The 115,343-nt window shown below is 54.9% G+C and carries 98 protein-coding genes, 1 pseudogene and 1 riboswitch (1 of these 100 running past the window's edge); of the genes and pseudogenes, 54 read left to right on the top strand and 45 right to left on the bottom strand.

What is annotated here, in order from left to right; genetic code table 11:
- Together WH277_RS27880 and symE are read right to left on the bottom strand one after the other, a co-directional pair.
- Positions 1–697: the 5' portion of an ImmA/IrrE family metallo-endopeptidase gene (locus tag WH277_RS27880; RefSeq protein WP_339507471.1), read on the bottom strand. The gene continues 446 nt to the left of window position 1, outside the view; the window shows 697 of its 1,143 coding nt (coding positions 1–697); its start codon is at positions 695–697; its stop codon lies beyond the left edge, outside the window.
- A 399-nt stretch (positions 698–1,096) separates the two neighbouring features.
- Positions 1,097–1,435 carry an endoribonuclease SymE gene (gene symE, locus WH277_RS27875; RefSeq protein ID WP_212813670.1) on the bottom strand — a complete coding sequence of 113 codons (339 nt, stop codon included), beginning with the start codon at positions 1,433–1,435 and terminating at the stop codon, positions 1,097–1,099.
- A gap of 378 nt (positions 1,436–1,813) precedes the next feature.
- Here symE and WH277_RS27870 point away from each other — a divergent pair, with 378 nt between their 5' ends.
- Positions 1,814–2,275, top strand: a complete 462-nt coding sequence (locus WH277_RS27870; protein ID WP_339507470.1) for a hypothetical protein — start codon at positions 1,814–1,816, stop codon at positions 2,273–2,275.
- Between the two features lie 697 nt (positions 2,276–2,972).
- On the opposite strand, the gene malT is transcribed toward WH277_RS27870, so the two are convergent.
- Complete coding sequence (gene malT, locus WH277_RS27865; protein WP_133843937.1) at positions 2,973–5,699, bottom strand: HTH-type transcriptional regulator MalT; 2,727 nt, start codon at positions 5,697–5,699, stop codon at positions 2,973–2,975.
- 466 nt (positions 5,700–6,165) lie between these two features.
- Here malT and malP point away from each other — a divergent pair, with 466 nt between their 5' ends.
- Together malP and malQ are read left to right on the top strand one after the other, a co-directional pair.
- Positions 6,166–8,568 (top strand): maltodextrin phosphorylase, encoded by a 2,403-nt coding sequence (gene malP, locus WH277_RS27860; RefSeq protein WP_339507469.1) that lies wholly within the window; start codon positions 6,166–6,168, stop codon positions 8,566–8,568.
- A gap of 9 nt (positions 8,569–8,577) precedes the next feature.
- Positions 8,578–10,665 (top strand): 4-alpha-glucanotransferase, encoded by a 2,088-nt coding sequence (malQ, locus tag WH277_RS27855; protein WP_339507467.1) that lies wholly within the window; start codon positions 8,578–8,580, stop codon positions 10,663–10,665.
- A 649-nt stretch (positions 10,666–11,314) separates the two neighbouring features.
- On the opposite strand, the gene malG is transcribed toward malQ, so the two are convergent.
- The 3 genes from malG to malE all read right to left on the bottom strand — a co-directional run bounded on the left by malG (position 11,315) and on the right by malE (position 15,087).
- Positions 11,315–12,205: a maltose ABC transporter permease MalG gene (malG, locus tag WH277_RS27850; RefSeq protein WP_159337340.1), complete on the bottom strand. Its 891-nt coding sequence runs from the start codon at positions 12,203–12,205 to the stop codon at positions 11,315–11,317.
- A gap of 12 nt (positions 12,206–12,217) precedes the next feature.
- Positions 12,218–13,783 carry a maltose ABC transporter permease MalF gene (malF, locus tag WH277_RS27845; RefSeq protein ID WP_133843929.1) on the bottom strand — a complete coding sequence of 522 codons (1,566 nt, stop codon included), beginning with the start codon at positions 13,781–13,783 and terminating at the stop codon, positions 12,218–12,220.
- 89 nt (positions 13,784–13,872) lie between these two features.
- Entirely contained in the window at positions 13,873–15,087 is a 1,215-nt protein-coding gene (gene malE, locus WH277_RS27840) for a maltose/maltodextrin ABC transporter substrate-binding protein MalE (protein WP_159337342.1), read from the bottom strand.
- A 376-nt stretch (positions 15,088–15,463) separates the two neighbouring features.
- On the opposite strand from malE, the gene malK reads away from it, so the two are divergent.
- The 3 genes from malK to malM all read left to right on the top strand — a co-directional run bounded on the left by malK (position 15,464) and on the right by malM (position 19,004).
- Complete coding sequence (gene malK, locus WH277_RS27835; protein ID WP_212815828.1) at positions 15,464–16,573, top strand: maltose/maltodextrin ABC transporter ATP-binding protein MalK; 1,110 nt, start codon at positions 15,464–15,466, stop codon at positions 16,571–16,573.
- 26 nt (positions 16,574–16,599) lie between these two features.
- The gene (locus WH277_RS27830; protein ID WP_166653729.1) at positions 16,600–17,898 is read left to right on the top strand and encodes a maltoporin; all 1,299 of its coding nucleotides are present in this window, start codon (positions 16,600–16,602) and stop codon (positions 17,896–17,898) included.
- 215 nt (positions 17,899–18,113) lie between these two features.
- The gene (malM, locus tag WH277_RS27825) at positions 18,114–19,004 is read left to right on the top strand and encodes a maltose operon protein MalM (RefSeq protein ID WP_339507465.1); all 891 of its coding nucleotides are present in this window, start codon (positions 18,114–18,116) and stop codon (positions 19,002–19,004) included.
- 44 nt (positions 19,005–19,048) lie between these two features.
- On the opposite strand, the gene WH277_RS27820 is transcribed toward malM, so the two are convergent.
- Both WH277_RS27820 and WH277_RS27815 read right to left on the bottom strand, forming a co-directional pair.
- On the bottom strand, positions 19,049–19,867 hold the full coding sequence (locus tag WH277_RS27820) for a GNAT family N-acetyltransferase (protein ID WP_213202217.1): 819 nt from the start codon (positions 19,865–19,867) through the stop codon (positions 19,049–19,051).
- A gap of 69 nt (positions 19,868–19,936) precedes the next feature.
- Positions 19,937–20,575, bottom strand: coding sequence for a DUF4431 domain-containing protein (locus tag WH277_RS27815; RefSeq protein ID WP_133843916.1), 639 nt, complete (start codon positions 20,573–20,575; stop codon positions 19,937–19,939).
- Positions 20,576–20,806: 231 nt separating this feature from the next.
- On the opposite strand from WH277_RS27815, the gene WH277_RS27810 reads away from it, so the two are divergent.
- Positions 20,807–21,364: a YecA/YgfB family protein gene (locus tag WH277_RS27810; protein WP_133843914.1), complete on the top strand. Its 558-nt coding sequence runs from the start codon at positions 20,807–20,809 to the stop codon at positions 21,362–21,364.
- Positions 21,365–21,410: 46 nt separating this feature from the next.
- Here WH277_RS27810 and nlpA read toward each other — a convergent pair whose 3' ends face one another.
- On the bottom strand, positions 21,411–22,214 hold the full coding sequence (nlpA, locus tag WH277_RS27805; protein ID WP_259151110.1) for a lipoprotein NlpA: 804 nt from the start codon (positions 22,212–22,214) through the stop codon (positions 21,411–21,413).
- Positions 22,215–22,358: 144 nt separating this feature from the next.
- On the bottom strand, positions 22,359–22,616 hold the full coding sequence (locus WH277_RS27800; RefSeq protein ID WP_133843910.1) for a helix-turn-helix domain-containing protein: 258 nt from the start codon (positions 22,614–22,616) through the stop codon (positions 22,359–22,361).
- Between the two features lie 121 nt (positions 22,617–22,737).
- Here WH277_RS27800 and WH277_RS27795 point away from each other — a divergent pair, with 121 nt between their 5' ends.
- The gene (locus tag WH277_RS27795; protein ID WP_133843907.1) at positions 22,738–23,076 is read left to right on the top strand and encodes a helix-turn-helix domain-containing protein; all 339 of its coding nucleotides are present in this window, start codon (positions 22,738–22,740) and stop codon (positions 23,074–23,076) included.
- 67 nt (positions 23,077–23,143) lie between these two features.
- Here the strand turns inward: WH277_RS27795 and ampH are convergent, their stop codons facing one another.
- Both ampH and opgB read right to left on the bottom strand, forming a co-directional pair.
- Positions 23,144–24,319 (bottom strand): D-alanyl-D-alanine-carboxypeptidase/endopeptidase AmpH, encoded by a 1,176-nt coding sequence (gene ampH, locus WH277_RS27790; protein WP_133843905.1) that lies wholly within the window; start codon positions 24,317–24,319, stop codon positions 23,144–23,146.
- Positions 24,320–24,412: 93 nt separating this feature from the next.
- Positions 24,413–26,707, bottom strand: a complete 2,295-nt coding sequence (opgB, locus tag WH277_RS27785) for a phosphatidylglycerol--membrane-oligosaccharide glycerophosphotransferase (RefSeq protein WP_159337345.1) — start codon at positions 26,705–26,707, stop codon at positions 24,413–24,415.
- Between the two features lie 729 nt (positions 26,708–27,436).
- On the opposite strand from opgB, the gene WH277_RS27780 reads away from it, so the two are divergent.
- The 4 genes from WH277_RS27780 to araC all read left to right on the top strand — a co-directional run bounded on the left by WH277_RS27780 (position 27,437) and on the right by araC (position 32,957).
- A complete protein-coding gene (locus WH277_RS27780; RefSeq protein WP_159337346.1) occupies positions 27,437–28,588 on the top strand; it encodes a porin in 1,152 nt (383 codons plus the stop codon).
- A 210-nt stretch (positions 28,589–28,798) separates the two neighbouring features.
- Positions 28,799–30,034, top strand: a complete 1,236-nt coding sequence (locus WH277_RS27775; protein WP_133843900.1) for an oligosaccharide MFS transporter — start codon at positions 28,799–28,801, stop codon at positions 30,032–30,034.
- A gap of 10 nt (positions 30,035–30,044) precedes the next feature.
- The gene (locus WH277_RS27770) at positions 30,045–32,051 is read left to right on the top strand and encodes a beta-galactosidase (RefSeq protein ID WP_339507461.1); all 2,007 of its coding nucleotides are present in this window, start codon (positions 30,045–30,047) and stop codon (positions 32,049–32,051) included.
- A gap of 33 nt (positions 32,052–32,084) precedes the next feature.
- Complete coding sequence (gene araC, locus WH277_RS27765) at positions 32,085–32,957, top strand: arabinose operon transcriptional regulator AraC (protein WP_167863416.1); 873 nt, start codon at positions 32,085–32,087, stop codon at positions 32,955–32,957.
- Between the two features lie 6 nt (positions 32,958–32,963).
- Here araC and WH277_RS27760 read toward each other — a convergent pair whose 3' ends face one another.
- Positions 32,964–33,353 carry a tautomerase family protein gene (locus tag WH277_RS27760; protein WP_133843894.1) on the bottom strand — a complete coding sequence of 130 codons (390 nt, stop codon included), beginning with the start codon at positions 33,351–33,353 and terminating at the stop codon, positions 32,964–32,966.
- Positions 33,354–33,503: 150 nt separating this feature from the next.
- Here WH277_RS27760 and WH277_RS27755 point away from each other — a divergent pair, with 150 nt between their 5' ends.
- From WH277_RS27755 to mug, 5 genes are all read left to right on the top strand, one after another.
- Positions 33,504–34,424 carry a LysR family transcriptional regulator gene (locus WH277_RS27755; RefSeq protein WP_133843892.1) on the top strand — a complete coding sequence of 307 codons (921 nt, stop codon included), beginning with the start codon at positions 33,504–33,506 and terminating at the stop codon, positions 34,422–34,424.
- Positions 34,425–34,550: 126 nt separating this feature from the next.
- Positions 34,551–36,095: a methyl-accepting chemotaxis protein gene (locus WH277_RS27750; RefSeq protein WP_133843890.1), complete on the top strand. Its 1,545-nt coding sequence runs from the start codon at positions 34,551–34,553 to the stop codon at positions 36,093–36,095.
- A gap of 160 nt (positions 36,096–36,255) precedes the next feature.
- Entirely contained in the window at positions 36,256–36,717 is a 462-nt protein-coding gene (locus tag WH277_RS27745) for a heme-degrading domain-containing protein (RefSeq protein ID WP_133843888.1), read from the top strand.
- 145 nt (positions 36,718–36,862) lie between these two features.
- Positions 36,863–37,897, top strand: coding sequence for a tartrate dehydrogenase (locus tag WH277_RS27740; protein ID WP_339507457.1), 1,035 nt, complete (start codon positions 36,863–36,865; stop codon positions 37,895–37,897).
- Between the two features lie 56 nt (positions 37,898–37,953).
- Complete coding sequence (gene mug / locus WH277_RS27735) at positions 37,954–38,472, top strand: G/U mismatch-specific DNA glycosylase (RefSeq protein WP_133843884.1); 519 nt, start codon at positions 37,954–37,956, stop codon at positions 38,470–38,472.
- Positions 38,473–38,539: 67 nt separating this feature from the next.
- Here the strand turns inward: mug and rpoD are convergent, their stop codons facing one another.
- The 3 genes from rpoD to rpsU form a co-directional block, all read right to left on the bottom strand.
- On the bottom strand, positions 38,540–40,381 hold the full coding sequence (gene rpoD, locus WH277_RS27730) for an RNA polymerase sigma factor RpoD (protein ID WP_133843882.1): 1,842 nt from the start codon (positions 40,379–40,381) through the stop codon (positions 38,540–38,542).
- Positions 40,382–40,693: 312 nt separating this feature from the next.
- Positions 40,694–42,439: a DNA primase gene (dnaG, locus tag WH277_RS27725; RefSeq protein ID WP_133843880.1), complete on the bottom strand. Its 1,746-nt coding sequence runs from the start codon at positions 42,437–42,439 to the stop codon at positions 40,694–40,696.
- A gap of 440 nt (positions 42,440–42,879) precedes the next feature.
- On the bottom strand, positions 42,880–43,095 hold the full coding sequence (gene rpsU, locus WH277_RS27720; RefSeq protein WP_001144069.1) for a 30S ribosomal protein S21: 216 nt from the start codon (positions 43,093–43,095) through the stop codon (positions 42,880–42,882).
- 303 nt (positions 43,096–43,398) lie between these two features.
- Here rpsU and tsaD point away from each other — a divergent pair, with 303 nt between their 5' ends.
- The gene (gene tsaD / locus WH277_RS27715; RefSeq protein ID WP_339507456.1) at positions 43,399–44,421 is read left to right on the top strand and encodes a tRNA (adenosine(37)-N6)-threonylcarbamoyltransferase complex transferase subunit TsaD; all 1,023 of its coding nucleotides are present in this window, start codon (positions 43,399–43,401) and stop codon (positions 44,419–44,421) included.
- A gap of 83 nt (positions 44,422–44,504) precedes the next feature.
- Here the strand turns inward: tsaD and plsY are convergent, their stop codons facing one another.
- Positions 44,505–45,107 (bottom strand): glycerol-3-phosphate 1-O-acyltransferase PlsY, encoded by a 603-nt coding sequence (gene plsY / locus WH277_RS27710; protein WP_159337350.1) that lies wholly within the window; start codon positions 45,105–45,107, stop codon positions 44,505–44,507.
- Between the two features lie 107 nt (positions 45,108–45,214).
- On the opposite strand from plsY, the gene folB reads away from it, so the two are divergent.
- Both folB and bacA read left to right on the top strand, forming a co-directional pair.
- The gene (folB, locus tag WH277_RS27705; protein ID WP_133843874.1) at positions 45,215–45,574 is read left to right on the top strand and encodes a bifunctional dihydroneopterin aldolase/7,8-dihydroneopterin epimerase; all 360 of its coding nucleotides are present in this window, start codon (positions 45,215–45,217) and stop codon (positions 45,572–45,574) included.
- A gap of 143 nt (positions 45,575–45,717) precedes the next feature.
- Entirely contained in the window at positions 45,718–46,539 is an 822-nt protein-coding gene (gene bacA / locus WH277_RS27700) for an undecaprenyl-diphosphate phosphatase (protein WP_133843872.1), read from the top strand.
- Between the two features lie 43 nt (positions 46,540–46,582).
- Here the strand turns inward: bacA and WH277_RS27695 are convergent, their stop codons facing one another.
- Both WH277_RS27695 and WH277_RS27690 read right to left on the bottom strand, forming a co-directional pair.
- The gene (locus WH277_RS27695) at positions 46,583–47,803 is read right to left on the bottom strand and encodes a multifunctional CCA addition/repair protein (protein ID WP_339507455.1); all 1,221 of its coding nucleotides are present in this window, start codon (positions 47,801–47,803) and stop codon (positions 46,583–46,585) included.
- Between the two features lie 140 nt (positions 47,804–47,943).
- Complete coding sequence (locus WH277_RS27690) at positions 47,944–48,564, bottom strand: TIGR04211 family SH3 domain-containing protein (RefSeq protein WP_133843867.1); 621 nt, start codon at positions 48,562–48,564, stop codon at positions 47,944–47,946.
- Between the two features lie 255 nt (positions 48,565–48,819).
- On the opposite strand from WH277_RS27690, the gene WH277_RS27685 reads away from it, so the two are divergent.
- From WH277_RS27685 to hldE, 3 genes are all read left to right on the top strand, one after another.
- A complete protein-coding gene (locus WH277_RS27685; protein WP_133843865.1) occupies positions 48,820–50,124 on the top strand; it encodes a CYTH domain-containing protein in 1,305 nt (434 codons plus the stop codon).
- Between the two features lie 86 nt (positions 50,125–50,210).
- Entirely contained in the window at positions 50,211–53,045 is a 2,835-nt protein-coding gene (gene glnE, locus WH277_RS27680; RefSeq protein WP_339507454.1) for a bifunctional [glutamate--ammonia ligase]-adenylyl-L-tyrosine phosphorylase/[glutamate--ammonia-ligase] adenylyltransferase, read from the top strand.
- 88 nt (positions 53,046–53,133) lie between these two features.
- On the top strand, positions 53,134–54,570 hold the full coding sequence (gene hldE, locus WH277_RS27675) for a bifunctional D-glycero-beta-D-manno-heptose-7-phosphate kinase/D-glycero-beta-D-manno-heptose 1-phosphate adenylyltransferase HldE (protein ID WP_159337352.1): 1,437 nt from the start codon (positions 53,134–53,136) through the stop codon (positions 54,568–54,570).
- A 47-nt stretch (positions 54,571–54,617) separates the two neighbouring features.
- Here the strand turns inward: hldE and ubiK are convergent, their stop codons facing one another.
- Positions 54,618–54,905 carry a ubiquinone biosynthesis accessory factor UbiK gene (gene ubiK / locus WH277_RS27670; RefSeq protein ID WP_133843859.1) on the bottom strand — a complete coding sequence of 96 codons (288 nt, stop codon included), beginning with the start codon at positions 54,903–54,905 and terminating at the stop codon, positions 54,618–54,620.
- A gap of 147 nt (positions 54,906–55,052) precedes the next feature.
- Positions 55,053–55,202, top strand: a riboswitch (FMN riboswitch).
- Between the two features lie 109 nt (positions 55,203–55,311).
- Here ubiK and ribB point away from each other — a divergent pair.
- Together ribB and ygiD are read left to right on the top strand one after the other, a co-directional pair.
- The gene (gene ribB / locus WH277_RS27665; protein WP_133843857.1) at positions 55,312–55,968 is read left to right on the top strand and encodes a 3,4-dihydroxy-2-butanone-4-phosphate synthase; all 657 of its coding nucleotides are present in this window, start codon (positions 55,312–55,314) and stop codon (positions 55,966–55,968) included.
- Positions 55,969–56,558: 590 nt separating this feature from the next.
- A complete protein-coding gene (gene ygiD / locus WH277_RS27660; RefSeq protein WP_339507453.1) occupies positions 56,559–57,344 on the top strand; it encodes a 4,5-DOPA dioxygenase extradiol in 786 nt (261 codons plus the stop codon).
- Between the two features lie 336 nt (positions 57,345–57,680).
- Here the strand turns inward: ygiD and WH277_RS27655 are convergent, their stop codons facing one another.
- From WH277_RS27655 to tolC, 3 genes are all read right to left on the bottom strand, one after another.
- Positions 57,681–58,841, bottom strand: a complete 1,161-nt coding sequence (locus tag WH277_RS27655) for a glutathionylspermidine synthase family protein (protein WP_133843854.1) — start codon at positions 58,839–58,841, stop codon at positions 57,681–57,683.
- Between the two features lie 6 nt (positions 58,842–58,847).
- On the bottom strand, positions 58,848–59,510 hold the full coding sequence (locus tag WH277_RS27650) for a DUF1190 family protein (RefSeq protein WP_133843852.1): 663 nt from the start codon (positions 59,508–59,510) through the stop codon (positions 58,848–58,850).
- A gap of 144 nt (positions 59,511–59,654) precedes the next feature.
- Positions 59,655–61,121, bottom strand: a complete 1,467-nt coding sequence (gene tolC, locus WH277_RS27645; RefSeq protein ID WP_133843850.1) for an outer membrane channel protein TolC — start codon at positions 61,119–61,121, stop codon at positions 59,655–59,657.
- 210 nt (positions 61,122–61,331) lie between these two features.
- On the opposite strand from tolC, the gene nudF reads away from it, so the two are divergent.
- From nudF to WH277_RS27605, 9 genes are all read left to right on the top strand, one after another.
- A complete protein-coding gene (nudF, locus tag WH277_RS27640) occupies positions 61,332–61,967 on the top strand; it encodes an ADP-ribose diphosphatase (RefSeq protein ID WP_133843848.1) in 636 nt (211 codons plus the stop codon).
- Positions 61,964–62,389 carry a DUF1249 family protein gene (locus WH277_RS27635; protein WP_133843846.1) on the top strand — a complete coding sequence of 142 codons (426 nt, stop codon included), beginning with the start codon at positions 61,964–61,966 and terminating at the stop codon, positions 62,387–62,389. The genes nudF and WH277_RS27635 overlap by 4 nt, the downstream gene beginning before the upstream one ends.
- 104 nt (positions 62,390–62,493) lie before the next feature.
- Positions 62,494–63,321 carry a 3',5'-cyclic-AMP phosphodiesterase gene (gene cpdA, locus WH277_RS27630; protein ID WP_133843844.1) on the top strand — a complete coding sequence of 276 codons (828 nt, stop codon included), beginning with the start codon at positions 62,494–62,496 and terminating at the stop codon, positions 63,319–63,321.
- Positions 63,322–63,324: 3 nt separating this feature from the next.
- Positions 63,325–63,903, top strand: coding sequence for an esterase YqiA (gene yqiA / locus WH277_RS27625; protein ID WP_133843842.1), 579 nt, complete (start codon positions 63,325–63,327; stop codon positions 63,901–63,903).
- 53 nt (positions 63,904–63,956) lie between these two features.
- A complete protein-coding gene (parE, locus tag WH277_RS27620) occupies positions 63,957–65,852 on the top strand; it encodes a DNA topoisomerase IV subunit B (protein ID WP_133843840.1) in 1,896 nt (631 codons plus the stop codon).
- Positions 65,853–66,160: 308 nt separating this feature from the next.
- Positions 66,161–66,841: a type 1 glutamine amidotransferase domain-containing protein gene (locus WH277_RS27615; RefSeq protein ID WP_339507452.1), complete on the top strand. Its 681-nt coding sequence runs from the start codon at positions 66,161–66,163 to the stop codon at positions 66,839–66,841.
- Positions 66,842–66,917: 76 nt separating this feature from the next.
- On the top strand, positions 66,918–67,523 hold the full coding sequence (locus tag WH277_RS27610) for a TetR/AcrR family transcriptional regulator (RefSeq protein ID WP_133843836.1): 606 nt from the start codon (positions 66,918–66,920) through the stop codon (positions 67,521–67,523).
- Between the two features lie 162 nt (positions 67,524–67,685).
- Positions 67,686–67,853 (top strand): YnfU family zinc-binding protein, encoded by a 168-nt coding sequence (locus WH277_RS28820; RefSeq protein WP_213202222.1) that lies wholly within the window; start codon positions 67,686–67,688, stop codon positions 67,851–67,853.
- Positions 67,854–67,997: 144 nt separating this feature from the next.
- Positions 67,998–68,900 carry a LysR substrate-binding domain-containing protein gene (locus WH277_RS27605; protein WP_133843834.1) on the top strand — a complete coding sequence of 301 codons (903 nt, stop codon included), beginning with the start codon at positions 67,998–68,000 and terminating at the stop codon, positions 68,898–68,900.
- A 47-nt stretch (positions 68,901–68,947) separates the two neighbouring features.
- Here WH277_RS27605 and WH277_RS27600 read toward each other — a convergent pair whose 3' ends face one another.
- Positions 68,948–69,256: a putative quinol monooxygenase gene (locus WH277_RS27600; RefSeq protein ID WP_133843832.1), complete on the bottom strand. Its 309-nt coding sequence runs from the start codon at positions 69,254–69,256 to the stop codon at positions 68,948–68,950.
- Positions 69,257–69,290: 34 nt separating this feature from the next.
- Complete coding sequence (locus WH277_RS27595) at positions 69,291–69,872, bottom strand: NAD(P)H-dependent oxidoreductase (RefSeq protein WP_133843830.1); 582 nt, start codon at positions 69,870–69,872, stop codon at positions 69,291–69,293.
- 132 nt (positions 69,873–70,004) lie between these two features.
- Here WH277_RS27595 and WH277_RS27590 point away from each other — a divergent pair, with 132 nt between their 5' ends.
- Complete coding sequence (locus WH277_RS27590; protein ID WP_374760132.1) at positions 70,005–70,772, top strand: transporter substrate-binding domain-containing protein; 768 nt, start codon at positions 70,005–70,007, stop codon at positions 70,770–70,772.
- 93 nt (positions 70,773–70,865) lie between these two features.
- Here WH277_RS27590 and WH277_RS27585 read toward each other — a convergent pair whose 3' ends face one another.
- From WH277_RS27585 to WH277_RS27560, 6 genes are all read right to left on the bottom strand, one after another.
- A complete protein-coding gene (locus WH277_RS27585; protein WP_133843828.1) occupies positions 70,866–71,729 on the bottom strand; it encodes a ketose-bisphosphate aldolase in 864 nt (287 codons plus the stop codon).
- A 96-nt stretch (positions 71,730–71,825) separates the two neighbouring features.
- The gene (locus WH277_RS27580) at positions 71,826–72,677 is read right to left on the bottom strand and encodes a class II fructose-bisphosphate aldolase (RefSeq protein ID WP_171148878.1); all 852 of its coding nucleotides are present in this window, start codon (positions 72,675–72,677) and stop codon (positions 71,826–71,828) included.
- 9 nt (positions 72,678–72,686) lie between these two features.
- Entirely contained in the window at positions 72,687–73,778 is a 1,092-nt protein-coding gene (locus WH277_RS27575) for a PTS fructose transporter subunit IIC (protein WP_133843823.1), read from the bottom strand.
- A gap of 22 nt (positions 73,779–73,800) precedes the next feature.
- The gene (locus WH277_RS27570) at positions 73,801–74,115 is read right to left on the bottom strand and encodes a PTS fructose transporter subunit IIB (RefSeq protein ID WP_133843821.1); all 315 of its coding nucleotides are present in this window, start codon (positions 74,113–74,115) and stop codon (positions 73,801–73,803) included.
- A 20-nt stretch (positions 74,116–74,135) separates the two neighbouring features.
- Positions 74,136–74,606 (bottom strand): PTS sugar transporter subunit IIA, encoded by a 471-nt coding sequence (locus tag WH277_RS27565; protein WP_133843819.1) that lies wholly within the window; start codon positions 74,604–74,606, stop codon positions 74,136–74,138.
- An 11-nt stretch (positions 74,607–74,617) separates the two neighbouring features.
- Positions 74,618–76,201 carry a BglG family transcription antiterminator gene (locus WH277_RS27560; RefSeq protein ID WP_133843817.1) on the bottom strand — a complete coding sequence of 528 codons (1,584 nt, stop codon included), beginning with the start codon at positions 76,199–76,201 and terminating at the stop codon, positions 74,618–74,620.
- A gap of 482 nt (positions 76,202–76,683) precedes the next feature.
- Between WH277_RS27560 and parC the strand changes: the two genes are divergently transcribed.
- The 4 genes and pseudogenes from parC to ftsP all read left to right on the top strand — a co-directional run bounded on the left by parC (position 76,684) and on the right by ftsP (position 81,938).
- Positions 76,684–78,960 (top strand): DNA topoisomerase IV subunit A, encoded by a 2,277-nt coding sequence (parC, locus tag WH277_RS27555; protein ID WP_259150786.1) that lies wholly within the window; start codon positions 76,684–76,686, stop codon positions 78,958–78,960.
- 192 nt (positions 78,961–79,152) lie between these two features.
- Positions 79,153–79,494 (top strand): annotated as a pseudogene (locus WH277_RS27550) (DNA topoisomerase IV subunit A); the annotation flags it as partial.
- 124 nt (positions 79,495–79,618) lie between these two features.
- Complete coding sequence (locus WH277_RS27545; protein WP_133843813.1) at positions 79,619–80,359, top strand: 1-acylglycerol-3-phosphate O-acyltransferase; 741 nt, start codon at positions 79,619–79,621, stop codon at positions 80,357–80,359.
- A 136-nt stretch (positions 80,360–80,495) separates the two neighbouring features.
- Positions 80,496–81,938 carry a cell division protein FtsP gene (gene ftsP, locus WH277_RS27540; RefSeq protein ID WP_133843811.1) on the top strand — a complete coding sequence of 481 codons (1,443 nt, stop codon included), beginning with the start codon at positions 80,496–80,498 and terminating at the stop codon, positions 81,936–81,938.
- Positions 81,939–82,004: 66 nt separating this feature from the next.
- Here the strand turns inward: ftsP and dkgA are convergent, their stop codons facing one another.
- Positions 82,005–82,829: a 2,5-didehydrogluconate reductase DkgA gene (dkgA, locus tag WH277_RS27535; protein ID WP_133843809.1), complete on the bottom strand. Its 825-nt coding sequence runs from the start codon at positions 82,827–82,829 to the stop codon at positions 82,005–82,007.
- An 86-nt stretch (positions 82,830–82,915) separates the two neighbouring features.
- A complete protein-coding gene (yqhD, locus tag WH277_RS27530) occupies positions 82,916–84,073 on the bottom strand; it encodes an alcohol dehydrogenase (RefSeq protein ID WP_212813690.1) in 1,158 nt (385 codons plus the stop codon).
- Between the two features lie 180 nt (positions 84,074–84,253).
- Here yqhD and WH277_RS27525 point away from each other — a divergent pair, with 180 nt between their 5' ends.
- The 3 genes from WH277_RS27525 to WH277_RS27515 all read left to right on the top strand — a co-directional run bounded on the left by WH277_RS27525 (position 84,254) and on the right by WH277_RS27515 (position 88,223).
- Complete coding sequence (locus WH277_RS27525; RefSeq protein WP_133843805.1) at positions 84,254–85,147, top strand: AraC family transcriptional regulator; 894 nt, start codon at positions 84,254–84,256, stop codon at positions 85,145–85,147.
- A 216-nt stretch (positions 85,148–85,363) separates the two neighbouring features.
- The gene (locus WH277_RS27520; RefSeq protein WP_133844234.1) at positions 85,364–86,746 is read left to right on the top strand and encodes a diaminobutyrate--2-oxoglutarate transaminase; all 1,383 of its coding nucleotides are present in this window, start codon (positions 85,364–85,366) and stop codon (positions 86,744–86,746) included.
- 13 nt (positions 86,747–86,759) lie between these two features.
- Entirely contained in the window at positions 86,760–88,223 is a 1,464-nt protein-coding gene (locus WH277_RS27515) for a pyridoxal phosphate-dependent decarboxylase family protein (RefSeq protein ID WP_212813692.1), read from the top strand.
- A 58-nt stretch (positions 88,224–88,281) separates the two neighbouring features.
- Here WH277_RS27515 and WH277_RS27510 read toward each other — a convergent pair whose 3' ends face one another.
- Together WH277_RS27510 and metC are read right to left on the bottom strand one after the other, a co-directional pair.
- Positions 88,282–88,938 carry a DedA family protein gene (locus tag WH277_RS27510; RefSeq protein WP_133843801.1) on the bottom strand — a complete coding sequence of 219 codons (657 nt, stop codon included), beginning with the start codon at positions 88,936–88,938 and terminating at the stop codon, positions 88,282–88,284.
- 191 nt (positions 88,939–89,129) lie between these two features.
- Positions 89,130–90,320 carry a cystathionine beta-lyase gene (metC, locus tag WH277_RS27505; RefSeq protein WP_133843799.1) on the bottom strand — a complete coding sequence of 397 codons (1,191 nt, stop codon included), beginning with the start codon at positions 90,318–90,320 and terminating at the stop codon, positions 89,130–89,132.
- A gap of 247 nt (positions 90,321–90,567) precedes the next feature.
- Between metC and exbB the strand changes: the two genes are divergently transcribed.
- Positions 90,568–91,302, top strand: a complete 735-nt coding sequence (exbB, locus tag WH277_RS27500; RefSeq protein WP_159337358.1) for a tol-pal system-associated acyl-CoA thioesterase — start codon at positions 90,568–90,570, stop codon at positions 91,300–91,302.
- Between the two features lie 5 nt (positions 91,303–91,307).
- The gene (gene exbD / locus WH277_RS27495) at positions 91,308–91,730 is read left to right on the top strand and encodes a TonB system transport protein ExbD (protein ID WP_133843795.1); all 423 of its coding nucleotides are present in this window, start codon (positions 91,308–91,310) and stop codon (positions 91,728–91,730) included.
- Positions 91,731–91,767: 37 nt separating this feature from the next.
- On the opposite strand, the gene WH277_RS27490 is transcribed toward exbD, so the two are convergent.
- Positions 91,768–93,087 (bottom strand): MFS transporter, encoded by a 1,320-nt coding sequence (locus tag WH277_RS27490; RefSeq protein WP_133843793.1) that lies wholly within the window; start codon positions 93,085–93,087, stop codon positions 91,768–91,770.
- 334 nt (positions 93,088–93,421) lie between these two features.
- On the opposite strand from WH277_RS27490, the gene WH277_RS27485 reads away from it, so the two are divergent.
- Positions 93,422–94,315 (top strand): SDR family oxidoreductase, encoded by an 894-nt coding sequence (locus WH277_RS27485; protein WP_133843791.1) that lies wholly within the window; start codon positions 93,422–93,424, stop codon positions 94,313–94,315.
- 29 nt (positions 94,316–94,344) lie between these two features.
- Here the strand turns inward: WH277_RS27485 and WH277_RS27480 are convergent, their stop codons facing one another.
- From WH277_RS27480 to WH277_RS27460, 5 genes are read right to left on the bottom strand one after another with little or no spacing between them, the layout of a single operon-like run.
- Positions 94,345–95,334 carry a Csu type fimbrial protein gene (locus WH277_RS27480; protein WP_133843789.1) on the bottom strand — a complete coding sequence of 330 codons (990 nt, stop codon included), beginning with the start codon at positions 95,332–95,334 and terminating at the stop codon, positions 94,345–94,347.
- A complete protein-coding gene (locus WH277_RS27475; protein ID WP_339507451.1) occupies positions 95,331–97,760 on the bottom strand; it encodes a fimbria/pilus outer membrane usher protein in 2,430 nt (809 codons plus the stop codon). The genes WH277_RS27480 and WH277_RS27475 overlap by 4 nt, the downstream gene beginning before the upstream one ends.
- A complete protein-coding gene (locus tag WH277_RS27470; RefSeq protein ID WP_133843785.1) occupies positions 97,757–98,482 on the bottom strand; it encodes a fimbrial biogenesis chaperone in 726 nt (241 codons plus the stop codon). Before WH277_RS27470 ends, WH277_RS27475 begins: the two co-directional genes overlap by 4 nt.
- Positions 98,483–98,506: 24 nt before the next feature.
- On the bottom strand, positions 98,507–98,998 hold the full coding sequence (locus WH277_RS27465; RefSeq protein WP_192933190.1) for a Csu type fimbrial protein: 492 nt from the start codon (positions 98,996–98,998) through the stop codon (positions 98,507–98,509).
- Between the two features lie 56 nt (positions 98,999–99,054).
- Positions 99,055–99,627, bottom strand: coding sequence for a spore coat protein U domain-containing protein (locus WH277_RS27460; RefSeq protein WP_133843783.1), 573 nt, complete (start codon positions 99,625–99,627; stop codon positions 99,055–99,057).
- A gap of 551 nt (positions 99,628–100,178) precedes the next feature.
- Between WH277_RS27460 and WH277_RS27455 the strand changes: the two genes are divergently transcribed.
- Both WH277_RS27455 and WH277_RS27450 read left to right on the top strand, forming a co-directional pair.
- Positions 100,179–102,314, top strand: coding sequence for a putative bifunctional diguanylate cyclase/phosphodiesterase (locus WH277_RS27455; RefSeq protein ID WP_227535671.1), 2,136 nt, complete (start codon positions 100,179–100,181; stop codon positions 102,312–102,314).
- Between the two features lie 36 nt (positions 102,315–102,350).
- Positions 102,351–103,760: an aminotransferase-like domain-containing protein gene (locus WH277_RS27450; RefSeq protein ID WP_133843779.1), complete on the top strand. Its 1,410-nt coding sequence runs from the start codon at positions 102,351–102,353 to the stop codon at positions 103,758–103,760.
- Positions 103,761–103,793: 33 nt separating this feature from the next.
- Here WH277_RS27450 and WH277_RS27445 read toward each other — a convergent pair whose 3' ends face one another.
- Positions 103,794–104,276, bottom strand: coding sequence for a YlaC family protein (locus WH277_RS27445; protein WP_133843777.1), 483 nt, complete (start codon positions 104,274–104,276; stop codon positions 103,794–103,796).
- A 189-nt stretch (positions 104,277–104,465) separates the two neighbouring features.
- On the opposite strand from WH277_RS27445, the gene WH277_RS27440 reads away from it, so the two are divergent.
- Positions 104,466–105,455 carry a lysozyme inhibitor LprI family protein gene (locus WH277_RS27440; RefSeq protein ID WP_339507450.1) on the top strand — a complete coding sequence of 330 codons (990 nt, stop codon included), beginning with the start codon at positions 104,466–104,468 and terminating at the stop codon, positions 105,453–105,455.
- Positions 105,456–105,474: 19 nt separating this feature from the next.
- On the opposite strand, the gene WH277_RS27435 is transcribed toward WH277_RS27440, so the two are convergent.
- The gene (locus WH277_RS27435; protein ID WP_339507449.1) at positions 105,475–105,951 is read right to left on the bottom strand and encodes a hypothetical protein; all 477 of its coding nucleotides are present in this window, start codon (positions 105,949–105,951) and stop codon (positions 105,475–105,477) included.
- Complete coding sequence (locus tag WH277_RS27430) at positions 105,905–106,834, bottom strand: transcriptional regulator (RefSeq protein WP_133844228.1); 930 nt, start codon at positions 106,832–106,834, stop codon at positions 105,905–105,907. Before WH277_RS27430 ends, WH277_RS27435 begins: the two co-directional genes overlap by 47 nt.
- A gap of 395 nt (positions 106,835–107,229) precedes the next feature.
- On the opposite strand from WH277_RS27430, the gene WH277_RS27425 reads away from it, so the two are divergent.
- From WH277_RS27425 to WH277_RS27405, 5 genes are all read left to right on the top strand, one after another.
- The gene (locus WH277_RS27425; RefSeq protein WP_227535674.1) at positions 107,230–107,844 is read left to right on the top strand and encodes a cupin domain-containing protein; all 615 of its coding nucleotides are present in this window, start codon (positions 107,230–107,232) and stop codon (positions 107,842–107,844) included.
- Positions 107,845–108,034: 190 nt separating this feature from the next.
- Positions 108,035–109,471, top strand: a complete 1,437-nt coding sequence (locus WH277_RS27420) for a circularly permuted type 2 ATP-grasp protein (RefSeq protein WP_133843773.1) — start codon at positions 108,035–108,037, stop codon at positions 109,469–109,471.
- Positions 109,465–110,394: an alpha-E domain-containing protein gene (locus WH277_RS27415; protein WP_133843771.1), complete on the top strand. Its 930-nt coding sequence runs from the start codon at positions 109,465–109,467 to the stop codon at positions 110,392–110,394. Before WH277_RS27420 ends, WH277_RS27415 begins: the two co-directional genes overlap by 7 nt.
- Entirely contained in the window at positions 110,394–111,194 is an 801-nt protein-coding gene (locus WH277_RS27410; RefSeq protein WP_133843769.1) for a transglutaminase family protein, read from the top strand. Before WH277_RS27415 ends, WH277_RS27410 begins: the two co-directional genes overlap by 1 nt.
- An 18-nt stretch (positions 111,195–111,212) precedes the next feature.
- Entirely contained in the window at positions 111,213–111,923 is a 711-nt protein-coding gene (locus WH277_RS27405) for a proteasome-type protease (RefSeq protein ID WP_339507448.1), read from the top strand.
- 108 nt (positions 111,924–112,031) lie between these two features.
- Here the strand turns inward: WH277_RS27405 and WH277_RS27400 are convergent, their stop codons facing one another.
- Positions 112,032–113,228, bottom strand: a complete 1,197-nt coding sequence (locus WH277_RS27400) for a serine hydrolase domain-containing protein (protein WP_339507447.1) — start codon at positions 113,226–113,228, stop codon at positions 112,032–112,034.
- 349 nt (positions 113,229–113,577) lie between these two features.
- Here WH277_RS27400 and WH277_RS27395 point away from each other — a divergent pair, with 349 nt between their 5' ends.
- Entirely contained in the window at positions 113,578–115,308 is a 1,731-nt protein-coding gene (locus WH277_RS27395) for a lysophospholipid acyltransferase family protein (protein ID WP_133843763.1), read from the top strand.
- Positions 115,309–115,343: the final 35 nt, after the last annotated feature.

The following is a 115,343-nucleotide window of genomic DNA, read 5'->3' as shown; positions in this document are numbered from 1 at the left end:
CACCAGACTGACCTATCCAGATGTGGCATAGCTCATGGATAAGCGTAAACAGCCTTGCACCGGGCGCGTCAGCGTGATTAACAAAAATAATGGGGGCGTAGTCATCAGTAATGGCAAAACCCCGAAACTCTTCCACATTGAAGGGACGGGAATGGTGGCCAAGACTTGAGGATCGCATCACCAACACGCCAGCAGATTCAATACGCTGTACCAGCTCGCGATAATAATCTTCCCAGCTACCGCGCGTTGGATGGGCATTGACGCCCAGCTTAAGCCGCATATCCAGAACAATAGTCATGGCAGAATCCTGGCTGGAGAAGCGGCCTGATAATTTAGCGGGACCCATAAACTGCTGCTGCAGATATTCCCTGTACCACTCCTGACGCTGGAGCATTATTTTCAGTAAGTCCAGCAACTCTGCACTGGGGCGCTGCACGCCCTTACCCTGAAGGGTACGAAGGTCGGGGATCGGCAGCGTTTCAACCGGTGGAGTCGCCAGGTACAGATAGCCAAAGGGAACATGGGCTTTATCAGCGAAAGTCATCGCCTGATTAAAGGTGATATCGTGCGCCCCGTCTTCCCACTGCTGGAGGCGCTCTTCGCTGGTTCCGCATTTACGGGCAAACAAATCCATCGCGATGCCAGAGCGCTCGCGCGCCCAGCTTAGCATTGCCGGATTGATGTTTGCCTTTGTCACTATGGAGCCCCTGTTGCCGGATTTTAAACACGATGATTGTAGTATGTGGGCAGCCCGGGCGGGGCGCAATAGTAGAAGGTTTAATCAAAATCCTTATTAGTATGAGAAAATGCTAATATTATTATTTTATTAAGAGTGAAGAGCTAAAATATTATCACTTTAGTGCTTGCTAACGGTGAATGGGTTATTTTACTGACTCTACATATTAGCTAAGCGTCGATGATATCGAAACCACAGTATGGCTGCACTTTGGTTAAGCCTGCCCGGTTTTAAAAAAAGGGCAACAATACCCGATTTTTTAAAGGCCTCGGAAAGGTAAGGCGCTGAAAGGGCAGGTAATAACTCGAACGACATCATTCTTTTAATCCCGCCTTCACAGGCGGGATTCCGTCTCAAGCCTTACCCTCTCACCCGTTTCCCCGCAATCACCCCGATAAACTCCTCCACCTGGCGCTGCTTACGTACCGACAGCGTGCAGACTTTACGCAGCGAGGACATGATCGCCGGTTCATCCGGTGGGGTGAGGGCGGTGATCACCAGGCAACCCTTCATCACGCGGATATCAACTTTGGTGCCGGTGGCAAAACCTGCGGCTTCCAGCCATTTCCCTTTGATGCTCAGCGCCGGGATCTGCTGGTAATCTGGATAGGTGCTCGCATAAGTCACGGTTAAATGGCGCAGCGTGGGCGCGGTGACTTCTGATTTAACAACGTCTGTATTACAATCCTGCTCAGCCATAATAACTACCTTGTATAGTTGTTGCGGTTAGCGGTATGACGGTGTTCCTAGCACCTTCATGCCGCGATTAAATACCCTGTTATTATAACCAGCAGTAAAAACTAATCACTCTGGAAAAATAGCTAAAGTTAAAAAATGCAACGCGGCGCAGAAAAATAATGAAAGAGATGTAACATCACTCATTGAGCGGCTTATTTTTATTCCCTCCTGTATTTTTAATTATTTATTAAAAAATTACATTATTTCTCATTCTGGCGCACAGAATGTTTTTCTTCAGCGGTAAATAATTGGACGTTTATATCATTGTTTCTACAGTGAATCATGGTAGGTTTTGTTATCTTTTTGATAATTCATGTTTTTTAAACAAGGATGCTCGACATGGCGCTACTCGCAGGGAAGGGAATGACAAATGAGCGCGGAATGATGATGAAATGGATACACCGCCTGCTCACAATCGTGTTACTGGTGCTGGTTATCGGCAATGTCGCTTACCACTATTACGTAGGGCCACCTTATGATGATGCGCTGTATCAATCCCGGCAGCTTAATGACGATACCTGGTTATATGTGACGAAATATCAGGGCGGCGGGGCAACGGTATCTGAGGTTTACCGCTACTATCTGGCGGGTGAAATACAAAAGGACGTATTAAAGGTATTAGGAAATACGGCACCTTTTCTCACTTCGGACAGTGATGGGGCCAGCGTCACAAAAGTGGGCAATCGGGTGACGGTAAGGATTACAGGAAGAATTTATGATTTCACTAATTCCGTATTTTATACCTCTGATGGGGTGGATGTGATACCGACCATCGAGTTATATGCCATTAACTCAAGGTGATATCGGGTCCCGCCATGCCAGGCTTCACCCTGGTGATGGTTTGCACGATGGCCCAGGTCAAGGCCAGGGTCAACGTCAAGGGCGTTTCGCTTTCCCGCTGCGCGGGCTGAGCGACCAAAGGGCGGCAGTCGCCCCGCCTTTTGGAATCCGGGCTTGCGGCAGGCGCATCGCCCGCTTTCAGCGGGTGCCTTCGCAAGCGTCGTTCACCGACGGATCGGTCGTGACGGCACATCCCTGTGCCGGCTCTCCCTCTCACCGCCGTCCTGGCGGTTCGTCCTGGTTCACTGTGCTTCCTCAGCGCTGCTGAATGCCGCCTCAACGTCAAAATCCAGGTCAAAACCCAAACCGAAAACAACTCAGGATACGAAGGGGTAGACCCTTTTTTCCGGTCTGCCCGTGATGTTGAGTAGGACGCCAATCCGGAGTTACGGGGCGATCGGAAAAGATGATCGCCACCTACGAAAGATCGCAATGCAGTCGGGGTTTTAAAACTCACAGCGAGCGCTATCTTGCGGGGAGGGGGCCAGTTTGAGGTAAGCCGGACGTCCCGCGACAGGACGTCGCGTGCCGAGGCCCGCAGGGATGCGTCTTTTGCCGATCCGGCGGTGCTCAAACCGGCCCCAGACCGGTCGCTGACAGGCAGCCAGTACCAGACCGGTTGCTGAACAGGCAGCCAGTAAAAGCATTTCCGGGGCCCTTACGCCCCGTACCCCATCACCTGCAACAGATGCTGTGCCTGCTGCACGGCTTCCTGGCGGTGCGCCACGCCCAGCTTCTGATACAGATTACGGATATGGGTTTTGATGGTGGTGGAGGCCACGTCCAGCTCCCCGGCAATCTGGTCGTTGCTGTAGCCGGAGTAAATCAGCCCCAGCACCTGCCATTCACGCTGGGTGAGCGGGCTGGTGCGGATCAGCTCCGGCACCTGCGGATGCGTCAGCAGTTTATTGACAAAACCTTCGTCGAAATGCGCAAACTTATGGCGATGATGTTGGTTAATCTCGCGTAAAATCAGCTGTGCACGGCGCTGCTCCAGGTCGGGCAGCAGGTTAAGCTGGATCAGCTGACGCAGCTGCTGCGCCATCATCTCCCCTTCAATCACAAAGTGGCTGATAAACCCGGTGCGGTTTGCCAGCCCCAGCGCTTCAATCAGGGCATGCTGCGCTTCCCCTTTACGGCCGGTGTGCCAGTAAAGCAGGTTGCTCAGCAGCAGATTGCGGTTCAGGTCGCTGGTCAGGCGCAGCTGGCGCGCATTCTGATTCAGTTCATCCAGCACCACTTCGGCTTCATCAAACTTCTCCAGCAGGATCTGCACGCGGGCGATATTACGCCACTGGCCCTGCTGGAAATGGTTATCGGCCATATCGGGTTTACGCGCCTGTTGCAGCCACTGGCGTGCGGCGGCTTTATCGCCCACCATCTGCCAGTAGGTGACACGCGGCTTGTCAGTGTTGGTCAGCCAGTCGATATGGTACTGGCCGGTTTTCAGCAGCGCCTCGCAGCGTTGTAAATGATGATGGGCATTATCCAGCTGACCGCGTGCCAGCGAGCACTTCGCCAGCATGGCCAGGCACTGCAACTGCTGCTGGGGATGGAAGTTAGTCAGTATCTCCAGCCCCTGACGTGCGGCGTCTTCGGCATCGTCCAGGCGGGACCACGACCATAACAGCTGCGATCGCAGACGCAGTAAAAACTCGTGCATCGGCAGCTGTTCAAGATGCTGTTCGCGCACCAGTTCGAACGCGCGATCCTGCATCTCAAACGCGGCCTGCAAAAAGCCCTGAGCGATAAGGATCTCGCTCTGCTGTATCAGTGCCCACAGCGCGTAGTGATAGGCTTCGTGACGGCGGGCAATCTGTTCCGTCTGCTGCATCAGCGGCAGGGCGCGGGCCAGGTCGCCTTTGCAGTGCTGGATCTCCCCGGTGACGGAGGTGGCGACAATCCGGCTGTAAAAGCTCTCATACGGCAGAAAACGCAGCGCCTCGGCGGCCAGCTGTTCCGCTTCATCCTGGCGTCCGTCATTGATGGCGACCTGCGCACGCAGCGCATTGAACTCCGCGTTCAGGTCCTGATCCATCACGATATCGCGCTTCTGCATCTCGCTTTCCGCCTGCGCCAGCAGGGTATCGACCTCGGCATAGCGGTGCTGGCTCTGCGCCAGCCAGGCCTGCAACAGCACCAGCCTGGGGCTCTGGATCAGGCGGTCATAAGGCAGGGCGGCCAGGCACTCTTCCAGCAGCGCCAGCTCGCTCTGATTAAACAGCGACCAGGCGTGTTGCAGCATAATATCGCGCAGCATATCGATGTCATCGGCACCCAGCGCGTGGTGGATTGCCTCCGCCGGGAACCCCTGCGCCAGCCAGCCTTCGGCGGCCGCACGGTGAATGGCGGGCAGCTCACTTGCCAGTTCCCACTGGCAGCGCTGACGCAGGAAGGTGGCGAACAGGGGATGGAAGCTGAACCACTCGCCGCTGTCATCCATGCGGTGTATAAACAGGCCCTGACGCTCTAACTCTTCCAGACGCTGCTGGCCATTATCCCCCCCGGTCAGGCGCACAATCAGGGCATCGTTCATCGAGCGCAGCAACGAGCAGCGCAGCAGGAAATCACGGGTCGGGGCATCGACGCGGTCCAGCACTTCATCCACCAGATAGTCGGAAAGGTGGCTGGCGTTCAGCCCTGCCAGCTTACGCGCAGACTGCTGCGTTGATTGCCGCGAAGGCGTGCTGGACTGGCGCGCCGAGAGGGCAATCAGCTGTAAGGCGGTGGCCCAGCCCGCGACGTCATCACACAGACGGCTGCTGTCGGCCTGGTCGATGGGATCGTTAAGGCGGTTATCGAAAAATTGCTGCGTCTCGGGGTGCGTAAAGGCCAGATGGGTGGCATTCAGTTCAAGCAGTTGCTCACGCACGCGCAGGTTGGCGATCCCCAGCGGCGGCAGGGTGCGCGAAAGCACCACCAGCGAGAGGTTCTCCGGCTGATGACGTAAAAAGAAACGCATCCCTTCATGGATCGCATCGTTGGTGATCAGATGATAATCATCGATCACCAGCAACAGCGGGCGATGCCAGTCGGAGAGCTCGACGAACAGCTGGGCGAACAGCGCCGGCAGACTGGCGTACTGATGCTTCAGGCTCAGCGCCTCACTTTTGCCGCAATGGCCGCCGCAGGCCTGCTGGATGGCGGCAATCAGATAGCTGGCAAAACGCTCCGGCAGGTTGTCGCTTTCATCAAGAGAATACCAGCCCAGATCGCTCTTACCCGCCGCCCAGTGCGCGACCAGCGTGGTTTTGCCATACCCCGCCGGGCTGCCGACCAGAGTCAGACGATAATGCGGCGCTGCCGACAGCCGGTTCAGCAGTCGGTCGCGCACCACGGTATTTTGCTGCCGCACCGGGCGGCTCAATTTTGATGGGATCAGCATTTTTTTTCGATTCTTTTGACGGTAGTCAGAGGGCGTAATAATTATTTCGCAGCGTGTAATTAATCACTTTTTCTAAAGTCCTCCTTTGAAACATCGAATGCAACAATGTTACGTATTTACATGCTGTTAACTTGCTCTACATCACACTTCTAAAGACAAATTTTGCACCACTCCCCCTGACCCTGCATCCCCTCCGGCTACGCCCCGGTGCTCCTCCCCGTCTAATCGCTGGCGGGAGGATGTTGCGCCCCCGACAAGGCTTCAGCATAGGGATATAAGAGCTTATCCCATTAGGCTATTTTACTTGCCATTTTGGCCCTGGGCAGTGCTCAAAATCCTCACGTACTGCGTGTACGCTCCGGTTTTTCCGCGCTGTCCGTGTCCAAACTGGCCGCGACAATGACGCCTACTGGGATAGGCTCTAACACTCTACTTTCCTACAGATTCCCGAATAAAGAGGCATGTGATGCAGGTGACGTTAGATAAAACACAGTTTATCGCTGCGCTAAAACGCCAGTGGCAGGGGTTCGGTTTGCAGCAGGCGCAGGATATGACGCCCCACCAGTGGTGGCAGGCGACCAGTGCGGCGCTATCAGAACAACTGAACGCACAGCCTGCACCCGCAGCGACCCGGCAGCCGCAGCGCCATGTAAACTACATTTCGATGGAATTTCTGATTGGCCGTCTGACCGCCAACAACCTGATCAACCTGGGCTGGTATGACACGGTCAGCCAGGCGCTGAAAGAGCAGGGCGTTGAGCTGGCCGATGTGCTGGAGCAGGAAACCGATCCGGCGCTGGGCAACGGCGGGCTGGGGCGTCTGGCGGCATGTTTCCTTGATTCGATGGCCACCGTCGGGCAGCCCGCTACGGGCTATGGCCTGAATTATCAGTACGGCCTGTTCCGCCAGTCCTTTAAAGAGGGCCAGCAGCAGGAAGCACCGGACAACTGGCACCGCGAAAGCTATCCGTGGTTCAGCCACAACAGCGCGCTGTCAGTCGATGTCGCCTTCGGCGGCAAACTGGTGAAGAACGCGCAGGGCGCAGAGCAGTGGCAGCCCGCGTTTACGCTGCGCGGTGAAGCCTGGGATCTGCCGGTGGTGGGGTACCAAAATGGGGTGACCCAGCCGCTGCGTCTGTGGCAGGCCACCGACGTGCATCCGTTCGATCTGACGCTGTTTAACGACGGCGCGTTCCTGAAGGCGGAGCAGAAAGGTATCGATGCCGCGAAGCTGACGAAAGTGCTGTATCCGAATGACAACCACGATGCCGGAAAACGCCTGCGCCTGATGCAGCAGTATTTCCAGTGTGCCTGTTCGGTCGCCGACATTCTGCGCCGTCATCACTTCCTCGGGCGCGCCATTCAGGATCTGCCCGACTATGAGGTGATCCAGCTGAACGACACCCACCCGACTATCGCCATCCCGGAGCTGCTGCGTATCCTGCTCGACGAGCACCAGCTGGAGTGGGACGCGGCCTGGGCGATCGTCCAGAAGACCTTCGCCTACACCAACCATACCCTGATGCCGGAAGCGCTGGAGTGCTGGGATGAGAAGCTGGTACGCAGCCTGCTGCCGCGCCACTTCTCGCTGATCAAAGCCATTAATGCCCGCTTTAAGAAAGTGGTGGAAAAACAGTGGCCGGGCGACAAAGCGGTGTGGGAAAAACTCTCGGTGCACCAGAACCGTGAGGTGCGCATGGCCAACCTGTGCGTGGTCAGCGGCTTTGCGGTGAACGGCGTGGCGGCGCTGCACTCTGAGCTGGTGGTAAAAGATCTGTTCCCGGAATACCACCAGCTGTGGCCAAACAAATTCCACAACGTCACCAACGGCATCACCCCGCGCCGCTGGTTAAAGCAGTGCAACCCGGCGCTCTCTGCGCTGATCGATGACACGCTGAAAACCGAATGGGTGAATAATCTCGATGCGCTGCAAGGGCTGGAGCCTTTCGCCGATGATGCGGCGTTCTGCCAGCGCTATCAGCAGATTAAGCGTGATAACAAAATCACACTGGCCGCGTACGTGAAGCAGGTCACCGGAATTGTGCTTAACCCGGAAGCGATTTTCGACGTGCAGATCAAACGTCTGCACGAGTACAAACGTCAGCATCTCAACCTGCTGCACATTTTGTCGCTCTACCGCCAGCTGCGCGATAACCCGCAAAGGGATATGGCACCGCGCGTGTTCCTGTTTGGTGCCAAAGCCGCGCCGGGCTATTACCTGGCGAAAAACATTATTTACGCCATCAACCAGGTGGCAGAGAAGATCAATCACGATCCGCTGGTGGGCGATCGTCTGAAAGTGGTGTTCATCCCGGATTACCGTGTTTCGGTGGCGGAGCTGATGATCCCGGCGGCGGACGTCTCCGAGCAGATCTCAACCGCAGGTAAAGAGGCCTCCGGCACCGGCAACATGAAGCTGGCACTGAATGGCGCGCTGACCGTCGGCACGCTCGACGGGGCCAACGTCGAGATCGCCGAACAGGTGGGCGAAGACAATATCTTTATCTTCGGCAACACCGTCGATCAGGTGAAAGCGTTGCAGGCCAGTGGCTACGATCCGCTGAGCATCCGCAAGAAAGACAAGCACCTGGACAGCATCCTGAAAGAGCTGGAAAACGGCTTCTTCAGCAATGGCGATAAGCAGGCGTTCAGCCTGATGCTCGACAGCCTGCTGGGAGGCGGGGATCCGTATCTGGTGCTGGCTGATTTCGCGGATTACTGCGCCGCGCAGCAGAAGGTGGATGTCCTGTATCGCAACAGCGACGAGTGGACGCGTAAAACCATCCTCAATACCGCCCGCGTCGGGATGTTCAGTTCAGACCGCTCGATCCGCGATTATCAGCAGCGTATCTGGCAGGCGAAACGCTAAGGAGCCCCCATGGAGCACAACACACTGGAGCAGGCGGCCAGGGAGGCGGGGATCTCCTCCGGCTTTATTAATGCGCACGGGCAGCAGCAGGCGATTGCCGCGGAAACCAAACGCGAGCTGTTAACCGCGATGGGCTGGACGGGGGAGCGCCGTCAGGCCTCCACGCCCGTACCGGGGGTAAAAGTTTTCGTCGCGGGCCAGCGTCTGGCGCTGCCGGTCGAGGGCGACGGTGAATACCTCTGGACGTTGCAACTGGAGAGTGGGGCCACCCAGCGCGGCCGGATTAGCGGCAAAATGACGCTGGCGCTGGCGGGGAAAATCCCGCCGGGTTACCACCAGCTGACCCTGACGCAGGAGGCGCAGACCTGGGAATGTCGGGTGATTGTTGCCCCGAAGCGCTGCTATGAACCGGACGCCTTGCTGGCCGGAAAAAAGCTGTGGGGCGCCTGCGTGCAGCTTTATACGCTGCGTTCGGACAGTAACTGGGGCATCGGTGATTTTGGCGACCTCAGTCTGCTGTTGAAAAAGATTGCCGAACGCGGCGGGGCTTTTGTCGGGCTGAACCCGATCCATGCGCTCTATCCGGCCAACCCGGCGGCGGCCAGCCCTTACAGCCCGTCGTCGCGCCGCTGGCTGAACGTTGTCTATATCGACGTCAGCGCGGTGGACGATTTCAGGCAAAGTGAGGCGGCACAGCGCTGGTGGCGGTTGCCCGACACGCAGCAACGCTTAACGGCGGCACGTGCCAGCGACGAGGTGGACTACGCCTGCGTGATGCCGCTGAAGCTGGAAGGCCTGCGCCTGGCGTACGCACATTTCCTCGGGCGTAAGCCGCAGGATGCGCAGGTTAAAGCGCTGGCAAACTTTACCCGCCAGGGGGGCGAAAGCCTGTGGTTACAGGCTGCTTTTGATGCGCTGTACGCACACCTGGTGCAGGAAAACGGCATCGCCACGGGCTGGAACCACTGGCCGGAGCAGTATCATGATGCCCGCGGCCCGGCGGTGCGGGCGTTCTGCGAGCAGCATGCGCAGGAGGTGGAGTTTTATCTGTGGCTACAGTGGCTGGCGGAAACCCAGTTCGCGCAGTGCTATCACACCAGCCAGCAGCAGCAGATGTCGATGGGGCTGTATCGCGATCTGGCGGTGGGTGTGGTGGGCGGAGGCGCTGAAACCTGGAGCGACGGCGAACTGTACTGCCTGAAAGCGTCGGTGGGTGCGCCGCCGGATATCCTTGGCCCGCTGGGCCAGAACTGGGATCTGCGCCCGATGGACCCGCATGTGATGGTCAACCGGGGCTATCAGCCGTTTATCGATCTGCTGCGGGCCAATATGACCCACTGCGGCGCGCTGCGCATTGATCATGTAATGGCGCTGCTGCGTCTGTGGTGGATCCCGGCGGGCGAGACGGCGGATAAAGGCGCGTATGTGCACTATCCGGTGGACGATCTGCTGGCGATCCTCGCGCTGGAGAGTCAGCGGCATCGCTGTATGGTGATCGGCGAAGATCTGGGCACGGTGCCGGTGGAGATCGTCAGCAAGCTGCGCGAGGGCGGGGTTTACTCCTACAAGGTGCTCTATTTTGAGCGCGATGAGGAGAACAACTTCCGTGCGCCGCAGTCGTATCCGGTGCAGGCGATGGCCACCATCACCACGCACGATCTGCCAACGCTGCGCGGCTACTGGCAGGCAGACGATCTGACGCTGGGGAAAACGCTCGGGCTGTATCGCGACGAGAGCGTGTTGCAGGAGCTGTATCTCGACCGGGCACGGGCGCGTCAGGGGCTGCTCGACGGGCTGCATCATTACGACTGCATTCCGAAGAAAACCGGCAGCCATGCGGAGCTGATGGCGATGACCCCGGTGATTAACCGTGGCCTGCAACGCTATGTGGCCGACAGCGCCAGTGCGCTGCTGGGCTTGCAGCCAGAGGACTGGCTGGATATGTCCACCCCGGTGAACGTGCCGGGCACCAGCGATGAGTATCCGAACTGGCGGCGTAAGCTCTCCCATACGCTGGAGGAGATGTTCGCGGATGACCAGGTGAATAAGCTGATTAAAGACCTGGATAAACGGCGGCGTAAGGTGTCGGTAAGCTGAAGTTAATGCAGTAAAAAGAGGGTTCCTTCTGGTGGGGGAACCCTTTTTTGTCGGGTAAAAACCATCATAATCAGGGGGCGGCCACTGAGGTATTCCTATAAAACTATACGGGCATTATCCGTGGCCGGTCTTCTGTTCCGATCGACCAGTGACGCAGGTCTGCACGATGGTCCAGGTCAACGTCAAGGGCGTTTCGCTTTCCCGCTGCGCTTCCTCAGCGCTGCTGAATGCCGCCTCAACGTCAAAACCCAGGTCAACATCCAAACCAATTCGCAGAGAGCGTCATGTTATTGCTGTTTTAAAACTTACAGCGAACAATCGTTCTGCGGGGATGGGGCCAGTCTGAGGTAAGCCGGACGTCACGCACCAGGGATGGTGCGTGCCGAGGCCCGCAGGGAGGCGGTTGTTGCCGATCCGGCGTGCTCAGACTGGCCTCAGACCTGAAGCCAGTCTGTCAGCCATTAATATTGGTGGGGAGCCCCCAGTGGGCGGCCTTTGCGAGAGGCCCTTGTAGCGTGGCTGTTCAGAACTCACAGCAGCAACCCCTCGCTGACCTGACATAAAAAAGGGCGGCTTATTCAGCCGCCCAGGACACAGGAAAAAGTACTACACCCGTTACCGGGATAACGCGCAAAAACATCGTTATAAACTAACCCTTCACCCCGCCCGCCGTCAGCCCACCTACCAGCCAGCGCTGGGCAATCAGGAACACCGCCGTAATCGGGATGGCTGAGAGAATAGCGGCAGCGGCGAAGTCGCCCCACAGATAGTTCTGCGGGTTAAGGTACTGCTGCATTCCCACCGCCAGCGTGTAGCTGTTCACATCGCGCAACAGCAGCGAGGCCACCGGCACTTCGGTAATGGCGGCAATAAACGACAGAATAAACACCACCGCCAGAATCGGCACCGACAGCGGCAGCAGCACCAGGCGAAACGCCTGCCACGGTGAGGCACCGTCCAGCGCGGCGGCTTCCTCCAGCGAACTGTCGATGGTTTCGAAATAGCCTTTGATCGTCCACACGTGCAGGGCGATGCCGCCCATATAGGCGAAGATCACCCCGCCATGCGTGTTCAGCCCAAGGAACGGGATGTAAATGCCCAGGCGGTCAAACAGGGCGTAGAGCGCCACCAGTGACAGCACCGCCGGGAACATCTGGAAGATCAGCATGCCTTTCAGCAGCGAACTTTTGCCACGAAACTTCATGCGGGCAAAAGCATAGGCGCAGGTGGTGGAAAGCGCCACTATTCCTACGGCGGTGATCCCGGCGATCTTGATCGAGTTCCATAACCACAGCAGCACCGGGAACGGCGGCGGCGTCAGGCTGCCGTCACTGTTCGTTACGGTGATCCCCAGCGCCAGCTTCCAGTGATCCCAGGAGACCTGATCCGGGATCAGGCTGCCCGTGGCGAAGTTGCCCGGGCGCAGCGAGATGGTAAATACCATCAGCAGCGGGAACAGGATCAGCGCCAGAAAGCTCAGCAGTAACAGATGCGTCACCAGCAGCCTGACTTTTTGCGACCTCGGTTTTACCATTGGCATTGTTATCACTCCTTAGTCGAATTTCATGCGTGATGCTTTCAGGTTGACGATAGCCAGCGCGCCCACCAGCAGGAAGATCAGCGTGGCAATCGCCGCCGCCAGCCCGAAGTCCTGCCCGCCGCCGCCCTCAAAGGCGATGCGATAGGTGTAGCTCACCAGCAGGTCGGTGTGCCCGGCCGGGGTGGTGGTGCCGAGCATATCCGGCCCGCCGTTGGTCAGCAGCTGGATCAGCACGAAGTTATTAAAGTTAAACGCAAAACTGGCGATCATCAGTGGCGTCAGGGGTTTGATCAGCAGCGGCAGCGTGATGCGGAAGAAGTTCTGCATCGGCGTTGCGCCGTCCATCGCCGAGGCCTCGTAGAGATCGTCCGGGATCGCCTTCAGCAGGCCCATACACAGGATCATCATGTAGGGATACCCCAGCCAGGTGTTGACGATGATGATCATGCTTTTCGCCGTCCAGGGATCGCTGAACCACGCCGGTTTAATGCCAAACAGCGCATTCAGCATCAGGTTGATTTCCCCGAAGCTCTGATTGAACAGCCCTTTGAAAATCAGAATGGAGATAAACGCCGGAACGGCATAGGGCAGGATCAGCAGGATGCGGTACACCGCTTTGCCTTTCAGCTCCTCCCACTGCACCACACAGGCCAGCACCATGCCGACGGCAACGGTCAGCACCACGGTGAGCAGCGCAAAAATAACCGTCCAGACGAAGATAGAAAGGAACGGCTTCTGGATGCCGTCATCGTGCAGCACGCGCAGGAAGTTGCCCCAGCCGATGCCAACGGTAAAACCGGGGCTGAGTTTCTCTGCCTGCCATTCTCCCTGGGCGTTCACCGCCTGATAAAACCCTGTCTCGCGGTTCGGCTGATAAACCACGCCGGACTGGGCATCGGTCAGCTGCTGGTTCTCTTTGTTCAACTGATACAGCGGCTGCGTGCCGGAGAACTGGCGCAGTGAACTCATGCGCAGCGTGGCACCCTCGGGCAATCTGGCGCTTAACTGGCCGAGCGCCTGACGGTTCTGGGTGACCACGCGCAGCCCGGCTTTCTCCCCGGTGGGGGCAGCCTGCGGCGTCATGGTCAGCGTTTGGGGGGCCGACGCGTTAAAGGTGAAAGGCGGGGAAACCAGGACCTCAGCGTTGTCAGGGGAAGTGAGGGCCAGCTGCCACTGTTCGCCTGCCGGATAAAGCGCAAAGTTCAGGGCTTTACCGCCCTGGAATTCACGGCCCATCAGCACCGACTGCGCACGTTCAAAGGTCAGCTGGTTAGTGCTGCTGTAGTTAGTAAACGCAATCGCAATAGTACAGACCAGCGGGAACAGCACAAATAACGCCATCCCGGCCAGGCCAGGATAGACATAGCGCCACGAATACGCGCGGCGGTTACCGTAAATGTACAGGCCGGCACTGGAGAGGATCAGCGCCAGAACGGCAAAGAGATATTCACCCTGCGCATACATCAGCACGATCAGATAACCGGTTAAGCAGGTGAGCAGGCCAATGGCCAGCCATTTTATCACCTGACGCAACGGCCATTTTTTGTCAGCGGTCAGACCGGTTTGGGCTACTGGCATAGGGGCTATCCTTGTAGTAACGGCAGGGAGCGGGTTGGCTCTCTGCCGTTTATTTCATGACCTCAACGGCATCAGTCAGTTAACGTTAATTACTTGGTAATGCGTGTTTCAACGTCCTTCAGCGCCTGCTCAACGGTCTGACGGCCATTCACCGCATTAATGATGGCGCTGCGCTCGGCATACCAGAACGCACTCATCTGCGGGATATTTGGCATGATTTCGCCGTTTTTCGAGTTCGCCATGGTGGCGGCGATGCGCGGATCTTTCTCTAACTGTTCCTGATAGGATTTCAGCGCGACCGCGCCCAGCGGTTTGTCTTTATTGACGGCGCTCAGGCCCTCGTTGGTGATCAGGTAGTTTTCCAGGAACTCTTTCGCCAGTTCTTTATTCGGGCTGGCGGCATTGATACCGGCAGTCAGCACGCCGACGAACGGCTTAGACGGTTTGCCATGGAAGGTGGGCAGGAGGGCAACGCCATAGTTGATTTTACTCTTGTCGAGATTCGACCACGCCCACGGACCGTCGATGGTCATGGCGGTCTGGCCTTTATTAAAGGCGGCTTCGGCGATGGAGTAGTCGGTGTCGGCGTTGATGTGTTTGTTTTTCACTAAGTCGATAATGAACTGTAAACCGGCTTTGGCGCCGTCATTGTTCACGCCCGTGTCTTTGATGTTGTATTTGCCGTTCTCATATTTATAGGCATACCCGCCGTCAGCCGCGATGACAGGCCAGGTGAAGTAGGGTTCCTGCAGGTTCCACATGATGGCGCTTTTGCCTTTCGCCCGCAGCGAGGTGTCCAGTGCCGGGATCTCTTCCCAGGTTTTCGGTGCCTCTTTGATCAGGTCTTTGTTATAAATCAGCGACAACGCCTCCACCGCGACCGGGTAGCCGATCAGCTTGCCGTTGAAGGTGACGGCATCCCAGGTGAAGGGGAAAATCTTATCTTTAAAGGCCGCGTCCGGGCTGATCTCAGCCAGCAGGCCGGACTGCGCGTAACCGCCGAAGCGATCGTGCGCCCAGAAAATGATGTCGGGGCCGCCACCGGTCGCGGCCACCTGTGGGTATTTTTCTTCCAGCTTATCCGGGTGCTCGACGGTGACTTTAATGCCGGTGTCTTTTTCAAATTTCTTACCGACTTCCGCCAGGCCGTTATAGCCCTTGTCACCGTTGATCCAGATGACCAGCCTGCCTTCTTCGATTTTGGCAAACGCAGAGGAAGAGAGCACCAGCGTCGCGAGCGCGGTGAGGGCCAGGGTCTGTTTAACGACTTTTTTAACGAAAGGAACCTTGATGCTGAGAGTCATAATCCAATCCTTTTTTATCCTGTTAGGAGTCGGTATTGCTCGTGTCACAGAAGGAATGACAGGGTACGGCGCCAGTGTGGATTCAACCTGCTCTGCCTTCATCATCCCCCCCTCTACGCCCCCGGCCCTCAGAGTGTGATCCCACCGACACTCTCAGACGTTATGTGGTGGAAGGCTCAGTTTGTGGCTTCATTTTTTGCTACCCCGATCACGAATTTGAGCGGGGCAGTGAACTTTCAGCCGTTGCCATGAAGTGACCGTCCTCCCTGCGCCTCCGCCATGAAAAACTTTGTTACGGGTGATTACGTTTACCCACCACTCCTTCACTCTTCGTTGCATCGAGTTTTCTCGCAGGCGTCAAGTACAGGAGTTCAGGATGGCGAGCGTTTCCCTTAACAGCGTGTACAAAGCGTTTGGCAAGACGGTGATTTCCAGTGATATCAACCTGGAGATAAAAGAAGGCGAGTTTGTGGTGTTTGTCGGGCCTTCCGGCTGCGGCAAGTCAACGCTTCTGCGCATGATTGCCGGCCTTGAGGACATCACCTCCGGTGAGCTGAAGATCGGCGATAAACGCATGAACGACGTGCCGCCCTCAGAGCGTGGCATCGGCATGGTCTTTCAGTCTTATGCGCTCTACCCGCATCTGTCGGTGGCCGAGAACATGTCTTTCGGCCTGAAGCTGGCCGGGGCAAAAAAAGCCGAAATCAATCAACGGGTCAACCAGGTTTCTGAGGTGCTCCAGCTGGCCCATTTGCTGGATCGCCGGCCAAAAGCCCTGTCGGGTGGGCAGCGGCAGCGCGTGGCGATCGGTCGTACGCTGGTGGCGGAACCGACGGTGTTCCTGCTGGATGAACCGCTGTCTAATCTGGATGCCGCGCTGCGCGTTCAGATGCGTATCGAGATTTCCCGTCTGCATAAGCGCCTCAAGCGCACCATGATTTACGTGACGCACGATCAGGTGGAAGCGATGACGCTGGCCGACAAGATCGTGGTGCTCGACGCCGGACATATCGCCCAGGTCGGTAAGCCCCTTGAGCTGTATCACTACCCTGCTAACCGCTTTGTCGCCGGATTTATCGGCTCCCCCAAAATGAATTTCCTGCCGGTCAAAGTCACCGGAGCGGAACCCACGCGTGTGCAGGTTGAGCTGCCTAATCGTCAGCAGGTCTGGCTGCCGGTGGAGGGCACGGAGGTGATCGTCGGCAGCAATCTGTCGCTGGGCATTCGTCCTGAACATCTGCTGCCCAGTGACGTGGCTGAGGTCACGTTGTCCGGTGAGGTACAGGTGGTTGAGCAGTTGGGTAACGAAACACAGATTCATATCCAAATTCCGGCCATTCGTCAGAACCTGGTGTACCGCCAGAATGACGTGGTGCTGGTAGAAGAAGGTGCAACATTCGCCATTGGTTTGCCGCCACACCGCTGTCATCTGTTCCGCGAAGACGGAACGGCATGTCGCCGGTTACACCCGGAACCCGGCGTTTGAAAGCACGCGATCCCCTACAGGAGAAAATGATGAGAACAATGCGTATTGCTTCCCTGTCGCTGGCAGTGGCTGCCGGTATCCTTTCTACACAAGCGATGGCGGTTGATTTTACCGGTTATGCGCGTTCGGGCATTGGCTGGTCCGGCAGCGGCGGCGAGCAGCAGTGCTTCAAAGCGACCGGGGCAGACAGCAAATACCGTCTGGGTAACGAGTGCGAAACCTATGCAGAATTAAAACTGGGCCAGGAAGTGTGGAAAGAAGGGGACAAGAGCTTCTACTTCGATACCAACGTGGCCTATTCCGTTTCACAGCAGAATGACTGGGAGTCAACCGATCCGGCTTTCCGCGAAGCGAATGTGAAAGGGAAAAACCTGATCGAATGGCTGCCAGGTTCTACCATGTGGGCCGGTAAGCGCTTCTATCAGCGTCATGACGTCCACATGATCGACTTCTACTACTGGGATATTTCCGGCCCGGGTGCCGGTCTGGAAGATATCGATCTGGGCTTTGGTAAGTTGTCTCTGGCGGCAACGCGTAACACCGAAAGCGGCGGGTCGTTCGGCTATATCGCCGACCAGCGTAATGAAGTGGCTACCTCGAATGACGTGTTCGACGTGCGTCTTGCCGGGCTGAATACTAACCCTGGCGGCGTGCTGGAGTTGGGCGTGGATTACGGACGTGCTAATGCGCGTGATGGCTACTCCCTGGCGAACGATGCCACCAAAGACGGCTGGTTGCTGACGGCAGAACACACGCAGAGTATCTATAACGGCTTCAACAAGTTTGTGTTGCAGTATGCGGCAGACTCGATGACCGATCCGGGCCAGGGCGCGGCAAACGGCCACTCTAACGGCTCGGCGATCAACAACAACGGCAGCATGGTGCGCGTGCTCGACCACGGTGCGATTGATTTCAACGATACCTGGAGCCTGATGTATGTGGGCATGTATCAGGACGTTGACCGTGATAACAACAACGGCACCACCTGGTACACCGTGGGCATGCGTCCAATGTACAAATGGACGCCGATCATGAGCACCCTGCTGGAAGTCGGTTACGACAACGTGAAGTCCCAGCGCACCGGCGATCGTAACGGCCAGTACAAAGTGACCCTGGCCCAGCAATGGCAGGCGGGTAACAGCATCTGGTCACGCCCGGCCATCCGCGTGTTCGCCACCTATGCGAACTGGGATGAGAAGTGGGGTTATGACACGGATACCGGCACCAGCAATGGGTTAGCGATGAATGACACCAGTGCGCGTACTTTCAGCCGCGGCAATGACGATGAGGTGACCTTCGGCGCGCAAATGGAAATCTGGTGGTAACTTTTTCCTTCCTGTTTCGCGCTGCTGATGCGTTGGCTGCGCGGCCTCGCCCCGGCCACGTAGTGATCTACGCTCCCGGGGACTTGGCCGCTTGCCGCCTTCCAGCAACACGAAACAGTTTGGAAAAAGCCGCGTTCAACATGAGCTAAGAAGTGCTGGCTGGCGGTATATCAGTGGATAGCCGCCAGCCTTCAGGTGATCAAAAGGAAACAACCATGAGAAAAAATCTGCTGTCACTGTGTTTGTCGCTGAGCCTGCTGGCGGCGTTGCCTGCCGGGGTTTACGCCGCGCAGCAGGATGCCAGTACCGCACCGGCGATCGCGAGCCAGACCTTACACACGCTTTCATGGACGCCGCTGGTGCCGCCAGTGACGCAGGATGTGACGCTCGGCACTGCCAGCGCCACGATTAATCAGGGGGATATTCAGGGGGCCGTTGCGGCCTTTGCCCTGCCTGCCGACCGGGGATCGCTTGAAATCACCCTGAGCAGTATTGCGACGGGGAAAACGGTGTATGCACCGAATGTATTAGTGCTGGATGAACAGATGCGTCCGGCGGCTTTCTACCCCTCCAGCTACTTCCCGTATCAGCAGCCTGGCATTGTTTCCAGCGATCGTCTGGAAGGCACACTGAAACTGACGCCTGCGCTGGGTCAAAAACACATTTACCTGCTGGTGTATACCACGCGTCAAGATCTGGCAGAGACAACGCAGATGGTGAACCCGGCGAAAGCCTATGCGGCGGGCGTGGGTAACGCTGTGCCGGATATCCCGGACCCGATTGCCCGCCATACGACAACGGGGTTGCTGAGCCTCAAAGTGTCTGCCGAGCAGAAGAGTGGCAACGTGATGATTGGTCAGGTCTTCCCGTCATCGGCCCCGGCGGCGGCACCTGTCATGGTCGGCAGGACAGCTCCGGCAGCGGCGCCAGCCGTGACGAAGCCGGACGCACCGATGCTCGACGATTCTGAACGCTACTTTAATGACGCGATTTCGAAAGCAGTCAAAGCGGGTGATGTTGATAAGGCATTGAAACTGCTGGATGAAGCGGAGCGTCTGGGCTCGAAAACGGCACGCAAAACCTTTATCGACAGTGTTAAGCGCTGATTTCTCAATCCTGACTGATGCCGAGCCTCCCCGCGCAGGGGAGGTTATTTATCCAGACTGTTCACCATCTCATACTGCTGTAATGCCACCTGCTGATACCCCGCCTGAATAAACAACGGGGCAAACCTTTCCGGCACAGACACTGGCGTGCGGATCCCCGGATAGTGCGCATTTATCTTACCCAGTATCGTACGGGCCCGCCCCTGATGGCGGAAATCGGGCTCGACAAACAAATAGCGCAACTGCGGGGCACCCGTCAGCCAGTCAATCACGGCCCATGCCTGCTCGCCATCGCGAACCACCTGGCAGGGCAACGCGGGAAAGGAGAGAGGGTCCAGCAGCCACGGGATCTCATTCTGCGGGGCGCGCCAGATAGCACGTAACAACGCGTCGGTAGTGGCGATGGGCAGCGGGCTTGTCGGGCCGTTGGGTGACTCCTGACCAGTAAAGCCCAGCAGTGTCTGCCGGGTTTCAAAGCCCAGCGCCTGGTAAAGCGCCACCGCCGCACGGTTTTCAGCAATCACTTCCAGCGCAACCTGAACATAGTTTTTTTCAGCCAGCCGGGATAACAGCGCCAGCATCATTGGCTTCGCCAGCCCGTTGCCGCGAGCGTCCGGGTGCAGCGCAAAGGCGGCGATGCGTGCCCGTAGGCCTCGGGTCGTGACCAGCGCAATGGCGATCGGCTGCTCTCCCTGCATCCACACCAATGACTCAGTGAAATTCAGCCCTTCGGAACAGAAGCGCGCGGCGAAATAGTCCGGGGTGACCGACAGCGGTACGACATACTGCTGAAAGCAGGTGGTCATAATGTCACTGAGTTGCACAATACTGAAATGACTCGCAGGGACGAATAGCGGTGACATAGTCAAACTCCGTTTTGGGGAGGGTTGCTCAACGATAGGCGATAACCGCGTTTTATGCGCGCCGGGAGACTATTCCGCCTCCAGTTTCCCTACCCCAATCATCATCGGCGTATGGTGATGACCCGTCTCGGCAAACAGCAGTGAACCGTTAACGCGCACGCGCTGGCCGATCAGGTGGCGATGGGTTTTATACATGCCCGCCTGCACCAGCAGTTGCATCTGCGCCTGGTCTCCCCAGTTGGCGGCATCATCCGCACACACCGGCTTATCCGCCTGCAATACCCAGTAAACCTCGGCTTCATCGCCTTGTTCAACGCTCTCGTAGTTCGGCGGGCCGGGGAAGGTGATGCGCAGCAGCTTACCTGTCAGCGTCACTTCAGTACCTTCTTCCGGGCAGGCGGTGGGCGGCGGAGTGGTCAGCGCCACATATTTTTGCTGTGAACGGCTGTACCACTCACTCAGGCAGGCGGCGGTCTTGCACTGCTCGCGCAGCGCCCAGTTCTCTTTGGTCATCTGCCGGAATTCACTGCTGTTGCCGCTGGCGGTTTTGGCCTCGTGGTAAACCTTTGCCAGCTGGTCGTCAGCCTGGGACAGGGCAGGTGTGGTGCAGATCAGTTTCTCGCTGACGCTGCTGGCTTTGGTGCAGTCAAAACTCGCCGCATGGGCGCCCAGGGAAAGGGTAAAGCAGAGTAACGCTATCCGTCTCATGGTGTATCCATTGGAATATTTTTACCGGATGTTAATAGCCTGAACCGCCGCACAGATCCACTAAAAACGCACGGCCTCAGCCTGGATGCCATCGGGCAGGGTGAGCACGCCACCGCGTTAACCGCAAATATAACGTGATGGCGGTGGCTTTTTCCCTGCCTGGCAACCAAAATACCCCCCATAAACCGGTAAACGCCGGGTGAAAACCGATATGCGTAGCGAGGTAACAGCATGCAACAAGGACCATTGACGGAAGAAGAGCTGGAATGGCTGGACGATGTCTTAATCAAATATGGCAGCGAAGAGTCGGTGGTGGATGCCTCTGAACTGGATGGCCTGTTCACCGCTATTCTCTCCGGTCCGGTGCTGGTTGAGCCGCAGGTCTGGCTGCCGCTGATTTGGGGTGGCGAAGAGAATGACCCGGAATGGGAGTCGGATGAAGAGTTTGAGCAGTTTATGGATCTCATCGCCCAGCATATGAACGATATCGCGGACCGCCTGAATGAATATCCTGACCAGTTTGAGCCGTTGTTTGGCCTGAACACGGTGGACGATCAGGAGTTTGTCGTGGTGGAAGACTGGTGTTGCGGTTATCTGAAAGGCGTGGCGCTGGGCGACTGGTCGTCACTGCCGGCCACCTTGCAGCCTGCGCTGGCGGCGATTGCCCTGCACGGCGAGGAAGAAAACCTCTCCCAGCTGGAAACGCTGACGCCGGAAGCGTACGAGCAGAGCATTGAGGCGATCCGCCCGGCGGCGATCGCTCTCCATGCGAAGTGGTTATTGCACTGAGTAATACGTCAACCATGCGGCTTACCGCGTGGTTGACGCTTTCCGCTTACCAGCCCGCTACCGCACCACCGTTGAAGATCTTATCCGCCGCGGCCGCCACTTCAGGTGACTGGTAGGATTTGATAAAGTCACGCACGTTTGGCGCGTCTTTATTGTCTTCACGGGTCACGATGATATTGACGTACGGCGACTGTTTATCCTCGATAAATACGCTGTCGCGTACCGGGTTCAGGCCAGTTTGTTGCAGGTAGGTGGTGCTGATAATCGCCACGGTCACCTGAGCGTCATCCAGCACGCGCGGCAGCTGCGCGCCTTCCATTTCCATAATCTTCAGATGCAGCGGGTTGGCCGTAATATCCACCGCCGTTGGCAACAGTCCGGTATCCGCTTTCAGCGTGACCAGCTTCTCTTTCTGCAGCAGCAGCAGCGCACGCCCGAGGTTGGTCGGGTCGTTCGGAATGGCGATGGTGTCACCGTCTTTCAGCTCGCTAATCTGTTTGATTTTTTTCGAATAGCCCGCCATCGGGAAAACAAAGGTATTCCCTACCGCGACCAGGGTGGTGCCTTTGGCCTTGTTGTCCTGTTCGAGGAACGGACGATGCTGGAACACGTTGGCATCGAGATCGCCGTGCGCCGTGGGGTCATTCGGCAGCAGTGAACCGCTGAATCCCACCAGTTCCACCTCCAGCCCGTACTTCTCTTTCGCCACGGCTTTGGCTACTTCGGCCACATCCTGTTCAGCGCCGTTGATCACACCGACTTTAATCGTGTGGGCATCGTTATTTTTCTGGTCACAGCCTGCGAGCAGAATAGCCAGCATCAGCGCGGCAGTTTTGACAGTACGGCTCAGGGTAAGATCCACGTTATTTTCCTTAATTTCAATAAGCTGAAGGCGTAACAAACAACCGCAAACGAGGCACGGAGTCAATGTCGGGGCTTATGATAAAAAGGGTGGCGTTATAACCAGAGATTGTAAGGCAGGGCGGGCACGGGATTAAGGTTTTTTGGTCTCAGGATGCCACAAACGCACCAGCTCGGCCAGTTCATCTTCAACCGTGTAAAAATAGCAGGAAGGAACACTCAGAACTTCAGCCAGGCGGCACATCAGTTCAAAGTCAGGGACGTGTATACCGCGCTCATATTGGTTCATCCGTGCGCTGGCGGTAGCTTCGTCAATCCCTGCTAAAACACCAAGCTTCTGTTGTGATATCCCTTTCCTTACCCGGGCTTCTTTCAAACGATGTGGCAGCATGTCGATCCTGACTTCTGAATAATTAACAGGATTCTCTTAGCTGCTCGTGTAAAATGTACTAAGTATTGCTTAGTGTTGAATTTGGAAGATAACAGGAGTTGGCTTACAAGCAGAGGAAGGCATGAAGAAAAAAACTGATATGCACCCCGCCGATATCATCGCGGCGATCAAGAAACGGCAGACATCGCTGGCGGAGTTATCCCGCAAGGTAGGATTATGTTCGGGAACACTGGCTAATGCCCTGAAAAGGCCCTGGCCAAAAGGGGAGTTCATTATTGCCGCTGCACTGGGAATCCATCCGTCGGAGATCTGGCCCAGTCGGTATTACGATAAACGTGGGCAACTGCTGGCGCGTGAACAGTTGTTGAGAACCCCCAGACGGCATCATGTGACGCCGTTGCAGGTCGAGGAACACAGTCAGCCTCAGTCAGTACCTGGGGATGAGCTCAGACAGGATTAAACGTCTCGCAAATTGCAGATGTCCCGCGACAGGCGCTGGCGTAACAGCGTCTGTCGCAGGGAATGGATCAGTTAGCCATAATGCTGGCGGCCAGCTGGGCACTGCCAGAGGTGTTGCCAATCAGTTCGGTCAGCAGGTTGTTTACGCCGTCACTCATCGGTGTAAAACGGGTCTCCGGTGAGCGGGCGACCACGATAAATACCCCGACACTGTACTGCGGCACCATCGCCATATAGGTGATGAAACCGCCGCCGCCGCCGGTTTTTTCAATAATGCCAGGGCGGCCGTCACGCGGTGCCATATACACCCAACCCATTCCCAGTGCATCGGCGCGGCCCGGTACATCCATCCCATCGACTTTGGTTAACTGACTGCGCTGATAAATCATAGTTTGCAGACGGTCTGCCTGTGGGCTGCGGCTGTGAACATCAGAGGCGAGGAACTGCTGCATCCAACGGCCCATATCATCCGGTGTGGAGTAAACGCCGCCGCTGCCGATGGCTGCCAGCGAGTTATTGCACGGGCTTGGGCTTTTGGCCGGGATCATCAGACGGCCACATTGCTCAGGAGAAGGCGTAAAGGTGGTGTCTTTCATCCCCAGGGGACGGGTGACTTTTTCCTGCAACAGCGCAGGATAGGGTTTGCCCCCGGCGCGGGCCAGCGCATCACCCAGCAGGTCAAAGCCGAGGTTAGAGTAACCTGCCCGTTCACCCGGCGCCCACTTAAGCTGTGCGGTGCGCAGCCAGTTCCAGCGCTGACTGTTGGTCGGCCAGGTAAACACAGCGCGATTCGCTTTGCCGCCGGGTTGCTCACGCGGTAAGGCGCTGGTGTGGGTCGCCAGGTTGATCAGGCGAATCGGCTGGCCGTTAAAGCTGGGCACCTTGCTGCCAGGCGGGGCGAATTTACTCAGAGGATCGTTAAGCTGAAGCCGGCCTTCTTCGGCCAGTTTGACCATCACTTCGCTGGTCATCAGCTTGCTGAGCGAGGCAATGCGCACCAGTGAATCTTTTTGCGGTCGTTGCGCACTGCCGGGGCGTGTGACTCCGCGGCTGACAAAAATTCGCTGGTTGGCATCAATCGCCACCATTGCCATACCGCTGGCTTTGGTGTTGTAGAAAATATTGTCGGCGTAGCGTTCGACCGTCTGCGACGCCAGCAGCGGATCGGGCTTGGGTTGTGCCTGGCTTTGCAGTGGCAGCGCCAGCGCAGGGAGCAGCAGAAAAGCATAAAGCGATGATTTCAAAGGGCGTGCATCCCTGTCAGTAAATGGATAACGCTTTATAGTAGATTTTCTGATTTTATCTGCAAGTTTTTCCTGTGGAGAAAACGTGCCCTGTCAGGGCTGCGGGGTAACCCGCAGACTGACAAGGCCAACGCCCAGTTTTCGGGCCGCAAAGCCATCAATAACACCCACGCTGGACTCCACCGGCGCGGGAGGTGTGATCACAATGTCGCGTACCTTCCCGGGATTGCTGACCTGAAGCGTCAGCGTGCTATCCTGCTCGCCAAAAGTGACCTGTTGTTGCCACTCGCCTACCTTGACGGTGATCGGCCGCAGGGCATTCTCGCCAAAGGCACGCGCGGTCAGCGTCAGCGTAAAGTCGGCAGGTAACGGCTCCAGATACTGCACGGTAATCTGTGGCAGCAGATTGGCATCGGACCAGCGGCCCCAGGGCTCAACGTAGGAGAGACCCGACACTTTCTGTACCTGCTGTGGCAGGCCAGGCAGGTTAAACAGGATGCTGTCAGAACGATACTTGAGGTCGACATCAGCAATCTGTAATTGCGTGACGCTGCGCTGATATTGTTCATCACTCGATACGGTTTTCGCCGGGAAGGTAATCTTGCCGAGCGTACCGCCCGCCTGAACCTCTGAGATCGTCGGGGACGTATTCAGCGTACCGTTCGCCACACACAGGCCGCTGTGCATCGCCAGCTTCTCATCCCACACGCTGCCGATTTTGTAGCAGCGATCAATCCAGACAAACTTTTCATCAGGCGCGAATTTTGCCAGTTGCTGCTTCAGTGGCGTGGCAAGCCAGGTATCGAACTTCGGTTCAATTTTGCCGGGCATCACGGAGAGCAACAGCGGTAGCTTGAAATGTGAGCCGGAGAAACTAAAGGTATTTTTCTCCGTATCGACTTTGTAATCAGAGATCGTTTTCGGGAAGTTCCACAGCTGGATCACGTCCGGCTTCCACTGATTAATTTTCTCTTTGATATTGAGATAAGTGGTGGAAAGTGAGGTTGACGACAGGCTGCTGCGGCCCAGGCCGATAAAGTTATCGCCGCCCATGGCATCCAGCACCGTGGCACCGTTATCCAGCGTGTTGCGCTTAACGTTGATGATCCGGCTGCTGACATCATCACCGCGCAGCATAAAGAACAGATCGCGGCGGTCGTGCTGATTCAGGTATTTAAACGCCGTGTTGTTCATTGCCAGATGATCGGAGCTGACGACAATAATGGTGTTTTTAAAGTACGGTGTGGCACGGATTTTCGCGATAAGTTTTGCGATATGCTCCTGACCGCAGGCCACGGCGGCGAAGGATTTGTTCTCTTTGCCTTCAAACGGATACGACTTGCGCTGGCAGCTGCGTGAGATAAATCCATCGGGATGATGAGTATCCACGGTCAGGGCAAACAGCGAGAACGGCTGGTTTTTTTGCGCCAGTTCGAGGTATTTCTCAAACACGATGTCGAGCACGGTATCGTCGTACCAGCCCCAGTCATTACGGTATTTCGGGTCTTTGACCACGCCTGAAAGCTCTTTAAAGCCATACATATGGTCGAAGCCGTGGGACGACAGGAACAGATCTTTTCCGGCAAAACTCAGGCTGGCACCCTGGTAAAAATAGTTCTGATAGCCAGAGGACTTCAGAATGTCACCCAGGCAGATGTTTTGCGGGTAAAAGCTGGACAGTGAACTGGAGGCGTTGCCGTCAAACGGCGCAAACAGCGGGATGCCGCACTGCGAAGCCACCATACCGGCAATGGTGTATTCGGTGCCGGGAAGCTGTTCGGTGTTGCTGAAGTCCACCGCGCTGTTTTTGATATCAGACAGCTCCGGGGCCAGTTTCGGGAACGCGTTTTCATCAAAGTAGGTGCGCTCCAGGCTCTCCGCGTAGATATAGACCAGGTTCGGACGCTCGCCGCGCAGGGTTTTTCCCGGCACTTTGTAGTGGGCGTCAAAATCCGACTCCCCTTTGCTGACCTGTGACTTTATTAATGCAGTCACTTGTTGATACGCCGGTGTGGTTTTTATCGATGCCAGCGCCAGCAACAGTGCCAGCGCACTATAAAGTTGACTGTAATTGTGGCTTTTTCGCAGTCGTAATACCCAGGATAATAATAAAAACACCAGGAATAAACTTATTAATAGCCCGACTGCCGGCAGAATATACTTCTGTAATCCGGCACCGCTCAGGCTGCTGGTAATCGTATAAATCACCGCGTCATTAATGCCTTCACCGGTAAAATAGTTACTGGCAAACAGGGACGCATTAAGAATGATATAGATGCCGAGCAGAGCCAGCACCGCAGAAAACCACAGCTTATGACGTCCCGCCTTCCATGCGTAGAGAGAAGCTGATGCAGTAAAAAAGAGTAGCGATAACCATTCTGAAACCATGAGATCGATTTTTACCCTGTCTGTGACGCAATCCTTGTCAGGTGCCTGCGAAGTGATGAATCAAAAATGTAACGAATTAATTTAACGCAACAAATTATCCCTGGCAACATTCAAGGTGGACAGGAAAATGTGAGGTTACAGGGGGTTGGATCACTGTGGTTTAGCCTTTGTTTAAGTTAATGTGGCGAAATCCGAATAATTGATAAGCAGGGCGTGCAGACGGATCGACTGATGTGTGAGGGCGACATACGCGGCGAGACAAGGTGGCTGCGGGTCAGGCGGGCTCAGGGTTGCCTGTTACGGTGAAACGAGGGGGCGTGAAAATTAATAGTGTTAACCTTTTCCCCGTCGGGGAAATAATTAGAAAAATCAGATTTGGCTCACACATTCCGGCCACTGCCTGGAAGCTTCTTCGATTGTCTGGCCGGATTCCCGCTCAGAAAACGGGTGCCGCCGCAGCGTAAAACGGCCTGTGCAGAGAAAGAATGACGAGAAAAGATGTTTTCTGTATTCCCTGCATCAATCAGATATATCTACCTATTTTATAAAAATAACAAAAATAAAGCACAATATGATTAATTATATGACTAAAGTTACCCTTTGAAATGTTTGCTTAATTTATTTTCGGCGTAAACAGCACAAAACAGTACAGCAGATGAGTCTTTTTCAATTCGGTTCAGGCTACTATTTTTGTGCTATTTATTTGACTATATTACGCAGGAATAAAAAATGTTAACAAAGATGCGCATTTTAACTCAGGCCATTGGTCTGGGGCTGATTGTCGGCAGTGCTTCATTTGCTGCCCAGGCTGAGATTACCGTACTGAAGCAGGACCCTCAGGCCGGTGACCCCTTAAGCCGTCTGAATTTTACCGTGGGCGGCAGCATTCGTCCTCAGTTCAATAATATGACCGGCGATGGTGATAAAGGTTCCTATAAAAGAAATGGTTTTGATGGCGGTACCCGTTTCCGCTTCGCCGCTGATTATTATCTGTTTGATGACATTAGCTGGATCAGTTATTACGAACTGGGTGTCAATATTCCGGCGCTGGTTGGTTGGGATAATCATCATGCCGAGGGGGCAAATAATACCTCGCGCCGTATGTTATATACCGGCCTGAAAAGTAATACCTGGGGCCAGTTGACCTTCGGCCAGCAGAATAGCGTTTATTACGATGTGGTGGGGGCCAAAACTGATATCTGGGATTACGACATGGTAGGCCAGGCACCGGGTAACGGCATTAACGGCGATTACGACGGTTCTTACCGCTCACGCAAAATGCTGAAATATAAAAACACCTTTGGCGATGCCGATGTCTATGCCTCTTACCTGTTCTCTGACAGCGACTATCTGCCAGGCAACGGCCTGCGTTACAAGCGTGAAGGCGGTGGCTCACTGGGTGTGGATTACCACATCACCAAAGACCTGACGTGGGGCACCGCGTGGAACTACACCCGTGCCGAAATGCGCAATCCGGGCAACAGTGATGAGAAGACGTACGATCAGAACATCGTAGGTACTGCGCTGAGCTGGCAGCCGGATAACTGGACCTTCACCGTCGGTGGCGGCTGGTACGATAACTTCCTCACCACCAAAAAAGCCGATGTGAATAACTACTTTTCGGGTAACGCGTGGGGGGTGGAATACCTCGCCGGTTATACCGTGCCGGTCGGCGCTTATGGCCTGAAGTCTGTGATGCCGTACGTGATGGGCGACCGTCTGCAGTATGTCACCGGGCGTGATTACCAGCGCATTGATAACGGCGTGGGGGTGACCTTTAAACTGGATTACGGTTTCCGTGTTGATTATGAACACGTGTTTACCTCCAGCACCGACGATCTGGGTGATATGAACCTGGTCCGTCTGCGTTACGACTTCTAAGTCTTTACTGGCGCTCTGGCATTAGCCGGGGCGTCAGTGTGCTTTCCCACGCGTTTTTCCTCTCCCCGGCGTGAGTTACCTCACAAACCTTTCGGTAGCAGCAGATTTTTCTATGTTGCCAGCGTGTCACTCCTGCTTTGTCGAATTAATTGGCGTTAAGTTAGCGCATCTCATAACGGTAATCAGGCCGTCATATGGAAGAGGTGCATCATGTTTAAGATTGAAAAAAATTATTTGATGTGTTGCCTGTTTTTTTTGTTTTTCTTTATTGGCTGGGGCAGTTGTTATCCGTATCTTTCATTGTGGCTGACCGATACCATCGGCATTGATTATGCAGATGTGGGGCTGGTTTATTCTTTTACCGCTATTGTTTCTGTCTGCGTACAACCCCTGTTTGGTTTTGTTGCCGATCGTCTGGTATTTCGTAAGCATCTGATGTGGATGCTGGCGATCATTATTACGATTTTTGCTCCTTACTGGATTTGGGTCTTTGCTCCACTGTTAAAATATAATGTGATCCTCGGTGCATTTGCCGGGGGTGTGTATATCGGCCTGGCATTTGGTGCGGGGTGTGGGGTATGCGAAGCCTATATTGATAAAGTCAGCCGTATGACCGGCTTTGAGTTTGGCCGCGCCCGGATGTTTGGCGGAATTGGTGCTGCGATTGGGACGTTCCTGGCGGGCGAGCTGTACGGGATTAACCAGGATTATATTTTCTGGATGGCCAGCGCAGGGGGGATTGCCCTGATGCTGATTGTCTGGAAAACCGATCCGAAGGTGGCTGCCGTTGCCAGCGCTGCTGTCGCCCCCCGCACACCGGTGACGTTGCAGGATGTTCGTAACCTGCTAAAACTGCGTAAGTTCTGGTTTTTCTGCCTCTATATGGTGGGCGTGGGCGCCGTGTATGAGACCTACGACCAGCAGTTTGCCATCTACTACAGCCATTTTTTCTCGTCTAAAGCGCGCGGCGCTGAAGTATTTGGCTATCTGTACACCGCGCAGATATTTCTCGATGCCGTGGTGATGTTCTTTGCGCCCTGGTTCGTCAATAAAATAGGCCCTAAAAATGCACTGATTTACTGTGGTCTGATTATGAGTCTGCGTATTATTGGTTCCGCTTATGCTGTCGGACCGGTATCCATTAGCGCAGTGAAAATGCTGCATGGTTTCGAAAGTTCGGTATTTTTGGTCGCGGGATTAAAATATATCATCGCCAACTTTAATCCCTGGTTATCTGCCACGGTTTATCTGATTGGGTTCCAGTTCTCTAAACGCTTCAGTGAAATTTTCCTCTCCAGCGGTATTGGTCATATGTACAAAAATATGGGCTTTGCTGATAGCTATATCATTCTTGGCAGCGTTGCACTGGTGTTTACCGCTATTTCATTCTTCACGCTGGAAGGCACGCGTTTGTTTGCCCGCCGCAATCATATTATTACTGAATAAGGGGGAGAAAATGTCTCAACTCTATTACGGAGTGGCTTACTACGACGAATATATGCCGGAGGAGCGGCTGGAAAAAGATATCGCCATGATGCTTGATGCCGGAATCAATGTGGTGCGTATCGCGGAATCGACATGGAGTACGCTGGAGCCGCAGGAAGGGGAGTACAACTTCAGGCATATTGATCGCGTGCTGGATGCCATGCAGCACGCAGGCATCCATGTGATTATCGGCACCCCGACTTACGCCATTCCTGCCTGGCTGGCGAAAAAACACCCGGAGGTGATGGTTACCACGGTTTCCGGGCAGCAGAAGTATGGTCGTCGCCAGATTATGGATATTGTCAGCCCGGTTTTTCTGAGTTACGCCGAAAACATCATCCGTGTGCTGCTGGACCATGTGCAGCACCATCCGGCGATTATTGGCTACCAGCTGGATAACGAAACCAAACACTACGATAACGTCGGGCCGGAGATGCGGCAGCAGTTTATTCACAGCCTGCAACGGCGTTACCCCGATATCCGTCAGATGAATGTCGACTTCGGGCTGGACTACTGGAGTAATCGCATTGATAACTGGCAGGATTTCCCGCCACCAGAGAGTACGATCAATGCCAGCCTGGGTAGTGCCTTTGCTGCGTTCCAGCGTCAGAAAGTGACCGATTATCTCGCCTGGCAAAGCCGGATTGTCGCCGAATATAAGCAGCCAGAGCAGTTTATCACTCATAACTTTGATTTTGAGTGGCGCGGTTACTCGTACGGTATCCAGCCACGTGTGGATCATTTTGCTGCGGCCGAAGCACTCACGATTGCCGGGGTGGATATCTACCATCCCTCCCAGCAACAGCTGACCGGGCGGGAGATTGCCTTTGGTGGGGATGTGACGCGCGGGCTAAAGCAGGGGGCAAATTATCTGGTGCTGGAAACCCAGGCGCAGGGCTTCGCCCAGTGGACGCCGTATCCCGGCCAGCTGCGTTTGCAGGCCTTCAGCCATATTGCCTCCGGGGCCAAAATGGTGTCGTACTGGCACTGGCATTCGATCCATAATTCGTTTGAGACATACTGGAAAGGGCTGTTAAGTCATGATTTTTCAGCAAATCCCACCTATCTTGAAGCTAAAACGATTGGCGCTGATTTTGCCCGTCTGTCCGCCACGCTGGATTCCCTGCGCTGTGAAAACGATGTGGCGATTTTAGTCAGCAATACCGCGATGGAAGCCTTTAACTGGTTTAAGCCGGGAGATGCGCAGACCAATGTCTATAACGATATTTTCCGCCGTTTCTATGATGCACTCTACGACGCGAATATTGGCGTGGACATTATCAACGATGTTGATGTGGAGAGCGCACGCTACCGGGTGATTGTGGTGCCTGCGTTGTATGCTGCCGATGATGCGCTGTTGATGCGAATTAACCGCTATATTGAGGCGGGCGGTCAGGCCTTAATTGGTTTCAAAAGTGGCTTCAGCGACCAGCATGTTAAAGTGCGGACAGAGCGTCAGCCCGGGATTCTTAACCAGAGCTGCCGCGTCAGCTACAGCCAGTTCGCCCTGCCACAGCAGGTGACACTGAACAGCTGTTCCGATCTGCAACTGGATCAGGATGAGCCGGTAGAGCTGTGGATGGAGCTGTTGACACCGGATAACGATCCGCGTGTGCAGGTACTGGCGCGCTATCAGCATCCGGCGTGGGGTGACTATGCGGCGATCACCGAAGCTGACTATGGTGCGGGCAGGGCGATCTATCTGGGCTTCCTTGCGGGGCAATCCCTGATTGCCCGCCTGGTCCAGCGGTTGAGTGGTGAAACAGTCGGGTATACGTTCCCACTGATTACCCGTAAAACGATCAATAAAGCGGGTAACCCGCTGATGTTCTGTTTTAATTATTCAGCGACGGCGATACGCTTTAGTCTGCCTCAGGCGGCAGAGGACGTGCTTCACGGAGGTCGTGTGAACGCGGGAAACGAGGTTTGCCTCGATCCCTGGGGCGTGCATATTTATCAATTTACGCCGGGAGACTGAGGCAGTGGGGTAACCGGTGAACAGAGCAGAATTATGGAACTCAATCAGCAGGATATGGTGAATGACTCACCCTTGATGAAAAGTTTTACCTTCAGCGCCTGGCTGGTGGCCGGTTTTACCCCCATTTCACGTGGCAGCAAACTGGATTACTACATTAATCGTCCGGAGGGCATGAAGGGCTATATCCTGCATCTGACCCTGCGCGGTGAGGGACGCATTCGGGCCGGATGCCGCGATATTGCCAGCCGGGAGAACGATCTTTTCCTGTTTCCTCCCGGCGTGGCGCATCATTATGGCCGCGCCGAACATCATGAACATTGGGATCATCTGTGGATCTACTTTCTGCCACGGCCATACTGGCTTGACTGGTTGCGCTGGGATCAGGTGATCAATGGCATCGGCATCACCTCCCTGCCACTCGGCCAGCCGAGTGAACAGGCGCAGCGACTGTTCCTTGAAGTGATTCAGCAGAATGGCCGTAGTGGTTTGCTGGCGGAAGCACTGGCGATGAATGCCCTGGAACGCTTGATTATTGACTGTTTTCAGCGGCAACCGCTGTGCAGCCATCAGACCATTGAGCCGCGTATTAGTACGCTGTGCCAGTATCTTAACGACCACCTGGCTGAGGATCTGACCATTGAGCAACTGGCCCGTCAGGTCTTTCTTTCACCGTCGCGCGTCGCCCATCTGTTTAAACGTGAAATGAAGATGACGATCTTTGCCTGGCGTGAACAACAAAGGGTCATCCGCGCCAGTAATCTTTTGCAGTCGACCCATCTCAGTATTGCCCAGGTGGCCCTGACGGTGGGATATGACGATGCGCTCTATTTTTCCCGCATCTTTCGTCAGCATGTTGGTGTCAGCCCGCGAGAGTATAAAAAACGCTACGAGCTGCTGCCAGTCTGACGTGCCTTACAGCGCACCCGTCAAATATTGTGCCTCGCCGTTTCCGAAGCTCCAGTCACCTTTGTCATTGGTCATAAAGGTGATCATCACGTCCGAAGGCAGAATGCCGCAGCTCTCTTTTAACTCCCGGCACAGCTCAGCCATAAAGAACTGTTTTTGCTCGCTGCTGCGTGGGCTGGTAAAAACCCGCACCATTACCAGATTATCGGTACGCTGAAGCCCGAGGCCGGTATCCTCAAATACCATCTGATAACCTTTGTTTTCGTGAACAATCTGGTAGCGATCGCGCTCGGGGACGTTAAAGGCCGCCAGGACTGCACGGTGCGCAGCATCCAGCAGTGTTTTCAGCTCTGATTCTGAACGACCCTGAATGACATCAAATTGCAGTAACGGCATGGAAACCTCGACATTGTTAGTGAATTCATTGCTGAAAATGGGCTGACGGCGGTGACTCCGCGTCTGTCTCTGGAAACCAATTTACCCGCAATCTCCGTTGGGAAAAACCGCTATACTTGAATTGATTATTTACTATAGTGAACAATAACCATGAAAGAGCTGAAGACCGATGCGTTATGGAATCACCTGCACTGGCTGACGGTGCTGGCCGAGCAGGGCAGTTTTACCGCGGCGGCTGAACGGCTGGAAGTGAGCAAGGCGGCGATGTCGCAGAAGATCAAAGAGCTGGAGCAGCTGGCCGGGGTGCCGCTGGTGACGCGCACCACGCGCAGCGTAAGACTGACCAGTGCCGGAGAGAAACTGGTGGACGATCTGCGTGCGCCGTTTGCCCAGATTGAACAGAGCTTTTTCAGCGTGCGCGATTCTGCCGGCCCCCTGCGCGGGCTGGTGCGGGTGACGGCGCCCGTGGCGTTTGCGCGCCAGCAGCTGGTGCCGCATATCACCGCGTTTCTGCGCGAGCATCCCCAGGTGCGTGTGCAGCTGGAGGTGTCCGACCGCCTGGTGTCGCTGGCAAGTGAGGGGTTTGATCTCGCCATCCGCCACAGTAACAGCCTGCCGGAAACCCATGTGGCGCTGCCGCTGTGCCACACTCACGCCGTCGTGGTGGCATCACCGGCGTACCTTGCCCGTTACGGTCATCCTGCCAGTCCGCAGGCGCTGAGTGACCATCTGTGCCTCTACTATCCACGCGGGGTGGAACCGCCGCGCTGGAGTTTCCAGCCGCTGACGGGCGGTGAGCGTATCGCGGTGAATGTCAGCGGGCCATTTGCCACCAATAACAGTGAATCGATCCGCGATGCTGCCCTTGAAGGCCTGGGGATTGCGCTGCTGCCGGACTTCAGTGCTCAAGCGGCGCTAAAGGATGGCTCTTTGGTGCAATTACTGCCCCAGTGGCAGGCCGTGGGTGCCTTTGCCGATATGCTGTATGTGGTACGCCCATGGTCAGCACAGGTCCCGCGCGCGGTTAGCGGATTTATCCACTGGTTGCGTGAAGCGTTTGCCCGTCCGTGAAATGATGCGACAGTTGTGTGCTGTCGCACAAATCAGATGAAAATTGTTAAAGCTTTAGTTACATCCTGCCGACAACCCCTCCTTAAATACCTGCAAAATTCATACAACCATAACAAGGTCGTTATAATGCACACCCACCAGCCCGTGACTCAGCAGGAATACCTGCTCGACGACGATACCACCCTGATGACCACCACCGATGCCGCTAGCTATATCACCTACGCCAACAGCGCGTTTATTGAGGTGAGTGGCTATGACCGCAGTGAAATCGACGGCCAGCCCCATAACCTCGTTCGTCACCCTGATATGCCACAAGCCGCATTTGCCGATATGTGGGCCACCCTGAAACAGGGACTGCCCTGGACCGGACTGGTGAAAAACCGACGTAAAAACGGTGACCATTACTGGGTGCGTGCCAATGTGGTGCCGGTGATCCGCAACGGTGAAATTCAGGGGCATATGTCTGTGCGCATTAAGCCTTCAGCGGAAGAGGTGCGCGCGGCTGAGGCGCTGTATCAGAAAATGAATCAGGGGCGGATGAAGGGCTGGCGTTTGCATCGTGGGCTGTTGGTGCGTACGGGCTGGCTGAGCGGGCTGACGCTACTGAAAACGATGTCACTGCGCTGGCGCATCCGCGGTGCGGTGCTGGCATTGTGGCTGCCGCTGGTGGCCGCAGCGTTTGTGTCGGGATTAAGCGGGGCCGCGCTGGGCGGATTTACCCTGTTCTCAGCGTTAATGGCGCTGCTGGTGGATACCTGGCTGCAACGTCAGATTGCCCGGCCACTGGCCGCCGTATGTCGTCAGGCGCTGAATGTGGCGACCGGGGCCAACCCGCATGTTAACCACCTCGATCGGGTGGATGAGATTGGCACCACGCTACGCGCGGTCGGCCAGTTGGGGCTGATGTTCCGCTGGTTATTAAACGACGTCAGCGATCAGGTGCTGGATGTTCACCGGGCCAGCGATGAACTGGCACGCGGTAATGACAAAATCAGCAGCCACACCGAGCAGACGGCGGCCAGCGTCCAGCAGACGGCCAGCACCATGAATCAGATGACCAGCACGGTGCAGCGCAACGGCGAGAGCACCGAGCAGGCGAATCAGTTCTCACGTACCGCCAGCAGTGCCGCCGTCAAAGGCGGTGAAGTGATGCAAAATGTGGTGGTGACGATGGACGAAATCGCCGAGAGTTCACGGCAGATTGCCACCATTACCGGCCTGATCGACAGCATTGCTTTCCAGACCAACATTCTGGCGTTGAATGCGGCAGTGGAAGCAGCGCGCGCCGGTGAGCAGGGCAAAGGCTTTGCCGTGGTGGCAGGCGAAGTGCGAAATCTTGCTCAGCGTAGCGCCGGTGCTGCCAGCGAGATACGCCACCTGATTGCCGCCAGTAACCTGAAAGTACAATCCGGTGCCGGACAGGTGCATGAAGCCGGGAAAGCCATTGGGGATATCGTCGAAAAAGTGCAGAACGTCACTGAACTGTTGCAGCAGATTAGCGTTGCCACCGCCGAGCAAGGGACCGGGCTGGGTGAAGTGGGCCAGGCGGTAGAAGCACTCGATCGCCTGACGCATGATAACAGCGCGCTGGTCAGTGAAGGTGCGCTTGCCGCACAACGCATGAAGCATCAGGCCGAGCGTCTGGTTGAAGCCGTCAGCGTCTTTCGCTGATACCGACAACGGGTCGCCTGCGACCCGTTGTTACTCTCAGTTGCATCTCAATTTTTGATCTCCCTTCCAAATAAAATTTTTATTTCCTTTTTTTATTTAATGAAAAGTTAATGTCATTTACCCTGCAAGGCAGATTGATTACCCTTTGCCGGAGAGACCCATGTCAGCGATTCCCAGCCTTGAAACCCTGCTAGAGCAGGAAGCGACCGTACGCGTCAATCAGTTTGATTTCGATAGCGCATGGAAAATTGGCAGCCTGCTGCGTGAACGTGCCGTAGCGGAAAAGATGCCGGTTGCGATTGAAGTGTATGCCTTTGGTCAGGTGCTGTTCAGTACCGCACTCAGTGGTTCAAGCTCGGAGAACCTGGAATGGATCGCCCGTAAGCGCCACACCGTACTGCGCAATGCACACTCTTCACTCTACGCTCAGGAGCTGAATAAAGCCCAGGGGACGCCGATGTCTGAGATGAAATTCCTCGATCAACAGCGTTATACCGACAGCGGTGGCAGCTTCCCACTGTTGCTGGGGAACGGGGGAGTGATTGGCGCGGTGACCGTCAGCGGGCTGCCTTCTCATGAAGATCATGCGCTGGCCATCTGGGCGATTCAGCAGGTGATGTAATTTCTCTGCCCTGTAAAATGCCGCACAGGCTCAGCCTGCGTATTCGGCAGCATCTGCCGCCGGGCGACCCGAAAAAAGCAGCACAATTTAGCCACCTGGGCGAAGATGTCATTCTGATGGTTATCTTATTAATCCAAGGAGAGTCATGAAAAGCTATCAAGTGGCCGTGATCCCCGGTGACGGTATTGGCGTGGATGTAACGAAAGCTGCCTGGCAGGTGCTGGAACATAGCGCAGGCCGATTTGATTTTGCCCTGAGCGGCGAGTGGTTTCCGTGGTCCTGTGAGTACTACCTTGAGCACGGTGAAATGATGCCGAAGAATGGCATTGAAACGCTGAGCCAGTTTGATGCTGTCTTGCTGGGCGCGGTAGGCTGGCCAGAGAAAGTGGCAGACAATGTGTCACTGCATGGCCTGCTGCTGCCCATCCGCAAACAGTTTGATCTCTATGCTAACGTCCGCCCGCACCGCCTGCTGGCGGGGGTGGAAGGCCCACTGCGTAAGAGTGAGTTTGATATTCTCTGCATCCGTGAAAACACGGAAGGTGAGTACAGCGGGGCTGGCGGGCGCATTCATCAGGGGACACCTGCCGAAGTGGCGGTGGAAACTTCTATCTTTACCCGACGGGGTGTGGAGCGAATTCTGCGCTTTGGTTTTGAGATGGCGCAAAAACGCAGCAAGCGCCTCGCATCCGTGACCAAATCGAACGCACAGAAATACACCATGGTGATGTGGGATGAAGTCACCGAAGAGATTGCCCGTGATTACCCGGATGTGACGGTGAATCGTTATCATATTGATGCGATTGCGGCGCGTATGGTGATGAACCCGGAAACGCTTGATGTGATTGTGGCCTCTAATCTGTTTGGCGATATTTTGACTGACCTGGGTGCAGCCATTCAGGGCGGGCTGGGGTATGCGGCTTCTGCGAACCTGAATCCCGATCCCACGGTGCCATCGATGTTTGAACCGGTGCACGGTTCTGCGCCCGATATTGCCGGGCAGGGAATTGCGAATCCGATCGCGGCGATCTGGTCGGCGGCGATGATGCTGGAACATCTGGGGGAGACGGCTGCTGCCGATGCTATTCTCCGTGCCGTTGAGCAGGTTACCGCGCAGCAGCATGTAAATGGTGTGATGAAAACCGAAGCGATCACTGCGGCTGTGATCGTGGCGATTTAAGGTCTGTGTGGGCTTCCGCGTTTGCGGAGGCCTGTTTTATAAGGAGGAATCTCACCATGGAAGCACACGGCATTAGCGATATTATTCAGCCCGGCCTGCGGGTGCTGTTTTGTGGCATCAATCCGGGCAAGTCATCCGCGCATACTGGCTATCATTTTGCTCATCCGGGTAACCGCTTCTGGAAAACCCTTTTTCAGGCCCGATTCACCTGGACGCAGCTTCGTCCTGAGCAGGAACAGCAACTGCTGGAAACGCGCTGTGGCATCACCATGCTGGTTGAACGGCCCACCGTGCTGGCCAGTGAGCTGGCAGGCAGTGAGTTACGGAGTGGCGGGCAGGCGCTGGTGGACAAGGTTGAACGCTTTCAGCCCGCGGCGCTGGCGGTACTGGGCAAGCAGGCTTATCAGCAGGCGTTTCGTCACAGTAAGGTGGAGTGGGGCCGCCAGCCGCTGATGCTGGGTGAGACGGAGGTCTGGGTGTTACCCAACCCCAGTGGGCTGAATCGCGCTTCACAGGAAGAGATGACCGCGGCTTATGCGGAGCTGGACAGGGCATTGAAATTACGCGGCTTGTAGAGCGGTCTGGATAACAGGTAAAAAAAATGGCCCCTCAGAGAGGAGCCATCTTTGAGCACCGCGTCGATTAATCGTCGAGGAAGCTGCGCAGTACTTCAGAACGGCTTGGATGACGCAGCTTACGCAGCGCTTTCGCTTCAATCTGACGGATACGTTCACGTGTCACGTCAAACTGTTTGCCCACTTCTTCCAGCGTGTGGTCGGTATTCATATCGATACCAAAACGCATACGCAGTACTTTCGCTTCACGCGCGGTCAGACCGGCCAACACGTCATGGGTGGCAGAACGCAGGCTCTCTGAGGTGGCAGAGTCCAGCGGCAGCTCCAGCGTGGTATCTTCGATAAAATCACCCAGATGGGAATCTTCATCATCACCAATCGGCGTCTCCATGGAGATCGGCTCTTTAGCAATTTTCAGCACCTTACGGATTTTATCTTCTGGCATCAGCATACGCTCGGCCAGTTCTTCCGGCGTAGGTTCACGGCCCATCTCTTGCAGCATCTGGCGCGAAATACGGTTGAGTTTGTTAATGGTCTCAATCATATGCACCGGAATACGGATGGTACGTGCCTGGTCCGCGATAGAACGGGTGATCGCCTGACGGATCCACCAGGTGGCATAAGTCGAGAACTTATAACCACGACGGTATTCAAACTTATCTACCGCTTTCATCAGACCGATGTTGCCTTCCTGAATCAGATCCAGGAACTGCAGACCACGGTTGGTGTACTTCTTGGCGATAGAGATAACCAGACGCAAGTTCGCTTCAACCATCTCTTTCTTCGCACGGCGCGCTTTCGCTTCACCGATGGACATACGACGGTTGATGTCTTTAACCTGTTCAATCGTCAGGCCCGTTTCTGCTTCAATCTGTTGCAGTTTCGTCAGGCTGCGATGCACATCATCGGATACATCATTCAGTTTCTCTGACCACGGTTTGTTCATCGCCAGTGCGGCTTTGAACCAGGTTTCGCTGGTTTCATTGCCGGTGAACAGGGTGATGAAGTTCTTCTTCGGCATTTTACAGATTTCAACACACAGCTTCAGGATGAGGCGTTCCTGGGTACGAACGCGGTCCATCATAGTACGCATGCTGTTCACCAGGAAGTCGAATTGCTTCGGCACCAGGCGGAACTGTTTAAATACGTCAGACAGATTCTGAATTTCAGCGATAGCATCAGCGTGGCTGCGGCTTTTGGCCTTAATTACGGTACGGGTGGTTTCGTACTGTACGCGCAGATCGTTGAATTTCTCACGCGCCAGTTCCGGGTCGATGCTGTTGTCATCGTCGGCGCTGTCATCGTCAGACTCTTCATCTTCTTCTTCTTCCTCACGCTCTTCAGCGGAGAGTTCAGAACCCACGTGGGTAGCGGTTGGCGCGATTTCTGCTTCGGCATTCGGGTCGACAAAGCCGGTGATCAGATCGGACAAGCGTGCTTCGCCCGCTTCAACGCGGTCATACTGTTCAAGCAAATAAGTGATGGCTTCAGGGTATTCAGCAACGGAACACTGAACCTGGTTGATACCGTCTTCGATGCGTTTTGCTATGTCGATCTCGCCTTCACGCGTCAGCAGTTCAACCGTACCCATTTCACGCATGTACATGCGCACCGGGTCAGTGGTTCGTCCGATTTCAGATTCAACGCTGGAGAGCACTTGAGCAGCGGCTTCAGCAGCATCTTCGTCCGTATCGTTGTTGTTCTCATTCAGCATCAGATCATCGGCATCAGGCGCTTCTTCCACAACCTGGATGCCCATGTCGTTGATCATCTGGATGATGTCTTCGATCTGATCGGAGTCGACGATATCTTCCGGCAGATGGTCATTGACCTCGGCATAGGTCAGATAGCCTTGCTCCTTACCACGGGTGACAAGTAGCTTTAGCTGTGACTGCGGGTTTTGCTCCATAAGACGGTATCCACACTTCTGTTAAATTAGATTGGTGTCGGGTCGGCTAACGTGCCAACAATAACAGTGAGGGCGTTGAGATTATTGCCGCTGCCCGTCATGGCGGCTGTCAGGATCTACCTGACGGATATTCGGCACTTAAGCCGCTTTGATCTTTGTCGAGGCTATCTCACTTGCCATTTTGAACCCCGGCTGTGCTCGCAGTCCTCACGTACTTCAGTACGCTCCGGGTGCTGCGTGCAGACGGTGTCCAAACTGACTGCGCCGATAACGCCTCTAAATTCTGTGTAATAAGGTCAAAACCTTATTCATTTACTGTTTCTTCAGTGCCTGGCTCAATGTCCAGAACTCGCGGCGCTCTTCTGCGTTGAGTACGTGCGTGCGGTCGCGGGCAATAAGTTCTTCCAGCCTGCGTTCCAGCGCATCGTCGTACATACTCGCCAGCGCGTCCTTAAACATGGTGTCCACTTCATCATCTACGATCATGTGGTTCCAGGTTGCCAGGGTTTCAAGGCTCTGGCTAAATTTTGTTCCGCGATATAACTCTAGTAGCTGTCCGGTCGTCAAGCCAGGTTGCGCTACGCAAGTGCTCACTAACTCCACGAATAGCGGGAAACCTGGTATTTCTGACTGCTCAAGCCCATCCAGCGAGGGCACCATGATGGCCAGCTGTGGATTCTGTATCAACAGCCCAATAAGTATACGCATGGTTGTGCGTTTTAGCTGGGGCTGGGGTACAGGCTTCGCATTTTCCGCCTGCTTCGGCAGCAGCTTCTCCAACTGGCTGTCGTCAAGGATACCCAGTTTATTACCCAGTTCCTGACGCAGGTAGATACGCAATGTTTCACCGGGCACCTGGCTAATCAGCGGCAGCGCCAGCGTACTCAGCTGAGCGCGCCCATCAGGGGAACGCAAATCCACCTGCGGCATCAACGTATCAAACAGAAACGACGAGAGTGGCATAGCCTGCTCCATCCGCGTTTCAAATGCTTCTTTGCCCTCTTTACGCACCAGCGTATCCGGGTCTTCGCCGTCAGGCAGGAACATAAAGCGTAGCTGACGACCGTCATTCATGTAAGGTAAAGCCGTTTCCAGCGCACGCCATGCTGCTTCACGGCCTGCTCTGTCGCCGTCATAGCAGCAAATTACCGTGTCGGTTGACCGGAATAGTAGCTGAATATGCTCTGCGGTGGTCGATGTGCCGAGTGAGGCCACGGCATAATCAACGCCAAACTGTGCCAGCGCCACCACATCCATATAGCCTTCAACGACCAGTAATTTGGACGGCTCCGGATGGTTTTTTAGCGCTTCAAACAGGCCGTAAAGTTGGCGACCTTTGTGGAAAATATCGGTTTCCGGTGAGTTGAGGTATTTCGGCATGCCGTCGCCTAATACGCGACCGCCGAAACCAATGACTCGCCCACGTTTATCGTGGATTGGAAACATCACCCGCTCACGGAAGCGATCGTAGCTGCGGCCCTGGTCATTGGTGACCAGCATGCCCGCATCGATCAACGACTGTTTATCGTCAGGATTACGGCCAAAACGTTTTAACGCGTTATCCCAGCCTGCCGGGGCGAAACCGATGGAAAAGTGCTTAATGACATCATCGCTCAGGCCGCGCTGTGCCAGATAGTCACGTGCGCCTGCCGATGCATTTTGTGTCAGTGACTGTCGATAGAAGTCGCTCAGACCGGTCATTAACTGATAAAGACTTTGACGCTGATGACGCTCAAGCTGGGTTGGACCACTGCCGCTTTCATACGGTACTTCCAGTCCATATAAGGTCGCCAGTTCTTCAATGCTTTCAACGAATTCCAGACGATCATAGTTCATCAGGAAGTCGACAGCGTTGCCATGCGCACCACAGCCGAAACAGTGATAAAACTGCTTTTCGCCGTTAACGGTGAAAGAGGGCGTTTTCTCATTATGAAAAGGACAGCATGCGTGGTAATTCTTGCCCTGCTTTTTCAGCTTCACCCGGGCATCGATGAGATCCACGATATCCGTGCGAGCGAGCAAGTCATTGATAAATACACGCGGTATGCGTCCAGCCATAAATCCCCTTCATCTTTCCGCTTCTGGCGGTGTTGGCTGCCATCGTTCACCCTGGTCACTTACTGATGTAAGCTCCCGGAGATTCACTCCGTTGCCGCCTTGCCAGGAAACAGAAAGCTATTGGGGATTACCCTTCATCTTTCCGCTTCTGGCGGTGTTGGCTGCCATCGTTCACCCCGGTCACTTACTGATGTAAGCTCCCGGAGATTCACTCCGTTGCCGCCTTGCCAGAAACAGAAAATCATCGGAAATAAATACTTCCGCGTCTTTAGGTGTCTGGCTGTATTGGCGTTTAGGAATCAAAACAGAGCGTTACCGGGGTAACTCTGGCGCTTTCTATTTATGGTTCATAAACGACAACAAGCCGCGCATTCCTTCCGGAAGCACGGCCTGATAACTACTAACTAGTCTGTGAAGCATGAGGGCGAACCCTCAGGATATTAGTACAGACGAGTGCGGCGTGCGTTTTCGCGAGCCAGTTTCTTCGCGTGGCGTTTTACTGCAGACGCTTTAGCGCGCTTACGTTCGGTAGTAGGTTTTTCATAAAACTCACGACGACGAACTTCAGCCAGAACGCCTGCTTTCTCACAAGAACGCTTGAAGCGACGCAGTGCAACGTCGAATGGCTCGTTTTCACGTACTTTAATTACCGGCATGTAACTCTCACCTCGATAAATTCGGTTTTGCTGCTGACATCGGTGCCAGCTCATTTCAAAATGGTGCGGAATTTTACTCCAACACAGGCTTAGTTGTAAAGCACCATAGCATTAAGTAACCAACAGATAGGCCTGTGCGGCTGCCGGTTTTTTTCAGGGGACTGATTATACACGAAACCCACCTCCCTGGTGGGAAAAAAAACACCTTATTGTACAAGGTGTAACCGACTAACCGGGAAATTTGCCGCCCGCAAAAGCGCCTTCATGCTACACTGCGCGCCGCAAGAATGAGGTGAAAAATCCATGCGTGTTCTCGGAATTGAAACATCCTGCGATGAAACCGGCATTGCCATTTATGACGATGCGGCCGGTTTGCTCGCCAATCAACTTTACAGCCAGGTCAAACTCCACGCCGACTACGGTGGCGTGGTACCGGAACTGGCTTCGCGCGATCACGTGCGTAAAACCGTGCCGCTGATACAGGCGGCGCTGAAGGAAGCCGGGCTTCAGGCGCAGGATATCGATGCGGTGGCGTATACCGCAGGTCCTGGGCTGGTAGGGGCACTGCTGGTCGGCGCGACCATTGGCCGCTCGCTGGCGTTTGCATGGGATGTCCCGGCGATTGCCGTGCACCACATGGAAGGGCATCTGCTGGCACCGATGCTGGAAGATAATCCACCGGACTTCCCGTTTGTGGCGCTGCTGGTTTCTGGCGGCCATACGCAGTTGATTAGCGTCACCGGCATTGGTGAATATACCCTGCTGGGTGAATCAGTGGATGATGCTGCCGGTGAAGCCTTCGATAAAACCGCTAAACTGCTGGGGCTGGACTATCCTGGCGGGCCGATGCTGTCAAAAATGGCGCAACAGGGTGTGGAAAAGCGTTTTGTCTTCCCGCGTCCAATGACCGATCGCCCAGGGCTGGATTTTAGTTTTTCCGGCCTGAAAACCTTCGCGGCTAATACCATTCGCGACAATGACGACAATGACGACAGTGAGCAGACCCGCGCTGACATAGCACGTGCTTTTGAGGATGCCGTGGTCGATACGCTGGCGATAAAATGCCGCCGGGCGCTCGATCAAAGTGGATTCAAGCGGCTGGTGATTGCCGGGGGCGTCAGCGCGAACCGCACGCTGCGCAGTAAGCTGGCGGAGATGATGGAGAAGCGGGGCGGTGAGGTGTTCTACGCTCGTCCGGAATTCTGTACCGACAACGGCGCGATGATCGCTTATGCTGGGATGGTGCGGATGAAAGGTGACAAACACGCCGATCTCAGTGTCACCGTGCGTCCGCGCTGGCCGCTGGCGGAACTGCCTGCATTATGATTGGGGTCAGGCGCGCCTGACCCCAGGATAAATGTTCTCATCAGGTTCAGGTATGCCTGAACCCGACATCAATGCACGATGCCCTACGGTTTCTTCTTTTTCTTTTTCCAAATCTTATTTTCCTGCCCGCGCCACAGGCGCTGAATATTGTCGTGATGACGTAACAGGATCAGGCAGGAAAGCATGGCGACGGGAAAAGTAAACTGCGGTTTAAACCACCAGACGTAGAACGGGGCAATCAGTGCGCTGATAATCGCACCCAGCGAAGAGTATCCGCTTAACAGCACGGTCAGCAGCCAGGTTCCCGTCATTAAACCCGTGAGATCCCAGCCGATTGGGGCGATAGCACCAAATGCGGTGGCCACGCCTTTGCCGCCTTTGAAATGAAAGAAGACCGGGTAAATATGGCCGAGGCAGGCAGCAATCGCGGTCAGACCAAGATAAAGCGGCGTCACGCCCAGGTGATAAGCCAGCCATACCGGCAGCATCCCTTTGCATACATCAAACACCAGCACCGTAGCGGCGGCACCTTTACCACCGAGGCGCAGCACGTTAGTGGCACCTGGGTTGCCCGAGCCATTGTGGCGCGGGTCCGGCAATCTGAACAGTCGACAGACCAAAATCGCGCTGGAGATGGAGCCACACAGATACGCGAAAATGATCATGCCAAGCGCGAATACACTCATAACACCGTTCCGTCTTGTGGGGGTCGTTTTAAAGTCAGCATCCGTGGATAATACGCATAAACCGCCGGGGATGGTATCCGGCAACCACAAAAACAGAGAGCCGTATCATGGATATCGTATTTATTGATCAACTGTCCGTTATCACCACCATTGGCGTTTACGACTGGGAACAAACGATTCAGCAGAAGCTGGTGTTCGATGTCGAAATGGCATGGGACAACCGTAAAGCGGCTGCCAGTGATGATGTTAACGATTGTCTGAGCTATGCCGATGTATCTGAAGCGATTATTAACCACGTCAGCCAGGGTAAATTTGCGTTGGTAGAGCGTGTAGCAGAAGAGATTGCATCACTGCTGCTGGCTCGATTCGCCTCGCCGTGGGTCAAAATCAAAGTCAGTAAACCGGGTGCTGTCGCTCAGGCGCGCCAGGTGGGCGTGGTCATCGAACGCGGGACTAATCCTAAATAAATCCGTTTTCATTGCCATCACGATGAAACCAAACCACATTATGCTCTGTCTTAAGGTTGCCCTAATGCAGTTGGGGCACATTGGGCGGAAGCGTAAAGCGACCGCCATTTTTCATGGTTTAACCAGGGTTAGGGGTAGATTTGATGGCAGATATTCATCAGCTATGGGTGGCAGCAATACTTGGGATTGTAGAGGGGCTGACGGAGTTTCTCCCCGTATCTTCTACCGGGCATATGATCATTGTCGGTCATTTACTGGGGTTTGAAGGCGAAAAAGCGGAGACCTTTGAAGTTGTGATTCAGCTCGGCTCGATTCTGGCCGTCGTAGTGATGTTCTGGCGTCGTTTGTTCGGCCTGATTGGCATTCACTTTGGTGAAGTCAAACATGAGGGCACAGGCCAGGGTAAGCTGACTCTGATTCATATCCTGCTGGGTATGGTGCCCGCCGTGGTGATTGGGCTGTTACTGCATGATAAAATCAAAACGTTGTTTAACCCGGTCAACGTGATGTATGCGTTGGTGGTGGGTGGCGTGCTGTTGATTGCGGCTGAATTGCTGAAGCCAAAACAGCCGAAAGCGGTGGGTGTGGATGACATTACTTATCGTCAGGCGTTTATTATTGGCTGCTTCCAGTGTCTGGCGCTGTGGCCGGGCTTTTCACGTTCCGGAGCCACCATTTCGGGCGGGATGCTGATGGGCGTAAGCCGTTATGCTGCGTCTGAGTTCTCGTTTCTCCTCGCAGTGCCGATGATGATTGGCGCGACCGGTCTGGATCTCTACAAGAGCATGGGCTTCCTGACGATGGCTGACTTCCCGATGTTTGCCGTCGGTTTTGTCACCGCCTTTATCGTGGCGTTGATCGCGATTAAGAGCTTCCTGCACATCATTAAACGTATTTCGTTTATCCCGTTCGCTATCTATCGCTTTATCGTGGCAGCCGCGGTTTACGCGGTATTTGTCCTGTAACGTGCATTGGGTCAGGCTTGCCTGACCCTTACGTTTGGCAATATTAAGCGGTTTTCCAGTTTTCCAGTGCCGCTATCCGGCGGCGCGTCAGTTCTTCCCGCACCTCCGCGCCTTTGAAACCGGCCGCGACAACGTCTTTTGTCGACACGCTCAACGCGACCTTCCACGCCTCACGCAGATAATCTCCCTGCGAGTACGGATTATTTTCGAATCCGGTGCGCCCACGGGCATCGGCTTCGCTGGTCAGTGCGATTTGCTCCACGCGATGGGGTTTGCGCCAGGCATCCAGTCGGTCAAACAACGCCACCAGCGTGGTTGCTGACTGGTTCTGGACGGTATGCACCAGGTCGTGAAATTCGGTCACCAGCAGTGCCAGATCGCGCAGGGCATTCGGAATACGTAAGCGTTCACACAGGGCCGCGACCAGCGGTACGCCTGCCGGACCATGTCCGTGATGGCTTGGCCACTTTTCTGGCGGCGTCAGGGCTTTGCCCACATCGTGGAATAACGTGGCGAAACGGATATCAACCTCCGGGCTGAGCTGGGCTGCCATCGCCAGCGTCATCAGCGTATGCACGCCGGTGTCGATCTCGGGGTGCCATTTTGCCGGGGCGGGAACGCCGTACAGGTTGTCCAGCTCCGGAAACAGCACCGCCAGTGCCCCGCAGTCACGCAGTACCTGGAAAAAGACCTGCGGGTTGCGTGTTTGTAAGGCCGCTTCAGTCTCTTTCCAGACGCGCTCTGGCGTGAGGTGAGAGAGTTCGCCGCTCTCTGCCATCGATTGCATCAGGGCGAGGGTTTCACTGGCAATGTGGAAGTTAAGATGGGCGTAACGGGCGGCAAAACGCGCTACGCGTAGCACACGCAGTGGATCTTCATTGAAGGCTTCAGAGACGTGGCGAAGCAGACGGTTTTCAAGATCGTCACGCCCGCCGTAGGGATCATAGTAGTGGCCGTCGGCGTCCTGTGCGATGGCATTGATGGTCAGATCGCGCCGTGCCAGATCCTGCTCAAGTGTGACATCCGGCGCGGAATAGCAGACAAATCCGGTATAACCGCTGCCGGATTTACGTTCGGTGCGGGCCAGCGCATACTCTTCATGGCTTGAAGGGTGCAAAAACACCGGGAAGTCTCGGCCTACCTGCTCAAAGCCCAGCTCCAGCATCTGCTGAGGAGAGGCACCTACCACCACCCAGTCTTTGTCTTTCACCGGCAAATTCAACAGTCCATCGCGCACGGCGCCGCCGACAAGGTATGTTTTCACTGCGGGTCTCCACAAGGCTGATAATCAGAATTAACTGAGTATTAATCGTCAGACTATAACATCCATGTTGCGTAAATGATAAATCGCAGACATGGCAAAAAGGGCATCCGCAGATACCCTTAACGCAAACAAATGCAGGATTAGTTCATCCAGCGATCGCTTTTTTTCCGGCGTGGGATCATATGAGGAAGTAGCAGGCCCAGCACCAGGCCAACGCCAGCGACACCGCCACCATACATAAACCACTGCATAATGATGGTGCGCTGCTTGTCATCCAGTTGCACATTGGCCGCATCGACTTTTTTCTTCGCGACGACCAACTGGTTTTTTAACTGCTGATTCTCTTCTTTCAGGCTGTTGATCGCGTCATCGCTGCCAGCGACCTTTTTTTGCATATCGGCGGTGCGGTTATTCCAGCTACTGTCGATGTTCGCCAGTTTAGCGGTGAGCATTTTCACCTGTTCTTCCAACTGCGGGACGCGGGTACGCAGGCTGGGCTGTTGGCTAAGCTGGGCCAGCGGGATCCAGGTGGTACGGCCCTGGCTGTCACGGATTTGGCCATAGTTGCTGCTATCATTCGACTGCAGCAGGGCAACTTCTTCGCCTGCGTTTAACGTGCCGATCAGACGGTAATCATTACCGGGGCCACTGCGAACCCAGGTGGACAGCTCGTCGGAGATGTAGCGTTTTTCTTCGGCATGAACGGTTGCCGCAGCACTCAACGTGAGCAATGTCAGGCCGATGAGGTGAGTTATTTTCATTCGAACTCTTTCTAAATAAGGGCTGTAAAAAGGTAATCGCACAGTCTGGAGCGGCCTCACAGAAAGCTGAATGAGAACTATCCTGGTCTCAAGCAGCCTGAGAGGTTGTGCGCGAAAACGTAATAAACCAGAGACAGTGCTGTCTCTTGTGCATTACTCTTCATAGGCAAAAGGAACGATCGCCCGCCTGGCAATGCGAGCATAATCAGACACCTTAACCGTTTACTCTGCCGTTAACGACGTAAATAAGACATTATGACCATCGAAATCGAATTAAAGTTCATTGCCGCACCAGAAGCGGCTGCAAAAATCGCCAGCAAACTCACCGCCTGGCCTCATCAGTACACTGCCGGTCAGACGTTGACGAATATCTACTTCGAAACCCCTGACAACCAGCTGCGCCGTTGGGATATGGGGCTGCGTATTCGCGGCTTCGGTGACCGCTATGAAATGACGCTGAAAACCGCCGGTCAGACGATTGGTGGGCTGCACCAGCGCCCGGAATATAATGTGGCACTGGCTAAGCCCGAGCTGGATATTCAGCAACTGCCTGCCGATGTCTGGCCTGCAGGAACCGATATCACAGCCTTACAACCGCAGCTCAAGGCGCTGTTTAGCACGCATTTTGTGCGTGAAAAGTGGGTGGTTACTTACCTACAAAGCGAGATAGAGGTGGCCTATGACTGCGGTGAGATCACGGCAGATGACCGCTGTGAACCCTTGATGGAAGTCGAGCTGGAGCTGAAAAGCGGTCAGCGCGATGACCTGCTGGCCTTTGCCGCTGAACTGGCAACGATTGACGGTCTGCGTCTGGGGAGCCTGAGTAAAGCGGCGCGAGGTTATTCGTTGGCTCAGGGCGACCTGCCGCGTGCGCTGCGTCCGGTTCCCCTGCTAAAAGTGAAGCCAAAAGCGACCGTGGAAGAGGGAATGCGTGCATCATTTCTGCTGGCATTAAGCCAGTGGCAATATCACGAGGAGCTGTGGCTGCGCGGCAGTTCGGGTGCGTTGCATGAAGTGAAAGATGCGCTTGAAGTGCTGCGTCAGACGTTTTCTCTTTACGGTGCGCTGGTGCCACGCAAAGCCAGCAGCGAACTGCGTCAGAAGCTGACGTTGCTGGAAGAGGCGTTGCAGGATGATCAGCCTGACGCGCAAAAATGTTGCTTCAGTCCCCTCTGGCTGGAAACTCAGTTAGCGCTTACTCACTGGATTGCCACTGAGCGCTGGCGCCAGTTCGTCGATCAAAAGTCGGATGCCAAACTACAAGGTTCGTTCAAACGCTTCAGCGACATCATGCTGGGCCGCATTGCAGCCGATCTGAAAGAGACATTCGACCACCTGAATCATTCGGGTGAATATCAGGACAAACTGACGCGTTTGCATCGCCAGATTCTGGCGGTTCATCTGCTGGCGGGCGCCTATGATGCCACCATCGTCAATGCCTGGTTACAAAGCTGGAAGCAGCTGCGTGAAGCGATTGTGGGGCAGCAGGATGTCTGGCTGGATGCCCATCGTCAGCAGGCGCTGAAACAGTCGGCGTTCTGGAAAAACGGCAGTCTGTAACCCGTTTCGGGGTCTTTCAATGCAATCCCCCTCATAATGCGAGCTGCAGCTCGAAGTATGAGGGGGATATAGGGAGTGTTTATTGTATGGTGCCATCACCAGGTCAACCTCTGCCGCTGCTCATGCAGCAACAGTGTGCATTGCTAAGCCCGCTGTTTAGCGAGGCTTCTGCGCAGCAGCAGGCAGTATTGGTATTTAGCGATTTTATCAGCGATAACCTGGCAAAATACCCTGAAGGGTGGCAGCAGCTTCAGCACTCCCCGCCGCACCCGGATGAATGGCATCATTATGCTGACTGGCTGCAAGCAAAGCTGGAGACGGTGCATGATGAGAATGCGCTGATGCGCGAACTCCGCCTGTTCCGTCGTCATATGCTGACGCGCATTGCCTGGATGCAGACGCTGGCCACCAGTGATACACAACAATCTTTACGTCAACTGAGCGAACTGGCGGAAGCCCTGATTGTGGCTGCCCGCGACTGGTTATGGCACGCCTGCTGCCGTGATTTTGGCACCCCAATGAACGCTGCCGGAGAACCCCAGCCGCTGTTGATCCTCGGCATGGGGAAACTGGGCGGCGGCGAACTGAATTTCTCCTCTGATATCGATCTGATTTTCACCTGGCCGGAAAACGGCACCACGCAGGGGGGCCGCCGTGAACTGGACAATGCTCAGTTCTTTACCCGGCTGGGTCAGCGGCTGATCAAGGTGCTGGATCAGCCCACGGCCGATGGTTTTGTTTATCGCGTTGATATGCGTCTGCGCCCGTTTGGCGACAGCGGGCCATTAGTGCTGAGTTTTGCGGCGCTGGAAGATTATTACCAGGAGCAGGGACGCGACTGGGAACGCTATGCAATGGTTAAAGCGCGCCTGATGGGCGGTGGGAATGACCGCTGGAGTGAGGAACTGCGCCAGATGCTGCGGCCGTTTGTGTTTCGCCGCTACATCGACTTCAGTGTGATCCAGTCACTGCGTAATATGAAAAGCATGATCGCCCGCGAAGTCCGGCGACGCGGGCTGACGGATAACATTAAGCTCGGTGCGGGCGGTATTCGCGAAACGGAATTTATCGTACAGGTGTTCCAGCTGATCCGTGGCGGGCGTGAGCGTTCACTTCAGCTACGTTCCCTGTTGCCAACGCTGGACGCGATTGGTCAGTTGAATCTGTTACCGGCAGAGCAGGTGGAGCAGTTACAGGAGGCCTATCTGTTCCTGCGGCGGCTGGAAAACCTGCTGCAAAGTATCAACGATGAACAGACACAGACGCTACCGGGCAGCGAGCTGGATCGCGCGCGTCTCGCCTGGGCGATGGGGTTTGCCGACTGGGCTGCATTACACCTTGAGCTGGATCGCCATATGCTGGCGGTACGGACCATTTTTAACGATCTGATTGGTGACGATGCGCCTGAAAACGGTGAGAACCGTGAAGCGGGTGAATATGGCGTATTGTGGCAGGACCAGCTGGAAGAGGCGGAGCTGGAACCGCTGGTCCCCCATCTCGACAGCGATGCACGCCAGCAATTGCTACGCACGATTACCGATTTCCGCCAGGACGTCGATAAACGTACGATTGGCCCGCGTGGCCGTCAGGCGCTGGATCAGCTGATGCCGCGACTGTTGAGTGAGGTTGTGCCACGTGATGATGCCCCGGTCACGCTGAGCCGCCTTACGCCATTGCTGCTGGGCGTGGTGACGCGTAGCACCTATCTGGAGCTGCTCACTGAATTCCATGGTGCGCTGAAGCACTTAATTCGCTTGTGTGCTGCTTCCCCGATGGTTGCCAGCCAGCTGGCCCGGCATCCGCTATTGCTGGATGAACTGCTCGACCCTGCCACGTTGTATCAGCCCACGGCAACAGATGCCTATCGTGATGAACTGCGACAATATCTGCTGCGTATCCCGGAAGAAGATGAAGAGCAGCAGCTGGAAGCGCTGCGTCAGTTTAAACAAGCACAGCATCTGCGTATTGCTGCCGCAGATATTGCCAAAACCTTGCCGGTGATGAAAGTGAGCGATCATCTGACCTGGCTGGCGGAAGCGATGATTGAGACCGTGGTTCAGCAGGCGTGGAACATGATGGTACAGCGTTACGGCCGGCCTTCCCATCTGACCACCGACAGCGAGCGCGGCTTTGCGGTTGTGGGCTACGGCAAACTGGGGGGCTGGGAGTTGGGTTACAGTTCTGACCTCGATCTGGTGTTCCTGCATGACTGTCCGTCAGAAGCGGTGACACTGGGTGAGCGTAGTATTGACGGAAGGCAGTTTTATCTGCGCCTGGCACAACGTGTGATGCATCTGTTTAGCACCCGTACTTCCTCCGGTATTCTCTACGAAGTGGATGCCCGCCTGCGCCCGTCAGGGGCGGCGGGGATGCTGGTCAGCACCTTCGATGCCTTTGATGACTATCAGCGCAATGAAGCCTGGACCTGGGAGCATCAGGCGTTGGTGCGCGCGCGCATCGTGTTTGGTGACGCCGCCCTGAGCCAGCGTTTCGACCAGATCCGCCGTGGCATTCTCTCGATACCCCGAGAGGCCGACGCGCTGAAAACAGAAGTGCGCGAAATGCGTGAGAAAATGCGCGCCCATCTGGGTCACAAGCACAAAGGGCGTTGGGATATCAAAGCCGATGAAGGCGGGATTACCGATATTGAATTTATTACGCAATACCTGGTGCTGCGTTATGCCGCCCAGGAGCCCATGCTGACCCGCTGGTCCGATAACGTGCGCATTCTGGCGTTGCTGGCGAACAGCGGCAAAATGGAGCAGGAAGAGGCGGAAGCACTGACGCATGCTTATGTCACGCTGCGCGATGCCTTGCACCATCTGGCGTTGCAGGAGCTGCCTGGCCTGGTAGAGGATACGGCCTGGTCAGGTGAAAGATCGGTGGTCAATGCCAGTTGGCGGGCATGGTTGGGCGCCTGATTTCACGTGCAGATGCGATGATTTGCCATTAAGACAATTGTGATATCATCGCGCGCACTCATTTTTACTGCAGTCTGGAGTCTCTGGAATGAAAATTACACTACCCGATTTTACGCGTGCGGGTGTGCTGGTGGTTGGCGATGTGATGCTGGATCGCTACTGGCACGGCCCAACCAGCCGCATTTCACCTGAGGCTCCGGTGCCAGTGGTGAAAGTGGATCATGTGGAGGAGCGCCCTGGTGGTGCGGCCAACGTAGCGATGAATATTGCCGCGCTGGGTGCTGCTTCACGACTGGTTGGATTGACCGGTGTTGATGATGCCGCGCGTGCCCTCAGCGCGTCCCTGGCTGGCGTGAATGTCCAGTGTGATTTTGTCTCTGTGCCTACTCATCCGACTATTACTAAACTGCGCGTGTTGTCTCGCAATCAGCAGCTCATCCGTCTGGATTTCGAAGAGGGATTTGAAGGCATTGATCCTGAGCCGATGCATCAGCGTATTGAGCAGGCGCTGCCAACAATTGGCGCGTTAGTGCTGTCTGATTATGCGAAAGGCGCACTGGCCACCGTGGAAACGATGATTGCCCTGGCGCGTAAAGCGGGGGTTCCGGTATTGGTGGATCCGAAAGGTACCGATTTCGGCCGCTACCACGGTGCAACGCTGCTGACGCCAAACCTCTCCGAATTTGAAGCGGTGGTGGGCAAGTGTAAATCGGAAGAAGAAATTGTGGAACGCGGTACTGCTCTGATGCAGCAGCACGCGCTGTCTGCGTTGCTGGTGACCCGTTCAGAGCACGGTATGACCCTGCTTCAGCCGGGCAAAGCGCCATTCCATATGCCGACCCTGGCGCAGGAAGTGTTCGATGTCACCGGTGCGGGTGATACGGTGATTGGCGTGCTGGCGGCGGCGCTGGCGGCGGGTAACTCGTTGGAAGAGAGCTGCTTCCTGGCCAATGCGGCCGCGGGCGTGGTGGTGGGTAAACTCGGTACCTCAACGGTTTCTCCGGTAGAGCTGGAAAATGCGATCCGCGCGCGCCCGGAATCGGGTTTTGGTGTGATGGATGAAGCTCAGTTGATTGCCGAAGTGACGAAAGCCCGTCAGCGCGGTGAAAAAGTGGTGATGACCAACGGCGTATTCGACATTCTGCACGCCGGGCATGTTTCCTACCTGGCCAATGCCCGTAAGCTGGGTGACCGCCTGATTGTGGCGGTAAACAGCGATGCCTCGACCCGACGTCTGAAAGGGGAAACCCGCCCGGTGAACCCGCTGATTAACCGTATGATCGTGCTGGGTGCGCTGGAAGCTGTAGATTGGGTGATTGGGTTTGAAGAAGATACGCCGCAGCGTGTGATCGCTGAGATCCTTCCCGATCTGTTGGTGAAAGGCGGCGACTATAAGCCAGAAGACATTGCTGGCAGTAAAGAGGTATGGGCCAACGGCGGTGACGTGCGAGTGCTCAACTTCGAAGACGGTATTTCCACCAGTAATATCATTAAAACGATTATTTCTGGTACCGGAAGAAGCTAGCCTTCAACGGCTGCCCGGGGAGGGCAGCCGTATCACTAAAGCGTGGCCTATTCTGCCGCTTTTGGCTCGCTAACGACCGGTACGGGGGCAGGGGAAACGCGGCTTTCCAGCTCTGTCAGGCGCTGTTCCAGCGCAGCCAGCTTCTCGCGGGTACGCAGCAGTACCTGAGTCTGTACATCAAACTCTTCGCGGTTAACCACATCCAGACGGGTCAGCTGTGCCTGTAATGTCTGACGGATTTTCTTCTCCACATCATCACCAAACTCACGGATGCCTTTCGGCATAGACTCATGGACCTGACGGGCCAGTTGTTCAATTTTTTTTGGGTCAAGCATAGCGGTTTCCTGATAACAGCGAATTTTATCCTAGTGTAATCCCAGATGCGTTCGGTATAAACCTGAAAACACCATAGCGAAAAAATGGATATCAATTTGCCCATTTTGTTCGTTGATCTGTCACTTTTTCAGCGCTATGATGATTTTGCTTATTCTCAGGGCGGGGCGAAATTCCCCACCGGCGGTAAATCAGCTTTTGCTGAAAGCCCGCGAGCGCTTCAGGGTCATTCCTGAAGGACAGCAGATCCGGTGTAATTCCGGGGCCGACGGTTAGAGTCCGGATGGGAGAGAGTAACGATTCTTGACGGGCTTTTGCTCGCCTCGCGTTATTTTTTTGTCACCGCATGACACTCCTAAGCACGCCCTGGTTCTGGTAACCCATACATTTATTTAAGGTTTATTTACCATGAATCAGTCGCTACTTTCTGAATTTGGCACGCCTGAACAGCGTGTAACCCGTGCCATCGAAGCACTGCGCGAAGGCCGCGGTGTGATGGTTTTAGACGATGAAGATCGTGAAAATGAAGGTGATATGATCTTCGCCGCTGAAACCATGACCGTTGAGCAGATGGCACTGACCATTCGCCACGGCAGCGGCATTGTCTGCCTTTGTCTGACGGAAGAACGTCTGGAACAGCTGGACCTGCCAATGATGGTGCAGAACAACACCAGCTCTTACGGCACCGGTTTTACCGTGACGATTGAAGCGGCACAGGGTGTGACCACCGGTGTTTCCGCCTCTGACCGCCTGACCACCATCCGCACCGCCATTGCTGACAATGCAAAGCCAGAAGACCTTAATCGTCCTGGCCACGTGTTCCCGCTGCGTGGACGTTCAGGTGGTGTTCTGACCCGCGGTGGCCATACTGAAGCTACTATCGACCTGGTCACGCTGGCAGGTTTCAAGCCAGCCGGTGTTCTGTGTGAACTGACCAACGATGATGGCTCTATGGCGCACGCGCCGGAAGCGGTAGTGTTTGCTAAACAACACAACATGCCAGTTGTGACGATCGAAGATCTGGTGGCGTATCGTCGTAGTCACGAGACGCGTCAGGCCAGCTAAATTCCCCGTCATACTTCAAGCGATGGGTGCGTTGGCTCTCCTCGCGCGCCCCGGTCACATACTGATGTATGCTCCCGGGGACTTGCTGCGTTGCCGCCTGCCCATAGCTTGAATTATTTAGGGGAGTTCCCCGTCATACTTCAAGCGATGGGTGCGTTGGCTCTCCTCGCGCGCCCCGGTCACATACTGATGTATGCTCCCGGGGACTTGCTGCGTTGCCGCCTGCCCATAGCTTGAATTATTTAGGGGAGTTCCCCGTCATACTTCAAGCGATGGGTGCGTTGGCTCTCCTCGCGCGCCCCGGTCACATACTGATGTATGCTCCCGGGGACTTGCTGCGTTGCCGCCTACCCATAGCTTGAATTATTTAGGGGAATTCCTCGTCATACTTCAAGTGGTGGGCGCATTGGCTCTCCTGTAGCTTGAATTATGCAAAGGAATTCCCTCGCCATACTTCAATCTGCATTCTTTCCTTCCGCTATTTCCCCTTCAAATTTTCTGAATATCTTCGTCAGGGTTATCCAGGTTCATCCGTGGAAAAAAGGGCGTAATGTGACTTCCATTGAATACCACTTTCTGGGAATCACACCATGAGCCACACACGTATGCCTGCACTTTTCCTCGGTCACGGCAGTCCGATGAACGTACTGGAAGAAAATATCTGGACCGAGACCTGGCGTGAGCTGGGGAAAAACCTGCCACGTCCAAAAGCAATCATTGCCGTTTCTGCCCACTGGTACACGCGCGGCACGGCGGTGACGGCGATGGAAAAACCACGCACAATTCATGATTTTGGCGGCTTCCCGCAGGCGTTGTTTGATACACGGTATCCGGCTCCTGGATCGCCGGAGCTGGCCCGCCAGATAGCGGAAACACTGGCCCCGGTGGCAGTCGATCTGGATCAGGAGTGGGGATTCGATCACGGTTCCTGGGGCGTATTAATCAAAATGTACCCGGATGCGGACATTCCCGTGGTGCAACTCAGCGTGGATGGGACGAAACCTGCCGCATACCATTTTGAATTAGGCCGTAAACTGGCAGCGCTGCGCGATCAGGGCATCATGATTGTTGCCAGTGGAAACGTGGTACACAACCTGCGTATGGTGCGCTGGCAGGGCGAAGCAGAAGCCTATCCGTGGGCAGAATCTTTTAACCAGTACGTGCGCGATAATCTGAGCTGGGAAGGCGAAGATGAGCAGCATCCACTGGTGAACTTTATGCAGCACGAGGGGGCGGCGCTGTCGAACCCGACACCAGAACATTACCTGCCGTTGTTGTATGTGCTCGGCGCACGTGCTGAGGGCGAAGCGATATCTGTCCCGGTGGATGGGATTGTGATGGGGTCATTAAGCATGCTGTCGGTGCAGGTGGGGTAGCAGAGGCCGGGCATGCCCGGCCACTACGTGACCATTTTGCACAAGCATATGTAGGGGCGAGGCATACCAGACCACGGCGTGCAATTTTGCACAAGCATATGTAGGGGCGAGGCATACCAGACCACGGCGTGCAATTTTGCACAAGCATATGTAGGGGCGAGGCATACCAGACCACGGCGTGCAATTTTGCACAAGCATATGTAGGGGCGAGGCATACCAGACCACGGCGTGCAATTTTGCACAAGCATATGTAGGGGCGGGGCATACCAGACCACGACGTGCAATTTTGCACAATCATGGGTAGGGGCGGGGCCTGCCTCGCCCGACGATCACACATTATTCGATAAACGCGTGTGGATAGAAGCGCGAGAGATCCTGAGTGATCAGATCGCGGTCTTCACGCAAACCAATACCCGCTGGCTGATCGTTGATCAGCCAGGATCCGATCAGCGTATAGCTGTCGCCGAACTTTGGCAGCGGATGGAACTGCTGCACGATCATACCTTCCTCACCGTACGGCCCATCAACACGTGCAATCTCTTTACCGTTTTCTACGATGCGGATATTGGCACCCTCGCGGGAAAACAACGGTTTAACCACATATTTATCCATATGCGGTACGTTATCTTCAGCAAAGTAAGCGGGCAGCAAGTTCGGATGGTTCGGGAACATTTTCCACAGCAGCGGCAGCAGCGCTTTATTGGAAATAATGCTTTTCCAACCAGGCTCCAGCCAGCGCACACCGGCGTCAGCCAGTTTGGTGGAGAACATCTCACGCAGCATAAATTCCCATGGATAGAGCTTAAACAGATTGCCGATCACCTGATCGTGAACATCGGTAAACTGCCCTTTCTCACCCAGGCCGATTTCATCCATATACAGGAATTCACTCGGTAGCCCGGCTTCCGTGGCGCAATCCTGCAGATACTGAACGGTGCCACGATCTTCATCGGTATCACGGCAGCAGGCAAAGTGTAGCCAGCTAAAACCGTGCTGCTGATGCAGTTCGCCAAAGCGCTCGATCAGTTTTTCCTGCAGGCTGTTGAACTGATCGCTACCCGCAGGGAGCACGCCAGCATTCAGCTGGTCTTCCAGCCACAGCCACTGGAAGAAAGCCGCTTCATACAGCGAAGTCGGGGTATCGGCGTTATTTTCCAGCAGCTTGGCCGGCGTTACACCGTCCCAGGCGAGATCCATTCTTGAATAGAGTGACGGCTGGCCGCTTTTCCAGGATTCACGCACAAAATCCCAGGTGTGCTTCGGAATACGGAACTTGGTCAGCAGTTCTTCACTGTTGACCACCAGTTCCACCGCCTGCAAACACATCTGATGAAGTTCGCTGGTCACATCTTCCAGTGACTCAATCTGCTGCAACGTGAACTGGTAATAGGCATCTTCACACCAGTACGGTTCCCCGTGCATGGTGTGAAAACGAAAACCATATTCCGTCGCTTTTTCCCGCCAGTCAGGGCGTTCAGCAATGGCAATACGTTTCATTGGCGATTAGCCCCCCATGCTGCGGTTGGTGCTGGTAGCACTGCTGCGCTGCATGGTGGCTTGCTTGGCAACGGACTCACCGAAGCCACCGCGGGTGACGGTGCTGGTGGTGGCCGGTTTTGGCGCCAGCGCTGTTTTAGGCACTGTCATGGTACGGCCCGAGGTTGCTGCGCCGAAGCTCTTGCCGCTGGCATCAACGAACTTGCCGTTGGCCGGGCTGGCTGGGTTCTTCGAGGAGAACAGCGGCTGCTGCTGCCCCATACCGCCACCCATCATACGGCCCATCATGTAACCGGCCATCAGTGGCATCCAGAAGCTTCCGCTGGACTGAGATTCCGCATTGGTAGTACCTACGCCCGCCTGAGCAGGAGCCTGCTGGCACTGACCTTCACCAAACTCTGCCACGCAGTCTTCACGGGTCGCATATTTCGGTGCGGTTTTGACCGCTTCTTCTTTGGCGCTATTAAACGCCGTAGTGCACTGTGCGCTCTTGCCTGGGTTAGCGGCCGAGCAGTCATCAGCGTTCTGATACATCGATACAGTTTCGTCGGCCTGTTCACATGCGGCCAGCATAAATACTGCACTCACCGCCAGTGCGACCGGCGTTAAATGGCGTGCACTCCAGCTTTTGCGAAAGGAGGCATGATTAATCTGTTTAGTCCGTTTCATCACTTTTCGTCCTGTGCCCAAAGGTAGTGCATAGGATAGGGGAACAGCGGTGAAAAATGAAGCGATGAAGCCTGACCTGGAGGGGATCTTTACGTAGCTATACGTTTGATTGTGAAGGGGCAGCGTTTGCTGCCCCTTGGGGAATTACTGACTGAATGGATTACTGTTGCCACGGGTGGCCGATTTGTTGCTAACCGGCGTCGCTTTGCTGGCTGAACGGGGTTCAGCACTATCCGCGTTGGCAGCCTGCTGTGCATTTTCCGGGGCGACGATTTCTGGCGAGGTGCCGACATCTTTGCCCAGATGATTGTTCAGCGTTTGCAGATCCTGCTCGTTCAGCGTACCCAGCGCAGATTTAATATTGAGCTGGTTAATCATGTAGCTGTAACGGGCATTCGCCAGCTGCTGCTTAGCGTTATACAGCGTGGTGGTGGCATCCAGCACGTCAACGATAGTACGGGTACCCACGGAGTAACCGGCTTCCATCGCATCCAGCGAGCTCTGTGCAGAGACAACCGCCTGCTTGTAAGCGTTAATGCTGCTGATCGAGGCGTTCACGTTGTTAAACGAGGAACGCACGGTCTGGATGGCGGAACGGTGTGCGCTTTCCAACTGCTCACTGGCGGCAACAAACGCATATTGCGCCTGTTTCACCTGGGAACTAACGGCACCGCCGCTGTACAGTGGCAGGTTGAAGCTCAGACCTACCTGGTTACTGCCTGTGATGTTGTCAGTGTTATTGGGACTGGAACGGTCGCCGCCATAACGGTTGTTGGATAAACCGGTTGAGGCCGTCAGATCCAACGTAGGCATATGGCCGGTTTCTGATGAACGAATCTGCTCACGCGCCAGGTCCTGAGACAGGCGTGCAGAAAGCAGCGACAGGTTGCGGCTTTCCGCTTCCTTCAGCAGGGCATTCACTGGCTGAGGTTTTTCCGTTTTAAACGCATCGACGTTCAGCGATGCCAGGCTTGGATAGTAATTGCCGGTCACCTGACGCAGTGTTTCTACCGCGTTATCGAGGTCGTTACGCGCGGAAACTTCGCTGGCCAGTACGCTGTCGTACTGGGAGCGTGCGTTCTGCACATCAGTGATGGCGACCAGACCCACGTTAAAACGCTGAGTGGTCTGATCCAGTTCACGGTAAATAGATTGCTTCTGGGCTTCGGTATACGACAATGTGTCGATCGCGTTCAACACATTGAAATAGGCGGTTGCGGTGTTCAGAATCAGGGTCTGTTGTGCCGTCTGATAAGTGACATCCTGGATGCCTGCCGTTTTTTCCTGCAGCGTCAGTGCACGCCATTTTGACATGTCAAAAATGGTCTGAGTCAGCTGTAACGACGCGCTTTTGGTGGTGCTATTGGTATCTCTGGCATCACGGTAGCCGCTGTTATAGGTATAGTCAGCGCCCAGGCCTAACTGTGGTAGCAGTGGGCTGCGGGATTCGTTAATTTTCTCAAAGGCAGCATCACGATCGGCGGCAGAGCTACGAAGGTCAGGATTTGATAAACGTGCCTGCTGATATACCTGCAGCAGGTTTTCAGCCTGGCTGGCAACACTGAAGCCGCCCAGGCTCAGACCGATGAGTAAAGGGAGCAGTTTGTTCATTTGCATTCCTTGTAGTGCAGCAAAATTGCTATGGTAGCGCTGACGTAGGCCAAAAATTATCGCCGATAATAGCAGAGAGTTCCGATAAGGTAAGTTGGCTGAAAGTGCCATCCTGCCTTAATTTACTCAAATAAGTCGTTAAGAACCAGACAACTGTCGGAATACTATTGCACTTTACGTTTTTGCCATCACTTAGCAGGAGACAGAGTTATGGATACTGGTCGTAAATACCCAGTGACTTTCACAAAAAACGATGTAGAAATTATTGCACGAGAGACGCTTTATCGCGGTTTTTTTTCGCTCGAACGCTATCGCTTTCGTCATCGCTTGTTTAATGGCGGTATGAGTGGTGAAGTGACGCGGGAAATTTTTGAGCGCGGTCACGCTGCCGTGCTGCTACCCTATGACCCGAAACGTGATGAAGTGGTGCTGATTGAGCAGATCCGTATTGCCGCTTACGATACCAGCGCGACGCCCTGGGTGCTTGAACTGGTGGCCGGGATGATCGAACCGGGAGAAACCCCGGAGGGTGTGGCGCGCAGAGAAGCTCTGGAAGAAGCCGGGCTAACGCCGGGTCGTATCAAGCCGATTAGCAATTACCTCTCTAGTGCGGGAGGCACCTCCGAGCGTCTGGCGGTGTTTGTCGGTGAAGTGGATGCCAGCGTGGCGCAGGGAAACCACGGCCTGGAGGAAGAGAATGAGGATATTCTTGTGCATGTGGTCAGCCGGAGTCAGGCTTATCAATGGGTGGAACAGGGGAAAATCGATAACGCTGCTGCTGTCATTGCTTTGCAATGGCTGGAGTTGCACCATAAACAGCTACGCCAAGAGTGGAATCCTGAATAATGAAACGTTATGTCCCCGACTTTCCTGAAATGATGCGTGTCTGCGAAACGAACTTTGCGCAGCTGCGGCGTTTATTGCCAAAGGAGGATCGGGTGGGTGAATCGATGGCGTATCAGGTGAACGGTGCCAGCTATCTCATCACCATTCAGGAGTCGACCCGTTACACCACGCTGGTGGAAATCAGGCAAACGGCCCCTGCGGTCAGTTACTGGAGCCTGCCTTCGATGTCCGTGCGGTTGTATCATGACGCGATGGTGGCGGAAGTGTGTTCCACTCAGCAGATCTATCGCTTTAAAGCACGCTATGATTATCCTAATAAAAAGCTGCATCAGCGTGATGAAAAGCACCAAATTAACCAATTTTTAGCGGACTGGTTGCGCTACTGTTTGTCCCACGGTGCGATAGCCGTTCCGGTATGTTGAAAACGCTGCAACAATTTTCAGATGTGTACCCAAATGAATGTATAAAGCAGGAAGCCGATGCGCCTGCGGCCTGAAACAGATGGGTATTACCTTAAGGACTTTGATTGGATAGCCTGTTAAAACTTCCTGTGGCGAGTGGGTCCAAAGTCAGGATTTTACAGATAACGGACACTCACCTTTTTGCAGGTAAACATGAAACGCTGCTAGGGGTAAATACCTGGGCCAGTTTTGATGCCGTGCTGGATGTTATCGCAGCGGATAAGCGTCACTACGATTTGATTGTCGCCACTGGCGATCTGGCACAGGACCACTCCGCTCTTGCCTATCAGCATTTCGCTGAGGGCATTGCTCGCCTGCCTGCCCCCTGCGTCTGGTTGCCTGGCAACCATGACTTCCAGCCAACCATGTTTACCACGCTGGCGGCCTCGACGATTGCCGACCAAAAACAGGTGCTGGTCGGGGATCACTGGCAAATTGTGTTGCTGGACAGTCAGGTCTTCGGTGTCCCGCACGGTGAACTGAGCGAGTACCAGTTGGAATGGCTTGAAAGTGTACTGGCAGCAGAGCCGCAGCGGCACACGTTGGTATTATTGCATCACCATCCGGTACCGTCTGGCTGTTCGTGGCTTGACCAACACAGTCTGCGTAATCCGCATATGCTGGATACGGTCCTGCGACGCTATCCGCAGGCGAGAAATTTGTTATGCGGGCATATCCATCAAGAACTCGACCTTGAATGGCAGGGGCGGCGTGTGCTGGCTTCACCTTCCACCTGCGTCCAGTTCAAACCACACTGTACCAACTTCACGATTGACGCTGAGTCTCCAGGCTGGCGCTGGCTGGACCTGTATGACGATGGTCGGCTCGACACTCAGGTGCAACGTCTGACCACGCGCATATTTAACCCGGATCTCGACTCAGAAGGATACTGACCGATGGCCACGCTGCTTTATCTGCATGGTTTTAACAGTTCGCCGCAGTCTGCCAAGGCAACGCAGTTTAAACAGTGGCTGGCAGAGCAACGTCCTGACATCACTCTGCATGTGCCCCAGCTTCCGGCATTCCCCTCCGAAGCTGCCGCGCTGCTGGAGACGTTTGTTATGCAGTCAGCGGGCGAGCCGCTGGGCATTATAGGCTCGTCGTTGGGCGGTTATTATGCCACCTGGCTGTCCCAATGTTTCACGCTGCCCGCCGTGGTGGTGAACCCAGCGGTACGCCCGTTTGAGCTGCTGGCTGATTACCTCGGCCACAACGAGAACCCATACACCGGTCAGCAATATGTGTTAGAGTCTCGCCATATTTACGATCTAAAAGTGATGCAAATTGACCCGTTAGAGTCACCAGACTTGCTCTGGTTACTGCAACAAACGGGTGATGAAGTGCTCGACTACCGCCAGGCCCTGGACTACTACAGCGCCTGCCGCCAAACGGTAGAAGAGGGCGGAAATCATGCTTTTATCGGATTCGAACGCCATTTCTCCGCGATGCTCGACTTCCTGGGTTTCCAGGAATGAGATAGCCGGAGTCTGGTCACTCATTTTTAGCCACCACCAATCAGATTGTTACGATGACTCAATCCAGCTACAACGCTGACTCCATTGAGGTTCTCAGCGGCCTTGAACCCGTGCGTCGCCGCCCGGGCATGTACACCGATACCGTGCGTCCTAACCACTTAGGCCAGGAAGTGATCGATAACAGCGTGGATGAAGCGCTGGCCGGTCACGCTAAACGCGTGGAAGTGATTCTGCACGCTGACCAGTCGTTGGAAGTGATCGACGACGGGCGCGGCATGCCGGTGGATATTCACCCCGAAGAGGGCGTGCCGGCCGTTGAGCTGATTTTCTGCCGCCTGCATGCCGGGGGCAAATTCTCCAATAAAAACTATCAGTTCTCAGGTGGCCTGCATGGCGTCGGGATCTCGGTGGTCAACGCCCTGTCAACACGTGTGGAAGTTACCGTTCGTCGTAACGGTGAAGTCTACGAGATGGCGTTTGAAAACGGCGATAAAGTGCAGGACCTGACAGTCACTGGCACCGTCGGCAAACGTAACACCGGCACCCGCGTACAGTTCTGGCCGGATGTCTCTTTCTTCGACAGTCCGCGTTTCTCGGTCTCACGTTTGAGCCATCTGCTGAAAGCGAAAGCGGTGCTGTGCCCGGGTGTTGAGATTGTCTTTAAAGACAAAGTGAACAACACCGAGCAGACCTGGTGCTACGCCGATGGTCTGACGGACTATTTGATGGAAGCGGTTAACGGCCTGCCAACCCTGCCAGAAAAAGCCTTTGTGGGGGCCTTCTCCGGTGATGTGGAAGCGGTGGACTGGGCGCTGCTGTGGTTGCCAGAAGGCGGCGAGCTGTTGACGGAAAGTTACGTTAACCTGATCCCGACCATGCAGGGCGGTACGCATGTTAACGGCCTGCGTCAGGGCCTGCTCGACGCGATGCGCGAGTTCTGCGAATACCGCAATATTCTGCCGCGCGGCGTGAAGCTGTCGGCGGAAGACATCTGGGACCGCTGCGCCTACGTGCTGTCGGTCAAAATGCAGGACCCGCAGTTTGCCGGGCAGACTAAAGAGCGTTTGTCATCCCGTCAGTGCGCGGCCTTCGTTTCAGGCGTGGTTAAAGATGCCTTCAGCCTGTGGCTGAACCAGAATATCCAGACAGCAGAAATGCTGGCAGAAATGGCGATTTCCAGCGCGCAGCGTCGCCTGCGTGCGGCGAAAAAAGTGGTGCGTAAAAAGCTGACCAGCGGACCGGCGCTGCCGGGTAAACTGGCGGACTGTTCTGCTCAGGATCTTAACCGTACCGAGCTGTTCCTGGTGGAAGGGGATTCGGCGGGCGGTTCTGCCAAGCAGGCTCGCGACCGTGAATATCAGGCGATCATGCCGCTGAAAGGTAAGATCCTCAATACGTGGGAAGTCTCCTCTGATGAGGTTCTGGCATCACAGGAAGTGCATGATATTTCAGTGGCGATCGGTATCGATCCTGACAGTGACGATCTGAGCCAGCTTCGCTACGGCAAGATCTGCATCCTTGCGGATGCGGACTCCGATGGTCTGCACATTGCCACGCTGTTGTGCGCGCTGTTTGTGCGCCACTTCAGCACGCTGGTGAAAAACGGTCACGTCTACGTTGCGATGCCGCCGCTGTACCGTATCGATCTCGGTAAAGAGGTCTATTACGCGCTGGATGAAGACGAGAAGGCCGGTATTCTTGAGCAGTTGAAGCGCAAGAAAGGCAAACCGAATGTGCAGCGATTCAAAGGTCTGGGTGAGATGAACCCGTTACAGCTGCGCGAAACCACGCTGGATCCCAACACGCGTCGTCTGGTGCAGCTCACCATCAGCGATGAGGATATTCAGCACACCATGGCTATCATGGACATGCTGTTGGCGAAGAAACGCTCCGAAGACCGCCGTAACTGGTTGCAGGAAAAAGGCGATATGGCTGAAATCGAAGTCTGATGTCAGTTGACCCTGGAGTTGAAGTTAAGCTGTTGAAAAAGAGAATTAATTTCCCAGTTTATTGAAAGGTGATCGCCGGGGGGCAGTTTTTTTAAACTGCCTTTTAAGCAAGGATGCTTTTGCCTCACGCTGAATGATCTGTCCCCAGGATGAAAGACAATCTGAAGATGTTTAATATTATTTGTAGACGACTGGTCTAATTGCTGTTAGCTTAACGACATGACTTGAGCAGATGAAGCCTTGTTACAACTACCATCTAGACGACTGGTCTAATTCAAGCATTTCAAACTGACAGGCAGGAGATTAAGATGAAGATTCTTATGGTGTTAACCTCACACGACCAGCTGGGCAATACCGGACGTAAAACTGGTTTCTGGCTTGAAGAGCTGGCAGCTCCCTACTACGCATTTAAAGATGCGGGCGCAGAAATTACGCTGGCCTCGCCAAAGGGCGGCAACCCGCCGTTAGATGCAAAAAGTAATGAGCCGGATTTTCAGACTGAACAGACCCACCGCTTTGAGGCCGATGCAGAAGCAACTGCCCAGCTTGCCGCCACGGTGCGTCTGGACAGCATTTCGCAAGACGGGTACGACGCGGTCTTTTATCCGGGCGGCCATGGCCCGCTGTGGGATCTGGCCGAAGATAAAAACTCTATCGCGCTGATTGAAGCCTTCCTCGCGGCAAACAAGCCTGTGGCACTGGTCTGCCATGCACCGGGCGTCCTTCGCCACGTTAAAACACCCGAAGGGCAACCGCTGGTGGCAGGCCGCAAAGTCACCGGCTTTACCAATAGTGAAGAGGACGCAGTGGGCCTGACTGACGTGGTGCCTTTCCTGGTGGAAGATGAATTGATTGCCAAAGGTGGAATTTATTCCAAAGGGGTGGACTGGAGTTCGTATGTCGTCAGCGATGGTCTGCTGATCACCGGACAAAATCCAACTTCATCAGCGGCAACGGCGGAACAACTGATCCGACAGCTGACCGAATAAACGGTGCTTACCTGGGGCAGCTATATTTAGCTGCCCCATATAGACGACTGGTCTAGTTTTTTGGTAACGTTAACCTATGACGACTTCAACTCAACATCATAGCAACGACATCCGCGACCATATCCTCGCCACAGGCCAACGTATCATGGCAGGCAAGGGTTTTTCGGCTGTCGGATTAAACGAAATACTCACTGATGCGGGTGTGCCCAAAGGTTCGTTTTATCACTACTTCAGCTCGAAAGAAGCATTTGGGGTAGCGATGCTGGCTCGTTATTTTGATGATTATCTGGCAGAAATTGATAGCACCCTGAGCCAGCCTGGTCTCAATATGGCGCAGCGGCTGATGAACTACTGGCGGCAATGGCGTGAATCACAATCGTTTTCGCATTGTCAGGGTAAGTGCCTTGCCGTGAAACTCGGGGCTGAAGTGGCCGATCTTTCTGACACTATGCGCGTGACACTTGAGTCAGGAACTTCAGGAATCATATCGCGCCTGGCGGAAGCGTTAGAGGCCGGTGTCGCCGAGGGTTCTCTGACTATCGATGATCATCCCACCAACGTGGCGGAAAACCTTTATCAGCTTTGGTTGGGTGCCAGCGTGATGGTCAAAATTGTGCGCAATACAGGCCCGTTTGATTCAGCCATGCGCCTGACGCAGAAAATTATTCGCATCGCTCCTTAACGAGGATTAACGGATGCGGCCTTGTGACAGAGGGTTATGTTGAGCATTCACAGCCTGTTGGCGCACCATTTTGATAGCTAAAACTGCTTTTAAGAAAGAAAGAGTAAGGGGAATGTTGATTGAGGGTGTACTATACGCGTCCAAACAACACAGGAAATATTTATGGCTTATAATCAAAAACAACCTAAATCCAACGGCTTCCTCATCTCCATCGCATGTCCTAAATGCAGTAAAAATTCCGACCACAGTGCTCCAAGAGTTCATAAGAACAAAAATCTTCTTTGCCCATTCTGCAGTGTTCTTTTTACCCCTTCTGAAAGTAAAATCTAATCATCTGCTTTGCTGACGCTTGATCGGATTGTTTCCGTATTCACGCCCGGTAATGCCGTAAACGCATAAAAATGTCAACCTGCGCCAGGACTCGTGATGATTCTGTTAGTATTGTGAGTGTCATCTTTCCAGCAGGTTGAACTATTGAAAATCACCCTTGAAGAGCTTCGTGCGTGGGTTGTTGTGGTCGATACCGGTTCGATCACTGCCGCCGCAGAGCAGCTTAACCAGACCACGTCCGGTATCAGCCGCGCCCTCAGTCGGCTGGAAAGCAAGCTGCAAACCACGTTGCTGCACCGCACCACTCGCCGTATCGCACTGACTGAAGAAGGGCAGATCTTTCTTGAGCACGCGCGGCAGATCATTCGTTCAGTCGAAACCGCCGAAGAGCAGATCGCTCAGCGGCGTGAGATCCCGTCTGGCCGGCTGCGCGTCAATGCCGCCACGCCGTTTATGCTGCATGTGATTGTGCCGCTGATGCCGGAGTTTTCACGCCGTTATCCGCTGATCCAGCTGGAGCTGAATACTGATGAAGTGGTGATCGATCTGCTGGAACAGCAGACGGATATCGCGATCCGTATTGGCGAGCTGCGCGATTCCACGATGCATGCTCGCGCGCTGGGGTGCAGCAGGCTGCGGCTGATGGCCAGCCCGGGCTATCTGGAGGAGCATGGTGTACCGCAAAGCGTGGCCGATATGGTCGAGAACCATCGGTTACTGGGCTTCTGCAATCTTGACCAGCACAATATCTGGCCGGTATGGCGGGTGGAGGGGGAGCTTTTACAGATTAAACCAACGGTGATGGCATCAAGTGGGGAAACGCTGCGCCAGCTGGCGGTGAACGGCATGGGTATTACCCGCGTGTCGGATTTTCTCAGCCGTGAGGATCTGGCTTCCGGTCGGCTGGTGCCGGTTCTGGAGGCTGAAACGCGTGAGATGCACCACCCGATTCATGCTGTGTACTACCGTAACAGCACGCTGTCGGCGCGGATCAGCTGTTTCCTGGATTTTCTCAGTGAGCAGTTTGCCAGCAAGACGTTGTTATAAGGCAAAAAGCAGGGGCTGACCTTCTGTTCCGATCAGCCCGCGTGTCTTTACAGTGCCGGTTCCAGCACAAAGATCTTCACATCCACCACATCGTTTTTAATCGCGGTACGGTGTGCTTCCATATGGGCAGCCTGCTGATGCTGCTCAAGATGGCGCAGTGAGTCCCAGTGCTCCACCATAAAGATCGAGTCCGGTGAGTACTGCTTCCACGGTACCTGGGCTTTATGGTCAATCAGCGCCTGATAACTGCCGCAGCCTTCCTCATCCAGAACGACAGGCGTCAGCGTTTCTATCGCTTGTAAAACGGCAGTACGTCGGCCTGGCTTGATACAAATTTCAGCGATCACGGTCAGCATACTGTTTCCTTTTACTCGAGGTGTGTACCTTTAGTTAAGCAAAGATCGCGTTCAGATGAGTCCGATAGCGTGCAATATCGCCGTCAATATCCGGCTGTTTGATCACATCGTTGCAGATAAAGGTCGGTAAACCGTCCATACCCAGGAACTGGTTTGCTTTGTGGAAGTGCAGATACACGCCATCAACGCCCACGCCTTCAAAGAACTGTTCCGGATCGGTGAACGCCTGTAACGGGGCGTTCCAGGTCAGCGACAGCATATAGGTTTTACCCTGTAACAGGCCGCCAGAGCCATATTTTTTGGCTGCATCAGAGCGGGTACGGCCATCGCTGGCGTACAGTTTGCCGTGGCCTTCGGTAAATACTTCATCGATATATTTTTTTAGCGTCCACGGCTCGCCCATCCACCAGCCTGGCATCTGGTAAATAATGGTATCGGCAGCGAGGTATTTTTCGATTTCTTCAGCGACTACGTAACCGTCGTCGAGTACGGTAACATCGACCTGATGACCCGCGTCACGCAGGAAGCTGGCGGCCACGTTAGTCAGCGTGTGGTTCAGTTCGCCTTTTGAATGAGCGAAGGCTTTCCCGGCATCAATAATCAGAATCTGGCTCATAAATTTTTCTCAGCTGTGTGCAATTTCGGAGAGTGTATCTGACGACAGGGGTGAGAAAAATGGGGTATGGATCACAATACTATTGCGTTTTAAGCAACAATACGCGGCACTGATAATAACAATGAGAGAACTATGATGATGAAAATCGGGGCTGTGGCCCTTCTGTTGGTAGCGGGAAGCGCCAGCGCGCAATCGCATCTTGACCGTGCCATGCAGAGTAAAACGCTGGTGGTGTGTACCACGGGAGACTACAAGCCTTATACCTATCTGCGTGCGGATGGCGGCTATGAAGGCATTGATATTTCGCTGGTGCAGTCGTTGGCAAAAAGCCTGGGCGCCGAGGTGAAGTGGGTCCCCACCACCTGGAAAACCCTGACACCTGACTTTATCGGCAAGCAGTGTGACATCGCTCTGGGCGGTGTTTCAGTGACACTGAAGCGTCAGCAGACGGCGTGGTTTGCGGAACCGCTGGATACCGACGGGAAAATCCCGCTGGTGCGCTGCGCGGATAAGAAGAAATACCACACCGTTGAACAGATGAATAAACCGTCGGTGCGTCTGATTGAACCGGCGGGCGGCACCAATGAAGCCTTTGTGCATGCTTATCTGCCCGAGGCCAACCTGACGTTGTTTCACGATAACGTGACGATTTTCCAGCAGCTGGTGGATAAGAAAGCGGACGTGATGATCACCGATGCGTCGGAAGCCCAGTATCAGCAGAAGCGCTATCCGTCGCTGTGTGCGATTAACCCGGACAAGCCGTTACAGTACGGTGAGAAGGCGTGGATGCTGCCACGTGATGATATCAGCTGGAAGATGTACGTTGACCAGTGGCTGCACTTGAGTAAAGCCACTGGGGAATACCAGCAGGTTGTGAAGCAGTGGTTGGCGGGGAAATAACGCATCAGGGGCGGGCATGCCCGACCCCTACACCGTCCGTAGGGGCCAGGCATGCCTGGCCCTTAAAACAGCGGCCCAGACCAAAGACCCACCCTAACGATATAAATCCGCTTTGCCCGTCGAACCAAACAGCGACATCTTATAAGCAATCACCTCTTTTGCCGCCTTGATCGGCTCAGGGTAGATCACATTCGGATCCCACCAGGTTTCGCGGCTCAGAATCTCACGGGCTTTGGCAAAGTAGGCATACTTCATATCACTGGAGATATTGATCTTACCGACACCCAGTGTCACCGACTCCGCGATCTCCGCATCCGGGTTGGCCGATCCGCCGTGCAGCACCAGTGGAATCGACACGCGCTGTGAGATCTCGCGCAGGATATGCATTTGCAGCTCCGGCTTCATATCTTTTGGATAAATACCGTGCGCGGTGCCGATGGCGACCGCCAGCGTATCCACGCCGGTGCGGGCAACAAAGTCCTCTGCCTGATCAGGATCGGTATAAATCACCTTACTGACCCCGCCCTCCACTGACGTGCCGGTATCCCCAATGGTGCCCAGCTCACCTTCCACAGAGATCCCCACCGCATGGGCCAGCTTCACCACTTCCTGCGTCAGCGCCACGTTCTCTTCATACGGCAGCAGCGATCCATCAATCATCACTGAGGTAAACCCGCACTGAATGGCGCGCTGGACGTGCTCAACCGATGCGCCGTGATCAAGGTGGATAACAAAAGGAATGCGGCTGCGCAGGGTGCGTTCACGCACATAGCCGAAGAACTCATCGGTCACGAACTCCAGTTCGCTGGGGTGGATGGAGATAATCGCCGGGCTGTTGCTGGCCTCTGCCTGCTCGACGACGGCGCGGATAAAGCAGCTGTCGGCAACGTTAAAGGCACCAATGGCGAAGCGATTTTCACGGGTTGGTTTTAACAGTTCGTGCATTGACATCAACATGGTTGTACTCCCTCAGAGTCAGATTTTAGGCAAAACTTTCCTGCATCAGTGACGGGTCACTGACGGAACGCAGGGTGAACGGAATCGGATCGGGCGTTACGCTTTACCCACGGCGCCAGACCAGTTGAGATACTCAGTAACGACTTCGCGACAGGCGGATTCCATCACCGCCATCAGATCGGGCAGCTCCGCCTTAGGGTGCTGTTTTAAGGCTTGTTGCAGTGCGCTTTTTCCGGCTTCAAACACCGCCGCACCAACGTTAATCTTTGCCACACCATGCTGGCTGACGCGGCGAATATCTTCCGCTTTGGTGCCGCTGCCGCCATGCAGGGCCAGCGGTAACGGTGAAGCGCGATGCAGCTCCTCCAGCCGGGTGAAATCAATCGCGGGCGTCACGCCTGGCGGATAGATGCCGTGTGCCGTACCGACGGATACCGCCAGCAGGTCAATATCGGTCTGTGCGATAAACGGCATCACATCGGCCACCTGGGTCATCTTCACGCTGGCATCCTGCAGGTCATAGACCGGCGCATCAGCAATATGGCCCAGCTCGCCCTCCACGCAAACCCCTGCAGTGTGGGCCATCTGTACCACCTGCTGAGTCTGGCGGATGTTCTCCTCCAGCGGAAAAGCGGAGGCGTCAATCATCAGCCCGGTAAACCCGGCGCGGAAGCACTGACCAATCAGCGTAAAGTCACGGCCGTGGTCAAGACTGAGGGCCACCGGCACGCTGGCCTGCTCTGCCAGCGCCCTGACCAGCGGCAGCGCGACTGCTGGTGGGAAGTGTTCGCAGTGCCCCTGATAGATATTCAGGATAATCGGGGCGCGCTGTGCGCTGGCGGCGCTGATGGCCGCACGGGCGCTCTCCAGATTGAAGCAGTTAATGGCTAAGACCGCGTACTGTCGCTGAAAGGCATCGGCAATCACGGCTTTCATTGAGGCGTACATAACAACTCCTTATTCCAGGGTGAATTTAATGTCTTCGTCGCGCATGCTGCCATCGTCGACATCGTTAAACTCTTCATCCGCTTCGGTCACGCGTTTCTTAATGACTGACAGCATCACGCCGCAGATCACCGTGCCGATCCCCAGGGCCAGGCAGAACATCACGGGTTTGGTAAACAGCGGCACCACAAACATCCCGCCGTGCGGCACAGGCGCCTCTACGCCCCAGACCATAATCAGCCCGCCTGCGATGGCGGAGGCCACCACACAGCTGCCAACCACACGGAACAGGTCACGGGCGGCAATGGGGATCACCCCTTCGGTGATCATGCAGATGCCCATCGGGAAGGCGGCTTTCAGGGCCTCTTTTTCTGCGCGGGTGTATTTATTGCGCGTCAGCAGGAAGGAGAGGGTGATACCAAACGGCGGGATCATTGAGCCGACAAACTTCACCGCTTCCGGGCCATAGATGCCATCAACCAGCATGCCGTCAGCAAACAGGGACATGGTTTTATTCACCGGCCCGCCGAAGTCAAAGGTGGCCATGGCACCGAGGATCGCTCCCATCAGGAACTTCGATCCGCCCTGCATCGACTCCAGCAGATGGATCAGCGCTTTCTGCAACCAGATGATCGGCTGGCCGATGAACGTCATCATCAGCAACCCGGCGATCACGGTACTGAGCACCGGCAGGATCATCACCGGCATCAGCCCCTGCATAGACGTGGGCAGCCTGATGCTGCGTTTCAGCAGCAGCACGGTGTAGCCCACCAGGAAGCCGCCGAGAATGCCGCCGATAAACCCGGTGCCGATCTGGCCGCAGATAAAACCCACGATCAGACCGGGTGCAAAGCCGGGGCGATCGGCAATTGACCAGGCGATCGCCGCAGAAATCAGCGGCACGATCAGCCCCATTCCCCAGCCGCCGATCTGATTCAGCATCCAGGCCACGCTGCCGGTCTGTTTACCGACGTCCGGGCCGCCGATCACCTGGCCTAGCGCAATGCAGATCCCGGCGGCGACGATCAACGGGATCATCCATGAGATACCGGTCAGCAGATGCCCCTTAATCTCTTGCCCCAGTTTGTTTGATTGAGTGTTCATCGTGATTTCCCCGTGAGAGTGCTCAGGCACGTGCTAACGAATCGGCCACTTTTTCCAGGAACTTCACCGGGGATTTGATCACGACATCGGTTTTCACCCGCACCACCGGTTTACCTTTAAAACGCTCCTCGCCGTTGATTTTGATATCGACGGCCAGGATCACTACGTCAGCCGCGGCAATGTCTGCCGCATTCAGGGCATTCTCGGTGCCGATGGTGCCCTGGGTTTCCACCAGGATGTCGAAGTTGAGCGCTTTCGCGCCCTTAATCAGTTTTTCGCGCGCGATGTAGGTATGCGCGATGCCTGCCGTGCAGGCGGCCACACAAACAATTTTCATGGTAAGCCTCGTCTTCAGTGTTAACAGAGGTCTGTTTCCGCGTACTGGCTGAACAGTTGGATAATGCTGTCGGCATCCTGCTCTTGTAACAGTTGGGCAATCACATCATCATCCGCCAGGGCACAGGCCACCTGAGACAACAGACGAATATGTGTGGTGTTTTGATCTTCCATACGGACCGCAAATAAAATAATGCAGCGCACTTCACTGCCATCGAGCGTTTCCCACGGAATATCGGCGCGGGTCCGGCCAATCGCCAGCGTGGTCTGTTTTACTGCCAGCGACTTGCCGTGTGGAATAGCAATATGATTCTCGAATCCGGTCGAGCCTTCGGCTTCACGTAACCAGACGTCGTGAATAAAGTCCTCTTTCGAGGTCAGGGCACCGTCCTCATACAGCAAATCGGTCAGTTCGCGTATCGCTTCATCTTTCGTGCTGGCGTTCATGTTTAATTTGACGCGCCGGGCGCTGAGAATTTTATTGATATCCATTTGCAGACCTCTTAAGAGCAAGTTGAAAAGGCGTGTTCGGGTGCCTTGATACGATCGGATGCCTGCATCAATTTGCTGGCGATGACCTTCTCGGTGACGCGTTTAATATCGTCGTCGTTAAAAAAGGCCGACACGTAGACCACCGGAAGCGGCTGGTCGGCCAGATGAATCGTGGAGATCACCAGTTCAATATCCTGCTGCTGGCAACACTGGTTCATGGTGCTGGCCGAGACGACGCCAGCGATGACCCAGTCAGGGAAGGCGCGCAGAATGCGGCTCTTCAGCAGGTGCGACGTGCCCACACCGCTTGAACAGACAATCAGGATGCGTTTGTGAGCAATCTGGCGCTCCAGTGCCGCCTGAAAATGCACGGTCAGATAACCCACTTCATCATCGGCAATCTCCGGTAATTTAAAGCGCTGGCACAGTTGCGACACTGCATGTCCGGTCAACTGATAAATATCGGCCAGCTCTTTTTTTATATCTTCCAGTAACGGATTGCGGATGCGTATTTGATATTTAAGTCGGTTAAGTAACGGCTTAATATGCACCAGCAACCCTTCATGCAGCAGACGGTCGCTGCTCAGGTCAATATTAATCACGGCAGAAAAGGTGGCGATTAAATCCAGCGTTAAATGGCGCGACTCACTATTGGATAACTGACAATACAACGGAGGGTTATCCTCATTTTCCTCGACCACAATGCCAGAGGAAATGATATATTGATAAACAAACCAAACTTCATCACAAGGTAGTTGATTATTAATTCTTATTTCAACCTGATTAATCATTTCCTGTGCGATAGCGAAAATAATTTCGTCCGGTTTTTGGCTGATGTTTTCTTCGCTCAGAATAAGCGGGTTACCCAGCGCCATGCGGTGCATCATAATTAAAATATGGGTGAAAAGATTAATATAATAAGGTTCACCCAGGGGATAGGTTAACTGGCGTTCCATCTGCTCCAGGATTTGCTGAACAAACAGCACATCCTCTTCACCAAAATAGTGCGTCAGGGCTTTATAACTGCCGGGGTCCAGACGTGAATGATTGACGGTCCCCGGGTCCTGGAAATTCATCACATCATTAATCAGTGAGGCCATCGCCTGGCGAATATGATTTTCGCTGCCTTCAATATGCGTACCGCTCTGACTGCGGACCAGTGCCAGGCCGAGTGGGGCAATCCAGCTTTCAATGATCTTCAGGTCATTGACGATAGAGGCGCTACTGATGAAGTAGCGTTCAGACAGCTTGCTGATGGAGGTTTCCCGCGGGGTATCGCTCAGAAGTTGAGACGCAATTTTTACCCGGCGTGAATTATTGGCCAGCGCCTCAGCGCCGCCTTCTTCTGGTGTTATCAGTTGCTCCAGCAGCATTAAACGCTGGCTGTCATCGGCAATCAGCATAATACCAATGCCAACCTTTTTATCTGTAGTGATATTCCACTCGGTTAACAGTGTTTCGATAAACTGGATATCGCGATGTACCGTTTTTTCTGACACGGCCAGCAGGCTGGCCATATTTTTAACCGGAACATACTCCTGATGTTGCAGAAGATACTTCAGCAATTTGTGTTGTCGAGAGGTTAGTAGTTGCATCAGATCACCCTTGAATCCCCTTGATATTTGACATGCCAGCGGTGTTTGCTGTCGTGCTGTTACGTCAATGACTTTGGGTATTATGTTTTAATTATTCACCCTTTCGGGTCGGATTTATCTTGTGCTGACTGAGTGAGATTAAATCTAGTTGCTGTCGGGGATGTGGGCAATACTAAAGCGTGTCCCTGTGCGGGACAAAATTAAAACAGCAGAATGCGGGATTATTATTTGGGAGAGGGATCACATTAATGAATGGGTGAATAAGTGTGATCTTGTTCTCATATTATTAGTTTTATTCCTCCGGGCTGGGGAATATTCATTTCTCCCTTAGTGCAGGACAATTTGTTGCTGTCACTCGTGCTGAACCATTGATCCCTGTGACAGACCCTTATCAGATAAGGTACTATCCTCGCCAAACTTACCGCTGTGTGGTGCGGAGTTGGCAGGCCCTTAACGCGCCGCGATGTGAGGAAAAGAGAATAATGACTGATCTGACGCAGGATGGTGCAGAGCGCCTTGCCCTGCATACCTTTACTGAGAATGCGTACCTTAACTACTCCATGTACGTCATCATGGATCGTGCGCTTCCTTATATTGGCGATGGCCTCAAGCCCGTTCAGCGCCGCATTGTGTATGCGATGTCAGAACTGGGATTGAGCAACAACGCTAAGTTCAAAAAATCTGCTCGTACCGTCGGTGATGTGCTGGGTAAATACCATCCGCACGGTGACAGCGCCTGCTATGAAGCGATGGTGTTGATGGCGCAGCCGTTCTCCTACCGTTACCCGCTGGTTGATGGCCAGGGGAACTGGGGGGCACCGGACGATCCCAAATCTTTCGCCGCGATGCGTTACACCGAGTCACGTTTGTCAAAGTATGCCGAAGTGCTGCTGGGCGAGCTCGGGCAGGGCACCGTTGACTACGTACCCAACTTTGACGGCACCATGCAGGAACCGTCGATGCTGCCGGCGCGCCTGCCGAACATTTTGCTCAATGGCACCACCGGGATTGCCGTGGGCATGGCAACCGACATTCCGCCGCATAACCTGCGTGAAGTCGCCAAAGCTGCCATTACACTGATCGACAGCCCGAAAACCACGCTGGATGACCTGCTCGATATCGTTCAGGGGCCGGATTATCCGACGGAAGCGGAGATCATTACCCCGCGCAACGAAATACGTAAAATCTACCAGAGCGGTCGTGGCTCGGTGCGTATGCGTGCGGTATGGAAGAAAGAAGACGGTGACGTGGTGATTACGGCGCTGCCGCATCAGGTATCCGGCGCGCGCGTGCTTGAGCAGATTGCTGCGCAGATGCGTAACAAAAAGCTGCCGATGGTCGAAGATCTGCGCGATGAATCGAACCACGAAAACCCGACGCGTCTGGTGATTGTGCCGCGTTCCAACCGTGTGGATATGGAACAGGTGATGAACCACCTGTTTGCGACCACCGATCTTGAACGCAGCTACCGCATTAACCTGAACATGATCGGCCTGGATAACCGTCCGGCGGTGAAAAACCTGCTGGAAATTCTCAATGAATGGCTGGTGTTCCGTCGTGATACGGTGCGCCGCCGTCTGAACTTCCGTCTGGAAAAAGTGCAGAAACGTCTGCATATCCTTGCTGGTTTGCTGGTGGCGTTCCTCAATATCGACGACGTCATCCATATCATTCGTACGGAAGATGAACCGAAGCCGGTATTAATGTCGCGTTTCGACATCACTGAAATCCAGGCTGAATCCATCCTCGAGCTGAAACTCCGCCATCTCGCCAAACTGGAAGAGATGAAAATTCGCGGGGAGCAGGATGAGCTGGAAAAAGAGCAGGACTATCTGCAAGGGCTTCTGGCCTCTGAACGCAAAATGAATACCCTGCTGAAGAAAGAGTTGCAGGCAGACAGCGATGCGTATGGCGATGATCGTCGTTCACCGCTGCGTGAGCGCGAAGAAGCAAAAGCCATCAGCGAAAGTGAGCTGGTGCCGTCCGAACCCGTGACGATCGTCCTGTCACAAAGCGGCTGGGTGCGCAGCGCCAAAGGCCATGATATTGACCCAACGGGCCTCAGCTACAAAGCGGGTGACAGCTTCCGTGCTGCCGCTCGTGGCAAGAGTAACCAGCCGGTGGCCTTTATCGACTCCACCGGGCGCAGCTATGCGCTCGATCCGATCACACTGCCATCGGCGCGTGGTCAGGGTGAGCCGCTGACGGGTAAACTGACACCGCCACCGGGCGCCGTTATTGAACAGGTGCTGATGGAGGAGGACGATCAGAAACTGCTGATGGCGTCCGATGCGGGCTATGGTTTCGTCTGTACCTTTAGCGACCTGGTGTCACGTAACCGTGCCGGTAAAGCGCTGCTGACCCTGCCGTCAAATGCCAAAGTGATGACGCCAATGGCGATCCACAGCAATGACGATCTGCTGCTGGCCATTACTGCTGCCGGACGTATGTTGATGTTCCCGGTGGGTGACCTGCCGCAGCTGTCGAAAGGGAAGGGGAATAAAATTGTCTCCATCCCGTCGGCTCAGGCAGCCTCCGGTGAGGATAAACTGGCCTGGTTGCTGTTGCTGACACCACAAAGTGATATTACGCTGCATGTGGGTAAACGTAAGCTGACGCTGAAAGCGGCCGATCTGCAAAAGTTCCGTGCCGAGCGTGGCCGTCGTGGCACGCTGTTGCCGCGTGGCTTGCAGCGCATTGATCGGGTCGACGTTGACGGCCCGGTGCGTGCAGCCCCAACGGATGACAGCGAGGAGTAATTCGCTCGTCTGGCCCGATCGTCATTGACGGGCCAGCTCGGCGATTATTTCCCAAAAAATATAATAAGCATGAGTGCGCATGGACCTGTCCGGTGTGTGACCTGTAAGTAAAAACGAGGTAGTGATGCTTTCTCTTCTACGTATCATCATCGTGGTGATGTATTCGATCCTGTTGTGTGTGTTTGGCTGTATCTACTGCTGGCCATTACTGCTGCCGGACGTATGTTGATGTTCCCGGTGGGTGACCTGCCGCAGCTGTCGAAAGGGAAGGGGAATAAAATTGTCTCCATCCCGTCGGCTCAGGCAGCCTCCGGTGAGGATAAACTGGCCTGGTTGCTGTTGCTGACACCACAAAGTGATATTACGCTGCATGTGGGTAAACGTAAGCTGACGCTGAAAGCGGCCGATCTGCAAAAGTTCCGTGCCGAGCGTGGCCGTCGTGGCACGCTGTTGCCGCGTGGCTTGCAGCGCATTGATCGGGTCGACGTTGACGGCCCGGTGCGTGCAGCCCCAACGGATGACAGCGAGGAGTAATTCGCTCGTCTGGCCCGATCGTCATTGACGGGCCAGCTCGGCGATTATTTCCCAAAAAATATAATAAGCATGAGTGCGCATGGACCTGTCCGGTGTGTGACCTGTAAGTAAAAACGAGGTAGTGATGCTTTCTCTTCTACGTATCATCATCGTGGTGATGTATTCGATCCTGTTGTGTGTGTTTGGCTGTATCTACTGTTGTCTGTTCAGGCCGCGCGATCCGCGCCATGTTGCTACCTTTGGTCATCTGTTTGGTCGTCTGGCACCGATATTCGGTCTGAAGGTGGAGCTGCGCAAGCCAGAGGGCGCTGAAAACTACCCGAACGCGATTTATATCTGTAACCATCAGAACAATTACGACATGATCACGGCGGCCAGCATGGTGCAGCCAACAACGGTCACTGTCGGTAAGCGCAGCCTGCTGTGGGTGCCTTTCTTTGGTCTGCTCTACTGGCTGACAGGTAACCTGCTGATTGACCGTGATAACCGCGCCAAAGCACACGGTACTATTGGTGAACTGGTGGATCAGTTTAAACGTAAAAGGATCTCCTTCCTGATGTTCCCGGAAGGGACACGCAGCCGCGGTCGTGGCCTGCTGCCATTCAAGACGGGTGCCTTCCATGCGGCGGTTGCGGCTGGTGTGCCCATTATTCCGATCGTGGTGTCGAATATTCACGGCAAAATCGAACTGAACCGGTTGAAGAACGGGCTGGCGATTGTTGAAATGCTGCCGCCGGTTGATACCCAGGCCTTTGCCGAGCAGTCCGTGCGCAAGCTGGCGACACACTGTCGTGAACTGATGTCGGCGAAGCTGGATGAGTTAAATGCCGAAGTCGCTGCACGCGAAGCGTCAGGTAAGCTATAAATTAACGGAGTGGCCGGTGATCCGGCCACGCTGTCCTCTCTTTACGACAGCACATCACGCGGAAACACAGCCCGCGCATAATGATAAAAAATGGAATAGCGTCGCTGCGGCGGCCGTTTTGACTTACGGAGTGGGTATGTCCTTCAGTCGTCGTCAGTTTATTCAAGCCTCAGGCATTGCCCTCTGTGCTTCTACTCTTCCCTTACGTGCCCGTGCTGCGGGTGCCGGGCAGGGCAATCCGTTACCGGTCCCGCCACTGATCGAGTCACGTCGCGGGCAGCCGCTGTTCCTGACGTTGCAACGCAGCCATTGGGCCTTTAACGGCAGCAATAAAGTGCCGGTATGGGGAATGAATGGTCTCTATCTTGGCCCAACGGTACGCGTCTGGAACGGGGATGACGTTAAGCTGATCTACAGCAACCGTCTGAATGAACCGGTGTCGATGACGGTGAGCGGCCTGCAGGTGCCGGGTGTGCTGATGGGCGGCGCGGCGCGTATGATGTCGCCGGGTGTTGACTGGGCGCCGGTGGTGCCGATCCGTCAGGCGGCCTCCACCTGCTGGTATCATGCCAACACGCCTAATCGCATGGCTCCGCACGTCTACAACGGCCTGGCCGGGATGTGGCTGGTCGAGGATGAAGTGAGTAAGTCCTTACCTATCCCCAATCACTACGGCGTGGACGATTTTCCACTGATTATTCAGGACAAGCGGCTGGATAATTTTGGTGCACCGGAGTATGACCCACCGGGTAATGGCGGGTTTATTGGCGATACGCTGTTGGTGAATGGCGTACAGAATCCATTTCTCGAAGTCTCACGAGGCTGGGTGCGTTTGCGTCTGCTGAATGCTTCTAACGCTCGCCGCTATCAGCTGCGCATGAGTGACAGCCGCCCGTTTAATGTGATTGCCAGCGATCAGGGCTTCCTGCCCGCACCCGTAGCGGTTGAACAGCTGTCGCTGGCGCCTGGCGAACGACGTGAAATCCTTGTTGATATGTCCCAGGGCGATGAAGTCTCGATTACCGCCGGGGAAGCCGCCGGGATTGTCGACCGTCTGCGCGGTTTCTTTGAACCTTCTTCCATTCTGACCTCAACGCTGATCCTGACCCTGCGCCCGACCGGGCTGCTGCCGTTAGTGACGGATAACTTACCGATGCGTCTGCTGGCCGATCAGATGATCGAGGGTGCTGTCAGCCGCACGCGCGAGTTCCGTTTGGGGGATTCAATGCCCGGCATTAACGGCGCGCTGTGGGATATGACGCGCATTGACGTGCAGGCACAGCAGGGCAGTTTTGAGCGCTGGGTTATTCATGCTGATATGCCGCAGTCGTTCCATATTCAGGGCGTGATGTTCCTGATCAAGAGCGTGAATGGCGCACAGCCGATGGCAGAAGATCGCGGCTGGAAAGATACACTGTGGGTGGATGGCGACGTCGAGCTGTTTGTCTCCTTTACTCAGGCATCATCAGAGCATTTCCCGTTTACCTATTACAGCCAGACGCTGGAGATGGCGGATCGTGGCACGGCGGGGCAGCTGGCGGTGAATCCCGCCGTTCAGGTCGGGCAAGGTAGTTTTTAACGTTTCGCGCTTTTGTAGGGGCGAGGCATGCCTCGCCCGTGACAGATAATACGAAATGACGGAATACTAATTCAATTCATCCGGGTCCGGCCCCAGTCGATTACCCTGATCCAGCGCGGCAATCTCACTGATCTCCGTTTTTTGCAGGCGGAAATCGAACACCTTGAAATTCTCCTCAATACGCGACGGCGTGACCGATTTCGGGATCACCACCAGCCCACTGTCCAGATGCCAGCGGATGACAATCTGCGCCGGGGTTTTGTCGTACTTTTTCGCCAGCTGTTTAATCACATCCTGATCGAATACGCCTTTACCGCCCTGTGCCAGCGGGCTCCAGGATTCGGTCTGAATCTGATGCAGCGCATTCCACGCATGCAGGGTGCGCTGTTGCAGCATCGGGTGCAGTTCAACCTGGTTAATCACCGGGCTGACCCCTGTCTCATCCAGCAGGCGCTTCAGGTGTGGCTCGTTGAAATTACATACGCCAATACTTTTGGTCAGCCCCTGCTTTTGCAGCTCAATCATCGCCTGCCAGGCCGCAACAAAGTTGTTCTTCCCCGGGCAAGGCCAGTGCATCAGATAGAGATCGACGCTCTCCAGCTGCAATTTTTTCAGGCTGGTTTCCAGCGCCTGTGGGGCGTTGAGCTGATCGTCATTCCACAGTTTGGTGGTCACGAAGATATCATCGCGGGCGACATCGGTTTCCTGTAATGCCTGGCCAATGCCTTCCTCATTTTTATAAATTGCAGCGGTATCAATGGAACGATAACCCACGGATAACGCCTTAACGGCGGCGGCCCGAGCCTCATCAATGCTGGCCTGCCAGACACCCAGTCCGAGCTGCGGCATCATATTGCCATCGTGCAGTTTAATGATTGGTTGATCTGCCATGTTATCTCCTTATCAGCGAGTGAACCGGTGCGCGGGCACCGGTTGATGGCTCTAAGTCTAGTTGATACACAGACAACGGGAGGGGATTAACGGGCATCCAGATAAATCTGACGGCTGACGTCCAGCGTGATGTCCTGGCGTTCACCCAGCGCGGTCAGGCCTTTTTCTTCCAGTTTCTTGAGCAGTTGCGGAATGGAAGAACCGTCGAGCTGGTAGTCGCTAAAGCGCGTCGGTACACCCATCTGCTCGAAGAAGCTGCGGGTGGCGGCAATCGCGCCATCGATACGTTGATCATCACTGCCATCGTGCAGGCCCCAGATGCGGGCGGCGAACTGCAACAGTTTCTCACGCTTGGTATCACGCTTAATGTTCATCAACGAAGGCAGCACAATTGCCAGTGTCTGTGCATGATCCAGCCCGTGCAGCGCGGTCAGTTCGTGGCCGAGCATATGGGTCGCCCAGTCCTGCGGCACCCCGGCACCAATCAGGCCATTCAGGGCCATGGTGGCGCTCCACATCACATTGGCGCGCACCGCGTAATTTTCCGGCTCGGCCAGGGCTTTCGGGCCTTCTTCCATCAGCGTCAGCAGCAGGCCTTCGGCAAAACGATCCTGCACCCGGGCATCGACCGGATAAGTCAGGTACTGCTCGATGGTATGCACAAAGGCATCGACCACGCCGTTGGCAATCTGGCGCGGTGGCAGGCTGTAGGTATACACCGGGTCGAGTACGGCGAAGCGCGGGAACACATGATTATTGCGAAATGCCTGTTTGTCGTGGGTGGAACGGCGGGTGATCACCGCGCTGCGGTTCGATTCCGATCCGGTTGCAGGCAGTGTGAGCACCGAACCAATCGGCAGCGCTTTATGGATCTCCGCGCCGCCGGTTTGCAGGATGTGCCACGGATCTTGCGGGTAGAAAGCAGCAGCGGCGATAAATTTAGTGCCGTCCAGCACCGAACCGCCGCCCACCGCCAGCAGGAAGGTGATGTTTTCACGTTTAACCACGTCAACGGCCTGCATCAGTGTTTCGAAGCTGGGGTTCGGTTCAATACCGCCAAATTCCCGTACGTCAAAGCCTTCAAGCGCACTGTACACCTGATCCATCACGCCATTTTTCTTCACGCTGCCGCCGCCGAAGGTGATCAGCACTTTGCTGTCAGCAGGAATTTCAGCGGCTAAATGGGCGATCTGCCCCTGACCAAACAGAATACGGGTGGGAGTATGCAGTAAAAAATTATTCATCGATGACAGTCCTGGTGAGTGGGGCATTGTCTGAAGAGTCGCTTCAATTGTCACCACAAGGTGCTGTTGGCTCAATGCACATTCCTGCCTGTTTCTTGCCTGATTCTCCAAAAGGCTGGAGAAATGGCAATGTGCGGGCGATGATAGCGCCGGGTTTCTTTCGGTAAATGGGGAGCAATAATGGATCGACAGGCAATCTGCGCCCGACTGGCGCAACAGGTCATCGGCCTGGTGACGGGCGATAAAGAACGACTGGCTCCGGTGCCGGGCATCACGCTAATGTACGCCGATCGCTACTGGGCACGTCAGCCGGTGATGTACCAGCCCGCCATTGTGATCCTGTTTCAGGGGCAGAAAACGGGTTACCTCGGTAACAGCGAGTTCCAGTATGACGCCACCAAATATCTGATGCTGACCGTCCCGCTGCCGTTTGAATGCGAAACCTTTGCGACACCGGAGCTGCCGCTGGCGGGATTGTCACTGCGCGTAGATGCGCTGAAGCTACAGGATCTGCTGATTGATATCGGTGAAGACGATGGCTTCCATCCGGAACCGCAAACGCGCGGAATCCACTCCGCGCTGCTGACGGAAGAGATGCTGTGCGCCACCGAGCGCCTGCTGGATGTGATGAGCCACCCGCGCGATGCCCGCGTGTTGGGGCCGCAGATAGTGCGGGAAATTCTCTATCACGTCCTGCAAGGACCGTGCGGCGGCGCGCTGCTGGCGCTGGTCAGTCGGCAGACGCAGTTCAGCCAGATTGCCCGTGCCTTACGGCGTATTGAGCACCATTTTACCGACAGCCTGAGCGTGGACCTGTTGGCCGCCGAAGCCAATATGAGTGTGTCTGCGTTTCATCATAACTTCAAAGCGGTCACCAGCACCTCACCGTTGCAGTATCTGAAAAGCTATCGCCTGCACCAGGCGCGCATGATGATGTTGCAGGAAGGCATGAAGGCCAGCGTGGCCGCCATTAAGGTGGGATATGAGAGTCCGTCGCAGTTTTCACGCGAATTTAAGCGCTATTTTGGCGTCACGCCAGGGGAAGAAATGATGCGGATGCGCCAGGTGGGATAGCCGTCAGATCCGGCAGGGGGCATTATATCAAAGGTTTACGGGCCAAAAAAACAACAACGTATTGATAAATAGTAAGAAAATCTAAATAAAATAAATTATTGAGAAGATGGTTAAAAAGCCATATATTGGCCGCGTTTTATGCAGGGTACCCATTTACTTTAATTCAATTAATTCAACTGCGGCGTGACTGACACCCCCGGTTGTAGGAGAGATATGATGACGGATAAAGTCCGTATTGATGCTTTAGATGCCAAATCTTTTGATGGAAACAATGAGACCTATTTGGCCAGACAGGCCGAGTTTGAATCTAATGTAAGGAGCTATCCGCGCAAATTGCCGTTTGCAATTGCGAAAGCTCAGGGTGTTTGGATTACAGATGTTGAGAATAATCAATATCTTGACTGCCTTGCTGGCGCGGGAACGCTGGCCCTTGGACATAACCATCCGGACGTTTTACAGAGCATCCAGAATGTCATTACCAGCGGCTTGCCGTTACATACTCTAGACCTGACCACGCCGTTGAAAGATCAGTTCTCAGAATACCTGCTGTCATTACTGCCAGAGCAAGGTAAAGAGTACTGCCTGCAGTTCACCGGTCCTTCCGGTGCGGATGCGGTAGAAGCTGCGCTGAAGCTGGCGAAAAAAGTTACCGGTCGTGCCGGTGTGATCAGCTTCTCCGGTGGCTATCACGGTATGACCCACGGCGCATTGTCTGTGACGGGTAACCTGTCACCGAAAGAAGCCGTCGATGGTATGATGCCAGAAGTGCAGTTTATGCCTTACCCACATCTGTACCGTTGCCCGCTGGGCATTGGCGGTGATGCTGGCGTAAAAGCATTAACTTACTACTTCGAAAACCTGATCAACGACGTTGAGAGCGGTGTGCGCAAACCTGCAGCCGTGATCCTGGAAGCGGTGCAGGGCGAAGGCGGGGTGAACCCGGCGCCGGTTGAGTGGCTGCAACGCATCCGTAAAGTGACCGAAGAGCACGGCATTCTGCTGATCATTGATGAAGTTCAGGCTGGCTTTGCCCGTACTGGTAAATTCTTCGCCTTTGAACACGCGGGCATTCAGCCGGACATCATCGTGATGTCTAAAGCGGTCGGCGGCGGTCTGCCACTGGCGGTGTTGGGCATTAAGAAGAAATTCGATGCCTGGTCTCCTGGCCACCACACCGGCACCTTCCGTGGCAACCAGCTGGCGATGGCAACCGGCCTGACCACGCTGAAGATCCTGAAAAACAACAACGTTGCCGATAAAGTGGCGCAGCAGGGCGAGTGGCTGAAAGGCAAACTGGCTGAGCTGCAAACACGTTATCCGGCCATCGGCCATATTCGTGGCCTGGGCCTGATGATCGGTATCGAATTCGTGAAGCCACAGGAAGCGCCAGATCATATGGGTTGCTACCCGGCTGATGGCGATCTGTCTGCGCTGATCCAGAAAAAATGCTTCGAAAACGGTCTGATCCTGGAGCGTGGTGGGCGTAACGGTTGTGTGCTGCGTCTGTTGCCATCTCTGTTGATCACCCAGGAAGAGCTGGGTATTTTCCTGGATAAATTTGAACACGCCCTGCTGTCTGCTGGCGTTAAACAGTCTTAACTGGAGTAAGTTGATGTCCCGGTTAAACCCGATTCTGGCCGCCTCGGTGCAAAGCACCGATGCGTACCAGCAAGCGATCAAACAGACCAGTGAAGCCGTCGTGCAGTGGCTGCAGCAGCCTGAGATGTATCAGGGTAAAAGTGTTGCTGAGCTGCGTGAACGTATCCAACTGGACTTTACTTCTCAGGGTCTGGGCAACCAGGCCGCCATTGAGCGTGCGGTTGAGTTCTTCTTAAAAGACAGCCTGTCGGTGCATCACCCACAGTGCGTCGCTCACCTTCATTGCCCAAGCCTGGTGGTGAGCCAGGCGGCTGAAGTCCTGATCAACGCCACCAACCAGAGCATGGACTCCTGGGATCAAAGCCCGTCAGCCACCATCATTGAGATGAAGCTGATTGAATGGCTGCGTACTCAGGTAGGCTATCAGGCGGGTGATGCGGGCGTCTTCACCAGTGGCGGCACCCAGAGCAATCTGATGGGCCTGATGCTGGCACGTGATGCTTTCTTTGCCGCCAGGGGCCACTCTGTTCAGCAGGATGGCCTGCCAGGCGACCTGAGCAAGATCAAAGTGCTGTGTTCTGAGAACGCCCACTTCTCCGTGCAGAAAAATATGGCGCTGATGGGGCTGGGTTACCGCTCCGTGACGCTGGTGAAAACCGACCGCTTTGCGCGGATGGACATCAACGACTTAGCTGAGAAAGTCGCGCAGGCGCAGGCTAATGGCGAACAGATTCTGGCGATTGTGGCGACAGCAGGCACCACCGATGCGGGCGCTATCGACCCGCTGCGGGCGATTGCTGAACTGGCGGCACAGCATAAAATCTGGGTGCACGTGGATGCGGCATGGGGCGGCGCGCTGTTGCTGTCTGAGAAATACCGCGACTACCTGGACGGCATTGAGCTGGTGGATTCCATTACCCTGGACTTCCACAAGCAGTTCTTCCAGACCATCAGCTGCGGGGCGTTCCTGTTGAAAGAAGCCCGTCACTATGAGCTGATGCGTTACCAGGCGGCTTACCTGAACTCAGAGTTCGACGAAGCGCAGGGCGTGCCGAATCTGGTGTCCAAATCCTTGCAGACCACGCGCCGTTTTGATGCGTTAAAACTGTGGATGGGGCTGGAAGCATTAGGTCAGCAGCAGTACGCTGAAATCATCGATCACGGTGTGACGCTGGCACAAGACGTGGCGCAGTATGTCACTGAGCAGCCATCACTGGAGCTGGTGATGCAGCCACAGCTGGCGAGCGTATTGTTCCGCTATCGTCCGGCGTCGCTGGCGACTGCCGATGACGCGGCGATTGCACTGATCAACCAGAAAATTGGTGATGCCTTGCTGGATTCGGGCCGTGCCAACGTGGGTGTGACGGAATCGGACGGGGTAACCTGCCTGAAGATGACGTTACTGAACCCAACGGTCACCTTGCAGGATATTAAAACCCTGCTGGCGCTGGTTGAAAAGACGGCAGAACAGCTGTAAAACGCACTATGACGGGGAAGAGCAACCGCTGTTGCCCCGTTGATCAAAAAGCCCGGTCTTACCGGGCTTTTTTGCCTTTCACGACCAGCGCAATACTGCCGACTAAACCAATCGAGAGCATCACCAGCGGCAGAACCATCAGGCAGGCCATCACCTGATCTTCATGGCGTTTAATAAACGGCACCTGACTGATACTGTAGCCAAAGCCCACCAGAATCGTGACCCATAGCAGGCCACTCAGCCAGTTGAATAGCTGAAAACGGCCGTTTTTCAGGCCCGAAATCCCCGCCAGCGTTGGCAGAATTGTGCGCACGAAGGCCAGAAAACGCCCTACCAGTAACGCCATCAGACCGTGACGATTAAACAGATGCCATGCGCGTTGATGATACTGTGCGGGCAGATGCAGTAACCAGCCTTTGACCAGCCGGGTATTCCCCAGCCAGCGTCCCTGAATATAGCCCAGCCAGCAGCCCAGACTGGCGGCCGTGGTCAGAATCAGCAGCGTCGGAATAAATGTCATCACGCCTTTGGCGATCATGGCACCTGCCAGCAGCAGCAGGCTGTCACCCGGCAAAAATGCGGCGGGCAACAGGCCATTTTCTAAGAACAACGTCAGGAACATAATCCCGTAAACGATCCAAATTACATCCGGATTGGCCAGCGCGGCAAAATCCTGATGCCAGAGCGCCTGAACAATCTCGTGTAGTACACTCATTCTTTATCCCGTGACCGCTTCGCCTTCATACCTGGCGCCTTGCTGTAGCGCCAGCTCGTTGGCTATAGAAAACACCCATTATTCTGGCTATCGAAACTTCGTTGCTTAGTGTAACTGTAAATGAGTGCCAACACCTTGATCAAAGGCGCGAACCCGAGACGCCATTGATCAATTGTTGAGGTTTCGGGGATTCAGCGGCTCAGGCGGGCAAAACCGGCGGCCAGGTCATCAATCAAATCGTCCACGTTTTCCAGCCCGATATGCAGGCGCACCAGCGTACCGGTGAAATCCACACCGCCCGCCGGACGGATCGCCGCGAGTTCTTCCGGCTGGTTAGCCAGAATCAATGATTCATAGCCGCCCCAGGAGTACGCCATACTGAAGTGAGTGAAGTGGTCGAGGTAATGTGCCAGTTGCGTATGGCTCAGTTTTTCCTTTAGCACAAAGGAGAACAGGCCGCTGCTGCCGGTGAAATCACGCTTCCAGAAAGCATGACCTTTGCACTGCGGCAGCGCCGGGTGATTGACCACCGCCACTTCAGGACGCTCTGCCAGCCAGTGCGCCACGCGCAGGCTGCTCTCTTCATGCTGGCGCAGACGCACCGCCAGGGTGCGCAGGCCACGGCTGGCCATATAAGCCGTATCGGCATCGACCATTTGCCCCATCAGATAGGAGTTTTCCCGCAGCTGTTCCCAGCAGCGTGCATTCGCGACGGCGGTGCCAATCATCGCATCGGAATGACCAATCAGATATTTGGTGCCCGCCTGAATGGAGATATCCACGCCAAAATCCAGTGCGCGGAACAAAATGCCTGCGCCCCAGGTGTTGTCGATCATAATGATCGCGTCGGGAGCTTTGCTGCGGATTGCCGCAACGATCGCCGGAACGTCCTGCACTTCCATGGTGATCGACGCCGGAGACTCCAGAAACACCACACGCGTATTGGGTTGCACCTTTTCGGCGATCTCGCTGCCGATGGTGTGATCAAACCAGGTGGTGCTCACATTCATTTTACTCAGGATTTTGGTGCAGAAATCCTGCGTTGGCTCATAGACGCTGCCGCTCATCAGCACATTATCCCCGGCGGAAACAAAGGCGAGGATAGCATTGGCCACCGCTGCCGCACCGCAAGGGTAGAGTGCACAGCCGGCACCGCCTTCCAGCTCGGTCATCGCTTCCTGCAATGAAAAGTGGGTCAGGGTGCCACGGCGCCCGTAAAACAGCTCGCCGTCTGCCCGTCCGGCAGTGGCCCGTTTTTTGTCGGCAACCGTATCGAATACCAGTGAAGAAGCACGCTGAATCACTGTGTTTACGGATCCCTGGGTATAACGTTTGCTACGTCCGGCACGAATCAGTGCCGTTTCAATTTTTTCGCTGCTCATAAAAATCCTGTGTCATTTTTACCCTTTTTTAACGTTAACACGGTAGCCGTTCAGGGGAAATTCGACAGGCGCATAAGTGATGAAAATTCACCATCAGTGCGAAAGTCGGTTCCGGTAATCAACGAAACGAGCATAAAACGTCCAGAAAGTTGTAAATAGTAATGAGAACTACTATCAATTCCCCGCTGTTTTGGTATGATCCGCGATAGAATTTTTCGCTATCAGCAATTGACGTTGGAGACACAGCGTGACAAATGATTTGATGCAGATGGACCTGTCCGTCTGGGGCATGTATCAGCATGCAGACATCGTGGTTAAAGCGGTGATGATTGGCCTTCTGTTGGCGTCCGTTGTCACCTGGGCTATTTTCTTCAGCAAAAGCATTGAGCTGAGCGCTGCGCGTAAGCGTCTGAAACGTGAGCAGCAGTTGCTGGCGAATGTACGTTCACTGGAAGAAGCCTCTCAGGTGTGTGAGAGCTTTAAAGGCCACAGTCTCAGCACGCTGTTGGTGAAAGAAGCGGAAAACGAGCTGGAACTGTCAGCCGGTTCTGACGACAACACCGGCATCAAAGAGCGTACCGGTTTCCGCCTTGAGCGTCGCGTTGCGGCTTTCAGCCGTCATGCCGGTCGTGGTAACGGCTTCCTCGCAACCATTGGTGCGATTGCACCGTTTGTCGGTCTGTTCGGTACGGTCTGGGGCATTATGAACAGCTTCATCGGCATTGCAAAAACGCAGACCACTAACCTGGCCGTTGTTGCTCCCGGTATTGCTGAAGCACTGCTGGCCACCGCTATCGGTCTGGTTGCGGCGATCCCTGCGGTAGTGATCTATAACGTCTTTGCCCGTACGATCGGCAGCTACAAAGCCTCACTTGGCGATGTGGCGGCACAGGTTCTGCTGTTACAGAGCCGCGACCTTGACCTCGCTGCCAGCGAAGGTGCCCATCGCGTTCAGTCTGCGCAGAAACTGCGGGTAGGTTAAGCATTATGGCAATGCGATTAAACGAAGATCTCGATAGCAACGGTGAAATGCACGAAATTAACGTGACGCCGTTTATCGACGTCATGCTGGTGCTGCTGATTATCTTTATGGTCGCCGCGCCACTGGCCACCGTTGACGTGCGCGTCAATCTGCCTGCGTCCACCAGTTCGCCGCAGCCGCGCCCTGAAAAACCGGTGTATCTGTCGATCAAAGCCGACCGTCAGCTGTTTATCGGTAACGATGCCGTGACGCAGGAAACGCTGGTCGATACGCTGATTAAGCAGACTGAAGGCAAGAAAGACACGACCATTTTCTTCCAGGCGGATAAGTCGGTCGATTATGAAACCCTGATGGGCGTGATGGATAAACTGCGCCAGGCCGGGTATCTGAAGATTGGCCTGATGGGCATGGAAACCGTCAGTAAATAATCTCGCAGGGGCGACCATTTCTGGTCGCCCCTTTCGTTTATACCTGAATCGCCGGCTCTTTCAGACGCCGTACCTGATACTGCTTCACCAACCGCTTAATCATCAACGAGCCTGCCAGCCCGCATAGCGCGGCAATCGTCAGCCATACGCCCGGCATCGCTTTATCTCCGGTAACATGAATCAGATAGCTGCATATCGCGGGTGTAAAACCGCCAAACAGCGCAGTCGCCAGGCTATACGCCAGGGAGAACCCCGTCGCCCGCACTTCAGCCGGCATCACCTCCGTCAGATACACCACCATGGCCCCGTTATAGCTGCCATACAGGAAGGAGAGCCACAGTTCCGCTTCCAGCAGATGGGTTAGGCTGGGCGAGCCGACCAGCCAGTGCAGCACCGGCCAGGCAGTAAGAATCATCAGCACGGTAAACAGCAGTAACAGCGGGCGGCGACCGTAGCGGTCAGAGAGAGAACCCATTAGCGGCAGCCAGATCAGATTGGAGACCCCAACGCACAGCGTGACAAAGAAGCTCTCTCTGTCGCTCATCATCAGCACTGTTTTGCCGAACGTAGGGGTAAACGCGGTGATCATATAGAACATCACCGTGGTGGTGACCACCATCAGCATGCCGGCGAGGATCAGCGCCCAGTTACTGCCAACCGAGTGCATGATCTGACGCATCGTCGGGTGATGTTTACGCTGGCTAAAGGCTTCTGTCTCCTCCAGCATCCGGCGGATCCAGAACAGGAACGGCACAATCATACAGCCGATGACGAAGGGAATGCGCCAGCCCCATTCGGTCACCTGGCCTTTATCCAGCAGATGGTTAAGCAGCAGGCCCAGTAGTGCCGCGAAGATCACCGCAATCTGCTGACTGCCAGATTGCCAGCTGACGTAGAAGCCTTTTTTGCCCTTTGGCGCGATCTCTGACAGATACACCGACACACCGCCCAGTTCGACCCCGGCTGAGAATCCCTGGAGCAAACGCCCCAGCAGGATCAGGATCGGGGCGGCCATGCCAAGGGTGCTGTAGCCCGGTACAACCGCAATGGTCAGTGTACCCATCGCCATTAGCCCGAGTGTGAGCAGTAACCCCTTACGACGTCCATGCTGGTCAATATATGCGCCGAGGATAATTGCCCCCAGCGGACGCATCAGAAATCCTGCGCCGAAGGTCATCAGCGTCAGCATCAGTGAGGCGAAGGGGTCATCCCCGGGGAAGAAGGTTTTGGCAATGGCGGTGGCGTAATAGCCAAACACCATGAAATCGTACATTTCGAGGAAGTTACCGCTGGTAACGTTGAAGATTGTTTTCGCACCGCCTTGCCGCGATGTATTGAGCTGGGGGGTTATCGCCATGACCGCATCCTTTTTGTGTTTCTCTCGTTTTTATCCTGCCAGGGCAGTCATGTATGTGATGGCGATCACTCTGTTAATTTACAATTTATTTACATTGGTAATCAAAAATTAACAGGAGATGTTGAGTTTAAAATCTGTACACCTTTCTGCACCGTCTTCGGGCAATCTTCAATGACAGTTCACATTTGTTTATATTTTATTGCATTTCTTATTTTTCTTTTTCGTACCGCATATCAACAGGATGGTTCGTTTTCCCTGTTTCCGCCCTCGACATGCTCTGAGTGCTGACTAGCCTTATTGGTGAATAAAACTGTTATCAACAGCCGGAGGAACCATGGCAGACCAATATGAAATGCAGAATCCTCTCACCCAGTATCCCGCCACTGAGTACCCGAAGCAGCGTCAACCTGCACCGGGCGTGCAGGCCGATATGCGCCCACGGCCGGATTGTGGTGAAAACAGCTATCGTGGCAGTGAACGACTGAAAGGGCGTAAGGCGCTGGTGACCGGTGCCGACTCCGGTATTGGCCGTGCGGCGGCGATAGCCTATGCTCGTGAAGGGGCGGACGTGGCGCTCTCTTATTTGCCGGATGAGCAGCGCGATGCCGAAGAGGTTGCCAGGCTGGTTGAGCAGGCGGGACGTAAAGCCGTACTGCTGCCGGGGGACATCAGTGATGAGGCCTTCAGCAAAAAACTGGTGGAAGACGCCCGGGAGCTGCTGGGTGGCCTGGACATCCTGGCGCTGGTCGCCGGTAAACAGGTGGCGGTAGAGCACATTGCCGACCTCACCACCGAGCAGTTCCGCAAGACGTATGAGACCAACGTTTTCGCGCTTTACTGGATCACACAGGCGGCCATCCCCCATATGCCGGCGGGCGGCAGCATCATTACTACGTCATCCATTCAGGCCTATCAGCCGAGTGCGCATCTGCTGGATTATGCGTCCACCAAGGCGGCGATCCTCGCGTATACCCGGGCGCTGGCGAAGCAGATTATCGATAAAGGTATTCGGGTGAACTGTGTGGCACCGGGCCCCATCTGGACGGCGTTGCAGATAGCGGGCGGGCAGACGCAGGATAAGATCCCGGAATTTGGTCAGCAGACGCCGATGAAGCGGGCAGGGCAGCCTGCGGAGCTGGCACCGATTTATGTTTATCTGGCTTCGCAGGAATCAAGTTATGTCACGGCAGAGGTGCATGGTGTGACGGGTGGGAATCACTTAGGTTAGTGTGACTCACCGGTTTAAGGGCCTTGACTTCAAAACGATAAATCCACCGTCACCGTATCATTATACGTCCCAGCGACAGGCGTCGCCTGACTGGACAGCACCTGCGCATTGTAGCTAAACGTACGGGTGAGACCATCCGTACTGGCGATGCCGGCAGTGCTCGGTACCCGGTCAGCCGCCACACTGCTTCCCCAGCGGGTGGTACCCGATCCTTTATAAATCTCATACGCCAGCTGACCGCCCGCGGCGCTGGTCATATAGCGCTGCGTACCAACGGCATGCAGGCCATTGCTCATACCAACGCTGTAGGTGCTGCCTTTGGTGCAGATCACGTTGAGAGTCTGACTGATGGGGTTGAACTGGCTGACCAGAGGGGCGCTGCTAAAGTTGACGTTGGGCGCGGTGATCGTCGTGCAGTCTTTGGAAATCGCAATATTCACGACAATAGACTGCGTGCTGCTGCCGGTTTGCTGTGAACCCAGCAAGCAAAGACCCAGCGCACCAATGCCCGTACAGACGTCGTAATTGACCGTGACCGCCAGCGTGACGGTGTAGTTACCCTCCGCGACCACCGCGCCGGGAACGGTACGCAGGTAAAGGGGGATGTTAAAAATCACCTGACCGGTGCCGCCAATATTCAGGCCAAGCAACTGAGAGCGCGACATAGTGTAGGTTGCACCATTGATCGTCAGTTCGCTGGTGGTGCAGGCGGCGTCGTAACAGAGCTGTATCGGGATCAGGTCCGAGCCCTGTTTCATTGCGCCACGATTACCAATGATTGAGCCAGTAGTAGCACCGGTCAACTGGAGCTTAACGGTGTCGCTGCTCAACAGCGCCAGCACCCCGGCACCGCAGTTAACGGTAATATTTTGTGTGACGGTGCTAATGCCCGTATTAACGGTAAACGAGCTGACGGGGCCAAAGCTGGCCGTCACCGTCGGCGTGGTACAGGCTGCCAGCGCAGGCAATGTGCTCACTATCAGCAGGATAGCGCTGCACAGCAATAACAGTTTTCTCATGGTGTATTTCCTGAAGGTAACGGCGGCAGCGCACAAACCAGCGGGCCGTAGGTGGTCAGTGATTTAGGCCGTCCACCGGAGACGGTCAGCTCCGTGTCACAGGTGCGTCCATCCGGGGTTCGTACATGGATGGCGTTGCGTACTGCCAGGTTTTCCATCCAGAGAATACCGTCCCAGCCAACATACTCCGTCTGCTGACCCTGACGAGTGATCTCGCTGGAGAGCGGCAGCGCCTCACCGTTCTGGTCATGCAGGATCACGCTGGCCGCACGCAACGGCTCAATGGGGAAATGCAGCAGATAGCCGCTCTGGCGCTTCACTACGAGCCGCTGCTCGACGCTGCTGCTGGTCATATCGGCCGGAAGATCGAGGGTGTCGATATCGTATTTTGCCGGATAATAGGAGCTGACTCTGGGCACCAGCAGGTAGCCTTTTTTGTCAGTCTTGCCCATCAGCTGGTTTTCAAAACGCACATTGATATCCGGGTAATCCGTTTTCACCAGCACAAAGGCATCCGTCACCTGGTTAGCGGCAAACACGCCGCCGTCCATCAGCACCAGGGAACCGGATAAATCACCATATTGAGTGCTGTAATTGTCATCGCCGTAGAAGCCTGCTGAGGTTTCCACTTTCTGGTTACGCCAGCGCAGGGTGCCCTGGCGGTAGTTGCCCCCATCGCTCTGATTGGCGACCGAGGCATCCCACGCAAAACCGCCATCAGTCGGCATGGAGTGTGACAGGCTGAGACGCTCTGAAGCGCCGCCCTGCTGATTACGCTCTACGCTGATGCTGGCGCTGGTCATATCGCTGAAGGGGATCATCAGGCCAATCGCACCGGACCAGTCGCCTTGCTGCTGGTCGCGACTGGCGGAGACATACAGGCTGGAGTTTCCCCACAGAGTCCGGCTCCACGACAGATTCAGCAATCGGGTTCGTTCGCCGCTGCCGCTGGTGATATCAATCAGTGCTGCACCCAGGCTACCGAACTGATCCAGCGACACGCTGGCATTGTACTGTGCGCTACGGCGGCTGAGCGTGTTGTATTCGATGTTGTCGCTGTAGTTCTCACGGTCGGCATACAGGGCGAGGTTACCAAAACCGGTGGTGCGTTTGGTCTGTTGCATACCCACGCTAAAACGATTGGTGCTGTACTGATAGCCCCAGCTGTACTGCCTGCCGCTCTCTCCCTGCATCTGGCTCTGGCTGACCGCCCCGTTAACCACGCCGTATGCCCCCAGTTTGAGTTGTACACCCGCGCCGCCCAGTGCCAGTGACGGCGCAGCTTCGGCATGGCTTTCCAACGTCAGCCAGTCGATCAGCCCGTAGCGATAAGAACCGCTGGTCGCCGCTGAACCGTAATCAAAATTTTTCACCCCGTAGTTCTGGCGCAGGGCCCCGGCGGAGAAAGAGTAATCAGACAGCCCACTTTTCAACAGGTTACTGGCGACATAAAACGGTAGCGTGGTACTGACCCGCCGCCCCTGAGCATCGGTCGTGACCACCACTGCATTCCCTGCGCCGTTAACAAACGGCATATTCGTCAATGAGTAAGGGCCGGGCTGCACGTCATTACTGCTGGTTTTATAGCCATTGACGAAGAGATCAACAGTAGAGGGGACGGCGGCCTGGCCGGAAAATGAGGGCAGAGGATACGTGACCAAATCCGGACGCAATGATAAATCGCGCGACAGCTGAATACCGCCGAGGCGGACGCTGCTACTCCACGCCAGCGAGTCGCTGATCAGATCACCGACCTGCCAGTCCAGGGCATTTTCTTCATTTTGATTCGACCAGTGGGTGTCATAACGGATATAGCCATTTTCCAGATAGCTGGTCTGGCCGGAGAGCTGCTGCTGGTAAACGCCATTGCTGACAAACTGGCCGTAACCGCCAAACAGGCGCAGCTCATTTGTCGCTGACAGACGTGAACCCCCGCCAGTCGACTGACTGACATACAGGTCATAATTTAACAGCGCACCGCTGCTGCTACGTCCTTCATAACGGGGGCCGTTATGCGTGGTGCCCGTAAAGGTCTGCTCGGGAAGCCATTCGGGCGGTACATTGATCAGGATACGCTGGCGCTGGCGGTCATACTCCGCTTTGACCCGATCCATAGCGGAGACATCCATAATTGATGAGTTGATTTGCGCGCTCGGGATGCCAGCCTGCTGAAGATCGGCGGCACGCAAAAGATAATGCCCATCACGAAACTGCACTGGCACCACCATGCCGCGATCCTCATCATTGACCACCAACCCCAGCATATAGCTTTGTGGCTGATCTGCCTGGCCTCCGGCGCTGGCAGCGGGCGGGGGTGGCAGTGAGGTATAGGTTTCAGCACTGCATGTCACAGAAGACAGGCAGGTCAGCAGGCCGGTCACGATCAGAGTGCGGTGCCGTCCCGGCCCCAGGCAGCGTCTGTTCATCGCCTGGCGGCGGAACTGGTGCTACGCCAGGTCTGATTTTGCTCCAGTTGTGCACTGATTTCGGCACGTTCTGAGGCGGGGCTGCTCAGCGGGAAAGTGTTACTGGCATTGGCCAGTACATAGCCCAGCAGGCTTCCGGCGAGTTTTTTCCCCCCTAGTTCGACATTACTTAAGCGCGCATGAGCGTTACCACGATTAGTGATTTCAAGCGCCTGTTTTCCTTCGCGATTGACCAGCCGCCAGCTGAGGTCAGGGCGGGCGGTCGATGGATCAAGGCCGCTGCCGTAGACAAATAATGGTACGGAATAGCGCATCTGGAGCGTCACTCCGGTCTGGTCTTCACCCGGTGCTTTTGGCGTAGGGATTTCATCCAGAATGACCCGATAAGCGGCTTCCTGACCGGCGGCGGGCGGCGTTTGCTTAATCAGACGCACCAGCTGGCGTTTACCCGGTTCAATGCGCACCATCGGCGGGCTGGCAGCCACCTGTTGCTGGGTCTGATATTGCTCCTGACCATTAACCTGCTGCCAGCCAAATACGCGCACCTGCATTAGCGTGGTGCTGGCACCGCGGTTTTCCAGCCACAGTTCGGTGGCTTTATCGTTCTGACTGATTTTGGGGTCGATCGGCCAGATGAGCACTGAGTTCCCTGCATGGGAATTGAATGCCAGAACGCTCAACAGCAGAGTGAATAGCACGCCTGTGAGATGATGTTTTTTCATTATTGCTCCTTCAATTCCCCGAAATTACCAGCTCAAAGTCACCGTCAAAGTATCGCTGTAGGTCCCGGCACGGTTAACACCGTTCAGTTGTAACTGGCCGTAGATCGGCAGCGTGATATTGTTGGCATTGCTTAGCGTCAGTAACACATTCTGATTCACCGGAATGGCGGTGGTGTGAGCGGCACTGGTGTACAGGCTATACGCCACCAGGTTGGTGTTGCCGGCCACTCTCAAGTTGCGCGTGGTGGTGTAGTTACTCCCGCCGTTGATACTCATATTCAGTGTTGTGCCCGGCGTGCAGGCCAGCGTAATACTGGAATTCTGCACATAGGCGGCATTGGCGGTGACGCTGCCTACCCCGGGTTGAGTGCCAAAGTCGAGCGTACCGAAAACCGTGGGAGCCGTGCTGGTGATCACACAGCCATTGACGATAGAAGCACTGACCCCAAAATCGGCGGTAGGCAATGCGTTACTGCTGCTGCTGTAGGCCAGCAGCAGTAACGTGAACGGACGAATAACGCCCGCATGTCGCCTGAGCAGCTCCCGCACGATGGACTCCCCTGTCGCGGCAATCAGTAATTCACTGCAACGTTAATCGTATCCGTGTAGGTGGCGGCAGGAATGGCGGAGGTATTCCCCCCACCAGCAATACGACCATAAATCGGATAGTTATCTCCGTAAGTCGCATCGGGGGTGCCGACCGGGGCGATATTGGTGTTATTGGCAATTGGCGTGGTGTAGTCAGTATTGGGGTACAGGGAGTAGGCGATACCCACGGTGGCCGTGGTGCCGCTGATCAGATAGCGTGGCTGCGTCGTTTCTGTGCCATACACGGTGGTTGGCTTAGCACTGCTGCTGGTGATTTGCACAGAGTAGGTCGATCCCGTGGAGCAGCGAACAAAAATACCATTACCCACCGTACCGACAACGGCGGCGGTTTTGATATCAAAGGTCGCGGCACCACCAGGGAATTCCAACGTACCCAGGTTACCAATGGCACCCGGAGTGGCGACTTGCCCATTGACCAGGCAGCCCGCTGTCAGTACCAGTCTGGCGGTGATGGTTCCGGTGGTGGTGGCGGCAAAGCCTGAACTGGCTACGCCAAGGCTCAGGCCGCAGCCCAGCAGAAAAAGCTTAGTTTTCATAACTATTCCTTACTAATTAAAGTGATGAACTTGCTTTTCCGCCTGATGAAATATTGTCGTCAGTGTGACTGAACAAACATAAAAAATAATAAAAACCCTTTAGCGGGTAAAATATAACGTAAGGAATAATCTGTTATTTGAATTAACGCGTTAACATTGATTGACTTAACTATAGTTCAGCCTGGCCAGGCTGATAACAGAATCGTAAAAATATTATTTATGTGTTACGCCTGTCATAGATAAGCAGGCTTTACCACCGCGTGGCGACAGGGATTGGAAAATTTTCAAGAATATTCCTATCCTGATCTAGGCGAAGTATCGGGCCAATGCTATGTTCACTGCCGAAGAAGAGGAATATTAATACACTATATAAATTATAGGGATATATCTTATGCCTGTAAAAATCCTCTTCAGGTTCCTTCACTTTCCCCTGTGGCTGCTAAAGCTGGCTGATTTTTCGCCGATAAATAAGCACAAGCCTGGGGTGATTAATAATGACACCGGGTCACTACACACTAAGCCGAAATGGCTACTGCATTCGAGATTGTCATATGCTCATGAGTTCGTACGATCAACTTCTGGTTATCGTCTCTTTTATCGTCGCGTTTCTGGCCTCCTATACTGCGCTGGACATGGCGGGACGAGTTGCCACCTCCAGTGGCAACGTTGCCCGCGTCTGGCTATTCGGTGGCGGTTTTGCCATGGGCGTTGGGATCTGGTCTATGCACTTTATCGGCATGCTGGCGATGAGTCTGCCGATGGTCATGAGCTACGACGCCAGCCTGACGGTGGTCTCCATGGTGATCGCTGTGGCGGCATCCGTCTTTGCGCTGTGGATCGTGTGTTACGGTGAACTGCCGTGGTATCGGCTTTGCGGCGGGGCGGTGATCATGGGCAGCGGAGTCGTGGCGATGCACTACACCGGCATGGCTGCTCTGGCGGTCAATCCCGGTATTATCTGGGACTGGCGCTGGATCTGGGTATCCGTGTTGATTGCACTGGTTGCCTCCGGTGCTGCGCTATGGCTGGCTTTCCGTCTGCGTCAGGGCACCGGCCGCCTGGCACTGATGCGCAGCGGCGCTGCACTGATCATGGGTGTCGCTATTGCCGGGATGCACTATACCGGCATGGCGGCAGCCAGTTTCCCGATGGACAGTCACGCCACGCATCTTGGGGTTAACAGCAACTGGCTGGCGATTCTGGTTGTCGTCGTGACGCTGGCCATCCTCGGTATTACGCTGCTGGTTTCAATGCTGGATGCTCGCCTTCAGGCACGGACGTCGGTGCTGGCATCCTCTCTGGCAGAGGCAAACCGCGAGCTGGCACAGCTGGCGCTGCATGACAACCTGACCCGCCTGCCAAACCGCATCCTGTTAGAAGATCGTCTCGACCAGGCCATCAATAAAGCCTCGCGCGAAGACTCAAAATTTGCCCTGTTGTTTATGGATCTTGATGGTTTCAAAGCCGTCAACGACGCCTTCGGCCACCACATTGGCGACAGCCTGCTGATCGCGGTGACCGAACGCATGAAAGAGAAAGTGCAGGGGCATCACACGCTGGCCCGCCTCGGCGGTGATGAGTTTGTACTGCTGATTGAGATTGACGATCCTAACGATGCTGCCGCCGTGGCGGATGCGCTGGTGAAGGCCGTCGAGCGGCCATTTGATATCTCCCGCTACGAGCTGGTGGTGTCGCTGAGTATTGGTATTGCTGTCTTCCCGGGCGATGGACTCGATGAACGTGAACTGATGTTTAACGCCGATGCCGCCATGTACCACACTAAAAATAACGGTCGTAACGGTTACAGCTTCTTCCAGCCGTCGATGAACACCATCGCACAGAACCAGTTACAGCTGATTAATGACCTGTGGCTGGCGCAGGAAAATAAAGAACTGCGGCTGTTTTATCAGCCTAAATTCTGTGCGCCACGTGGGCCGATTATCGGTTTTGAAGCACTGCTGCGCTGGCAGCATCCGCAACGTGGTCTGCTGACGCCGGATGTCTTCCTGCCGCTGGCAGAAAAAACCGGGCTGATCGTCAGCATCGGTAACTGGGTGATCGGGGAAGCCTGCCGCCAGTTGCGCTGCTGGCATTTGCAGGGCAACAGCCAGTGGTCGGTCGCCGTCAACCTGTCTGCATTGCAGTTTGAGCAGGCCGGGCTGGTGGAAACCGTAGTGAAGGCGCTGGAAACGCACCACATCCCGCCGGAACTGCTGACGCTGGAAGTGACGGAAACCACTGCGATGCGCGACCCGGATGAAAGCATTCGCATTCTGACCGAACTAACGGAACTGGGGGTGAAAGCCTCTATCGATGATTTTGGCACCGGATATTCCAGCCTGCTGTATCTGAAGCGTCTGCCGGCCAGCGAGTTGAAAATCGACCGTGCATTTGTGAATGAGCTTCAGGCACAAACGGAAGATGCCACCATCGTCACCGCGATTGTGGCGCTGGCGCAAACGCTCAATCTGAAAGTGGTCGCGGAAGGGGTGGAAACGGCCGAACAACAGGCATTTCTGACAGGGCTGGGCTGCAATACCTTACAGGGTTATCTGCTGGGTCGTCCTGTGCCACCGGAGAACGTCCCGGGCCTGAAGCAGTATGTTGACGGCGATGATGGCGTTGAGACGCGCGAGGAAGATGTCCCAAAGTTGGCGGCGGTCATACCGCTCTCTGACGTGGTATAATAGTTTTCTCTTTTGTTAAAATGGCCTGTAACAGTCGTGGCAAAATATGAACAGCTGGTGGCACAAATCCAGCAGCAGATCGAGACGGAGATATGGCTGCCGGGGGAAAAACTTCCCTCGTTGCGTCAACAGGTTGAGCTGAGCGGCATGAGCCTGATGACCGTAATGCACGCTTATCAGGTGCTGGAAAGCCAGGGCTGGATCCAGTCGCGGCCGCAGTCAGGTTATTATGTTGCGCCGCGCGCCGAATTTCTCAGTCAGCCTCTTAGCCATCAGAAAGTGCAGCTGGCTGAATCTGTCGATATCAATGCCTTTATTTTCGATGTATTACAGGCCTGCCGTGACCCGCAGATGGTTCCATTTGGTTCCGCGTTTCCTGACCCGGAACTCTTCCCTCAGCGTCAGCTGATGCGTGCGTTGACCACCGTTTCTCACAGTATGAAAGCCATCGATGCCCTGCATAATCTGCCACCGGGTAATGAAGCGCTGCGCAAAACACTGGCGCAGCGTTACGCCTTACAGGGCATTCAGGTCTCCCCGGATGAGATTGTGATCACCAATGGCGCAATGGAGGCCCTTAACCTCAGTTTGCAGGTGCTGACAGAACCGGGTGACTGGGTGGCGATAGAAAACCCCTCGTTTTACGGTGCGTTGCAGGCGATTGAACGTCTGAAGCTGAAAAGCGTGGCCATCGCCAGCGATCCACAAACCGGTATCGATCTCGATGAGCTGAGCCGTTCGCTGGCCCGCTGGCCGATCAAAGCGCTGTGGATGATGACTAACCAGCAGAACCCGGTCGGCTGCACGCTCAGCAAAGAGAAAAAGCAGCAACTGGTCGCGTTACTGGCCCGGCACGGCGTGGCGCTGATTGAGGATGATGTTTACAGCGAACTCTATTTCGGCCACGAAAAACCCCTGCCGGCCAAAGCATTCGACCGCGAGCATAACGTGCTGCACTGCTCCTCATTTTCTAAAAATCTGGTAGCAGGATTTCGAGTCGGCTGGGTGGCTGCGGGAAAACATGCGCAGCGCATTCAGCGTTTGCAGTTGATGAGTACCTTGTCGACCAGCGCACCGATGCAGCAGGCACTGGCCACTTACCTCGGCACGCGCAGCTATGATCGCCATCTGCGGCGTTTACGGCAGACACTCGAACAGCGTAAAAATCTGGCGCGTCAGGCTCTCAAACGTTCTCTGCCTGCCGGGGCGCAAATCAATGATTCACGCGGTGGCTACTTCCTGTGGGTGGAACTGCCCAAACAGGTCAATACGACTGAGCTTTATTACCGTGCACTGCACAACAATATCAGCATTGCCCCCGGAAAAATGTTCTCCTCCAGCGAGCAGTACGCCAACTATTTTCGTTTTAACACCGCGTGGTGGGATGAGTCGCAGGAAGTGGCGGTCGCCACATTAGGACGATTAATCGCAGAATTACTGCCGTAAGGGTCAGGCATGCCTGACCCGCATCGGGTTATTTTATACCGCTGAAGCGCTTTTCTGTCCCCAGGTCAGGTGGAAGACATCATAAAAATCGACTTCACCTTTTAACGACAGCAGCTTAGTAATGCCCTGCTTAACCTTGTCCGGCACATTGTCACTACTGAGGATGTCGCTAATCGCCCGTTCAGACAGGGTGCGCACATAATACCATTCGCCGTTGTAGCAAACGCGCAGATCAAGGGTATCGATATCCTCAAAGCGGTATTTCGGGTTCACGTCCATGAGCATCAGGCCGCTCATCAGCATGATAAAAATAGTCGCCCCCCAGAACGCGGGCCAGCCCAGAAAGTCCGTGGTAAAGATTAGGGCAACAGTCAGAATGTAGCACCCGTACATGGATGCCCAAAGCCCCGGATGGGTCTTCAAAAACTGAAAACTGAAGCGCGGTTTATTATCGCGTTGCTCTTCGCGATTCAATGTATCGATCTCGCGCAGCAATATTTTTTTAACTTCTTCCATTAGTGACCTCTGCAAAACAGTTCGGGCAGAGTGAAAGTAAACCATGTTTGCACCTATAATAGCAGACACAGTTTATCGCTATTCAACTATAACAGTTGCTCACAGGGATGGGCCAGCTGTCACCTGCCGTGGCAATGTATAAAGTTCAGGCCATTCCCGATGGCCTGCTGATAAGGGAATAAAAAACAGATGGATTTAATCAAAGCCCCTGCTGTCATTGGCTTTACTCTCCTGCTCCTTACCTCCACGGCGAAGGCCATCGACTGTGGGCGCGCCTCCAGCGTGGTAGAAAATACCGTCTGTGATAAGCCGGAATTGATGTGGCTGGATAGGGTGTTTGTTAATGCATTCAGTGAACTGCAAATGCGCGAGCCACAGCATGTGAATCAGATAGCGAAGGAGATGGCCCGGGAGCGTAATACCTGCGTTAGCGACAGCTGCCTGCGCAGTGCCTATCTCGGTGGCCTGAGCCAGCTGTATGATGCGGATCGCCAGGTGGACTGGCAGGGCGTCTGGTGGAATGTCAGTGCACCTCACGGCAATGGTGGAAAAATTCGTATCAGCCAGCTGGCAGGCGATGAGTTCAATATGGATGCATCTGTCTGGGGAGGGGTGTACCGGTCGAGTTTCAGCGGTAAAGTGACGCTGTCCGACGGGGTAGGGTTTACCGATAAAATTGTCTGGGGTGGCGGGTGTTCAATTGTTCTGATCCCGCGCCCGGATAACCGCCTTGAAGTCAGCAGCGATTCGCATGGACGCTGCGATATGCTGTTACCCGGCAAGACGTCAATTGACGGGGTGTACGTTAAAGCGGATAACGATCCGCGTCTGCCGGCCACGCTGTTAACCCTCGGTATTTTACCGAATAAAGCCCTGGACGATCGCTTTCGTCAGCTGACAGGCAGTGACTATGCGCAATATGTTGCGACGGCAACCAGTTTTGTCTACAGCCAGGACCTTGACCAGTTTGGTGCGACGGTACTCACCCTGTGGGTAAAAGGCATGGCGAACCGACAGTCAGCCATCATCATGTACACGCCGGAAGGGAAAATCTGGGCGCTACGGGTCAGCCCTGACACCGATAACGGCGTGGAAGTGGATTATGTGACCACCGAGAAGGATAAAGAGACCATGCCCAAAACGCTTCAGTCATGGCGCACCCTGTTTACCGACCGCTAAGGAAACCGGCCCATTGGTACTATCGGTAACGTACCATTTGGCCAGAAGGGGTGATCATCAGGCGTTCTTTACCCAGCCGCAAGGTGTCAAAATGCACGCTGTTGTTTTCCGCATAGCCAAAAATATTTTTAATCATCCGCGTCTGACCATCATCTGCATAATAAATTTTATGGAAAGTAAACATCACACCTTTGGCATTTTGAGTTTTTTCTTCCAGGCTGATTTTGGCCATAAAACGATTATCGTTTGGGCTGGTCAGGGTCATCATCACGGTGTTCCCTTTGCCGTCGAAGCGGGTATCATAAATTTCACGCTGGCGCGCCAGCAGGTCGTAATACCCCAGCTGTAAATTTACTTTAACGAAATCCTCCGTGAACAGGCCCTTATCCCCTGGCAAATTTTTGATCACTGCCACCCCAAGGGGGACCAGCAAAGTCACGATCAGTAAGCTAATTGACGCAGTTGGCCATTTCATTAATTTTTCGTTCGCCTTCACGGTAGATTAGAGCGCTCAGTTGAGCACCATCCGTACGCCAGTTGATAATGTTCATCGCCAGCTGTTTACGATCGCACTGATTCGATAACGTCATGGTGTAGTTCAGCGTCGTGCCGGAGGTGTAATAGAAAATTTCCATATTCACTTTCTGATTTTTCAAATTTTGATTCAGCGTAAATAGCACCGGTCCCAAAAGCTTATTTAAATCATAGGACGCGGACGTGTTGTCCCATCCCCGGCGCAATTCCATTAGCTGAATATGGCTGTACGGGACGGAGTTTTTTTTCACCAACTCGCTACTGTTTACCGGAAAAAGCGCTCGCCCGGCCCACGCCAGCACGCACAGTAACAGTAACGCCTGAAAGAAAATAAGCCAAAGCCAGAATACGCGACGTAAGCGTGGTTTCGGCTCCGCGTTAATCGTTGTTTCCGTTTCGGCCAGCCCGGGTAATATCGCAGGTTCTACCTGGTGCATATCCTGCGGGGGTATCCTCTCCTCTTGTACCGATGTCTGCTGCGAGGCATCGGTCAGGCTATCCGCTTCTTCTTTGTCATAGCAAATACGTTGGCAAAATTCTGCCTCAAGGATATAGCCCTTTTTAGGGATCGTTTTAATAATACGCTGCTGCTTGCCGTCATCCTCCAGCGCCACGCGCAGCGCATGAATCGCATTCGGTAAACTGTTAATACCAATAACCCGCCGTTCCCAAACCAGCGTAGTGAGCTCATCACGACTTAATGTTTTTCCAGCATTTTCAGCCAGTACTAGCAACAGTTTGAATTGATATTCGCCCAGGCGCCGTTCTTCACCACTGAGTTGATGGAGTAACGTACCGGACGAAAAATCGACGTACCAGTGGTGAATAATATAATCCGCTGTCATAGCTTGCCATTGTTCAGAAAAATCAGTGAATATGCTGGTGAATACTTCTGGCGATAATCGGTAATTATAATCTAATTTCCATAACAATTGCTGTAGTCGTAACGCATTAAAAAATTCAATGAAAAGGCGTCCTGTTATTTAAATTGAGGCCACCCGGTAATGGGAAATAAATGTTACATACAGTAATAGTAACAATGTGTTATCGAGTGATCGTAAAGTCAAATCTCAGGGTGAAGGGGATGAGAGGTGGGTAACAACCAATGAATTTGGCTTAAGTTCAGTTAAATTAATAAGTTATGTGATCTGCGGCGTGGGGAAAAGATTGCAAGCTGGCAGAATAGTGCCACAATTAATTTAACAATCACTCAACAAGGCAATTTGACCAGGAGCCTGATATGGTGACCCATTCTCGCAGTGTAATGTTAATGATGTCGTTTGCTGCCGGGACCTTTGCTGCAGGTGCCTCCTCAAACCCGCGCCATCTGATGCTGGCGCAGCCCTCACAGGGCATCCCCAACAACCCGCTGCCGCTGATCATCTATCCACAGGTGGTGCCGGACGAGCCGGAAGAAGGGGCAGAAGAGATATCGCCAGACGATTTGGCGCTGTGGTTCCGCGCTGAATTTGCCCGCCACGGTTGGCCGGTCAGCTGGCACGCGCCGATTTATCCCTACACCCATTATCACCCGAATACCCATGAATTGCTGGGGATCACCTGCGGCTGGGCCGAGATCCTGTTTGGTGGCGAAAGTGGGCGCATGGTCACCGTTTATGCGGGTGACGTAATACTGATACCGGCGGGTGTCGGACATCAGCAAATTGCCGCCAGTGATGATTTCATGGCCGTTGGTGCCTACCCTCCGGGCGTGACGCCCAAAACCCTGCGCGACGAGCAGGCATTGATGGAACAGTCTATGCTTGAAATAAAACGCGTCGCGATGCCCGAAACCGACCCCGTTACCGGTGGGGAAGGCGCACTGACTGAGGTCTGGCACCCGCTGACTCGTTAAGAATCTCTCTCATCGTTTGACCGGAATGCACCATATTGGTGCATTCTCATTCTACGCTTCGCTTTCCCTGACCCGATTTGTCACCAGGCTGTTGTTCGTTCCTCGTTCTGTGCGGGGCAGGCCGCTCATTCCGACTCTGGCACACTTTGTGCAACTCTTATTCAGGTTCACAGACAGCGGTAGGGAAATCATGAATCAAAGCTATGAAATAGCGTCACACTTTTATGATGAGATGTTGCTGAACGATGGACGCTATCGCGGGCACTATCGGGAATACTGGCAGTGGCTACAGCAGGCTGACCAGCAGGCGATTGCGCGCAAACGTGAAGAGGCGGAACTGTTGTTTCACCGCCTGGGGATTACTTTTAATGTGTATGGTGATGACGGCGGTGCCGAGCGTCTGATCCCGTTCGACAGCGTACCGCGGATTATTCCTGCCAGCGAGTGGGCAATGCTGGATAAAGGCATCCGCCAGCGCGTTCAGGCGCTGAATGCTTTTCTGCATGACATCTACCATGACCAGCGCATCCTTAAAGCCGGGATCATTCCCGCTGAACAGGTACTGGTTAACGATCAATATCAACCCTGCATGCAGGGCCTGAATCTGCACCGTAACCTCTACGCGCACATTATTGGCGTGGATATGGTGCGCAACAGCGATGGCGAATACTACGTGCTGGAGGACAATCTGCGTACCCCGTCCGGCGTCTCCTACATGCTGGAAAACCGCAGAATGATGATGCGCCTTTACCCGGAGCTGTTTGCCGATCAGCGCATTGCCCCTGTCGAACGTTATCCGTCTCTGCTGCTACAAACCCTGCGCGAAAGCTCGCCGATCAACGATCCGGTGGTAGTGGTACTGACACCGGGCCGCTTTAACAGTGCCTACTTTGAACACAGCTTCCTTGCCCAGCAAATGGGCGTGGAGCTGGTGGAAAGTGCTGACCTGTTTGTCAAAGATGGCGCGGTGCTGATGCGCACCACGGCCGGGCCGTGCAAGATCGATGTGATCTACCGCCGGGTGGACGATGCCTTCCTTGATCCTCTGGCGTTCCGGCCGGATTCGATGCTCGGTGTGCCGGGCCTGCTGTCGGTGTATCGTGCGGGCAACGTGGTGCTGGCTAACGCCATCGGCACCGGCGTGGCCGATGATAAGTCGATCTACCCGTATGTACCGGAAATGATTCGCTTCTATCTGGGGGAAGAGCCGCTCCTCAACAACGTACCGACCTGGCAGTGTCGCCGCCCTGATGAGCTCTCCTGGGTACTGGCTAACCTCGAAAAGCTGGTCGTGAAGGAGGTTCACGGTGCGGGGGGATACGGCATGTTGATTGGCCCGGTGGCCAGTAAACAGCAGTTGGCCGATTTCCGCGCGCTGTTACTCGCCAAACCACAGAACTACATTGCACAGAACACGCTGGCACTCTCCACCTGTCCGACTTTTGTCGATCAGGGGCTGGCCCCGCGTCATATCGACCTGCGTCCCTTTGCCCTGAGTGGGGCGGATATCCGGCTGGTGCCCGGTGGCCTGACGCGCGTAGCGCTGACCGAAGGTTCGCTGGTGGTGAACTCATCGCAGGGCGGTGGGACGAAAGATACCTGGGTTCTGGAGGATGACGCATGCTGAGTCGCACGGCCAGTGGCCTGTACTGGATGGCGCGCTATTTAGAGCGCGCAGAAAATATTGCACGCGTGCTCGACGTCACAAACCGTCTTTCTCTGATGCCGGTGCGCGGCAGCCACAATAATGAGCTGCGCGTGCCGCTCAATCTGACCAACACGGATGAACTTTACTGGTCGGTCAGCGATCGGCTGAGTATGTCACAGCTGTTCAGCTTTTTTGCCTTTGATGAGCGTAACCCCGGCAGCATTTTCAATTGCTGGCAGGCGGCCTGGAACAACGCCCATGCGGTTCGCGGCAGCCTCTCTTCTGAAGTCTGGGAGAGTATTAACTCCAGCTGGATTGAACTGAGAAAAATGCGGCGTCACGGCGTCAGCAGCGACGGTGCGGATGCCTTCTTCGACTGGGTTAAAGAGCGCTCACATCTGTTTCGTGGTGCGATGTTCGGCACCCTGATGCGTGGCGATGCCATGAGCTTTATTCGTCTGGGAACGTTGCTGGAACGTGCCGACTGCACGGCACGCCTGCTCGATGTTTATCAGTATCTGACCGATGACGATGATGACACCGTGCGCGAATACTACCGGCTGGATACGCTGCTACGTTCAGTGTCCGCGCGCGAAGCCTATCACACCATCTACAAGCAGCAACTGGCGGCGGACGGCGTCAACGAGATGTTGATCCTGCGTGAAGAGAGCCCGCGATCGTTACGATCCTGTCTTGATGAAATCGCAAGGCAACTCGATCAAATCGGCAGCAGCGGTGAAGACAGGCCGCGTTACTTATTGACGATACTGCATGCGCAGCTGCGTTTCAGCAGTTGGGAATCCCTGATGGATGACGGGCTGCATGCCTGGTTGCAACGTTTTCTGGGTGAACTGGCATTGATTGCTGACAGCATCCATCACACTTATCTGGAGGCGAAATAATGAAGCTGACCATCGCGCATAAAACCTGTTTCAGCTATCAAAGCCTGGTGCGTCAAAGCACGCAGTACCTGCGTCTGACGCCACAGGACTCGGTGCATCAGCATATTATTTCGTGGGATCTGCTGCTGCCGGAAGAGGCGATCTGCACCACCGACACCTGGGGTAATGTGCTGCATGTGCTGACGCTCGACCGTCCGCATCAGGAAATCGAGATTGAAGCTCGTGGCGTGGTGGAGATCCTCGACGACGAAGATAGCGCCCCGGACCCGGACTGCATGCTCTCGCCGCTGGTGTTTTTACGCATCACTCCGCTGACGCAGCCTGACGCGGCGATCAACGATTTTGCCCGCCGCTATTACCGTGAAGAGGCTCCGCTGGACAGTCTGGAGCGCCTGATGGGCGAGTTGCTGTTGAAAATGCCTTACCAGCCCGGCAGTACGCTGGTGACGGATACCGCCGCGAAAGTGTTTGCCGCCGGCAGCGGGGTTTGTCAGGATCACAGCCACGTCTTTCTCGCCTGTTGTCGCAGCCTGCATATTCCCGCCCGTTATGTGAGCGGCTATCTGTATACTGACAACGTGGAACATGTAGCCACGCATGCCTGGGTGGAAGCCTGGGTGGGCGGCAGTTGGCACAGTTTCGATATTACCAATAATACCCGCAGCACCCGCCAGCATCTGAAACTGGCGGTGGGGGTGGATTATCTGGATGCCTGCCCGGTGCGTGGAATGCGCCTTGGCGGTGGCAGTGAAGATATGCAGGCAGTGGCTGCGGTACAACTGGTGTTTTCGCAGCAGTAATCTTTTATCGGACTCACTATGACCTATTGTGTAGCTATGCGTTTATCGTCAGGGATGATTTTCGTTTCCGATTCCCGAACCAATGCGGGCGTGGATCATATTTACTCGTTCCGTAAGCTTCATGTTTTTCAGCAAGATGGCGAACGGACCCTGGTGCTGCAAAGCGCCGGTAATCTGGCCACCACCCAGAGTGCGCTGAGCCTGCTGCGGCGTGGCTGCGAAGATGGCAAAAATCCTAGCCTGATGAACGCCACGAACATGTACGATGTGGCGCTGCTGGTAGGGGAAACGTTACGTTCGGTGATCAAGCGCGACGGCGAGGAGTTTGGCGGCACGTTGATGCTGGGCGGGCAGATCAAAGGCGAAGAGCCACGGCTGTTCCAGATCTACCCGCAGGGCAACTTTATCGAAGCCAGTACCGATACGCCGTATTTCCAGATTGGGGAAAGCAAATACGGTAAGCCGATTATTGACCGCGTGCTGCGTTTTGATACACCGCTGGATCAGGCGATGCAGTGCGCACTGATTTCGATGGACTCCACGCTGGCGAGTAATATTTCGGTGGGGTTACCGCTGGATGTGATGGTCTATCCAACGGACAGTTACAGCAGTATGCAGCAGTATCATATTACTGAAAAACATCCCTATTTCTCGCAGATCCGCCAGTTATGGAGCAGTGGTTTATTGAGTGTGTTCTCGCAGTTGCCACCGCTGGAGCTCGACGAATAACCCCGGGCGAGGCATGCCTCGCCCCTACGCAGCGCCACCCGCGCAGGACGGAAAAAACGGTCGGCCTGTACGCCGGTCATCGTAGGGGGTGGGCATGCCCGCCCCGCATTACCGGCATCCACCCGGCGTATCCTGGTTTTCTGCCATGCGCAACAGCATGCGGTGGCCGATGGTGTTGTCCCAGTTAAAGCTGTTTTGCAGCACCACAATCGCCGTTTTATGCTTCAGATCCATTCCGATATAACTGGCATAGCCGCCAATAAAACCGGACTGGTAGAGAATGCTCTGCCCATTGAGATTGTTGCTCAGCCACGCCAGTGCGGAGGAGTCGTTTTGCGCCTCTTTAAAGCGGATGGTGGTGGCATCAATAAAGGCTTTATCCAGGGTCGGATCGCCGCTGCCGTACAGATGGGCACTCAGATAGGTCAGCAAATCGTTGCCGCTTGACCACAACGATGCGGCACCCACCATATAACCGTTAAAATTCCAGTCCGGCACCGCCTCTCCGCGCTTCACAAACTTCGGCTGATCCCCGGCATGGCCGCGTGCACGCAGCAAATAGCCCGGCAATCGCTGCGGCTGAAAACCGGTATGACGCAGGCCGAGTGGCGCAATAATCCGCTGCCCGGCGATCTGCTGTGGCGTCTGGCCCGATCGCTGTGTGATGGCGTAATCAAGAATGGCGTACCCCAGATTGGAATACATCACCTGCTGATGACGCGGGCGGCTGAAATCCTGCAAATAGTTCAGGAACTCGCCGTCATCAAGATCATCGTAGAAAGGCTCACCGTAAAACAGATACGCCGTCAGCTTGCGAAGCATATGCAGACTGGGCATCTGGCGTGGTAGCCCGGCAGTATGCGTTGCAAGCTGTTGCAGCGGGATAGCGCGTGCATCTTCACTCAGGGGAACATCTTTGCCGATGAGCTGGCCGAGCGTCTCATCCCAGCGCAGCTTCCCGTCAGCGACCAGCAGCGCCGCACTTTCGGCGGTGAACCCTTTGGTGACAGAGCCGACGGCAAACAGTGTATCGCCGTTGATGGGAATACGTTTATCGGTATCGGTATAGCCGTAGCTGAATATATGGCGCTGACGGTCTGCACCCAGCACGGCCACCACCATGCCTGGTGTGCGCTGCTGGTCAATCTGCGGCTGCGCCAGGTGATCAATCTGCGCGTTGAGCGGCAGATGACAGCTGGCCTGCAAGCTGGCTGTCGCGGACGTATCAATACTGTTACTGGACAGCGAGCCACAGCCCGCTAACAGCAGGCAGAGCAGAGGAAGCAGCGTTTTCAGGTTCATCATGAGGAGTCAGTCATGCTGATAATTTTTACTGCCACACGTGGATTATGCTGCCAGGAGGGAAAGGCACGCAATAAGGTGCGAATAATTTCCGAAAGCACGCGCTGTAACGATGCGGTAAATAAAAAAATATCAATAAATTTAATAAGTTATAGTTGGACGCATTTTAACCTGAACGCCTGAAGAACAGCAAGAAAAGCCGTTAATTCCCGCAATATTCAGTGCAATCTGAATTCTTCTCCTCTTCAGGGCGGCGACACAAATTCATCGGGTATTTCACCTGTCATTTACCTGACATGAAAATGTCATCCGGGCTGGTTAGTGTGCCGATAAAACACCTGGAGGCTAACCCGTGTTTACAGTTGAAAGCGTATTAGACGATCTCAGTCCCGGACATGACACCCCCTCCTGGCAGAAAAGCGTGCTGCGCCGCCTGCTCCATGAAAAAGAGTTCCAGCAGTTCAACCAGCGCAACCGCCACCTGAAAGGGCTGGATATGGTGGAGCAGGTGCTGGAGTACCTGGATGTCAGCTGTGAACTCAGCGAACGCGACCTGGAGCAGATCCCCAGCACAGGACCGGTGGTGATTGTTGCCAACCATCCGCTGGGAACGCTGGATGGTTTGGCGCTGCTGCATGCCGTCTCTCAGGTGCGGCGCGATGTGAAAATTGTCACCAACCGTCTGCTGAACTGCCTGTCTTCGCTGAGCAGCCTGATGGTGCTGGTGGACAACATGGGCAACCGCACCAGCCGCCAGCAGGTGGGGCAGATGCAGGAGCAGCTGGAAAACCAGGGCGTGCTGATCTTCTTCCCGGCGGGGGAAGTCTCCCGCTTTGGCAGCAAGGGTGTGAAAGATGGCAAATGGAGCCACGGTTTCCTGCGCCTGGCCGCCCGTTTCCGTGCGCCGGTGGTGCCGATCCACGTCAGCGGCCGCAACAGCGCGCTGTTCTATCTCACCTCAAAAATCTATCAGCCGTTGTCGATGCTGTTACTGGTGCGTGAAATGTTCGGCAATCGTGGCGTGCGGCTGAAATTGAAAATCGGTAAGCGCATCCCTTACGCCAGCTGGCATGATGGACACACCCCGGCGAAAGAGCTGGCGGCGCGTTTTCGCCGTCATCTCTACCGTATCGGGCTGGGTAAATCCGAGTTGTTCCAGACGGAAGCTGCCATTGCGCGCGCAGAAGATCGCGCGGTGCTGAAGCGGGCACTGGCCGGATGCGAAGTGCTGGGGCAACTGCCCGACGGTAAGATGATTTACCTCTATCGCCGTCAGGGCGAAGACTATGTCCCGATCCTGCGTGAGCTGGGAAGGCTGCGTGAAATCGCCTTCCGCGCGGTGGGTGAGGGCAGCGGGACGCGACGCGATCTTGATGATTACGACGACGACTATTATCACCTGATTTTATGGGATGAAGAGGCGCTGGATATCGTTGGCGCTTACCGCTTTATTCCCACCGCTGAACAGTTCGAACGAAAAGGTTTTGAAGGGATCTACAGCCACAGCCTGTTCCATTACGACCACCAGATGAGCCCGGTGCTGATGCAGGGCATTGAACTGGGGCGCAGTTTTATTCAGCCTGCCTATTGGGGCAAACGTGGCCTCGATTATCTGTGGATGGGCATTGGCGCGTATCTGGCGAAATATCCGCAGTACCGCTATCTGTTTGGCCCGGTTTCCATCTCGGGAGGTCTGCCGCTGGCGGCGCGCGATCTGCTGGTGGCATTCTATCGTCTGTACTTTGCCCCGGACCTGCCGCTGGCCACCTCACGCCGTCCGTATCCGGCCTCGCTGCCTGATGTGCTGGCCCAGTTCAGCGGTGATAACTACAGTGACGATCTCAAACGTCTGAAGCGGCTATTAAGCAACCTGGGTACGGGGATCCCACCGCTGTACAAGCAGTATTCCGAGCTGTGCGAAACCGGCGGGGTACAGTTTATCGACTTCGGCAGTGACCCGGACTTCAACCACTGTATAGACGGGCTGGTGCTGGTGGATCTGACGAAGTTGAAAGAGAGTCGCTTCCAGCGTTATATTGCGGTGCATCATACGCCACCGATGGCAGAACCTCTGGCCGACTGATCGCTGCGGGCCTCGGCACGCGCCATCCCTGGCGC

Origin of the sequence: Erwinia sp. MYb416, from assembly GCF_037479575.1 — a bacterium.
Taxonomy (GTDB): Bacteria; Pseudomonadota; Gammaproteobacteria; order Enterobacterales; family Enterobacteriaceae; genus Erwinia; species Erwinia rhapontici.
The sequence above is the reverse complement of the archived record's forward strand: the minus strand, read 5'-3'. Positions and strand labels throughout refer to the sequence as shown.

What these genes read in the sequence shown, in the direction of transcription:
- WH277_RS27745 (WP_133843888.1), top strand. Translation starts at nt 36,256, where the DNA reads ATGTCAGCGATTCCCAGCCTTGAAACCCTGCTAGAGCAGGAAGCGACC.
- WH277_RS27560 (WP_133843817.1), bottom strand. Translation starts at nt 76,201, where the DNA reads ATGCAACTACTAACCTCTCGACAACACAAATTGCTGAAGTATCTTCTG.
- ygiD (WP_339507453.1), top strand. Translation starts at nt 56,559, where the DNA reads ATGAGCCACACACGTATGCCTGCACTTTTCCTCGGTCACGGCAGTCCG.
- WH277_RS28820 (WP_213202222.1), top strand. Translation starts at nt 67,686, where the DNA reads ATGGCTTATAATCAAAAACAACCTAAATCCAACGGCTTCCTCATCTCC.
- WH277_RS27810 (WP_133843914.1), top strand. Translation starts at nt 20,807, where the DNA reads ATGCAACAAGGACCATTGACGGAAGAAGAGCTGGAATGGCTGGACGAT.
- WH277_RS27685 (WP_133843865.1), top strand. Translation starts at nt 48,820, where the DNA reads ATGACCATCGAAATCGAATTAAAGTTCATTGCCGCACCAGAAGCGGCT.
- WH277_RS27610 (WP_133843836.1), top strand. Translation starts at nt 66,918, where the DNA reads ATGACGACTTCAACTCAACATCATAGCAACGACATCCGCGACCATATC.
- WH277_RS27470 (WP_133843785.1), bottom strand. Translation starts at nt 98,482, where the DNA reads ATGAAAAAACATCATCTCACAGGCGTGCTATTCACTCTGCTGTTGAGC.
- WH277_RS27815 (WP_133843916.1), bottom strand. Translation starts at nt 20,575, where the DNA reads ATGAGACGGATAGCGTTACTCTGCTTTACCCTTTCCCTGGGCGCCCAT.
- WH277_RS27585 (WP_133843828.1), bottom strand. Translation starts at nt 71,729, where the DNA reads ATGTTGATGTCAATGCACGAACTGTTAAAACCAACCCGTGAAAATCGC.
- parC (WP_259150786.1), top strand. Translation starts at nt 76,684, where the DNA reads ATGACTGATCTGACGCAGGATGGTGCAGAGCGCCTTGCCCTGCATACC.
- WH277_RS27830 (WP_166653729.1), top strand. Translation starts at nt 16,600, where the DNA reads ATGATGAGAACAATGCGTATTGCTTCCCTGTCGCTGGCAGTGGCTGCC.
- hldE (WP_159337352.1), top strand. Translation starts at nt 53,134, where the DNA reads ATGAAAATTACACTACCCGATTTTACGCGTGCGGGTGTGCTGGTGGTT.
- WH277_RS27455 (WP_227535671.1), top strand. Translation starts at nt 100,179, where the DNA reads ATGCTCATGAGTTCGTACGATCAACTTCTGGTTATCGTCTCTTTTATC.
- WH277_RS27445 (WP_133843777.1), bottom strand. Translation starts at nt 104,276, where the DNA reads ATGGAAGAAGTTAAAAAAATATTGCTGCGCGAGATCGATACATTGAAT.
- ribB (WP_133843857.1), top strand. Translation starts at nt 55,312, where the DNA reads ATGAATCAGTCGCTACTTTCTGAATTTGGCACGCCTGAACAGCGTGTA.
- WH277_RS27510 (WP_133843801.1), bottom strand. Translation starts at nt 88,938, where the DNA reads ATGAGTGTACTACACGAGATTGTTCAGGCGCTCTGGCATCAGGATTTT.
- WH277_RS27770 (WP_339507461.1), top strand. Translation starts at nt 30,045, where the DNA reads ATGTCTCAACTCTATTACGGAGTGGCTTACTACGACGAATATATGCCG.
- malP (WP_339507469.1), top strand. Translation starts at nt 6,166, where the DNA reads ATGCAGGTGACGTTAGATAAAACACAGTTTATCGCTGCGCTAAAACGC.
- WH277_RS27460 (WP_133843783.1), bottom strand. Translation starts at nt 99,627, where the DNA reads ATGAAAACTAAGCTTTTTCTGCTGGGCTGCGGCCTGAGCCTTGGCGTA.
- glnE (WP_339507454.1), top strand. Translation starts at nt 50,211, where the DNA reads ATGGTGCCATCACCAGGTCAACCTCTGCCGCTGCTCATGCAGCAACAG.
- WH277_RS27655 (WP_133843854.1), bottom strand. Translation starts at nt 58,841, where the DNA reads ATGAAACGTATTGCCATTGCTGAACGCCCTGACTGGCGGGAAAAAGCG.
- WH277_RS27580 (WP_171148878.1), bottom strand. Translation starts at nt 72,677, where the DNA reads ATGTACGCCTCAATGAAAGCCGTGATTGCCGATGCCTTTCAGCGACAG.
- dnaG (WP_133843880.1), bottom strand. Translation starts at nt 42,439, where the DNA reads ATGGCTGGACGCATACCGCGTGTATTTATCAATGACTTGCTCGCTCGC.
- metC (WP_133843799.1), bottom strand. Translation starts at nt 90,320, where the DNA reads ATGAGCAGCGAAAAAATTGAAACGGCACTGATTCGTGCCGGACGTAGC.
- plsY (WP_159337350.1), bottom strand. Translation starts at nt 45,107, where the DNA reads ATGAGTGTATTCGCGCTTGGCATGATCATTTTCGCGTATCTGTGTGGC.
- WH277_RS27425 (WP_227535674.1), top strand. Translation starts at nt 107,230, where the DNA reads ATGGTGACCCATTCTCGCAGTGTAATGTTAATGATGTCGTTTGCTGCC.
- tolC (WP_133843850.1), bottom strand. Translation starts at nt 61,121, where the DNA reads ATGAACAAACTGCTCCCTTTACTCATCGGTCTGAGCCTGGGCGGCTTC.
- WH277_RS27780 (WP_159337346.1), top strand. Translation starts at nt 27,437, where the DNA reads ATGTTAACAAAGATGCGCATTTTAACTCAGGCCATTGGTCTGGGGCTG.
- yqhD (WP_212813690.1), bottom strand. Translation starts at nt 84,073, where the DNA reads ATGAATAATTTTTTACTGCATACTCCCACCCGTATTCTGTTTGGTCAG.
- malK (WP_212815828.1), top strand. Translation starts at nt 15,464, where the DNA reads ATGGCGAGCGTTTCCCTTAACAGCGTGTACAAAGCGTTTGGCAAGACG.
- WH277_RS27430 (WP_133844228.1), bottom strand. Translation starts at nt 106,834, where the DNA reads ATGACAGCGGATTATATTATTCACCACTGGTACGTCGATTTTTCGTCC.
- WH277_RS27600 (WP_133843832.1), bottom strand. Translation starts at nt 69,256, where the DNA reads ATGCTGACCGTGATCGCTGAAATTTGTATCAAGCCAGGCCGACGTACT.
- WH277_RS27575 (WP_133843823.1), bottom strand. Translation starts at nt 73,778, where the DNA reads ATGAACACTCAATCAAACAAACTGGGGCAAGAGATTAAGGGGCATCTG.
- WH277_RS27595 (WP_133843830.1), bottom strand. Translation starts at nt 69,872, where the DNA reads ATGAGCCAGATTCTGATTATTGATGCCGGGAAAGCCTTCGCTCATTCA.
- tsaD (WP_339507456.1), top strand. Translation starts at nt 43,399, where the DNA reads ATGCGTGTTCTCGGAATTGAAACATCCTGCGATGAAACCGGCATTGCC.
- WH277_RS27520 (WP_133844234.1), top strand. Translation starts at nt 85,364, where the DNA reads ATGACGGATAAAGTCCGTATTGATGCTTTAGATGCCAAATCTTTTGAT.
- rpsU (WP_001144069.1), bottom strand. Translation starts at nt 43,095, where the DNA reads ATGCCGGTAATTAAAGTACGTGAAAACGAGCCATTCGACGTTGCACTG.
- malQ (WP_339507467.1), top strand. Translation starts at nt 8,578, where the DNA reads ATGGAGCACAACACACTGGAGCAGGCGGCCAGGGAGGCGGGGATCTCC.
- yqiA (WP_133843842.1), top strand. Translation starts at nt 63,325, where the DNA reads ATGGCCACGCTGCTTTATCTGCATGGTTTTAACAGTTCGCCGCAGTCT.
- WH277_RS27440 (WP_339507450.1), top strand. Translation starts at nt 104,466, where the DNA reads ATGGATTTAATCAAAGCCCCTGCTGTCATTGGCTTTACTCTCCTGCTC.
- WH277_RS27740 (WP_339507457.1), top strand. Translation starts at nt 36,863, where the DNA reads ATGAAAAGCTATCAAGTGGCCGTGATCCCCGGTGACGGTATTGGCGTG.
- WH277_RS27755 (WP_133843892.1), top strand. Translation starts at nt 33,504, where the DNA reads ATGAAAGAGCTGAAGACCGATGCGTTATGGAATCACCTGCACTGGCTG.
- WH277_RS27480 (WP_133843789.1), bottom strand. Translation starts at nt 95,334, where the DNA reads ATGAGAAAACTGTTATTGCTGTGCAGCGCTATCCTGCTGATAGTGAGC.
- WH277_RS27795 (WP_133843907.1), top strand. Translation starts at nt 22,738, where the DNA reads ATGAAGAAAAAAACTGATATGCACCCCGCCGATATCATCGCGGCGATC.
- ftsP (WP_133843811.1), top strand. Translation starts at nt 80,496, where the DNA reads ATGTCCTTCAGTCGTCGTCAGTTTATTCAAGCCTCAGGCATTGCCCTC.
- WH277_RS27565 (WP_133843819.1), bottom strand. Translation starts at nt 74,606, where the DNA reads ATGGATATCAATAAAATTCTCAGCGCCCGGCGCGTCAAATTAAACATG.
- malG (WP_159337340.1), bottom strand. Translation starts at nt 12,205, where the DNA reads ATGCCAATGGTAAAACCGAGGTCGCAAAAAGTCAGGCTGCTGGTGACG.
- WH277_RS27775 (WP_133843900.1), top strand. Translation starts at nt 28,799, where the DNA reads ATGTTTAAGATTGAAAAAAATTATTTGATGTGTTGCCTGTTTTTTTTG.
- malM (WP_339507465.1), top strand. Translation starts at nt 18,114, where the DNA reads ATGAGAAAAAATCTGCTGTCACTGTGTTTGTCGCTGAGCCTGCTGGCG.
- WH277_RS27525 (WP_133843805.1), top strand. Translation starts at nt 84,254, where the DNA reads ATGGATCGACAGGCAATCTGCGCCCGACTGGCGCAACAGGTCATCGGC.
- rpoD (WP_133843882.1), bottom strand. Translation starts at nt 40,381, where the DNA reads ATGGAGCAAAACCCGCAGTCACAGCTAAAGCTACTTGTCACCCGTGGT.
- WH277_RS27420 (WP_133843773.1), top strand. Translation starts at nt 108,035, where the DNA reads ATGAATCAAAGCTATGAAATAGCGTCACACTTTTATGATGAGATGTTG.
- parE (WP_133843840.1), top strand. Translation starts at nt 63,957, where the DNA reads ATGACTCAATCCAGCTACAACGCTGACTCCATTGAGGTTCTCAGCGGC.
- malF (WP_133843929.1), bottom strand. Translation starts at nt 13,783, where the DNA reads ATGCCAGTAGCCCAAACCGGTCTGACCGCTGACAAAAAATGGCCGTTG.
- WH277_RS27405 (WP_339507448.1), top strand. Translation starts at nt 111,213, where the DNA reads ATGACCTATTGTGTAGCTATGCGTTTATCGTCAGGGATGATTTTCGTT.
- malT (WP_133843937.1), bottom strand. Translation starts at nt 5,699, where the DNA reads ATGCTGATCCCATCAAAATTGAGCCGCCCGGTGCGGCAGCAAAATACC.
- opgB (WP_159337345.1), bottom strand. Translation starts at nt 26,707, where the DNA reads ATGGTTTCAGAATGGTTATCGCTACTCTTTTTTACTGCATCAGCTTCT.
- WH277_RS27400 (WP_339507447.1), bottom strand. Translation starts at nt 113,228, where the DNA reads ATGATGAACCTGAAAACGCTGCTTCCTCTGCTCTGCCTGCTGTTAGCG.
- WH277_RS27690 (WP_133843867.1), bottom strand. Translation starts at nt 48,564, where the DNA reads ATGAAAATAACTCACCTCATCGGCCTGACATTGCTCACGTTGAGTGCT.
- bacA (WP_133843872.1), top strand. Translation starts at nt 45,718, where the DNA reads ATGGCAGATATTCATCAGCTATGGGTGGCAGCAATACTTGGGATTGTA.
- mug (WP_133843884.1), top strand. Translation starts at nt 37,954, where the DNA reads ATGGAAGCACACGGCATTAGCGATATTATTCAGCCCGGCCTGCGGGTG.
- WH277_RS27475 (WP_339507451.1), bottom strand. Translation starts at nt 97,760, where the DNA reads ATGAACAGACGCTGCCTGGGGCCGGGACGGCACCGCACTCTGATCGTG.
- WH277_RS27650 (WP_133843852.1), bottom strand. Translation starts at nt 59,510, where the DNA reads ATGAAACGGACTAAACAGATTAATCATGCCTCCTTTCGCAAAAGCTGG.
- WH277_RS27800 (WP_133843910.1), bottom strand. Translation starts at nt 22,616, where the DNA reads ATGCTGCCACATCGTTTGAAAGAAGCCCGGGTAAGGAAAGGGATATCA.
- dkgA (WP_133843809.1), bottom strand. Translation starts at nt 82,829, where the DNA reads ATGGCAGATCAACCAATCATTAAACTGCACGATGGCAATATGATGCCG.
- WH277_RS27615 (WP_339507452.1), top strand. Translation starts at nt 66,161, where the DNA reads ATGAAGATTCTTATGGTGTTAACCTCACACGACCAGCTGGGCAATACC.
- WH277_RS27870 (WP_339507470.1), top strand. Translation starts at nt 1,814, where the DNA reads ATGGCGCTACTCGCAGGGAAGGGAATGACAAATGAGCGCGGAATGATG.
- ubiK (WP_133843859.1), bottom strand. Translation starts at nt 54,905, where the DNA reads ATGCTTGACCCAAAAAAAATTGAACAACTGGCCCGTCAGGTCCATGAG.
- WH277_RS27760 (WP_133843894.1), bottom strand. Translation starts at nt 33,353, where the DNA reads ATGCCGTTACTGCAATTTGATGTCATTCAGGGTCGTTCAGAATCAGAG.
- folB (WP_133843874.1), top strand. Translation starts at nt 45,215, where the DNA reads ATGGATATCGTATTTATTGATCAACTGTCCGTTATCACCACCATTGGC.
- symE (WP_212813670.1), bottom strand. Translation starts at nt 1,435, where the DNA reads ATGGCTGAGCAGGATTGTAATACAGACGTTGTTAAATCAGAAGTCACC.
- WH277_RS27415 (WP_133843771.1), top strand. Translation starts at nt 109,465, where the DNA reads ATGCTGAGTCGCACGGCCAGTGGCCTGTACTGGATGGCGCGCTATTTA.
- WH277_RS27590 (WP_374760132.1), top strand. Translation starts at nt 70,005, where the DNA reads ATGATGATGAAAATCGGGGCTGTGGCCCTTCTGTTGGTAGCGGGAAGC.
- WH277_RS27485 (WP_133843791.1), top strand. Translation starts at nt 93,422, where the DNA reads ATGGCAGACCAATATGAAATGCAGAATCCTCTCACCCAGTATCCCGCC.
- araC (WP_167863416.1), top strand. Translation starts at nt 32,085, where the DNA reads ATGGAACTCAATCAGCAGGATATGGTGAATGACTCACCCTTGATGAAA.
- malE (WP_159337342.1), bottom strand. Translation starts at nt 15,087, where the DNA reads ATGACTCTCAGCATCAAGGTTCCTTTCGTTAAAAAAGTCGTTAAACAG.
- WH277_RS27820 (WP_213202217.1), bottom strand. Translation starts at nt 19,867, where the DNA reads ATGTCACCGCTATTCGTCCCTGCGAGTCATTTCAGTATTGTGCAACTC.
- WH277_RS27490 (WP_133843793.1), bottom strand. Translation starts at nt 93,087, where the DNA reads ATGGCGATAACCCCCCAGCTCAATACATCGCGGCAAGGCGGTGCGAAA.
- WH277_RS27570 (WP_133843821.1), bottom strand. Translation starts at nt 74,115, where the DNA reads ATGAAAATTGTTTGTGTGGCCGCCTGCACGGCAGGCATCGCGCATACC.
- nudF (WP_133843848.1), top strand. Translation starts at nt 61,332, where the DNA reads ATGGATACTGGTCGTAAATACCCAGTGACTTTCACAAAAAACGATGTA.
- WH277_RS27545 (WP_133843813.1), top strand. Translation starts at nt 79,619, where the DNA reads ATGCTTTCTCTTCTACGTATCATCATCGTGGTGATGTATTCGATCCTG.
- WH277_RS27515 (WP_212813692.1), top strand. Translation starts at nt 86,760, where the DNA reads ATGTCCCGGTTAAACCCGATTCTGGCCGCCTCGGTGCAAAGCACCGAT.
- exbD (WP_133843795.1), top strand. Translation starts at nt 91,308, where the DNA reads ATGGCAATGCGATTAAACGAAGATCTCGATAGCAACGGTGAAATGCAC.
- WH277_RS27410 (WP_133843769.1), top strand. Translation starts at nt 110,394, where the DNA reads ATGAAGCTGACCATCGCGCATAAAACCTGTTTCAGCTATCAAAGCCTG.
- WH277_RS27750 (WP_133843890.1), top strand. Translation starts at nt 34,551, where the DNA reads ATGCACACCCACCAGCCCGTGACTCAGCAGGAATACCTGCTCGACGAC.